102 protein-coding genes and 1 pseudogene (1 of these 103 running past the window's edge) are annotated in these 113,213 nt (G+C 73.0%); 38 read left to right on the top strand and 65 right to left on the bottom strand.

Translation table 11 applies throughout. The features are described 5' to 3' along the window. Together LBW97_RS09265 and LBW97_RS09260 are read left to right on the top strand one after the other, a co-directional pair. Positions 1-1,049: the 3' portion of an AI-2E family transporter gene (locus tag LBW97_RS09265; RefSeq protein ID WP_224499133.1), read on the top strand. 238 nt of this gene lie to the left of the window's left edge; 1,049 of the gene's 1,287 nt are visible here — the last part of the coding sequence; the start codon falls outside the window, past its left edge; the stop codon is at positions 1,047-1,049. An 88-nt stretch (positions 1,050-1,137) separates the two neighbouring features. Continuing rightward, entirely contained in the window at positions 1,138-2,085 is a 948-nt protein-coding gene (locus LBW97_RS09260) for a proteasome assembly chaperone family protein (protein ID WP_224499132.1), read from the top strand. A gap of 87 nt (positions 2,086-2,172) precedes the next feature. Here the strand turns inward: LBW97_RS09260 and LBW97_RS09255 are convergent, their stop codons facing one another. The 9 genes from LBW97_RS09255 to LBW97_RS09215 all read right to left on the bottom strand — a co-directional run bounded on the left by LBW97_RS09255 (position 2,173) and on the right by LBW97_RS09215 (position 12,061). Beyond that, a complete protein-coding gene (locus LBW97_RS09255; protein ID WP_224499131.1) occupies positions 2,173-3,471 on the bottom strand; it encodes an aromatic acid/H+ symport family MFS transporter in 1,299 nt (432 codons plus the stop codon). Between the two features lie 115 nt (positions 3,472-3,586). Continuing rightward, on the bottom strand, positions 3,587-5,248 hold the full coding sequence (locus LBW97_RS09250) for a catalase (RefSeq protein ID WP_224499130.1): 1,662 nt from the start codon (positions 5,246-5,248) through the stop codon (positions 3,587-3,589). After that, positions 5,245-5,754, bottom strand: coding sequence for a Fur family transcriptional regulator (locus LBW97_RS09245; protein WP_224499129.1), 510 nt, complete (start codon positions 5,752-5,754; stop codon positions 5,245-5,247). The genes LBW97_RS09250 and LBW97_RS09245 overlap by 4 nt, the downstream gene beginning before the upstream one ends. A gap of 143 nt (positions 5,755-5,897) precedes the next feature. Further along, entirely contained in the window at positions 5,898-6,773 is an 876-nt protein-coding gene (gene purU, locus LBW97_RS09240; RefSeq protein WP_224499128.1) for a formyltetrahydrofolate deformylase, read from the bottom strand. 113 nt (positions 6,774-6,886) lie between these two features. Continuing rightward, a complete protein-coding gene (locus LBW97_RS09235) occupies positions 6,887-8,401 on the bottom strand; it encodes an HNH endonuclease signature motif containing protein (protein WP_224499127.1) in 1,515 nt (504 codons plus the stop codon). Positions 8,402-8,445: 44 nt separating this feature from the next. Next, positions 8,446-9,375, bottom strand: a complete 930-nt coding sequence (gene ligD / locus LBW97_RS09230) for a non-homologous end-joining DNA ligase (RefSeq protein ID WP_224499126.1) — start codon at positions 9,373-9,375, stop codon at positions 8,446-8,448. Further along, a complete protein-coding gene (gene ligD, locus LBW97_RS09225) occupies positions 9,372-10,340 on the bottom strand; it encodes a non-homologous end-joining DNA ligase (protein ID WP_224499125.1) in 969 nt (322 codons plus the stop codon). The genes ligD (LBW97_RS09230) and ligD (LBW97_RS09225) overlap by 4 nt, the downstream gene beginning before the upstream one ends. Before the next feature lies 1 nt (position 10,341). Beyond that, positions 10,342-11,334: a Ku protein gene (locus tag LBW97_RS09220; protein WP_224499124.1), complete on the bottom strand. Its 993-nt coding sequence runs from the start codon at positions 11,332-11,334 to the stop codon at positions 10,342-10,344. Between the two features lie 151 nt (positions 11,335-11,485). After that, complete coding sequence (locus LBW97_RS09215; RefSeq protein WP_224499123.1) at positions 11,486-12,061, bottom strand: DUF1360 domain-containing protein; 576 nt, start codon at positions 12,059-12,061, stop codon at positions 11,486-11,488. Between the two features lie 188 nt (positions 12,062-12,249). Here LBW97_RS09215 and LBW97_RS09210 point away from each other — a divergent pair, with 188 nt between their 5' ends. Together LBW97_RS09210 and LBW97_RS09205 are read left to right on the top strand one after the other, a co-directional pair. Further along, positions 12,250-12,663, top strand: coding sequence for a hypothetical protein (locus tag LBW97_RS09210; RefSeq protein WP_224499122.1), 414 nt, complete (start codon positions 12,250-12,252; stop codon positions 12,661-12,663). Positions 12,664-12,925: 262 nt separating this feature from the next. Next, positions 12,926-13,324, top strand: coding sequence for an STAS domain-containing protein (locus LBW97_RS09205; RefSeq protein WP_224499121.1), 399 nt, complete (start codon positions 12,926-12,928; stop codon positions 13,322-13,324). 67 nt (positions 13,325-13,391) lie between these two features. Here the strand turns inward: LBW97_RS09205 and LBW97_RS09200 are convergent, their stop codons facing one another. Together LBW97_RS09200 and LBW97_RS09195 are read right to left on the bottom strand one after the other, a co-directional pair. Further along, the gene (locus LBW97_RS09200; RefSeq protein WP_224499120.1) at positions 13,392-14,402 is read right to left on the bottom strand and encodes a DNA topoisomerase IB; all 1,011 of its coding nucleotides are present in this window, start codon (positions 14,400-14,402) and stop codon (positions 13,392-13,394) included. Between the two features lie 58 nt (positions 14,403-14,460). Continuing rightward, positions 14,461-16,227, bottom strand: a complete 1,767-nt coding sequence (locus LBW97_RS09195) for a SpoIIE family protein phosphatase (RefSeq protein ID WP_224499119.1) — start codon at positions 16,225-16,227, stop codon at positions 14,461-14,463. A 285-nt stretch (positions 16,228-16,512) separates the two neighbouring features. Here LBW97_RS09195 and LBW97_RS09190 point away from each other — a divergent pair, with 285 nt between their 5' ends. Both LBW97_RS09190 and LBW97_RS09185 read left to right on the top strand, forming a co-directional pair. Beyond that, on the top strand, positions 16,513-17,004 hold the full coding sequence (locus LBW97_RS09190) for an ATP-binding protein (RefSeq protein WP_224499118.1): 492 nt from the start codon (positions 16,513-16,515) through the stop codon (positions 17,002-17,004). Beyond that, the gene (locus LBW97_RS09185) at positions 17,001-17,963 is read left to right on the top strand and encodes an RNA polymerase sigma factor SigF (protein ID WP_224499117.1); all 963 of its coding nucleotides are present in this window, start codon (positions 17,001-17,003) and stop codon (positions 17,961-17,963) included. The genes LBW97_RS09190 and LBW97_RS09185 overlap by 4 nt, the downstream gene beginning before the upstream one ends. A gap of 49 nt (positions 17,964-18,012) precedes the next feature. On the opposite strand, the gene LBW97_RS09180 is transcribed toward LBW97_RS09185, so the two are convergent. Both LBW97_RS09180 and LBW97_RS09175 read right to left on the bottom strand, forming a co-directional pair. Further along, positions 18,013-19,248: an SPFH domain-containing protein gene (locus tag LBW97_RS09180; RefSeq protein ID WP_224499116.1), complete on the bottom strand. Its 1,236-nt coding sequence runs from the start codon at positions 19,246-19,248 to the stop codon at positions 18,013-18,015. Positions 19,249-19,326: 78 nt separating this feature from the next. Continuing rightward, complete coding sequence (locus tag LBW97_RS09175) at positions 19,327-19,764, bottom strand: NfeD family protein (protein ID WP_224499115.1); 438 nt, start codon at positions 19,762-19,764, stop codon at positions 19,327-19,329. 108 nt (positions 19,765-19,872) lie between these two features. Here LBW97_RS09175 and LBW97_RS09170 point away from each other — a divergent pair, with 108 nt between their 5' ends. The 3 genes from LBW97_RS09170 to LBW97_RS09160 all read left to right on the top strand — a co-directional run bounded on the left by LBW97_RS09170 (position 19,873) and on the right by LBW97_RS09160 (position 22,893). Next, on the top strand, positions 19,873-20,610 hold the full coding sequence (locus LBW97_RS09170; RefSeq protein ID WP_224499114.1) for a hypothetical protein: 738 nt from the start codon (positions 19,873-19,875) through the stop codon (positions 20,608-20,610). 44 nt (positions 20,611-20,654) lie between these two features. After that, on the top strand, positions 20,655-22,106 hold the full coding sequence (gene argG, locus LBW97_RS09165; RefSeq protein ID WP_224499113.1) for an argininosuccinate synthase: 1,452 nt from the start codon (positions 20,655-20,657) through the stop codon (positions 22,104-22,106). A gap of 136 nt (positions 22,107-22,242) precedes the next feature. Next, entirely contained in the window at positions 22,243-22,893 is a 651-nt protein-coding gene (locus LBW97_RS09160) for a hemerythrin domain-containing protein (RefSeq protein ID WP_224499112.1), read from the top strand. A gap of 192 nt (positions 22,894-23,085) precedes the next feature. Here LBW97_RS09160 and LBW97_RS09155 read toward each other — a convergent pair whose 3' ends face one another. From LBW97_RS09155 to fabG, 3 genes are read right to left on the bottom strand one after another with little or no spacing between them, the layout of a single operon-like run. Continuing rightward, on the bottom strand, positions 23,086-24,231 hold the full coding sequence (locus LBW97_RS09155) for a ferrochelatase (protein WP_224499111.1): 1,146 nt from the start codon (positions 24,229-24,231) through the stop codon (positions 23,086-23,088). A 37-nt stretch (positions 24,232-24,268) separates the two neighbouring features. Next, positions 24,269-25,042, bottom strand: a complete 774-nt coding sequence (fabI, locus tag LBW97_RS09150) for an enoyl-ACP reductase FabI (RefSeq protein ID WP_224499110.1) — start codon at positions 25,040-25,042, stop codon at positions 24,269-24,271. Next, complete coding sequence (gene fabG, locus LBW97_RS09145; RefSeq protein WP_224499109.1) at positions 25,042-25,755, bottom strand: beta-ketoacyl-ACP reductase; 714 nt, start codon at positions 25,753-25,755, stop codon at positions 25,042-25,044. The genes fabI and fabG overlap by 1 nt, the downstream gene beginning before the upstream one ends. A 175-nt stretch (positions 25,756-25,930) precedes the next feature. On the opposite strand from fabG, the gene LBW97_RS09140 reads away from it, so the two are divergent. Together LBW97_RS09140 and LBW97_RS09135 are read left to right on the top strand one after the other, a co-directional pair. After that, positions 25,931-26,314, top strand: a complete 384-nt coding sequence (locus LBW97_RS09140) for a thiol-disulfide oxidoreductase DCC family protein (RefSeq protein WP_224499108.1) — start codon at positions 25,931-25,933, stop codon at positions 26,312-26,314. Positions 26,315-26,346: 32 nt separating this feature from the next. Further along, positions 26,347-27,138: a crotonase/enoyl-CoA hydratase family protein gene (locus LBW97_RS09135; protein ID WP_224499107.1), complete on the top strand. Its 792-nt coding sequence runs from the start codon at positions 26,347-26,349 to the stop codon at positions 27,136-27,138. Between the two features lie 12 nt (positions 27,139-27,150). Here LBW97_RS09135 and LBW97_RS09130 read toward each other — a convergent pair whose 3' ends face one another. From LBW97_RS09130 to LBW97_RS20400, 3 genes are all read right to left on the bottom strand, one after another. Next, positions 27,151-28,773, bottom strand: coding sequence for an FAD-dependent oxidoreductase (locus LBW97_RS09130; RefSeq protein ID WP_224499106.1), 1,623 nt, complete (start codon positions 28,771-28,773; stop codon positions 27,151-27,153). Positions 28,774-28,813: 40 nt separating this feature from the next. Next, the gene (locus LBW97_RS09125; RefSeq protein ID WP_224499105.1) at positions 28,814-29,719 is read right to left on the bottom strand and encodes a diiron oxygenase; all 906 of its coding nucleotides are present in this window, start codon (positions 29,717-29,719) and stop codon (positions 28,814-28,816) included. Between the two features lie 145 nt (positions 29,720-29,864). Further along, the gene (locus LBW97_RS20400) at positions 29,865-30,977 is read right to left on the bottom strand and encodes a transglycosylase family protein (RefSeq protein ID WP_308010447.1); all 1,113 of its coding nucleotides are present in this window, start codon (positions 30,975-30,977) and stop codon (positions 29,865-29,867) included. A gap of 193 nt (positions 30,978-31,170) precedes the next feature. Here LBW97_RS20400 and LBW97_RS09115 point away from each other — a divergent pair, with 193 nt between their 5' ends. Beyond that, entirely contained in the window at positions 31,171-32,385 is a 1,215-nt protein-coding gene (locus LBW97_RS09115) for an acyl-CoA dehydrogenase family protein (protein WP_224499104.1), read from the top strand. Here the strand turns inward: LBW97_RS09115 and LBW97_RS09110 are convergent. Further along, entirely contained in the window at positions 32,379-32,783 is a 405-nt protein-coding gene (locus LBW97_RS09110; RefSeq protein ID WP_224499103.1) for a hypothetical protein, read from the bottom strand. The two genes, LBW97_RS09115 and LBW97_RS09110, sit on opposite strands and share 7 nt — an antisense overlap. 22 nt (positions 32,784-32,805) lie before the next feature. After that, on the bottom strand, positions 32,806-34,032 hold the full coding sequence (locus LBW97_RS09105; protein ID WP_224499102.1) for a 3-deoxy-7-phosphoheptulonate synthase: 1,227 nt from the start codon (positions 34,030-34,032) through the stop codon (positions 32,806-32,808). A gap of 136 nt (positions 34,033-34,168) precedes the next feature. Between LBW97_RS09105 and LBW97_RS09100 the strand changes: the two genes are divergently transcribed. Continuing rightward, the gene (locus LBW97_RS09100) at positions 34,169-34,993 is read left to right on the top strand and encodes an MOSC domain-containing protein (RefSeq protein ID WP_224499101.1); all 825 of its coding nucleotides are present in this window, start codon (positions 34,169-34,171) and stop codon (positions 34,991-34,993) included. Here the strand turns inward: LBW97_RS09100 and LBW97_RS09095 are convergent. Then, on the bottom strand, positions 34,983-37,133 hold the full coding sequence (locus tag LBW97_RS09095) for a DEAD/DEAH box helicase (protein ID WP_224499100.1): 2,151 nt from the start codon (positions 37,131-37,133) through the stop codon (positions 34,983-34,985). The two genes, LBW97_RS09100 and LBW97_RS09095, sit on opposite strands and share 11 nt — an antisense overlap. Positions 37,134-37,446: 313 nt before the next feature. Between LBW97_RS09095 and LBW97_RS09090 the strand changes: the two genes are divergently transcribed. The 4 genes from LBW97_RS09090 to LBW97_RS20230 all read left to right on the top strand — a co-directional run bounded on the left by LBW97_RS09090 (position 37,447) and on the right by LBW97_RS20230 (position 39,553). Continuing rightward, on the top strand, positions 37,447-37,650 hold the full coding sequence (locus tag LBW97_RS09090) for a zinc-ribbon domain-containing protein (protein ID WP_224499099.1): 204 nt from the start codon (positions 37,447-37,449) through the stop codon (positions 37,648-37,650). 35 nt (positions 37,651-37,685) lie between these two features. Continuing rightward, complete coding sequence (locus LBW97_RS19960; protein ID WP_308010446.1) at positions 37,686-38,447, top strand: MFS transporter; 762 nt, start codon at positions 37,686-37,688, stop codon at positions 38,445-38,447. Next, positions 38,384-39,001, top strand: coding sequence for an MFS transporter (locus tag LBW97_RS19955; RefSeq protein ID WP_255600740.1), 618 nt, complete (start codon positions 38,384-38,386; stop codon positions 38,999-39,001). Before LBW97_RS19960 ends, LBW97_RS19955 begins: the two co-directional genes overlap by 64 nt. A gap of 351 nt (positions 39,002-39,352) precedes the next feature. After that, positions 39,353-39,553 carry a helix-turn-helix domain-containing protein gene (locus tag LBW97_RS20230; RefSeq protein ID WP_304505430.1) on the top strand — a complete coding sequence of 67 codons (201 nt, stop codon included), beginning with the start codon at positions 39,353-39,355 and terminating at the stop codon, positions 39,551-39,553. A gap of 68 nt (positions 39,554-39,621) precedes the next feature. Here LBW97_RS20230 and LBW97_RS09075 read toward each other — a convergent pair whose 3' ends face one another. From LBW97_RS09075 to LBW97_RS09035, 9 genes are all read right to left on the bottom strand, one after another. Further along, positions 39,622-40,446 carry an ABC transporter ATP-binding protein gene (locus LBW97_RS09075; RefSeq protein ID WP_224499097.1) on the bottom strand — a complete coding sequence of 275 codons (825 nt, stop codon included), beginning with the start codon at positions 40,444-40,446 and terminating at the stop codon, positions 39,622-39,624. Positions 40,447-40,473: 27 nt separating this feature from the next. Next, positions 40,474-41,250, bottom strand: coding sequence for an ABC transporter permease (locus LBW97_RS09070; RefSeq protein WP_224499096.1), 777 nt, complete (start codon positions 41,248-41,250; stop codon positions 40,474-40,476). Continuing rightward, positions 41,247-42,158 carry an ABC transporter permease gene (locus tag LBW97_RS09065; protein ID WP_224499095.1) on the bottom strand — a complete coding sequence of 304 codons (912 nt, stop codon included), beginning with the start codon at positions 42,156-42,158 and terminating at the stop codon, positions 41,247-41,249. Before LBW97_RS09065 ends, LBW97_RS09070 begins: the two co-directional genes overlap by 4 nt. 49 nt (positions 42,159-42,207) lie before the next feature. After that, entirely contained in the window at positions 42,208-43,185 is a 978-nt protein-coding gene (locus tag LBW97_RS09060; protein ID WP_224499094.1) for an ABC transporter substrate-binding protein, read from the bottom strand. 136 nt (positions 43,186-43,321) lie between these two features. Next, positions 43,322-44,209: an amidohydrolase family protein gene (locus LBW97_RS09055; protein WP_224499093.1), complete on the bottom strand. Its 888-nt coding sequence runs from the start codon at positions 44,207-44,209 to the stop codon at positions 43,322-43,324. Beyond that, entirely contained in the window at positions 44,206-45,741 is a 1,536-nt protein-coding gene (locus LBW97_RS09050) for a long-chain fatty acid--CoA ligase (protein ID WP_224499092.1), read from the bottom strand. The genes LBW97_RS09055 and LBW97_RS09050 overlap by 4 nt, the downstream gene beginning before the upstream one ends. 22 nt (positions 45,742-45,763) lie before the next feature. Next, positions 45,764-46,696 (bottom strand): 3-hydroxyacyl-CoA dehydrogenase NAD-binding domain-containing protein, encoded by a 933-nt coding sequence (locus LBW97_RS20395; RefSeq protein ID WP_224499091.1) that lies wholly within the window; start codon positions 46,694-46,696, stop codon positions 45,764-45,766. Then, the gene (locus LBW97_RS09040) at positions 46,693-48,672 is read right to left on the bottom strand and encodes an acetoacetate--CoA ligase (protein ID WP_224499090.1); all 1,980 of its coding nucleotides are present in this window, start codon (positions 48,670-48,672) and stop codon (positions 46,693-46,695) included. Before LBW97_RS09040 ends, LBW97_RS20395 begins: the two co-directional genes overlap by 4 nt. Beyond that, positions 48,669-49,466, bottom strand: coding sequence for a crotonase/enoyl-CoA hydratase family protein (locus LBW97_RS09035; RefSeq protein WP_224499089.1), 798 nt, complete (start codon positions 49,464-49,466; stop codon positions 48,669-48,671). Before LBW97_RS09035 ends, LBW97_RS09040 begins: the two co-directional genes overlap by 4 nt. A 121-nt stretch (positions 49,467-49,587) precedes the next feature. On the opposite strand from LBW97_RS09035, the gene LBW97_RS09030 reads away from it, so the two are divergent. Together LBW97_RS09030 and LBW97_RS09025 are read left to right on the top strand one after the other, a co-directional pair. Then, positions 49,588-50,055, top strand: coding sequence for a MarR family winged helix-turn-helix transcriptional regulator (locus LBW97_RS09030; RefSeq protein ID WP_224499088.1), 468 nt, complete (start codon positions 49,588-49,590; stop codon positions 50,053-50,055). 121 nt (positions 50,056-50,176) lie between these two features. Further along, positions 50,177-51,292, top strand: coding sequence for a DUF2235 domain-containing protein (locus LBW97_RS09025; RefSeq protein ID WP_224499087.1), 1,116 nt, complete (start codon positions 50,177-50,179; stop codon positions 51,290-51,292). A 7-nt stretch (positions 51,293-51,299) separates the two neighbouring features. Here the strand turns inward: LBW97_RS09025 and LBW97_RS20390 are convergent, their stop codons facing one another. The 4 genes from LBW97_RS20390 to LBW97_RS09005 all read right to left on the bottom strand — a co-directional run bounded on the left by LBW97_RS20390 (position 51,300) and on the right by LBW97_RS09005 (position 56,974). After that, a complete protein-coding gene (locus LBW97_RS20390; RefSeq protein ID WP_224499086.1) occupies positions 51,300-53,624 on the bottom strand; it encodes a YbhN family protein in 2,325 nt (774 codons plus the stop codon). A gap of 61 nt (positions 53,625-53,685) precedes the next feature. Beyond that, on the bottom strand, positions 53,686-55,023 hold the full coding sequence (locus tag LBW97_RS09015; protein WP_224499085.1) for an aminotransferase class V-fold PLP-dependent enzyme: 1,338 nt from the start codon (positions 55,021-55,023) through the stop codon (positions 53,686-53,688). Between the two features lie 177 nt (positions 55,024-55,200). After that, complete coding sequence (locus tag LBW97_RS20225) at positions 55,201-56,541, bottom strand: alpha/beta fold hydrolase (RefSeq protein WP_304505423.1); 1,341 nt, start codon at positions 56,539-56,541, stop codon at positions 55,201-55,203. A 22-nt stretch (positions 56,542-56,563) separates the two neighbouring features. Next, positions 56,564-56,974, bottom strand: coding sequence for a hypothetical protein (locus LBW97_RS09005; RefSeq protein WP_224499084.1), 411 nt, complete (start codon positions 56,972-56,974; stop codon positions 56,564-56,566). An 84-nt stretch (positions 56,975-57,058) separates the two neighbouring features. Here LBW97_RS09005 and LBW97_RS09000 point away from each other — a divergent pair, with 84 nt between their 5' ends. Then, entirely contained in the window at positions 57,059-58,027 is a 969-nt protein-coding gene (locus LBW97_RS09000) for a GlxA family transcriptional regulator (protein WP_224499083.1), read from the top strand. 112 nt (positions 58,028-58,139) lie between these two features. Here the strand turns inward: LBW97_RS09000 and LBW97_RS19930 are convergent, their stop codons facing one another. Continuing rightward, the gene (locus LBW97_RS19930) at positions 58,140-58,274 is read right to left on the bottom strand and encodes a hypothetical protein (RefSeq protein WP_255600735.1); all 135 of its coding nucleotides are present in this window, start codon (positions 58,272-58,274) and stop codon (positions 58,140-58,142) included. Positions 58,275-58,493: 219 nt separating this feature from the next. Here LBW97_RS19930 and LBW97_RS08995 point away from each other — a divergent pair, with 219 nt between their 5' ends. From LBW97_RS08995 to LBW97_RS20385, 3 genes are all read left to right on the top strand, one after another. Further along, a complete protein-coding gene (locus tag LBW97_RS08995) occupies positions 58,494-60,041 on the top strand; it encodes a hypothetical protein (RefSeq protein ID WP_224499082.1) in 1,548 nt (515 codons plus the stop codon). A 448-nt stretch (positions 60,042-60,489) separates the two neighbouring features. Next, the gene (locus tag LBW97_RS08990; protein ID WP_224499081.1) at positions 60,490-61,407 is read left to right on the top strand and encodes a hypothetical protein; all 918 of its coding nucleotides are present in this window, start codon (positions 60,490-60,492) and stop codon (positions 61,405-61,407) included. A 158-nt stretch (positions 61,408-61,565) separates the two neighbouring features. Continuing rightward, positions 61,566-63,302, top strand: a complete 1,737-nt coding sequence (locus LBW97_RS20385; protein ID WP_224499080.1) for a DUF429 domain-containing protein — start codon at positions 61,566-61,568, stop codon at positions 63,300-63,302. A gap of 407 nt (positions 63,303-63,709) precedes the next feature. Here the strand turns inward: LBW97_RS20385 and LBW97_RS08980 are convergent, their stop codons facing one another. Both LBW97_RS08980 and LBW97_RS08975 read right to left on the bottom strand, forming a co-directional pair. Next, positions 63,710-64,606, bottom strand: a complete 897-nt coding sequence (locus LBW97_RS08980; RefSeq protein WP_224499079.1) for a dioxygenase — start codon at positions 64,604-64,606, stop codon at positions 63,710-63,712. Positions 64,607-64,649: 43 nt separating this feature from the next. Next, positions 64,650-65,024 carry a DoxX family protein gene (locus tag LBW97_RS08975; RefSeq protein WP_224499078.1) on the bottom strand — a complete coding sequence of 125 codons (375 nt, stop codon included), beginning with the start codon at positions 65,022-65,024 and terminating at the stop codon, positions 64,650-64,652. 107 nt (positions 65,025-65,131) lie between these two features. Here LBW97_RS08975 and LBW97_RS08970 point away from each other — a divergent pair, with 107 nt between their 5' ends. Continuing rightward, entirely contained in the window at positions 65,132-65,635 is a 504-nt protein-coding gene (locus LBW97_RS08970; protein WP_224499077.1) for a MarR family winged helix-turn-helix transcriptional regulator, read from the top strand. Positions 65,636-65,731: 96 nt separating this feature from the next. Here the strand turns inward: LBW97_RS08970 and LBW97_RS08965 are convergent, their stop codons facing one another. Together LBW97_RS08965 and LBW97_RS08960 are read right to left on the bottom strand one after the other, a co-directional pair. Continuing rightward, positions 65,732-67,135 carry a threonine/serine exporter ThrE family protein gene (locus tag LBW97_RS08965; protein ID WP_224499076.1) on the bottom strand — a complete coding sequence of 468 codons (1,404 nt, stop codon included), beginning with the start codon at positions 67,133-67,135 and terminating at the stop codon, positions 65,732-65,734. A 158-nt stretch (positions 67,136-67,293) separates the two neighbouring features. Beyond that, on the bottom strand, positions 67,294-68,886 hold the full coding sequence (locus LBW97_RS08960; RefSeq protein WP_224499075.1) for an MFS transporter: 1,593 nt from the start codon (positions 68,884-68,886) through the stop codon (positions 67,294-67,296). 20 nt (positions 68,887-68,906) lie between these two features. Between LBW97_RS08960 and LBW97_RS08955 the strand changes: the two genes are divergently transcribed. Continuing rightward, on the top strand, positions 68,907-69,551 hold the full coding sequence (locus tag LBW97_RS08955; RefSeq protein WP_308010445.1) for a TetR/AcrR family transcriptional regulator: 645 nt from the start codon (positions 68,907-68,909) through the stop codon (positions 69,549-69,551). Between the two features lie 66 nt (positions 69,552-69,617). Here the strand turns inward: LBW97_RS08955 and LBW97_RS08950 are convergent, their stop codons facing one another. Continuing rightward, positions 69,618-70,055: a helix-turn-helix domain-containing protein gene (locus LBW97_RS08950; protein WP_224499073.1), complete on the bottom strand. Its 438-nt coding sequence runs from the start codon at positions 70,053-70,055 to the stop codon at positions 69,618-69,620. A gap of 115 nt (positions 70,056-70,170) precedes the next feature. Between LBW97_RS08950 and LBW97_RS08945 the strand changes: the two genes are divergently transcribed. The 3 genes from LBW97_RS08945 to LBW97_RS08935 all read left to right on the top strand — a co-directional run bounded on the left by LBW97_RS08945 (position 70,171) and on the right by LBW97_RS08935 (position 73,427). Next, the gene (locus LBW97_RS08945; protein WP_224499072.1) at positions 70,171-71,043 is read left to right on the top strand and encodes an aldo/keto reductase family oxidoreductase; all 873 of its coding nucleotides are present in this window, start codon (positions 70,171-70,173) and stop codon (positions 71,041-71,043) included. Between the two features lie 132 nt (positions 71,044-71,175). Beyond that, positions 71,176-71,991 (top strand): HEAT repeat domain-containing protein, encoded by an 816-nt coding sequence (locus LBW97_RS08940; RefSeq protein ID WP_224499071.1) that lies wholly within the window; start codon positions 71,176-71,178, stop codon positions 71,989-71,991. Positions 71,992-72,455: 464 nt separating this feature from the next. Beyond that, complete coding sequence (locus LBW97_RS08935; RefSeq protein WP_224499070.1) at positions 72,456-73,427, top strand: NADPH:quinone oxidoreductase family protein; 972 nt, start codon at positions 72,456-72,458, stop codon at positions 73,425-73,427. A gap of 39 nt (positions 73,428-73,466) precedes the next feature. Here the strand turns inward: LBW97_RS08935 and LBW97_RS08930 are convergent, their stop codons facing one another. The 8 genes and pseudogenes from LBW97_RS08930 to LBW97_RS08895 form a co-directional block, all read right to left on the bottom strand. Beyond that, positions 73,467-73,988, bottom strand: coding sequence for a hemerythrin domain-containing protein (locus LBW97_RS08930; RefSeq protein ID WP_224499069.1), 522 nt, complete (start codon positions 73,986-73,988; stop codon positions 73,467-73,469). A 53-nt stretch (positions 73,989-74,041) separates the two neighbouring features. Then, a complete protein-coding gene (locus LBW97_RS08925; RefSeq protein WP_224499068.1) occupies positions 74,042-74,998 on the bottom strand; it encodes a VWA domain-containing protein in 957 nt (318 codons plus the stop codon). Continuing rightward, positions 74,995-76,023: a DUF58 domain-containing protein gene (locus tag LBW97_RS08920; RefSeq protein ID WP_224499067.1), complete on the bottom strand. Its 1,029-nt coding sequence runs from the start codon at positions 76,021-76,023 to the stop codon at positions 74,995-74,997. The genes LBW97_RS08925 and LBW97_RS08920 overlap by 4 nt, the downstream gene beginning before the upstream one ends. A gap of 302 nt (positions 76,024-76,325) precedes the next feature. Continuing rightward, a pseudogene (locus tag LBW97_RS08915) lies at positions 76,326-77,303 on the bottom strand (AAA family ATPase); the annotation flags it as partial. Positions 77,304-77,676: 373 nt separating this feature from the next. Then, positions 77,677-79,035, bottom strand: coding sequence for an NlpC/P60 family protein (locus LBW97_RS08910; protein ID WP_224499065.1), 1,359 nt, complete (start codon positions 79,033-79,035; stop codon positions 77,677-77,679). A 405-nt stretch (positions 79,036-79,440) separates the two neighbouring features. Continuing rightward, on the bottom strand, positions 79,441-80,976 hold the full coding sequence (locus LBW97_RS08905) for an AMP-binding protein (protein WP_224499064.1): 1,536 nt from the start codon (positions 80,974-80,976) through the stop codon (positions 79,441-79,443). Between the two features lie 38 nt (positions 80,977-81,014). Further along, the gene (locus tag LBW97_RS08900) at positions 81,015-81,773 is read right to left on the bottom strand and encodes a Sir2 family NAD-dependent protein deacetylase (protein ID WP_224499063.1); all 759 of its coding nucleotides are present in this window, start codon (positions 81,771-81,773) and stop codon (positions 81,015-81,017) included. Continuing rightward, positions 81,770-82,777, bottom strand: coding sequence for a phosphatase PAP2 family protein (locus tag LBW97_RS08895; protein ID WP_224499062.1), 1,008 nt, complete (start codon positions 82,775-82,777; stop codon positions 81,770-81,772). Before LBW97_RS08895 ends, LBW97_RS08900 begins: the two co-directional genes overlap by 4 nt. Positions 82,778-83,075: 298 nt before the next feature. Here LBW97_RS08895 and LBW97_RS08890 point away from each other — a divergent pair, with 298 nt between their 5' ends. From LBW97_RS08890 to LBW97_RS08880, 3 genes are read left to right on the top strand one after another with little or no spacing between them, the layout of a single operon-like run. After that, positions 83,076-85,925: an aconitate hydratase gene (locus LBW97_RS08890; protein ID WP_224499061.1), complete on the top strand. Its 2,850-nt coding sequence runs from the start codon at positions 83,076-83,078 to the stop codon at positions 85,923-85,925. A 26-nt stretch (positions 85,926-85,951) separates the two neighbouring features. Next, a complete protein-coding gene (locus LBW97_RS08885; protein ID WP_224499060.1) occupies positions 85,952-86,713 on the top strand; it encodes an SDR family oxidoreductase in 762 nt (253 codons plus the stop codon). Then, complete coding sequence (locus LBW97_RS08880; protein WP_224499059.1) at positions 86,710-87,414, top strand: sirohydrochlorin chelatase; 705 nt, start codon at positions 86,710-86,712, stop codon at positions 87,412-87,414. The genes LBW97_RS08885 and LBW97_RS08880 overlap by 4 nt, the downstream gene beginning before the upstream one ends. Before the next feature lies 1 nt (position 87,415). Here the strand turns inward: LBW97_RS08880 and LBW97_RS08875 are convergent, their stop codons facing one another. Then, on the bottom strand, positions 87,416-87,697 hold the full coding sequence (locus LBW97_RS08875) for a hypothetical protein (protein ID WP_224499058.1): 282 nt from the start codon (positions 87,695-87,697) through the stop codon (positions 87,416-87,418). Positions 87,698-87,970: 273 nt separating this feature from the next. Here LBW97_RS08875 and LBW97_RS08870 point away from each other — a divergent pair, with 273 nt between their 5' ends. Beyond that, positions 87,971-88,573, top strand: coding sequence for a DUF881 domain-containing protein (locus tag LBW97_RS08870; RefSeq protein WP_224499057.1), 603 nt, complete (start codon positions 87,971-87,973; stop codon positions 88,571-88,573). Between the two features lie 27 nt (positions 88,574-88,600). Here the strand turns inward: LBW97_RS08870 and LBW97_RS08865 are convergent, their stop codons facing one another. The 5 genes from LBW97_RS08865 to LBW97_RS08845 all read right to left on the bottom strand — a co-directional run bounded on the left by LBW97_RS08865 (position 88,601) and on the right by LBW97_RS08845 (position 94,234). Next, positions 88,601-89,065 (bottom strand): SgcJ/EcaC family oxidoreductase, encoded by a 465-nt coding sequence (locus LBW97_RS08865; RefSeq protein WP_224499056.1) that lies wholly within the window; start codon positions 89,063-89,065, stop codon positions 88,601-88,603. Between the two features lie 244 nt (positions 89,066-89,309). Beyond that, a complete protein-coding gene (locus LBW97_RS08860) occupies positions 89,310-91,145 on the bottom strand; it encodes an ABC transporter ATP-binding protein (protein ID WP_224499055.1) in 1,836 nt (611 codons plus the stop codon). A 141-nt stretch (positions 91,146-91,286) separates the two neighbouring features. Next, positions 91,287-92,078, bottom strand: coding sequence for an enoyl-CoA hydratase/isomerase family protein (locus LBW97_RS08855; protein WP_224499054.1), 792 nt, complete (start codon positions 92,076-92,078; stop codon positions 91,287-91,289). Continuing rightward, positions 92,075-92,302 (bottom strand): helix-turn-helix domain-containing protein, encoded by a 228-nt coding sequence (locus tag LBW97_RS08850; protein WP_224499053.1) that lies wholly within the window; start codon positions 92,300-92,302, stop codon positions 92,075-92,077. Before LBW97_RS08850 ends, LBW97_RS08855 begins: the two co-directional genes overlap by 4 nt. 330 nt (positions 92,303-92,632) lie before the next feature. Continuing rightward, on the bottom strand, positions 92,633-94,234 hold the full coding sequence (locus LBW97_RS08845; RefSeq protein WP_224499052.1) for an ABC-F family ATP-binding cassette domain-containing protein: 1,602 nt from the start codon (positions 94,232-94,234) through the stop codon (positions 92,633-92,635). Between the two features lie 131 nt (positions 94,235-94,365). On the opposite strand from LBW97_RS08845, the gene LBW97_RS08840 reads away from it, so the two are divergent. Together LBW97_RS08840 and LBW97_RS08835 are read left to right on the top strand one after the other, a co-directional pair. Beyond that, positions 94,366-96,498 (top strand): SCO7613 C-terminal domain-containing membrane protein, encoded by a 2,133-nt coding sequence (locus LBW97_RS08840; RefSeq protein ID WP_224499051.1) that lies wholly within the window; start codon positions 94,366-94,368, stop codon positions 96,496-96,498. A 68-nt stretch (positions 96,499-96,566) separates the two neighbouring features. Then, positions 96,567-98,393: an SCO7613 C-terminal domain-containing membrane protein gene (locus tag LBW97_RS08835; protein ID WP_224499050.1), complete on the top strand. Its 1,827-nt coding sequence runs from the start codon at positions 96,567-96,569 to the stop codon at positions 98,391-98,393. Between the two features lie 44 nt (positions 98,394-98,437). Here LBW97_RS08835 and LBW97_RS08830 read toward each other — a convergent pair whose 3' ends face one another. From LBW97_RS08830 to LBW97_RS08795, 8 genes are read right to left on the bottom strand one after another with little or no spacing between them, the layout of a single operon-like run. Next, complete coding sequence (locus LBW97_RS08830; protein WP_224499049.1) at positions 98,438-98,824, bottom strand: metal-sulfur cluster assembly factor; 387 nt, start codon at positions 98,822-98,824, stop codon at positions 98,438-98,440. Beyond that, complete coding sequence (gene sufU, locus LBW97_RS08825; protein WP_224499048.1) at positions 98,821-99,282, bottom strand: Fe-S cluster assembly sulfur transfer protein SufU; 462 nt, start codon at positions 99,280-99,282, stop codon at positions 98,821-98,823. Before sufU ends, LBW97_RS08830 begins: the two co-directional genes overlap by 4 nt. 10 nt (positions 99,283-99,292) lie before the next feature. Beyond that, entirely contained in the window at positions 99,293-100,606 is a 1,314-nt protein-coding gene (locus tag LBW97_RS08820; protein ID WP_224499047.1) for a cysteine desulfurase, read from the bottom strand. Beyond that, on the bottom strand, positions 100,603-101,373 hold the full coding sequence (gene sufC, locus LBW97_RS08815; protein ID WP_224499046.1) for a Fe-S cluster assembly ATPase SufC: 771 nt from the start codon (positions 101,371-101,373) through the stop codon (positions 100,603-100,605). Before sufC ends, LBW97_RS08820 begins: the two co-directional genes overlap by 4 nt. A gap of 10 nt (positions 101,374-101,383) precedes the next feature. Then, the gene (locus LBW97_RS08810) at positions 101,384-101,737 is read right to left on the bottom strand and encodes a non-heme iron oxygenase ferredoxin subunit (RefSeq protein WP_224499045.1); all 354 of its coding nucleotides are present in this window, start codon (positions 101,735-101,737) and stop codon (positions 101,384-101,386) included. Position 101,738: 1 nt separating this feature from the next. Further along, positions 101,739-103,043 carry a Fe-S cluster assembly protein SufD gene (gene sufD, locus LBW97_RS08805; RefSeq protein ID WP_224499044.1) on the bottom strand — a complete coding sequence of 435 codons (1,305 nt, stop codon included), beginning with the start codon at positions 103,041-103,043 and terminating at the stop codon, positions 101,739-101,741. Further along, positions 103,043-104,485 carry a Fe-S cluster assembly protein SufB gene (gene sufB / locus LBW97_RS08800; RefSeq protein ID WP_224499043.1) on the bottom strand — a complete coding sequence of 481 codons (1,443 nt, stop codon included), beginning with the start codon at positions 104,483-104,485 and terminating at the stop codon, positions 103,043-103,045. Before sufB ends, sufD begins: the two co-directional genes overlap by 1 nt. Next, on the bottom strand, positions 104,482-105,291 hold the full coding sequence (locus tag LBW97_RS08795; protein ID WP_224499042.1) for a metalloregulator ArsR/SmtB family transcription factor: 810 nt from the start codon (positions 105,289-105,291) through the stop codon (positions 104,482-104,484). Before LBW97_RS08795 ends, sufB begins: the two co-directional genes overlap by 4 nt. Before the next feature lie 172 nt (positions 105,292-105,463). Here LBW97_RS08795 and LBW97_RS08790 point away from each other — a divergent pair, with 172 nt between their 5' ends. Next, on the top strand, positions 105,464-106,408 hold the full coding sequence (locus tag LBW97_RS08790; RefSeq protein WP_224499041.1) for a heme A synthase: 945 nt from the start codon (positions 105,464-105,466) through the stop codon (positions 106,406-106,408). A 178-nt stretch (positions 106,409-106,586) separates the two neighbouring features. On the opposite strand, the gene LBW97_RS08785 is transcribed toward LBW97_RS08790, so the two are convergent. Both LBW97_RS08785 and LBW97_RS08780 read right to left on the bottom strand, forming a co-directional pair. Beyond that, positions 106,587-106,868 carry a hypothetical protein gene (locus LBW97_RS08785; protein ID WP_224499040.1) on the bottom strand — a complete coding sequence of 94 codons (282 nt, stop codon included), beginning with the start codon at positions 106,866-106,868 and terminating at the stop codon, positions 106,587-106,589. After that, complete coding sequence (locus tag LBW97_RS08780; RefSeq protein WP_224499039.1) at positions 106,865-107,797, bottom strand: heme o synthase; 933 nt, start codon at positions 107,795-107,797, stop codon at positions 106,865-106,867. The genes LBW97_RS08785 and LBW97_RS08780 overlap by 4 nt, the downstream gene beginning before the upstream one ends. Before the next feature lie 310 nt (positions 107,798-108,107). Between LBW97_RS08780 and tkt the strand changes: the two genes are divergently transcribed. The 3 genes from tkt to LBW97_RS08765 are packed head-to-tail and all read left to right on the top strand — an operon-like array spanning position 108,108 to position 113,070. After that, on the top strand, positions 108,108-110,321 hold the full coding sequence (gene tkt, locus LBW97_RS08775) for a transketolase (protein ID WP_224499038.1): 2,214 nt from the start codon (positions 108,108-108,110) through the stop codon (positions 110,319-110,321). 44 nt (positions 110,322-110,365) lie between these two features. Next, the gene (gene tal / locus LBW97_RS08770; protein ID WP_224499037.1) at positions 110,366-111,472 is read left to right on the top strand and encodes a transaldolase; all 1,107 of its coding nucleotides are present in this window, start codon (positions 110,366-110,368) and stop codon (positions 111,470-111,472) included. Further along, positions 111,469-113,070: a glucose-6-phosphate isomerase gene (locus tag LBW97_RS08765; protein WP_224499036.1), complete on the top strand. Its 1,602-nt coding sequence runs from the start codon at positions 111,469-111,471 to the stop codon at positions 113,068-113,070. Before tal ends, LBW97_RS08765 begins: the two co-directional genes overlap by 4 nt. Positions 113,071-113,213 lie beyond the last annotated feature (143 nt).

Raw genomic sequence — 113,213 nt, 5'->3', positions numbered from 1 at the left:
GGGTGATCCTGCTGCCGATCGTGCTCGGGTTGCTCATCGCCACGGTCCTGTGGCCGCCCACGCGCTTCCTCCGGTCCCACGGCACGCCGCCCGCACTGGCCGCCGCCGCCGTCCTGCTGAGCTTCCTGGCCATCTTCGGCGGCATCATCGCCGCGATCGCCCCGCAGGTGGCCGACCAGGTCACCGAGCTCGCCGACCAGGCGACCGCCGGCCTGGAGGATGTCCAGGAGTGGGTGCAGGGCCCGCCGCTGAACCTCGGCGAGGACCAGGTGGGCAACGCCGTCGACTCGGTCATCGACTCGATCCAGGGCAACGCGCAGAACATCGCGGGCTACGCCGTGACCGGGGTGTCCGCCGTCGGCAACGGCCTGATCAACCTCGTGCTCGCCCTGCTCCTCTGCTTCTTCTTCCTCAAGGACGGGCCGCGCTGGGTGCCGTGGCTCTCCGCGCAGACCGGCCCGAAGGCCGCTCGCCACGTGGCGGCACTGTCGTACAAGACGTGGGCGACGCTCTCGGAGTTCATCCGCCAGCAGGCCCTCGTCGGCTTCGTCGACGCCCTGTTCATCGGTGTCGGGCTGTGGATCCTCGACGTGCCGCTGGTGCTGCCGCTGGCGATCCTGACGTTCTTCGGCGCGTTCATCCCGATCATCGGTGCGTTCGTCGCCGGCGCCTTCGCCGTCCTCATCGCCCTGGTCGACCAGGGCTTCACGACGGCGCTGATCGTGCTCGGCATCGTGCTCCTCGTGCAGCAGCTCGAGGGCAACGTGCTGCAGCCGATCATCCAGGGCCGCGGCTTCAACCTGCACGCCGCCGTCGTCATCCTGGCGGTCACCGCGGGCAGCAGCCTGGCCGGCATCATCGGCGCCTTCCTGGGCGTGCCGGTCGCCGCGCTGATCGCCGTCGTCTACCGCTACGTGCGCGACGAGCTCGACGGGAGGTCGCCGGAGGTGGCCGACGACGGCACCCGGGCACGGGTCGACGGCGACGACTCAGGGGTCGGCGTCACCCACGAGCAGGTGGCGCCAGCGGCGGAGTCCCCGAAGAGCTGACCCCTCGGGGGACCACGGGAATGCCGGGGCGACCCCTGAGCGCTGCACCCCTCGTACCGCCGTCTTCCCCACCCCAGGAGGTTCCACCGTGGCCCAGTTCCCGGAGGAGCTCGTCGAGCTGCTCCCCGCGGCAGACCGGTTCATCGACCGCGAGGCTGCGGTCACCGACCCGGCCGAGCGACGCGGGCTGGTCCTGGTGCACGACCTGGCCGGCGACTTCGACGCCGCCTCCGCGGGCAGCCGCGCCGGCGCCCACCTGCTGAGCGCGCTCTCCTCGGAGGTCGTCGCCCGCTTCGACGTGGACAGCCTCGTCGACTACCGGGCCCGCCGTCCGCGGATGACCTTCAACAGCGACCGGTACGAGAAGTTCGCCGCCCCGGAGCTCGCGCTCCACGCGGTCGAGGACGACGCCGGCGAGACGTTCCTGCTGCTGCACGGCGCTGAGCCCGACTACGCGTGGGAGCGGTTCGTGGCCGCCGTCGGGTCGCTGGTCGACCGGCTCGGCATCACCAGCGTCGTCGCGCTGCAGGCGATCCCGATGCCGGTGCCGCACACCCGGCCGGTCACCGTGACCGCGCACGCCACGCGCCGTCAGCTGATCGAGCCGTACCCGGTGTACTGGGGCGAGATGCAGATCCCCGGAAGCGTCTCCGCGCTGCTGGAGCTGCGGATGGGCGAGGTCGGCGTCGACGCGCTCGGCGTGGCCGCGCACGTGCCGCACTACCTGGCGCAGGCGTCCTACCCCGCGGCGTCGCTCACCCTGATCGAGCACCTCGAGCAGTTGACCGGCCTGCGGCTGCCCACCGACGCCCTGCGCGAGGCCGCCGAGGCCAACCGCACCGAGATCGACGAGCAGATCGGCCGGTCGGCGGAGAACACCGCGGTCGTGGCGGCGCTGGAGCAGCAGTACGACTCCTTCACCGCCGCCCGCGAGGGCACCGACCTGCTCGGCTCCGCCGGCGAGGTGCCCAGCGCGGACGAGATCGGCGCGGAGTTCGAGCGGTTCCTGGCCGACCAGGACCGCAAGCGCGACTGAGCACGACGCGCTCCTCCGGAGCGCACCGCGGCCGGCTGCCGTCCCCCCGCTGAGCTGAGCCGCTGCGTCGTGTTCCCCGCTCTCAGCTCAGCGGGACCGCGTGATGCTCAACGCCAGCGCGCCCAGCACGCCGACGACGGCGAACAGGTAGAAGCCCCACGGGAAGGCGATCCCGGCGGTGACCAGTGCGCCGGTGATCACCGGCCCGACGATGGCCCCCGTGCGCCCGGCGCCGGCCGACCAGCCCAGCGCCGTGGCGCGCACCTGCGGCGGGTAGTGGGCGCTGGTGAACGCGTACACGAGCACCTGGGCGCTGAAGACGAAGCAGCCGGTGGCGAAGCACATCGCGTAGAGACCCGCCGTGGGCAGCTCGACCGAGAGCAGCCCGAGGAAGACCGCACCCGCGGCGAACCAGGCCATGCCGGCGAGCCGAGCGCCCACCCGGTCGGCGACGGCGCCGGCGACCAGCAGGCCGACGACGGCGCCCACGTTGAGCACGAGCAGGAACGCCAGCGAGTCACCGAGGTCGTAGCCGGCCTCCCGCATGATCGTCGGCAGCCAGTTGTTCAGGCCGTAGACGAGCAGCAGGCCCATGAACGAGGTGACGCCGACGGCGATGGTGTTGCGCAGATAGGCCGACGCGAACAACGTCCGCAGCGTGGCCGCGGCCCCACCCGCGCTGGTCTCCCCCGCGCCCACCGCGACGGGCGCCTCGGGCTGCTCCAGCTCCAGGCCGTACCGGGCGGCCACCTCCTCGGCCTCGGCGCGACGGCCGTGCGCCACGAGGAAGGCCGCGGACTCAGGGAGCTTGGCGATCATCACCGGCACGAGCACCAGCGCCGGCAGCGCCCCGATCACGAACATCCACTGCCAGCCGAACTCCGGGATGACCACGATCGCCAGCGCCGCCGTGGCGACCGCGCCCACGTGGTAGCCCGTCATCATCGTGGTGGTCGCGCGGCCGCTGCGGCCCGCGCGGGAGAACTCGTTGACCATCGCGATCGCCGTCGGCAGGCAGCCACCCAGCCCCAGCCCGGCGAGGAAGCGCAGCACCCCGAACACCTCGGCGTTGGGCGCGAACGCGCAGAGCAGCGTGAAGACCGAGAACGAGATGACCGCGCCGATCAGCGCCTTGCGCCGGCCGATCAGGTCGGTGAGCGTGCCGATGGTCAGGGCGCCGATCATCATGCCGACGAGGCCGACGGTGATGACCGCCGTCGCGCCGCTGCCGCTGAGCCCCCACACCTCCGGCGTCCGCAGGGTCGGCACGACGGTGCCCACGACGACGAGGTCGAAGCCGTCGAGCAGGACGGCGATCCAGCAGAGGGGGCCCACCCAGCCCGCGGCGCGCGCGGTGGTCGGGGCGGATGTCGGCGAGGTGCTCACGCGGAAACGGTAGGTCCGTGTCGGCCGTCACGCCGCCCTGGCCCGGGAACGCGAACGGGCCGCGACCGGGGTTCCCGGTCGCGGCCCGCCGTGCGGTGCTGCTAGCTGCTGATCGTCAGGCGACGGTCACGTGCTCGTTCGGCACGCAGTGCGTCATGTCCTTGCCAGTGACGTCCCGCGGGCCGTTCTTGCCGAGGTTGGCCGCACGGGCCAGCTCGCTCTCGTCCAGCGTCTGGGACTGCAGCGGCTCCAGGCCCCGGACGTCGTCCGCGGAGATGCCCAGGGCGTCGCCGACCCGCTGGCCCCACTCGTCGTCGCACATGAAGAAGTGCCAGACCATCCGCTCCTGGATGTCGCGGCGGCACTGCTCGAGGGCGCCGACGAGGTTGGCGACCAGCTCGTCCTTCTCCCACTGCTCGGAGAGCTGGTAGCGCTCGCCGGCCTGCTGGTAGTCGTTCGTGCGCGGGATCCGCTTGCGCGTGACCCGGCCGGTGATGACCGGACCCTGCTCGTCGTGGCTCGGGTACTCCGCCTCGCGCAGGCCGCCGAGGATCGACGGCTCGTAGTTCACGTGCGGGTTGGTGCCCTCCGCGCGGTCCACGCCGTAGGCCATCGCGCCGTCGCGCTGGTTGGTGGCGACCTTGCCCTTCGGCGCGTTCACCGGCAGCTGCAGGTAGTTCGGGCCGACGCGATAGCGCTGGGTGTCGGAGTAGGAGAACGTCCGGCCGACGAGCATCTTGTCGTCGGAGAAGTCCAGGCCGTCGACCAGCACGCCGGTGCCGAACGCGATCTGCTCGCTCTCGGTGAAGTTGTCCACCGGCATCCGGTTGAGGGTCATCGTGCCGACCTTGCGGACCGGGAAGAGCTCCTGCGGCCAGGTCTTGGTGTCGTCGAGCGGGTCGAAGTCCAGCTCCGGGTGCTCGTCGTCGCTCATGATCTGGACGTAGAGGTCCCACTGCGGGAAGTCGCCCGCGGCGATCGAGTCGTGCAGGTCCTTGGTGTGGGTGCCCAGGCTCTTGGCCTGCGCGGCGGACGCGTCCGCGGCGCCCCAGGACTTCACGCCCTCCTTGGGGTACCAGTGGTACTTGACCAGCACGGTCTCACCGGCGGCGTTGACCCACTTGTAGGTGTTCACGCCGAAGCCCTGCATGTTCCGGTAGTTGGCCGGGGTGCCGCGGGGGCTGAAGACCAGCGAGATCATGTGCATGGCCTCGGGGGTCTGGCTGAAGAAGTCGAACGCGCGCTCGGCGACGTTGGCCTCGAAGGTCACCGGGTCCGGCTTCTGCGAGTGGATGAAGTCGGGGAACTTGATGGCGTCCCGGATGAAGAAGACACCCAGGTTGTTGCCGACGAGGTCCCAGTTGCCGTCCTCGGTGTAGAACTTCACCGCGAAGCCGCGGGGGTCACGAGCGGACTCGGAGGAGTCACGGCCGCCGGCCACAGTGGAGAAGCGCAGCGCGACATCGGTGCGCTTGCCCTTCTCCTGGAACAGCTTGGCGCGGGTGTACTTGCTGACCGGCTCGTCGCCGACGGTGCCGTCGGCCTCGAAGTAGCCGAACGCGGTGATGCCGCGAGCGTGCACGACGCGCTCGGGGATGCGCTCGCGGTCGAAGTGGCTGATCTTCTCGAGGAACTGGTAGTTCTCCAGGGTCGCCGGTCCTCGGGCGCCCACGGTCCTCTGGTTCTGGTTGTCGTAGACCGGGTGGCCCTGACGGTTGGTCAGGACGGGGCGGTCGGCCTCGCTCGGTGCCGGGCCCTGCGATGCGACGTCGGTCATGCGCGTGCTCCTTCTCGGATGTCGTGCTCTTCGATCATGTCGTGCTCTTCGTTCAGATGGCGCTCTTCGATCTGCACTGACTCTGCTGCTGCCTCCACCTGGCAGTCGCGACACATTCCCCAGAAGACGACCTCGGCCTCGTCGACGACGAAGCCGGCCGCGTCCGAGGGCTTCAGGCACGGGGACGCGCCCACCACGCAGTCGACGTCGGCGATCGCGCCGCACGAGCGGCAGACCAGGTGGTGGTGGTTGTCGCCCACCCGCAGCTCGAACAGCGCGGGGGCGCCGGCGGGCTCGATCCGGCGGGCGATGCCCGCGCCGACGAACGCCTTGAGGACGCCGTAGACCGCCTGCGGTGACAGCGACGGATGCTGCTCCCGGGCGGCGGTCACGATGGTGTCCGCGTCAGCGTGCGGGTGGTCGGCCAGGACACCGAGCACGGCCAACCGGGGCCGCGTCACGCGCAGCCCGGCCTCCCGCAACTCGTGTTCCCTGGTCGTCTCCATCGCTGATCATCATTCGCCCCTTTCTTGAACTGGTCAAGAAAAGGGCTCCGTGATGATCAGCTCACCTGATCGCTCCGCATCCTGGCTCACGACCGGCACTGAGCCAGGACGCCCGATGATCAGGTCTCCTGATCACCGAGCGGTCAGGCGAAGACGATGGTGCGCGGGCCCTCGACGATGACCCGGTCCTCCACGTGCCACGTCACGGCCTGGGCGAGCACCTGACGCTCGACGTAGCGGCCCACGCGACGCATGTCCTCCACATTCGCGCGGTGGTCCACGCGGGCCACCTCCTGCTCGATGATCGGGCCGGCATCGAGCTCCGCGGTCACGTAGTGCGCGGTGGCGCCGATGAGCTTCACGCCGCGGTCGTGCGCCGCCCGGTAGGGGTTGGCGCCCACGAACGCCGGCAGGAAGCTGTGGTGGATGTTGATCAGCCGCTCCGGGAACCGCGCGCAGAACTCCGGCGAGACGATCTGCATGTAGCGCGCCAGGACGACGAGGTCGACGTCGGCCACGATCTCCAGGGCCCGCGCCTCGGCCTCCGCCTTGGTCTCCGGCGTCACCGGAACGTGGTGGAAGGGGATGCCGGCCGCGGTCGCCACCGGTTCGAGGTCGGAATGGTTGGAGACGACGGCGACGATGTCGGCCTGCAGGTCACCGGCGCTCACCCGGTAGATCAGCTCCTGCAGCACGTGGTCGGTGAGGCTGACGAACACCGCGACCTTCGGGCGGTGCGTCGCCTCGACCAGCCGCCAGGTCAGCTGCCACTCCCCTGCCAGTTCGCCCAGCCGGGCCTCCAGCTCCGCGCGCCGGCCGGCCAGGCCCTCGAGGACGAACTCCAGCCGCAGCGTGAACGTGCCGCCACTGGGGTCCGAGGAGTGCTGCTGGGAGTCGGTGATGTTGGCGCCGACCTCGGCCATGAGTCCACTGATCGCCGCGACGATGCCCGGGCGGTCGGGGCAGCGGACGACGAGCCGCCCGGCGTCGGTGGACCGGAGGTTCTGCGCGGAGGCCATGAGCAAGATCGTCCCAGACCTCCGTGCCACGACTCTCGCCGCAGGCGGAAGAGACTCCGCGGCTCCGCGACGGCGGGCGTCAGAGCTGGACAGATCTCGGACCGGGGCGGATGTCAGAACGGTGGTGGTGTCTCGTCCACGAGGGGTGGCGGGGCCGGAGCCGGCAGTGCGCGCTGCCGTCGGCGCTCGCTCAGGCCCGGTGGTCGTGTGGTGCGGGTGATCCCCGACGGTGTGGTCACCGAGAGGGTGCCGTCCGGCGACAGGACGAAGCGCCAGCCGCGGGCGAAGGTCTTGAGACGGTGGTGGGTGCGGCAGAGACAGCACAAGTTGTCGCAGCTGGTCCGTCCACCGCAGTCGTACGGCACCACGTGGTCGAGGTCGGTGCGACCGGCAGCCCGCGAACACCCGGGGTGGCGACAGGTGCGGTCCCGCAACCGGAGGAATCGCTCCTGCGCCGCGGACCGGTCGTATCCCGCCTGATCGGCAGGCCTACCCAGCAGCGGGCACTCGCACGCCGCCTCCCGGCCGTGGACCCTGCAGCCGCGGGCGGCCAGGCGGGTCAGCTCGGTCGGCGTCGCGGTGGCCAGCAGCACTCCGTACTCGTCGGTGATCGCCACCGCGAGACTTCCGCCAGGGGGCGCCTGCACTCCGAGCGCACCGATCTCGGCCATCAGCTCGCGCAGGTGCGCCGCCGTGATCGGGATGCCATTCACCGTCGGCCCGCTCTCGGGTGCCGCCTCCGGCGCGGTGCGGCATGCCCCGGGGCCGCGAAGGAACGGCAGCGGGGCGAGAACCGTGACGTGGCCGGTGAAGGCCGGACCCGCACCACCAGCCGGGTCGAGCACCAGGGCCGCGTGCGCCTCGGCGCGCAGCACCCCGATCGGCCGGTCGTCCCCGGCGGTGCGAGCCAGTTGCGCAGCCTGGTCGATGACCGACCACATGGCAGCCGTCACCGCAGACGGCATCTCGCTGGCCAGCACCGACATGCCGTCCGCGGTCGGATACGCCCGCACCCCGGCGCGACGTTCGGCCTCCTGGCGTCGCTGCTCGGCGAACTCCTCGTCGACTGCGATGGCGGCGGCGATCAGACGCCGGCGCAACTGGCCCGCGGACAGCTTCGCCGCTCCCGGCAGGAGCTGCGGCACCACTGCGGCGACGACGTCATCGGAAGCGGACCCCAGGACGTCGGCGAAGATCCGCGCCCGGTGCCAGTCCAGGGCGCCATCGGCGCAGGCCTGCCAGACCGACGGCATCCTGTCGACCAGCTGGTGCGCATCGGCGAGCACGCCGGCGGCGAACGACCGGGAGCAGTTCAGCGGGGCCGCCAGCTCGTCGGGCAGGAACTCCGACGTTCCCGGCACCGGCGAGCCCCCTCCCCGTCGGCGGGCGCCCGGATGCCCCGGCGGCGGGTCGTCGGTGTCCGGCCGCTTCCCGGCCAGTGCCATGACGAGTTCTGCTTCGTAGGCGGCGTCCATCGCCCTGCGGGCCTGCAGCCGCTTCAGCTCGACCGCCACCTCGTCAGCGGTCAGGAGCGGCACCGGCACGCGCGCCGTGGACGGCGGCTGGTCCAGGATCCAGCCGAGCACCGCACCCTCCACGAGGGAGCGCTCCGCACCGGCCGTCGACATGACCCGAACATACGTTCGACGTACGACAGTTTCGGAGACCTCCGTCAGACCTCGGGCAGCGGGGCGCGCCGGGCACCCGCGACGTCGAACAGGTCGCCGTACTCCTCCACCCGCGCCAGCACCTGATCGGTCGTGAACCGCAGCGCGGCCGGATCCAGCGAGCCGTCGCGCACGGCGTCGACCTCGTCCCAGCCGATCGGCGTCGACACCGTGGCCCCCGCCCGCGCCCGCAGCGAGTACGGCGCGACCGTCGTCTTCGCGGTGTTGTTCTGGCTCCAGTCGACCAGCACCTTGCCCGGCCGCAGCACCTTCTCCATCCGCCAGACGACGTCGTCCGGCGTCTCCGCGGAGAGCTCCTGCGCCAACTGCTTCGCGTACCGGCTCGGGTGCTCGCGGTCGGCCACCTCGATCGGCGCGTACACCTGCATCCCCTTGGATCCCGAGGTCTTCACCACCGGGTCCAGGCCGTCGGCCTCCAGCCGCTCCCCCAGGCGCTCGGCCAGCACGCAGCACTCGAGGATGCCGGTGTCCGGGCCCGGGTCGAGGTCGAGCACCAGCAGGTCGGGCAGCTGCGGCTCGCCGTCGTCGTCGACCTGCCACTGCGGCACGTGCACCTCGAGCGCCGCGAGGTTCGCCGCCCAGGCCAGGTCCGGGACGTCCTCCAGCACGACCATGTCCAGCGTCTCCCGGCCGCGCGAGCTGCCCGGGCTCGGGATCGTCACCCGGCGCACCCACTCGGGCGCGTGCCGGGCGCTGTTCTTCTCGTAGAACGCCTGCCCCTCGACGCCGTCGGGCCAGCGGGTGAAGGTGACGGGGCGACCGGCGACGTGCGGGAGCAGCACCGGCGCGATCCGCACGTAGTAGTCGATGACCTGCGCCTTGGTGAAGCCGACCTCGGGGAAGAGCACCTTCTCCAGGTTGGAGACGCCGAGCTGCCGCCCGCCGATCTCCACCCGCTGCTTGGCGGGACTCACGATTCCTTCACCACGTCATCGGGCTCCAGGTCGTCCCGGACCCCGCGCCAGGACGGGTGCCGCAGCCGGTTGTCCGCGGTCCACACCGCGTATGCCACCTCGCCGACGAGGTCCGGCTCGACCCAGTGGGCGTCGCGCGTCACCTCCCGCGGCAGCGCGCCGTCGAACGGCGCCGAAGCCCGGGGCGTCAGCAGCCGCTGCAGATCGCGTAGGGCCTGGTCGGTGAAGCCGGTGCCCACGTGGCCGACGTAGACCAGCCGGCCCTCGTCGTCCGGGACGCCGACCAGCAGCGAGCCGATCGTGCCCTCGCGCCGCCCCTGGCCCGGCCGCCAGCCACCGACGACGACGGACTGGGTGAAGAAGTTCTTGATCTTGCGCCACTCGGGGCTGCGGGCGCCCTCGCGGTACGGGGAGTCCAGCCGCTTGGCGACGACGCCCTCCAGGCCGTTCTCCTCGCTGGCCGCCCGCACCTCCGCCCCGTGCCCCGGGAACCACGGCGTCAGGATCCAGCGACCTCCGGCGGGCGCGAGCTCGTCGAGCAGCGCGCGTCGCTCGGCGTACGGGCGGGCACGCAGGTCCTCGCCGTCCAGCGCGAGCAGGTCGAACACCAGGTAGGTCACCGGCGCGGCCGCCGCCATCCGCGGCACCTCCGGCCCGGTGCGGTGCATGCGGTTCTGCAGCGCGCCGAAGTCCGGGCGGCCCTGCGCGTCCATCATCACGACCTCGCCGTCCACGACGGCGTTCCGTCCGGCGAGCGCTGTCGGGAGCCGCGACACCTCCGGATAGCGGACGGTGATGTCGGTGCCCTTGCGGGAGGCGAGCGTCAGCCGCCCGTCCCGCACGCCCGCGAGCGCGCGGACGCCGTCCCACTTGAACTCGTAGCCCCACGCGCCGTCGTCACCGGGCAGCTCGCCGGGGACCGCCAGCATCGGCAGCGGGAGGTTCGCCGGCTCGGGAGCCGCCACCTCAGGCGCTGCGGCGGGCCCGCTTGGCCGGCGGCTTGTCGCCGGCGGCGCTCGCGGACGTCTTCTTGGCCGGAGCCGCCTTCTTCGCGGCGGCCTTCTTGGCCGGAGCCTTCTTCGCCGGGGCCTCGTCCTCGGAGTCGGCCTTCTTCGGCGCGGCCTTCCGGGTGGCGGTCTTCTTCGGCGCCTCGGCGTCGTCGTCACCCGAGTCGTCGGCAGCGCCGCCCCGGGCCCGCTCGACGCTGCGGCGCAGCGCGCTCATCAGGTCGACCACGGAGGCGCCGTCGTCCTCGGCCGTCTCGGGAGCCTGCGTGACCTCGCCGCCGCTCTGCTTGGCCTCCAGCAGCGCGGTCATGGCCTCGCGGTACTCGTCGGTGAACTCGCCCGGGTCGAACGACGCCGTCATGGAGCCGATGAGCGCCTCGGCCATCTTCAGCTCCTGCGGGCGGACCGAGATGTCCTCGTCGAGGAAGGCGAAGTCGGGACGACGGATCTCGTCCGGCCAGCGCATCGTGTGCATCACGAGGATCCCGTCACGCACCCGCAGCGCGGCCAGGGACTCCCGCTGACGCAGCGCGATCTTGGTGATCGCCACCTGACCGGCGTTCTCCAGGGCGTCGCGCAGCAGCACGTACGGACGGGCGGCCGCGCCGTCGGGCTCCAGGTAGTACGTCTTCTCGAACATGATCGGGTCGATCTCGGCCTGGTCGACGAACTCCAGGACCTCGATCTCCCGGCGGGTGGTGAGCGGCAGCTCGTCGAAGTCCGCGTCGGTGAGGATCACGACCTCGCCGCTGGGCAGCTCGTACCCCTTGGCGATGTCGGCGTACTCGACCTCTTCGCCGTCGACGGAGCAGACGCGCTTGTACTTCACCCGGCCGCCGTCGGCGGCGTGCACCTGGTGGAAGCGGATGTCCTTGTCCTCGGTGGCGGAGTACAGCTTCACGCCGATGCTGACCAGGCCGAACGACACGGCGCCACGCCAGATCGATCGCATGACGCTCCTCCCTCGCGCCCGGCGAGTCCGGACGCTCCAGACCCGAGGCCGGGTCAAGATCGCAGGATAGGTCCGGAGCGGTCCCGACGGCAGCCCGGACGGCCCGCGGGCTCCCCCCTCCGGGCGACAGGCCCGGAGATCAGGCCTGAGATCAGGCCTGGACGCCGGCCGGCTCCTCCGAGGGCGCCAGGGCCCCGTTCTGGATGGCGTCGTAGACGAACTGGAGGACGTCGGAGCCCGCGACCGTGGTCATGGTGAGCGCCGCCAGCCGGGTGGCCCGGGGCGCGGTCACGTAACCGAAGACGAAGGCGGTGCCCACCCACTGCGCGAGGCAGAACGGGCAGGTGAGGAGCTCCCCCACCGCGTGCTTGGCCCCGCCGTGCTCGCGGACCTCCTCGGCGACCTCCGCGTGCCCCGACGTCCCCTCGTACTTCACGAACGGCGCCCGGAGGGGTGCGGTCACCGGGTCCTTGGCGATCCGGCGGGCGAGCCGGAAGGTGGCGATGGTCAGCAACGCGGCGTCGCCGAACGGGATCCGCTCCGGCAGCCGCTTCCCGGAGGCCCGCACCGCGGCGGCACCGCCGGCCACCAGGCTCACGTAGACGCCCATGGCACCGAGGTCGGCGCCGAGAGGCCGCGCCTCCCCCTGGGTGTACTCGCGCTTCTGGGTCCGGGCCCACCGGCGGATGGGAGCCCCGACCCGCTGAACCTCGTCTGCGATCGCCATGGAGTGCCGCTACCCCGCTGGCGCCCCGCCATACCGCGAACCGCCGGGAGTGCGCCGTCGCACACCGGCGCATGCCCGTGCGGCACCCGGGTAGGGCGGGAACACGACGCCGGTCCCCCGACCGGCTCCCGCGTCCGCGAGGACGCCATGACGAACACCGCGCACAGGCGCAGAGACGGAGGCACCGCATGACGCAGCCCGAGGGTCAGACCGCGCGCGACGTCTTCCCCGAGGACGGCGGCATCCCCGAGACCGCCCAGGACGACTCGCCCACCATGGAGCGCGCGGAGGACCCGCAGTTCGAGGCGCTCCCCGGCGAGCAGCCGGGTGCCAGCGCCGACTTCGGCACCACCGCCTTCGAGCAGTCCGAGGGCGAGTCCCTGTCGGGTCGGCTGGACCGCGAGATCCCGGACGGCGCCCTGGACGTGCGCCCCGCCGAGGACCCGAACCGTGCCGACGCCCAGCTCGAGCAGGACACCTCCACGACCCCGTTCAGCGACTCGGGCACGAACCGCACCGCCGACGACATCGAGGCCACCGCCGATGTCCCGATCGGCGGCGAGGGCCCCGAGGAGAGCGCGGTGCACATCATCGACGGCTGAGTTCCGGCCGAACTTCTCTGCCGACCCGCTTCCCGGACCCATCCTCACGGGTGTGTCCCCGGGGGGCGGGTTGGCGCGCGCGCGGGAGGTTGTCTACGTTGGGTCAGCGGTTCAGCAGGTAGCCGCCGTGCTGGGCCCGAGGTCCGGCACGACACACGTTCGATCACCGGCGCACCGGGGGCTTCCCAGCCGCCGACGCGCACAGCGGTAGATTGTCCGGGCGGTCCCCCGTCCGGGTGCCGCCGAGAGGAGCCACTGTTCCGTGACCACTTCCGACTTGCCCGCCGAGGGGCAGCCCGACGTGTCGACCGAGGGCACCGAGGCCCCGTTCGACGACGTGATCACGCTCTCGACCTCCACCGGTGAGGACGGCGCGGTCACCGTCACGGTCGTCGGCGAGGTGGACACCTTCACCGCCCCCGTGCTCCGTTCGACGCTGGACACCCAGCTCGAGCAGTCGCCGCGCGAACTGGTCATCGACCTGTCGGGCGTCCAGTTCCTCGGATCGGCCGGCCTCGCCGTGCTGGTCGAGACGCAGAAGTCCGCCCGCAGCCGCGAGGTGGCGCTGAGCCTCATCGCCACGACGCGTGCCGTCACCCGGCCGCTCGAGGTCACCGGTCTGATCGACCTGTTCACGATCGCCGAGAGCCCCGCACGCTGAACGACGGCCCTCCGGGGCCGGACGACGAGGGCCCCTGCCGGACATCCGGCGGGGGCCTTCGTCGTGTCTAGGCCGACAGCAGCTGGCAGACCGCCTGCTCCAGCACCTTCTGGGTGTCCCGGTCCGCGTCGGCCTCCTCGGCGTCCCGCAGGACGTGCGCCACTGTCTCGCCGTGCTCGAACCGGTCGACCACGCGCGGGTCCACGTAGCTCGCCCGGCACACCGCCGGCGTGTTGCCCAGCTGCTCGCTCACCCGCTTGTACGCCGCGCTGACCACCTTCTTGCGGGCGGTCTTCGAGGCCGGGGGCGGCACCTCGGCCAGCGTGGCGGCCATCAGGACGGTCGCCGTCCAGGTCCGGAAGTCCTTGGCGGAGATCTCGGCGCCGCTGATCTCCTTCAGATAGGTGTTGATCTCGGTGCTGACGACGTCCCGCCAGGAGCCGTCCTCGGTCTGATAGGCCAGCAGGTCCTCCCCCGCGTCGGCGGGCCGCTCCAGGAGCTGCCGGACGACGGTGGCCACCGGCCGGTCGGTGATCTCCACCTCGCGCTCGATCCCACCCTTGGCGACGTAGGAGAAGAAGGTGCGCTCCCCACGCACGGAGACGTGTGCCCGTTTGAGCGTGGCCAGCCCGAAGGTCCCGTTCTCCTCCTCGTACTGCTCGCTGCCGATGCGGAAGGCCCCGAGGTCGAGCAGCCGGATGGCCGTGGCGAGCACCCGGTCCCGGTTCAGGCCGCGGGTCCGCAGCGCCGCCTTCACCGCGTCCCGCACGTCCGGCAGCTGCCGGGCGATCTCCAGGACCCGTTCGTGCTTCTCCGCGTCCCGCCGCGCGCGCCACTGGTCGTGGTAGCGGTACTGGCGGCGGCCGGCCGCGTCGACGCCGGTGGCCTGGATGTGTCCGTTGGGCCAGGGGCAGATCCAGACGTCCTTCCACGCCGGTGGGATCGCCAGCCCGCGGATCCGGTCGAGCCGCTCGTCGTCCTTGATGAGCGAGCCGTCGAGGTCGCGGTAGGCGAAGCCCCGCCCTGCGCGCCGGCGCGTGTAGCCGGGGCCGTGCACGTTGCTCCGCCGCAGTCTCACGGGCGGTGGATGAGCACCGGAGGCGTTCCGCAAACGCGGGGCGTCCCGGGGTCACCCCTCAGCGCAGGTCGACCAACCCGTCCAGCCCGCTGATCTCGAGCACGTGCCGGGTCACCCCGCCGGCGGGCGCGTGGACCACCAGGCGCCAGTTCTCGTCCCGGGCGATGCGCGCGATCGCCAGCACCACCCGCACCGCGGCGCTGCTGAACAGGCTCACCCCGCTGAGGTCCAGCTCCATGGGGATCGCGCCGCCGTGGCTCGCCTCCAGCAGGCGGATACGCAGCTGCTCGGCGCACAGCGAGTCGATCGCCCCGCGGGCCCGGACGACCGGCCGCTCCCCCTCGCGGTCCACGACGACCTCCACGCCCTCGCTGGCACGCGGCTGGTCAAGGTCGGCGTCCGGGGTCTGCCTCAACCTGAAGCTCAGGGTGACAGTCGTCCCGTGGTCCTCCACGAGGGTCACGCCGTCCACGAGCTGACGCATGATCAGCAGCCCGCGCCCGCGGTCACCGGGGTCGCGGTCCGGTGGCCGCCAGGTGCCCTCGTCGTGCACGGTGACGGTGAGGACGCCGTCGACGTCGACCTCCGCGGTCACCGACATCGGCCCCGGCTCGGCGCCCGCGTAGGCGTGCTCGGCGGCGTTGGCGCAGGCCTCGCCGACGGCGACGATGACCCCCACCCGGTCCTGCTCGCCCATGCCGAGCTCGGTCAGCCATGCGGTCAGCCGGCGGCGCACGCCCGGCAGGGCCTGCGGCACCGCCGTGAGGTCGAGCCGCAGGGAGTCCTGGGTGCTCGCCCGACGGTGCGCCACGAGGACGGCGACGTCGTCGAGCCAGCCGTGTGGACGACGAACGCCCTCGGCGACGGCGTCGGCCAGCCCCGCCGCGGTCTCGGCGTCCAGGTTCCCGGAGCGGCCCAGCACCTCGCGAGACACCTCGCCGAGCCGGTCCAGCGCCTCGTCGGGGCGTTCGTCGGTCCCCATGACGGCGCCGTTGGAGAACAGGACCAGCGTCGCACCGTGCGGCAGCACGTCCTCGTGCACCGGCGACGGGGCGCCGGGCAGGCTGCCCAGCGGCGGCCGCGGCGTCACCTCGAGCCACGCGATGGCGCCGTCGGACCCGACCACCAGCGGGGCGGGGTGGCCGGCGGCGCTGTAGACCAGGCGTCCGGTGGCGGCGTCCAGGACGCCATAGAAGATGGAGGTGCCCTCCACGTCCTCCATCTCGGCGGCGAAGGCGTCCAGGGTGGCGAGGACGGCCCCGGGCTCGCTCTCGCGCAGCAGGGTGGACCGCAGCGCCCCGCGGAGCCGGCTCATGGCTCCGGCAGCGGCGACCCCATGGCCGACGGCGTCCCCCACGACGAGGGCCAGCCGCCCCTTGCCCAGGGGCACGGCGTCGTACCAGTCGCCGCCGGCGACCGAGGCGTCGGTGGCGCGGTGGTAGCTGCCCGACAGCCGCAGGTCCGGCAGCATCGGCAGCGACGGCGGCAGGAGTGCGAGCTGCGCGCGGTGCAGGTCGTCCGCGGCGTCGCCGTGGATCTCCTCCAGCACGACGATCGCGGCGGCCTCCCCGTCGACCGTGAGCGGGCGTGCGACGGCCGACGTCTGCGGCCCACCCGAACCGAGCGGCCCGAGCACCGTCTCGGCGCGGCCGTTGCGCACGGCCGCCTCCACGGCGTCGCTGACCGGCCGGCCGGCGATCTGCGGCAGGCCGTCGCCACCCACGGACAGCGCCCGGGCCCGGGCATTGCGCCACAGCGGTTCCGACGCGCCTGCCCTGAGGAAGAAGATCGCCTGCGGAGCCGCCTCCAGGGCGGCGACCAGCACGGCGGACCCCTCGTCAAGGGGGCCGCCGGACGCGGGTGGCAGACTGCCGGAACTGACGCTCATCTCGGGCCAGGAAACAGCAGGGTGAGGGGTGCGGCAACCGCGCCCCAGGGGTTCCACCCGGTGGCGCTGAGCACGTTTCCGGGCCCTGCAGCCGGGGGTAACCAGCCCCCTTGTGCAGTGACCCGGACGACGGCCGGCCCCACCGGGGTCGCGCCCCGGGAACAGGATGGACCGCCGCGGCTCGAGGGTCGAGCGCGCCGGGAACGAAGGAGCGGACGACGGATGGTCGACTCGAGGGGCCCCCTCGCGCAGGATGCGCGGCGCCCGGAACGGCTGGAGCTGCGCGTGCCCACCACGGCGACCCAGCTGCCTGCGGTCCGCGCCATGGCCGGTGACCTGGCGATGCGCATGGACTACGACCTGGACGCCGTCGAGGACCTCCGCCTCGCCGTGGACGAGGCCTGCGCGACGCTCAGCACGATCGCCGACGGCGACGCGCCCCTGACCGTCGTCTTCGAGACGACGCGGACCGGCCTGCACATCGACGCCTGGGTTCCCACCGCCGACGGCACCGAGGTGCCGACCGACGGCTTCGGCTGGGCCGTCCTCGCGGCCCTGGTCGACGCGGTCGAGGGCCGGCGTTCGACGCAGGCCGACGTGCCCGCCGGCGACGGCAGCCAGGCATCCGTCGGCGTCATCTCGATGGACAAGTACCTGCCCGGTCAGCACCCCACCGGGGTGGGCAGCGACCAGACCGTATCGGTGGCCCGGTGACCCCGTCCGCTGCCACCGACTCCGTCGAGGAGCCGCTGGACGCCCGCCCGGGCGAGGACGCGGACCCGACGACGCCGGCCGCGACCACCTCTGACGACACCGCCGAGGCGGTGAGCGAGGAGCCGGCCGTCGACGTGCCGGTCGCCGACGCGCCCGTCGCCGAGCCCGACGTGGTGGCCGAGGTCGTCCCGATGTCGGAGAACCGCAAGCGGGCGGAGCGGACCGCACCGCTGTTCGCGGAGCTGGCCACGCTGGAGAAGGAGGACCCGCGCCGCGAACGGTTGCGCGAGATCCTGGTCGAGGAGCACCTGCCCCTCGTCCGGCACTTCGCTCGCCGGTTCAGCAACCGCGGTGAGCCCTTCGACGACCTGTTGCAGGTCGGCACCCTCGGCCTGATCGCGGCCATCGACCGGTTCGACCCGACCCGCGGCGTGGAGTTCCTGTCCTTCGCGGTGCCGACCATCACCGGCGAGATCAAGCGCCACTTCCGCGACCAGGGCTGGTCGGTGCGGGTGCCGCGCCGGCTGCAGGAGCTGCACCTGTCGCTGAACTCGGCGGTGGGCGAGCTCGCCCAGAAGAACGGCCGGGCGCCGACGCCGTCGGAGCTGGCCGAGCACCTGGGCATCCCCCGCGCGGAGGTGCTCGAGGGGCTGGCCGTGGCCAACGCCTACCGCAGCAGCTCCCTGGACGAGCGGCTCTCCGGGGAGGACGACTCCCCCACCCTGGCGGCGACGCTGGGCGAGGAGGACGCGGCGCTGGAGGGGGTGGAGTACCGCGAGTCGCTGCAGCCCCTGCTGGCCACCATCCCGGCCCGGGAGCGCCGCATCCTGATCCTGCGGTTCTTCGGCAACATGACCCAGTCGCAGATCGCCGCGGACATCGGCATCTCTCAGATGCACGTCTCCCGGCTGCTCAGCCAGACCCTGGCCAAGCTCCGCGAGGGCCTGCTCAAGGACTGACGCAACGGGCCGGCACCCCTCGGGGTGCCGGCCCGTCGTGCGTCCGGCGTCAGCGCTGCGGGGCCTCGCCCTGGTCCGGCACGTCGAACTGCTGCCGGACGGCGGGGTCGGCGGCCGGGCCGCTCTCCTGGACGTCGGCCTTCACCTGCGACAGCGGCGGCGGCGTCGGAATCGCCGGAGCGCTGTCGGTGATGCTGGACAGCTCGATCTTCGCCTCGGGCTGGTCGGCCGCGCGGGGCAGCTGCGACTCGAACCAGCTGCTGGTGTCCAGCCCCGGCTTGGCAGAGCCGTTGCCCCCATTGCCCTGCCCGCCGTCTCCGGGCGACGGGACGTCCATCCAGGACTTGCCCTCGCCGGCGCCGCCGAGGTTGGCCAGCCCGTCGAGCGCCTTGCTGAACTCGCTGGGCACGATCCACATCTTGTTGGCGTCCCCCTGCGCGATCTGCGGCAGCGTCTGCAGGTACTGGTAGGCCAGCAGCCCCTGGTCGGGTTTGCCGTCGTGGATGGCCTGGAAGACCGTCTCGATCGACTTCGCCTGACCCTGCGCCTGCAGGTACAGCGCGGCGCGCTCACCCTCGGCGCGCAGGATCCGGCTCTGCCGCTCCGCCTCCGCCTCGAGGATCGCGGCCTGCTTCATGCCCTCGGCCGACAGGATCGCCGCCGCCTTCTGCCCCTCGGCCGTGGTGATGGCCGACTGCCGCGCGCCCTCGGCGGTGAGGATGATCGCGCGCTTGTCGCGATCGGCGCGCATCTGCTTCTCCATCGAGTCCTGGATGGAGGCCGGCGGGTCGATGGCCTTGATCTCCACGCGGGCCACGCGCAGTCCCCACGGCCCCGTGGTTCCGTCCAGCACGTCACGCAGCTGCGAGTTGATGCCGTCGCGGCCGGTGAGCGCGCCCTCGAGGTTCAGGCCACCGACGACGTTGCGCAGCGTGGTGGTGGTCAGCTGCTCCATGCCGGTGATGTAGTTCGCGATGCCGTACACGGCCAGTCGCGGGTCGGTGACCTGGAAGTACAGGACGGTGTCGATGCCGACCTGGAGGTTGTCGGCCGTGATGACCGGCTGGGGCGGGAAGGAGATGACCTGCTCGCGCAGGTCGATGGTCGCGCGCACCCGGTCGACGAAGGGCACCAGGATCGACAGGCCGGGCGAGAGCGTGCGGCTGTAACGGCCCAGCCGCTCCACGACCTTGGCCTGCGCCTGCGGAACGATGGTCACGCTCTTGGCGATCACGAAGATCACCAGGGCGGCGAGAACGAGCAGTGCGATGAGGGCCGATTCCACGGCGGGGCTCCCTTCCTCGGGGGGTCCAGGCAGATCCTGCCCGGTCCGGTCCGCCGGGTCAGCCGCCCGGCGTCATGTTCACTCCAGCGCGTCACCGACGACCGCCGTCGCCCCGTCCACCTGGAGGATCCGGACGGTGGCGCCGACGGCGAAGGTCTCGCCGCCGTGCTGGCTGCGGGCGGTCCACTCGTCGGCGCCCAGCTGGATGCGCCCACCGGAGACGTCGACGTCCCGGGTGACCTTCGCGGTCTTCCCGATCAGCGTGTCGATGCCGTCGAGCTGCAGGGGCGTCCGGTTCTCCAGGTGGCGCTTGGCCAGCGGCCGGACGCCGCCGAGCAGCAGGCCGGAGACGGCGATGAACGCCACCACCTGGAGCACCGCGGGGCCGCCCGCCAGGGCGACGGTCAGCCCGCCGAGCGCACCGCCGGCGAGCATGAGCAGGACGAGATCGAGCGTCAGGACCTCGCCGAAGGCGAGCGCGACGGCACCGATCAGCCAGATCAGCCAGGCAGCCATGTCCGGAGTCTGGCAGACGGGTGGCCCTCGTCTCACCCATCGTGACCCACCTGGGACAACACCGGTGGTCTCCGCGACCGCCCCCGCGACGGCCGTAGCCTCGCTGCCGTGCACGATTTCCCCGCCGGCCGCTTCGCGGTGTGGACGACCGCCTGGCTCACCGGCCGCGCCTCCTTCGACGACGCCCTCGACGCCATCACCGGCGACTCCGCCCACCGGGTGAGCGGACTGCCCGGCACCGACGGCGCCGTTCCGCTGGGCGAGGCGCTCACCGCCGTGCGGGTGCTGGGCGAGCGGCGGGTTCGGCTGGTGCTGCCCGCCCCCGGCGACGTCCGCGGACTCCCCGCCGTCCCCGGGCTGGCGCCGGTCGCCCTGGAGGCCGGGCAGGCCGCCGTCGGCGACCGGGTGGTCCTGGTGCCGGAGCACCTCGGCAACGACGTCGTCGACTGGACGGCGTACGTCCTGGACGGCGTCGCACCCCCTCCCCCGCCCGTGGAGGGCACGCTCCGGGCGGCCTCCGGCGCGCTGGACCTGGCGGTGACCGAGTCCGCCCGCACGCTGGCCGAGCTCGACCTCGCCCGCTGGCACCCCGAGGTGCCCGCGCTGCTCGCAGGCATGGCCCGCCCGATGTCGGCGCCCGGGCTGCCCGATGACCACGACCCGCTGGCGCTGTCGATCCTCGGCCGGGCGCTGCGGCTGGCCGCCGTCCTCGACCTGGCGGCGACCGATGCGCCGGGTGCCGCGGTGAACCACGCGCAGGCCGCGAAGCGGGACGCGGCGCTCCGCCCGCTGTCCACCGCGGTGCGCGAGGCGGTGACCGCGGCGTACAACGCCGTCCCCCGCTGACCCCGCTTCTGCATGGTCATGCATGACCATGCATACTTGTGCTCGTGTCCAAGGTGCTCACGTCCCTCCCTGTCGGCGAACGCGTCGGCATCGCTTTCTCCGGTGGTCTCGACACGTCGGTCGCGGTCGCGTGGATGCGCGACAAGGGGGCGGTGCCCTGCACGTACACCGCTGACATCGGCCAGTACGACGAGCCCGACATCGGCTCGGTGCCCGGCCGCGCCACCGCCTACGGCGCCGAGCTCGCCCGCCTGGTCGACTGCCGCGCCGCCCTGGTCGAGGAGGGCCTGGCCGCGCTGACCTGCGGCGCCTTCCACATCCGCTCCGGCGGGCGCAGCTACTTCAACACCACGCCGCTGGGCCGCGCCGTCACCGGCACCCTGCTGGTGCGCGCCATGCTCGAGGACGACGTCCAGATCTGGGGCGACGGCTCCACCTACAAGGGCAACGACATCGAGCGGTTCTACCGCTACGGGCTGCTGGCCAACCCGGGCCTGCGGATCTACAAGCCCTGGCTGGACGCCGACTTCGTCACCGAGCTCGGCGGCCGCAAGGAGATGTCGGAGTGGCTGGTGGCCCATGGCCTGCCCTACCGCGACAGCGCCGAGAAGGCCTACTCGACCGACGCCAACATCTGGGGCGCCACGCACGAGGCCAAGACCCTCGAGCACCTCGACACCGGCATCGAGACCGTCGACCCGATCATGGGCGTGAAGTTCTGGGACGAGTCGGTGGAGATCGCCCCCGAGACCGTCACCATCGGCTTCGAGCAGGGCCGCCCGGTCACCATCGACGGCAAGGAGTTCGACACCGCCGTCGACCTGGTGAACGAGGCCAACGCGATCGGCGGCCGGCACGGGCTCGGCATGTCCGACCAGATCGAGAACCGCATCATCGAGGCCAAGAGCCGCGGGATCTACGAGGCCCCGGGCATGGCGCTGCTGCACATCGCCTACGAGCGGCTGGTCAACGCGATCCACAACGAGGACACCCTCGCCACCTACCACTCCGAGGGCCGCCGCCTGGGCCGGCTCATGTACGAGGGCCGCTGGCTGGACCCCCAGGCGCTCATGCTCAGGGAGTCGCTGCAGCGCTGGGTCGGCATGGCCGTGTCCGGCGAGGTGACGCTGCGGCTGCGCCGGGGCGAGGACTACTCGATCCTCGACACCGCCGGCCCCTCGTTCAGCTACCACCCGGACAAGCTGTCGATGGAGCGGACGTCGGACTCCGCGTTCGGCCCGGTCGACCGGATCGGCCAGCTGACGATGCGCAACCTCGACATCGCCGACTCCCGGGCGCGGCTGGAGCAGTACGCCCGCATCGGCATGGTCGGCGGAACCGCCTCGCACGCGGCGATCGGGGCCGCGCAGGCGGCGTCCACCGGTCTCATCGACGCCTCCGAGGCCGGCGGCGCGGAGGCGATCGCGTCGCGCGGCACGGTCTCCCAGCACGACGAGCTGCTCGACCGCGCGGCGATGGAGTCCGGCACCGACTAGTCGACGACGCTCTGCGCACGCAACTCGCGCTCTGGGGTCCTGCAGGACGTCAGTAGCGCGAGTTGCGTGCGCAGAGTGCGTTCGAGGCGCGGCCGGAAGGGTCCCCGCGGGCGCGCGGCGGGTCTAGCGTTCCTCCATGGCTGGGCCGATGACGATGAACCGGGTGATCCACGCCGCGGTACGGCGGGACCTGCAGCGTCTCTCGACGGCGCTGGACGACTGGCAGGACGGCGACCGCGGTCGCGGCACGGAGCTGGCGCGGGCCTTCGCCAACCTGCACGCCGAGCTGCACCACCACCACGTGTCCGAGGACACCCACATCTGGCCGATGCTCGCCTCGGTGGGCGTCGATGCCGAGCTGCTCGCCACGATGGAGTCCGAGCACGAGGCGATGGCCGAGACCCTCGCGCAGACCTCCACCGCGCTGGACTCGCTGGCTGCCACGGGCTCGACGGCCGATGCCCTCGGCGCGAAGGCCAGCGTCGGGCGGACGCAGGAGATCGTCGAGCAGCACCTGCGGCACGAGGAGGACGAGCTCGAGCCGCAGCTCGCACCCCACCACGACTCGGCGCAGTGGAAGGCGGTGGAGAAGAAGCTGCGCAGCCGGCCGCTGGGCGAGACCGGCCGTTTCTTCGCCTGGCTCACCGACGGCATGGGCGACCCCGAGCGTCAGTTCCTGCGGTCGACGATCCCGCCACCGGTGGTCACCGTGCTCACGCGGACGTTCGGCCGGCGCTACACCCGCGAGATCGCGCCCTGCTGGGAGCCGCAGACCTCACGCCACTGACCCCGCCCGCCACCCGCCGCTCCGAGCCGACGCCTCCGGCCACCGCCCTCGGCAGCTCTGTGCCGGAACTCGCGCTCTGGCCGTCCTGCAGGATGGCCAGAGCGCGAGTTCCGTGCGCAGAGCGGGTGCGTCGGCGTGCGGGTGCGGGTGCGTCGGCCTGCGGGTGCGGCGGCGTGCGGGTGCGGGCGGGCGTCAGGCGGTGGGGCGGGGCGGACGCGGCGGGGTGAAGCAGCAGGACGCCGGGCAGTTGGTGCCCAGCCGCGGCTCGCCCCCGGCCCGGCGCTCGGCGAGCAGGCCGACCAGCGATGTCACGAAGTCCGGGTGCGTGCCCGCCGTCGCGGCCCGGCCGAACGCCAGCCCGAGCTCGGCAGCGGTCTCGCGGGCCTCGTTGTCGAGGTCCCAGATGACCTCGAGGTGGTCGCTGACGAAGCCGACCGGGAAGAGGACGACGGCCTTCTCCCCCGCCGCGGCGAGCGCCTTCAGGTGGTCGTTGACGTCGGGCTCCAGCCAGGGCACCGACGGCGGGCCCGAGCGGCTCTGCCACACCAGGTCGAAGTCCCGGCCCGGCACGGCCATCTGCACCACGCGGCGGGCGGTCTCGGTCAGCTCGGCCTCGTAGGCGTGCCCCTGCGGCCCGGCGACGGCGGCCATCGAGTCCGGGATGCTGTGCGCCGTCGCGACCAGCCGGGCGCCGTCCCGCAGCTCAGCGGGGATGTGCGCGAGCGCCTCGACCAGCGCGTCGGCGTTGGCCCGGACGAAGCCCTCGGCGTCGAAGTAGTGCGGCAGCTTCTCCGCGGTCGGGCCGCCGGGAGCTGCGGCCGATCCGGTCAGCGAGGCGCGAGCCCGGGCGATGTCCTCGTGGTACTGCCGGCAGCCGGAGAACGAGGCGTAGGCCGACGTCGCCAGGACGTAGGCGTGCTGGATGCCGTCGTCGGCCATCTGCTGCCACACGTCCTCGACGTAGGGCGCCCAGTTCCGGTTGCCCCAGTAGACCGGCAGGTCGATGCCGGCGGACCGGAGCTCCGCCTCGAGCGCGGCGATCAGCGCCTTGTTCTGGTCGTTGATCGGGCTGACGCCGTCGAAGTGGTGGTAGTGCTCGGCCACCTCCTCGAGTCGCTCCCGCGGGATGCCGCGACCACGGGTGACGTTCTCCAGGAACGGCATGACGTCGTCGTGACCCTCGGGGCCGCCGAACGACAGCAGCAGCAGCGCCTCACGGCGCCCGGCCGGAGCCGGCGCGGTCGACGGCTCGACGCCGCCGTTGTTGCGGACGGCGAGCGACGGGTCCTGGTCGGGACGCTGATCGGCAGGGGTGATGTCGACGATGGCGCGGGGCACGTGGGTTCTTCCTGTTGCTGGGTGGCGCTGGATGCAGTCACACGCCGACGGCGTGGAACCCACCGTCGACGTGGACGATCTCGCCGGTGGTGGCCGGGAACCAGTCCGACAGCAAGGCTACGACGGCCTTGCCCGCGGGCTCGGTGTCGGTGACCGACCAGCCGAGCGGTGCACGGCCCTCCCATGCCTCCTCGAACTGCTTGCTGCCGGGGATCGACTTCATCGCCATGCTGCGCAGCGGACCGGCGGCGACGATGTTCGACCGCACGCCCTCGGGGCCCAGCTCGCGGGCCACGTAGCGGGAGGTGGACTCCAGCGCCGCCTTGGCCGCACCCATCCAGCCGTACACCGGCCAGGCGACGGTGGCGTCGAAGGTGAGGCCGACGACCGAGGAGGGGTTGGCCAGCAGCGGGCGGCAGGCCTGGGTGAGCGAGGCGTAGGACCAGGCCGAGACCTGGAACGCCGTCGCGGCGTGCTCCCAGGCGACCTCGGGGAAGCCCTCCCCCATCGCCTCCTGCGGCGCGAAGCCGATCGAGTGGACGACGCCGTCCAGCGAGTCGAACCCGGCCTCGCGGAGCCGGCCGGCCAGCGAGCCGAGGTGCTCGGTGCTGGTCACGTCGAGCTCGACGACGGCGGCCTCCTGCGGCAGCCGCTTGGCGATCCGCTGGCACAGCGAGAGCGCGCGCCCGAAGTTCGAGAGGACGACGGTGGCGCCCTGCTCCTGCGCCAGCCGCGCCGTGGCGAAGGCGATCGAGGCCTCGGTGAGGACGCCGGTCACCAGGACCTTCTTGCCCTCGAGGATGCCGCTCATCAGTGCCCCATTCCCAGTCCGCCGTCGACCGGGACGACCGCCCCGGTGATGTATCCCGCCGCGTCGCCGGCCAGGAAGCGCACGACTCCGGCCACCTCGTCGGCGTCCGCGTACCGCCCCAGCGGCACCTGCCCGAGGATCTCCTTCTGCCGCGCCTCGGGCAGCTCCGCCGTCATGTCCGTGGTCACGAACCCGGGGGCGACGACGTTGGCCGTGATGTTGCGGCTGCCGAGCTCGCGGGCGATCGAGCGCGCCAGGCCGACCAGCCCCGCCTTCGACGCCGCGTAGTTCGTCTGGCCGGCCGAGCCGAGCAGGCCGACGACGGAGGACACGAAGATCATCCGGCCGGCGCGGGCGCGCACCATCTTCGGCGTCGCCCGCTTGGCCACCCGGTAGGCGGCGGTCAGGTTGGCGTCGAGGACGTCGGTGAAGTCGTCCTCCTTCATCCGCATCAGCAGGCCGTCGCGGGTGATCCCGGCGTTGCTGACCAGCACCTCGACCGGGCCCTGGTGCGCCTCGACCTCGCTGAATGCGCGGTCGACGTCCTCGGTGCTCGTGACGTCGCACTGCACGCCGAACAGCCCGTCGGGGGCGCCGCTGCCACGGTGCGTGACCGCCACCGAGTCGCCCTGCTCGGCGAACGAGCGGGCGATGGCCAGCCCGATCCCGCGATTGCCGCCGGTCACCAGCACCGATCTGCCGCTCGAACTCACCGCGCGCACTCCCCTGCCGACGACCTTGTCGCTGCCGAACCTAACGCCTGCGGGCAGGTCGCACCGGCTACCGGCGAGTAAGTGATCACTCCCTCTCGCGACGCGCTCGATCGCGGGTCCCGGAAGCGCGGCGCGTTCTGCGAGACTGCCGCGTCCGATCGATCCGGAGGTGGCCGTGCAGCGTCCCGCTCTCGTGTTCGACGGCGACTGCGCCTTCTGCAGCCGCAGCGCCGAGCTCGCCCGGAGGATCCTCCCCGCCGACACCGGCGTCGTCCCGTGGCAGCAGGTGGACCTGGCGACCGCCGGCTTCACCGCCGAGCGGGCGCAGACCGAGGTGCTGTGGGTCGACCGGGAGGGCGCGGTGACCGGCGGCGCGCCCGCCGTCGCCCGGACGCTCCGGGCCGCCGGCGGGTTCTGGGCGCTGCTCGGGCTCCTGCTGTCGCTGCCACCGATCCGCTGGGTCGCGCCCGTCATCTACCGGCTGGTGGCGGCCAACCGGTACCGGCTGCCCGGCGGGACCGCCGCCTGCCGCGTCCCCCAGGCTCCGCCCGCTCGTTGACAGCGGGGACCCGCCGACCGTAGACAGCGGGCATGGACACCGAGGTCTCCTCCCGCGTCGCGCTCACGGTCACCGACGGGGTGGCCACCGTCCTGCTGGACCGGCCCGAGAAGATGAACGCCCTGGACCCGGCGATGTTCGAGGCGATCCTCGCGGCCGGCACCGAACTCATGGACCGGGACGACGTCGGCGCGGTGGTGCTGACCGGCGCCGGCCGCGCCTTCTGCGCCGGCCTGGACTTCGGCTCGTTCGCCGCGATGGCCGACGGGGGCGGCGACCGCGTCGTCGTGCCCCGGGAGCCGCTGGGTGCGGCCGGCGCACTGGCCCAGCAGGTCGTGCACGTGTGGTCGCTGGTGCCCGCCCCGGTGATCGCGGCGGTGCACGGCGTCGCCTTCGGCGGCGGCCTGCAGATCGCCCTCGGCGCCGACATCCGGCTGGTCGCCCCCGACGCGCAGCTGTCGCTGATGGAGATCCAGTGGGGCATCTGCCCGGACATGTGCGGAACCCAGCTGCTGCCCGAGCTGGTGGGCCGGGACGTCGCCAAGGAGCTGGCGCTGACCGGCCGGCGGATCTCGGGCACCGAGGCGGCCCGGATCGGGCTGGCCACGCGCGAGGTCGCCGATCCGCTGGCCGCCGCGCTCGAGCTGGCCGGCGAGATCGCCGGGCACAGCCGCACCGCGACCCGCGCGACCAAGCGGCTGCTCGACCTCGCCGGCCGGGTGCCGCTCGCCGAGGGCCTGGCCGCGGAGCAGACCGAGATCGGCGCGCTCATCGGCTCGCCCGAGCAGGCCGCCGTCGTCAGGCGCCGGCTGGGCAGCGCCTGACGACGACGGGCCTCAGCGCCTGAGCCCGGCCGCCACCAGCTCCTCGACGCTCGCCAGCTTGACCGCGGGACGTCCGTCGGCCCGGCCGCGCTCCTGCTCGGCGGCCAGGATGCGGGCGAGCTCCTTGGCGCCGAGCACGTCCGGCCGGGCGCGCTTCGCCGCTCGCACGAAGGAGCGCGGCGAGCCCGCGGACTTCGGCAACCGGCCGGCGAAGGCATCGTCCAGCAGCGTGCGGACGGTCTCGGCGGCATCCAGCCGGTTGTCGCCGATGCCGCCGGACGAGCCGCGCTTGAACCAGCCCACGGCGTAGGTGCCGGGCGAGCCGGAGATCCGGCCGGCCTCGTGCGGCGCGGTGCCGTTCGCGGCGTCGAACGGAAGCCCGGGAACCGCCCGCCCGCCGTAGCCGATGGCGCTGACGACCGGTGCTCCGAGCACCTCGGTGCCGTCGACGAGGCAGACGCCGCGCGCCGTGTCGTCGCCCAGGACGCCGGCCACGCTGCTGGCGAAGCGCAGCACGATCCGCCGTCCCGGCTCGGGCGCCGAAGCCGTGTCGACCGACGTGCGCCGCAGTCCGCGGAGCAGCGCCGCAGAGCTGCCGTCAGGTGCGTTGTCGATGGCCTCGCTGGTCCGCGGATCGGCGTCGTCGACCACCAGCTCCACCCCCGGCATCCGGCGCAGCGCCAGCAGCTCGGGTGCGGAGTAGGCGGCGTGCTCCGGGCCGCGGCGGCCGAGCAGGACGACCTCGCGCACCGGCGAGCTGCGCAGCGCCGCCAGCGCGTGGTCGGCGATGTCGGTGCGCGCCAGGTCCTCGGGATCGCTGCTCAGGATGCGGGCGATGTCCAGCGCCACGTTCCCGGTGCCGACCACCACCGCCCGCTCGCTCGCCAGCTCGACGTCGCCGGCGGGCACGTCGGGGTGGGCGTTGTACCAGCCGACGAACTCCGGTCCGGAGTGCACGCCGGGCAGGTCCTCGCCGGGCACCTCGAGCCGCCGGCCGGTGGCGGCGCCGACGGCGTAGATCACCGCGTCGAAGTTCCGGGTCAGCTCCTCCACCGGCACGTCGGTGCCGACGTCCACGCCGAGCACCAACCGCACCCGCGGATGGTCGTACAGCCGGCCGAGCGCGGACCCGATGCGCTTGGTGCTCGGGTGGTCGGGGGCGACGCCGTAGCGCACGAGCCCGCCGGCCACCGGCAGCCGGTCGATCAGGGTGACCGTCGACCGGGTGTGCAGCAGCAGGAGCTCGGCCGCATAGAGACCGGCCGGGCCGGTGCCCACCACGGCGACGTCGAGCCCCGCGAAGTCACTGGGCAGGATCCAGTCGTAGCGAGCGGCGTTCCAGTCGTGGAAGAGCGGACCGGCCGCCACGGCCTCCCGCTCCGAGCGGGCGTAGTAGCCGGTGGCGAGGTCGGCGTACACCTGCTCGGTCTCGCTGAGCACGTCTGCCGGGACGATCGCGTCCACCGGGCAGGCGTCGGCGCAGGCGCCGCAGTCGATGCAGACCTCGGGGTCGATGTAGAGCATCGGCTCGACGTCGTAGGCCCGCGTGCCCGGCAGCGGCGAGATGCAGTTGACCGGGCAGACGGAGACGCAGCTGGCGTCCTTGCAGCAGTTCTGCGTGATGACGTAGGTCATCGGGCCGACCCCCTGCCCGGCCGGCCCCGATCCGCCGCGCTCACAGCAGGTTGGCCCGCTTGTAGATGAGGACGGCGGGCGGCGTGAGCAGCCCCGCGGTGTGCAGGAACTCCATGAGCCCGCGGCAGCTGGAGCGGATCAGCGACTTGTGGTGCTCGTTGCCGGCGGCCTCCCGCTTGGCCCGCTCGACGTCCAGGCCGGCGACCTCGTAGACCTTGTCGTTGACCATGCTGGTGAGGATGAAGTAGGCGTTCGCGGCGACGATCAGCGCGGTGGCGTGCCGGCGCAGCGTGCTCGTCCCGGCCATCCGCTCGATCACCTCGTCGCGGGCGAACTTCATGTGCCGCGACTCCTCCACCACGTGGATGTTGTTGATCGTGCGGATGAACGGCGCGACGCGCTCGTCCCGCATCCAGTCGCGCTGCATCACGTCGAGGACCTCCTCCGCGACCAGGATCGCGGCGTAGGAGGCCTCCCCCGACATGAACGTCTTGCACAGCCGGCCGAGCTCCAGGACCAGGCGGGAGGGCAGGTAGTTGGGGGCGTTCAGCTTCGCCACGCCCCGCGCGAACATGATCGAGTGCCGGCACTCGTCGGCGATCTCGGTGAGGGCCCACTGGAACTCCGCCGAGGTGCGGTCCCTGGTGTACATGTCCCGCAGCATCAGCTGCTGCAGGATCATCTCGAACCAGATGCCGGTGGACGCCACCGAGGCGCACTCCTGGCGGGTCAGCTCGGCGCGCTGGGCCTCCGACATCTCCTCCCAGTACGCCGTGCCGTACAGCGTCGACCACTCCGGGCTGGCGCCGTGGTCGGCCGGGTCGAGCGGGGTCTCCCAGTCGACCTCGGAGATCGGGTCGTAGGAGAGCTGCTCGCTGGAGGCGAGGAGCCGCTCGGCGATCGAGCCCTCGCGTCGCGTCGTGGTCGGGTCGTCGATGGCGGTCATCCGGGGTCCCCCTACTCGGTGTCCGACGGCGGCGACACGGCCGGAGCCGAACAGTGTGTGTGACGGCAGGTCATACCTACCCAACCACACAACCGTGACACGCGTCGATGTCACATAGCTCAGGAACCGATGAGCCGAGCCGTCGTCAGAGAGCGCGGCCGCAGGTCGGCCACGCGCCGCGCCCCTGCACCGCCAGCACCTTCTCCGCGATCGCGATCTGCTGCTCCTTCGTGGCCAGATCGGCACGGGGTGCGTAGGCGCCGCCGCCGAAGGAGGTCCACGTGGTGGGGCTGAACTGGAGCCCGCCGTAGTAGCCGTTGCCCGTGTTGATGCTCCAGTTGCCGCCGGACTCGCACAGCGCCACCGCGTCCCAGTCGCGGCCGGCGACAGGAGCCGGGACCGGAGCGGGCGCCGGAGCCGGCACGGGAGCAGGCACCGGGGTGGTGCCGCGCGGTGCCGTCGGGACGGCGGGCGGCACGGCGACGGCCGGTGGGGCGGGAACCGGCGGTGCGGCCGCGCGCTGCGCCTGGAGCGCGACGAGGGCCGTCCGCGCCTGCTCCAGCTGCGCCTGCATCGCGCCCTGCTGCGCGCGCAACGTGGTCAGCTGCTCCGCGGCGCGCGTGCGCACCGCGTCCGCCGACGCCAGCGCCGCCTGAGCGGCCTGCCGGGACCGGTCGGCCTCGGCGACGGCTGACTGCACGACGTTCTCCGTCTCGGCCGCCCGATCCCGGGCCTCCGAGGCGACGGCGAGCACGTCGCTCCGGCCGGCGCCGACCAGATCGAGCAGCGCGGCCCGCTCCACCGCCTGCGCGGGGCTGCCGGAGGTGATCAGGCTGGTGAGGACCGGCGACGTCGTGCCCGACATGTAGCTGATCCGCGCGAAGGCGACGACGTCGTCCCGGGCGGAGGACAGCTCGATCCGGGCCCGCTGCGCCGCCTCGCCTGCCGCCCGCGCGGCGGCGTCGGCCTCCGCGTAGGCCTGCTGCTGGGCCTCGAACTCGGCCCGGGCGCGAGCGGTCTCCCCGCTCGCCCTCTCGGCCGCGGTCTGCGCGGCGCCGAGCTGCCCCAGCAGCTGCTGCACCTGCGCAGCGCCCGTCCGGGCCGCCTGCTCCGCGGCGGTGACCTGCGGATCCGCCGGCGCGGCCGAGGCCGCTCCCGGAACGAGGACCAGACCGAGAGCAGCGGCGACGAGGACGCCGCCGCACCGGCCGCCCCCTCGACTGCGCGCTACCGGAAGCGGACCGAGGAGAAACCGCACGCATGCACCCTTCGTCGTCGGGGGCGGGTATCGGATCGATGCCGCCGCGCCGTCCCGGTCAGGGTGCCCAGGACCGGGACGGCCGACACCGCCGACACGCATGTCCCCGGACCGCGTGCTCCCGGATCGTTACCGCCGCATCGGAGACCGGGTGGTGCACCCCGGACCGTGACAGCATCCCCACCGAGCTGCGGTGTCCGCCGCTTCCCCCTCCGGCCTGCGAGGCGACATGGACTTCACCCTTCCCGACACCGCCCTCGCTGTCCGCGACGGCGTCCGCAGCGTCGCGGCGAAGTACGACCACGCGTACTGGTCGCGCTGCGAGGAGGAGCACCGCTTCCCCACCGAGGCCTGGCACGACCTGGCCGACGGCGGCTGGATCGGGCTGTCGGTGCCGGAGGAGTACGGCGGCGGCGGACAGGGCCTGCTGGAGCTCGCGGTCGCCTGCGAGACGCTGGCCGCATCCGGCGGCACCGCCGGGACGTTCCTCTACATCCTCACGCCCGGGTTCGGCGCGATGACGCTGGCGCGGCACGGCACTCCTGAGCAGAAGGCGGCGATCCTGCCCGGCGTCGCCGACGGCAGCGTGCAGTTCGCCCTCGGGCTCACCGAGCCCGACGCCGGGAGCAACGCCCTGGCGATCAGCACCTCCGCCCGCCGCGACGGCGACGACTTCCTGATCGACGGCCAGAAGGTGTGGATCTCCGGTCTGGAGAACGCCGACTGGATGATCGCGGTGACCCGCACGATTCCCGCGGCCGAGGCGAAGCCCCGCACCGCTGGGTTCACCCTCTTCCTGATCGACGTCAAGGAGGCCGTGGCGAAGGGCCAGCTGTCGTACACGCCGATCCCGAAGATGGGCGGCAACGTCGTCACCAGCAGCCAGGTGTTCTTCGACGACCTGCGGGTGCCGGCCGACCGGGTGCTGGGCGCCGTCGACCAGGGCTTCCCGGTGCTGTGGGACGTGCTCAACCCCGAGCGGATCCTGGCCGCGGCCGGCGGGGTCGGCGGCGCGGAGGCCGCGCTGGACCTGGCCTGCGACTACGCGCGCGAGCGCATCGTGTTCGGTCGACCGATCGGCGCCAACCAGGCCGTCCAGTTCCCGCTGGCGCAGATCAAGGCGAAGACCGAGCTCGCCCGGCTGATGACCTACAAGGCCGCCTGGCTGTTCGACCAGGGACTGCCCTGCGGCAACGAGACCAACATCGCCAAGCTCACCGGGGCGCAGGTCGCCTGGGAGGCGGCGAACCAGGCGTTCCAGACCTACGGCGGCATGGCCTACTCCAAGGAGCACCCCGTCGAGCGGCTGTTCCGCGACGCCCGGATCGGCAAGAACATCCCGGTGGCCGAGGAGCTGATCCTCGCCCACCTGGGCACCCAGGTGCTGGGGCTCCCCCGCAGCTACTGAGCCGAGCGGTCCCGCCGCAGCCACCCGCCGCCGAACAGCGCCCAGAGGACGAGGAGCGGCTGGAAGAACAGCCGGACCAGGCGCTTGGTGTCGGTGTCCAGCCCGAAGGCGGAGGTGCCCTCGAGGTACTGCGCGACGTTGCCCGGGAAGATGACGACGAAGAACGCCGCCAGCAGCCCGCCCACCAGCCGCTTCTTCTGCGGCAGCACCACGAAGGCCGCGCCCAGCGCGATCTCCGCGACGCCCGAGCCCAGCACGGTGAGGTCCTCGTCCAGCGGGAACCAGCTGGGCACCTGCGCCTGGAACTCCGAGCGCTGGACGGTCAGGTGCAGCACCCCGGCGCCCACCATGGTCGCGCCCAGCACGAGGCGGGCGGCGGTGCGGACGGCGGCAGGCATGCGCGAACCGTAGCCGGGCAGGTCAGCCCCGCCGCGCCCGCGCCGCCGCAGCCAGCTCGTCGAGCATCGCCTCGGTGGTGGGGAGGTCGACGCAGGCATCGGTGACGCTCCGGCCGTACTCCAGCGAGCCGGGGTCGCCCTGGTCGAGGTCCTGCCGGCCCGCGACGAGGTTGCTCTCCACCATGACGCCACGAATGGCGCTCTGCCCACCGGCGATCTGCTCGGCGAGGTCGCGCACGACCTCGATCTGGCGCAGGTGGTTCTTCTGGCTGTTGCCGTGCGAGGCGTCGACGACGACGACCTGCGGCAGCCCCCGCTCGGCCAGCCGCTCCCGCAGGTCCGCGATGTGCGCCGCGGAGTAGTTGGGGCCGTCCTTGGCGCCGCGCAGGATCACGTGGCCGGTGTCGTTCCCCGTCGTCGACAGCTGGGCGGAGATGCCGTGCGCGTCCACGCCCAGGAACTCGTGCGGCGAACGCGCCGTCACCACGGCCTGGATCGCGGAGTCCACGCTGCCCTCCGGCGAGTTCTTGAACCCGACCACCGAGGAGAAGCCCGACACCCGCTCGCGCGCGGTCTGGTCGGTGACGTTGCGGGCGCCGACGCCGTTGTAGGTGATCAGCCCGTCGACGTACTGCGGGGTGAGGGCGTTCAGCGGCTCGGCCGCGACCGGGACGCCGAGGTCGGTGATCGCGCGCATGAGCATCCGGGTGGCGACCAGCCCGACGCTGATCCGGCTGGACCCGTCGAGGAACGGGTCGTAGGCGAAGCCCTTCCAGTCGACCTCGGTCCGCGGCTTCTCGGTGTAGGTGCGCATCAGGATCTCGAGGTCCGCGCCGTGCCGCTCCCGCATGCGGGCGATGAAGCCGGCGTACTCCAGCGCCGCCTCCGGATCGTGGATGGAGCACGGGCCGGCGATGACGGCGAGCCGACCGTCGGCGCCGGTCACGATGTCGGTGACGACTCGCCGGGCCGTCCGCGTCGTCGCCACCGAGGCCTCCGACAGCGGGACGACGGCGGCCACGGACGCCGGGGTGACGACGACGCTCATCCCGGTGATCCGGGCGTCCACCAGGCCGTCGAGGTCGGGAGCGTCGCCCGGTGCGACGCCGACCGCGCGCTGGACGTCGGGCAGCAGGCCGGCCAGGGCGGCGTCGATCTGCCCGTTCACCCGGGTCTGCATCTCGAGCAGCAGCTCGGCCACCCGCGTCGCCGCGTCCAGGATCCGCACGGTGTCCTCCTCCGTCGTCACCGGCCCGGTACAGCTCCGGGACCGGTGTCGGGGAACAGCGAAGCAGACGCCGTTCCCGCGCGGGAGGCCGCCCGCAGCGCAGGGCGGCTGGCCCTGCCTAGGCTCGGGCGGTCACCTCTCTCCCGGATGGAGCCCCATGCCCGTCGTCTCCCGCCTGTCGACGACCCTCGTCAAAGGCACCGCCCTGCACTCGCCGTCGACCGTCGAGCTGACCTCTCACGGCGTCGAGGACAACCGGCGGTTCCACCTGGTCGACGGCCGTGGCCGGCTGTTCAACGGCAAGCACCACGGGCCGCTGGTCCGGATCACCGCCGACCTCGACGGTTCGGAACTCACGCTGCGCATCCCCGGCCGGGATCCGGTGCGGGCGAGCACGACCGAGCTCGGGGAGCCGGTGGTCACGAACTTCTACGGGCGCGACGTCCCCGGCCACCTGCTGGCCGTTCCGTTCGCCGACGCCCTCACCGAGTTCGTCGGCGAGCCGGTGCGCCTCGTCGCGACCGACGTGCCCGGCGCGGGGGTCGACGTCCACCCCGTGACGCTGGTGTCCGCAGCCACCATCGAGCACCTGCGCAGCGTCACCCCGGACGGCGAGCGGCTGGACCACCGGCGCTTCCGGATGCTGGTCGAGCTGGACGGCACCGGCGTGCACGAGGAGGACGGCTGGATCGGCCGGCGGGTGCGGCTCGGCGGCGCGACGGTGCGGGTGGTCGGGCCGGTCCCCCGCTGCGTCGTCACCAACGAGAACCCCGACAGCGGGGAGGTGGACTTCCGCACGCTGAAGTCCATCGTCCGCTACCGCGGTGAGCTGGCGACGAGGCTGGAGACCCCGGTCGAGCACCTGCCGGACAACGGCGCGGTCATCTTCGGCATGTACGCCACGGTCGAGGAGCCGGGGCGGATCGGCCTCGGGGACCCCGTCGAGCTGCTCGACGAGGTCCCCGCAGGCGTCAGCGGGTAGCCGCTCCCGCCGGCGACAGCGCGTCGGTGAGCAGCGCGACCAGCGCCTCGAGCTGCACGTCCGTGGAGGACTGCACCTCCTCGTCGGAGCCGTCCAGCGCGCGGGCGGCGAGCCCCGCCTTGCTGTCGATCAGCTCGGCGATCCGGGAGTCGAGGGTCTGCGCGGCGATGATCCGCCAGGCCGTGACCGGCTCGGTCTGCCCGATGCGGTGGCTCCGGTCGATCGCCTGGGTCTGCTCGGCGTCGGTCCAGGAGAGCTCGGCCAGCACGATGTTGGAGGCGACCTGCAGGTTGAGGCCGACGCCCGCCGCGGTGAGCGAGCAGACGGCGACCGCCACCTCGGGGTCCTTCACGAACGCGTCGATGTGCTTCTGGCGGGCCGACGGCGTCTGGTCCCCGCGGATCGAGGAGTACCGGATGCCGAGCTTGTCGAGGGTCTCCTCGGCGGTGTCCATGACGTCGATGTGCTTGGCGAAGAAGACGACCTTCCCGGCGCTGCGGGCCAGCTGCGCGGCGTAGTCCGCGGCCAGCCCGGCCTTCGCCTGGCCGATGCGCCGCATCATGCTGAAGACGTTCTCGCCGGTGGCCTTGGTGGTCGTGTCCTTGAGCTCCCAGCCGGCCACCTTGCGCACGAGGTCGTGGTCGATCTCCTCCACGACGGTCGCCGACTCGCGCGCCGCGAGGGCGCTCTCGTACCGCTTGACCAGCCTCGCTGCGAGCTCGCGCTCGGCCGCCCGGATGGAGCGGCCGGCCTTGTCGTCCAGCTCGACGGGCAGGTCGGCGATCCGGCGGGCGGGGATGTCGGCGGCGACGTCGACCTTGCGGCGGCGGACGATGCCCAGGTCGATCACGCACGTGCGGGCCGCCGGGTAGAAGCCCGGATCGGCCGGCGTGAGTCCGACGTCCTCGAGGGCCTCCATCAGCTCGCCGAGCGGCTTCTCGTCGTCGATCCAGCCGAGGAACTGCCAGATGGCGCGGAAGTCCTCGATGTCGTTGATCAGCGGGGTGCCGGTGAGGGCCATGAGCAGCGGCCGCGGCACGCGGGAGCGGATCCGCTCGGAGAGCTCCAGCACGTGCTGCGAGCGCTGCGAGGTCTTGTTCTTGATGAAGTGCGCCTCGTCGACGACCATCCCGCGGAAGCCGAAGTCGCCGATCCAGCCCACGTGCCGGTCCAGCACCTCGTAGTTGACGACGACGATGTCGGCGAACGCGTCGATCGTCTCGCCGTTGCCCTGGATCACGGTCGCCGGGCGGTGCGGCGTCCAGCGGGCGGCCTCGCGGGCCCAGTTGGTCTTGACGACGTTCGGCACGACCACCAGCAGCGGAAAGGCCTGGGCCGCCTCGGCCGCGAGCAGCGACTGGGCGGTCTTGCCGAGGCCCGGCTCGTCGGCGAGCAGGAAGGTCCGGTGCCCCTGCGCGGCGGCGGCGACGACCTGTCCCTGGTGCGGCATGAGCTCGGAGCCCGACGGGGTGAACTGGGAGCTGGGGAACGGCAGCGCCATGCAGGCCGGGGCGCCGCCGCCGGCGCGCTCGAAGGAGTTGAGCAGCGGGGTGAGCAGCTCCCAGTTCAGCAGCCGGCGCGGTCGCGCCACCGTCGGGCGGGCGGCGGAAAAGTCAGGTGCCAGGAAAGGGTTGGCCAGCTGCCGGGAGATGACCGACTGCGGCACGACCTTGCGCTCGGGGGCCGCCGTCACGGCCTCGGTCTGCACCGGGGGCGGCGGCTCCTCCTCGGCGGTCTCGATGCCGGCGGCGGCGAGCATCTCGCGCTTGAGCGCCTTGGCGGCGTCGGAGGCGACGGCCTCGTCGGCGAGCAGGGCCAGGAGCCCGGCCTCGCGCACGGCGGTGGTCGCCAGGATCGTGGCGATCCCGTCCAGCCGCTTGAGCTGCTCGCCCCGGCGGGTGTCACCGATCGTGGAGTCGGTCTGCACGCGGGCCCGCTCCTCGCGCAGCACGAGTGCGATGGCCTGGAACTCCGCGCGCACCGTCGGGGTCACCCGACCGCGCTTGACCGCGTTCTCGACCTCGCGCACGGCGCGGGCGAGCACCGCGATGACGTCGCCGCCCTCGCGGACGCGCCGCTGACGCTGGTTCCGCGGGGCGTTGCGCCGCGCACCCGTCGACCGACGAGCTGGTCCTGCCACGTACCCCTCCTCCGAACGCCCGGCACGGGTGTCACGAGTCGCCGCCGCGAAGGTCGTGCAGCCTGCGGCCGACGGCCGCGGGCGGAGCCCTCCGTGGCTGCGGCGCCGCCCGGCCCACGGATCCGTGGGAGATCGACGCCTCCGGGCGGACGGTTCCGACGTGGGCGGACAGCCACCGGGATTCCCGGGGCACCCACGCGGGAGAAGAAGTCCCCGCCGGACGAACGGCCCGTGCCTGGGCCGATGCCGGACCAACAGTAGCGCGTACCTGTCCACATGGCCGAGGGATCACCCCGCTCCCTACGCTCACGGGATGTTCCTGCTCTTCGGCTTCGGCACCAAGCAGCGAGACCTCGGGCCTGGGGAGTCCCGGACCTGCCCGAACTGCGGCAACACCTCGCGATGGGCCCGGGTCAGGCAGTACAAGCAGTTCTCGGTGTTCTTCGTGCCGCTCGCCCGCTGGAGCCGCCGGCAGCTCGAGGTCTGCGGCATCTGCGGTACCGCGATCGAGGTCTGACCCGCCTGCCCGGTCGCCCGGCTCATCGCCCCGCCGTGCCCGTGAGCCCGCTCCGCCGCTGGTCCGCACTCGCAGTCCTCGCGCTGCCGGTGCTGCTGATCAGCGTCGATATGACCGTCCTCGGCTTCGCCGTGCCGGCGCTCTCGGCCGATCTCGGCCCGACGTCGACCGAGCTGCTGTGGATCGTCGACATCTACTCGTTCCTGCTGGCCGGGCTGCTGGTGCTGATGGGCAACCTGGGCGACCGCATCGGCCGGCGCCGGCTGCTGATCGCCGGCGCGATCGCCTTCGGCCTCGCCTCGGCTCTCGCCGCGTTCGCGACCAGCCCGGAGATGCTCATCGCCGCCCGGGCACTGCTCGGCCTCGGCGGGGCCACCTTGATGCCCTCGACCCTCGCCCTGCTGCGCTCGGTGTTCCCCGACGACCGCGAACGCCGGCTGGCCATCGCGATCTGGGCGGCCGCCTTCTCCGGCGGCGCGGCCGTGGGACCGATCATCGGCGGGGTCCTGCTCGAGCGCTTCTGGTGGGGCTCGGTGTTCCTGGTGAACGCCCCGGTCATGGTGCTGCTCGTCATCGGGGCGCTCGTCCTGCTGCCCGAGTCGCGGAACCCGCTGCCCGGCCCCTTCGGCGTGCCGTCCGGCCTGCTCTCGATCGCCGGCGTCCTGCCGGTCGTGTACGCCCTCAAGACCGTCGCGAAGGACGGGCCGAGCGCGACCGCGGCGCTGGCCTGGCGATGGGGATCGCGCTGCTGTGGACCTTCGTGCGCCGGCGGCGCCCCCTCACCGAGCCACTGCTGACCCTGCAGCTGTTCCGCAACCGCGTCTTCACCGTCGCGGTCAGCACCAACCTGCTGACCGTCTTCGCGCTGCTGGGCGTGATGTTCTACCTGCCGCAGTACCTGATCCTCGTGCTCGGCACGAGCCCACTGGTCGCCGGCCTCTGGATGCTGCCCCTCGCCGGCGCCACGGTCATCGGAACGCTGGCGGCGCCCTCGCTGGCCCGGGTGCTGCACCTGCGCTGGATCATCGGCGGCGGGATGACCCTGGCCGCCGCGGGCCTCGCCGTCGCCACGATGCTCGGGATCGACGGCGACCGGGCCGTGCTCATCACGGCCGGCCTGTTGATCGGCGCTGGCGTCGGTGCGGCCGAGGCGCTGACCAACGACGCCATCCTCACGGCTGCACACCCGGGACGACGGGCTCTTCCGCCGGTGCGCGGAAGACGCCGCGCAGGCCCTTGCCGCGCGCCTCGTCCCGTCCGGCGGCTAGATCCGGCGGGTCACGCCGCACCACGAATCGTCTGTCACCTCGTCCTTCGCATCGGTCGCGAGAGGCGCACGGGCAACATGTGACGAAGGGGAACGGTCCGTCTCGTTCCTCTCGGACTCGCACGCAGCGCACTCCACTGCTTACTGTCTGTACCAGCGAGGGCGCAGTTCGTAGCCGGCAGACAGCGGTTGGAGCGCCCCCCACCGCCACCGAGAGGAACTGACATGACGCTCCCCCAGCGCACCGCCACCCCCACCCTCCCCCGCCAGGTCGCCTACGGCCAGCGCCCGGCCCCGCGTCCGGGCATGCCCGCCGGCTACCCGATGGCCCGCCAGATGCCGGCCGGTGCCCGCCCCCAGCCCGGCATGGCGCCCATGGCCCAGCGCCCCATGCCCCAGCACGCCATGCCCCAGCACGCCATGCCCCAGCACCAGATGGCCGAGCGGCCCGCCCCGCGCGCGGTCAGCTTCCTGACCGTGGCCGAGGTCGCGGCGATCATGCGGGTCTCGAAGATGACCGTGTACCGCCTGGTCCACGGTGGCGAGATGGCCGCCGTCCGCGTCGGCCGCTCCTTCCGCGTGCCGGAGACCGCCGTCCGCGAGTACCTCTCCGAGGCGCGCACCGACGTCGCCTGATCGTCCGGCGACCGGCCGCACCCTCGGTGCGGCGCGTCGGCGCACTAGCCCGGGTGGCCGGACGTGACCTACGCCGGGCCCCCGCTCGGGCCTGCGGCCAGCGGGCGCGAGGCGCCGGCCGTAGCCGACTCCTCCTTGGGCCGGTGGATCTGGGAGTAGACCTGCGCCCGCAGCTCGGCGAAGCGCGGTGAGGACCGGGTGGTGAGCTGGTCCCGCGCGTCGGGCAGGTCGATCGCGAGGTCCTGGCGGACGACGGTCGGCGAGCTGGACAGGATCAGCACCCGCTGGCCGAGGTAGACGGCCTCGTCGATGTCGTGGGTGACGAAGAGCGTCGTCACCCGGAACTTGTGCCAGAGGTCGCGGATCAGGTCCTCGAGGTCCGCGCGGGTCTGGGCGTCGACCGCCGCGAACGGCTCGTCCATGAGCAGGACCTGCGGCTCGTAGGCGACGGCGCGGGCGATCGCCACCCGCTGCTGCATCCCGCCGGAGAGCTGCCAGGGGTAGGCGGTGTGCGCCTCCGCCAGCCCGACCGCGGCCAGCGAGTCGTCGATGAGCTGACGACGCCGGTCGGCGGGCAGCTTCTTCTGCTTGAGCGGCAGCTCGACGTTCTCCCGCACGGTCATCCAGGGGAAGAGGCTGCGCCCGTACTCCTGGAAGACGACGGCCATCCCCGGCGGCGGACCGTCGACCTTCTTCCCCTCGATGAGCACCTCGCCCTCGGTCGGCGAGAGCAGCCCCGACATGATCTTGAGCAGCGTCGTCTTGCCCGAGCCCGAGGGTCCGACGATGCACACCAGCTCGCCCTGGTCGACCGAGAAGGTCAGGTCGCGCACGGCCTCGACCGTGCGCCCCTTCCCCTCGTACACCTTCTTGATGCCGCGGACGTCGAGCATGAGGAGCCTTCCGGAGGACGACGGAGGTCAGGACGAGCGCTGCGCGCGGCGCAGGCCGTGGTACCAGGCGAGCTGGCGGTTCTCGACGACCCGGAACAGCAGCGCCAGCAGGAAACCCAGCAGGCCGAGCATGAGCACGCCCGCCCACGTCTCGGCGATGGCGAAGCTGCGCTGGGCCTGCACGACGGCGAAGCCGAGGCCGTTCTCCGCGGCGAACAGCTCGCTGATGACCATGAGGATGATCGCCACGGACAGCCCCTGGCGGAGGCCGGCGAAGATCTGCGGGCTGGCCGAGGGCAGCACCAGCCGCCGCAGCCGCGCGGCCCCGGTGATCCCGTAGGTCCGCGCGGTGTCGCTGAGCACGCTGTCGACGGCGCGGACGCCCTCGACGGTGTTGAGCAGGATCGGCCACATGCAGCCGAAGGCGATGACGATGATCTTCATCCCGTCACCGATGCCGAAGATCAGCATGAAGATCGGCACCAGCACCGGCGGCGGGATCGCCCGGAAGAACTCCAGCACCGGCTCGAGGAGGCCGCGCACCGTGCGGGACGTGCCGATCAGCACTCCGAGCGCGACCGAGCCGACCGCGGCCACCAGGTAACCGGCGGTCAGCCGCAGGAGACTGGGGAGGACGTCGGCCGCCAGGCGCGGCCCGAACCACTCCTCGACCAGGCTGTCGAGGATTCTCGACAGCGGCGGGAAGAAGAAGTCGGTGCTGCCGGCGCTGGCGAACCACCAGGCCGCGAAGAGCACGATCGGCAGGCCGAGGGTCATGCCCACCCGGCGCAGGACGTCGGTCATACCGGGATGTCCCCTCGCTGCGAGGCGTGCCAGGACAGCGCCCGCCGCTCCACGGCGCGGAACCCGACGTTGACCAGCACACCGAGGATCCCGGTCACCACCACGATCGCGTAGGTGGCGGCGATGGCGCCGCTGCTCTGCGCGGTGGCCAGCAACGTGCCCAGACCGGGGTTGCCGATGACCAGCTCCGAGGTCACGGCCAGGATCAGCGCGACCGCGGCGGCCAGCCGCAGCCCCGTCATCACGTAGGGCAGTGCGGTCGGCCAGGTCAGGTACCGCACCCGCGCCCAGCGCCCCAACCCGTAGGCGCGGGCGGTGTCGTGAGCCACCGGGTCGACGTCCTGCACGCCGTAGAGCACCTGGATCAGCACCTGCCAGAACGATGCGTAGACGACAAGCAGCAGCTTGCTCTCGATGTCGGTGCCGAAGAGCAGGACGGCGATGGGGATCAGCGCCACCGAGGGGATCGGGCGGAGGAACTCGATCGTGGAGGCGGTCAGCTCCAGGGTGAGGCGGGAGCTGCCGATGAGGATGCCCAGCACGACGCCGGCCACCGCCGCGATCGCCAGCCCGAGCGCCCAGCCCTGCAGCGTGTCCCCCACCGCCTGCCAGAACTCGGCCCGGCCCACCTGGTCCAGGAGGGCCGAGCCGATCTCCGACGACGGCGGGAAGTAGCGCCGGGGCAGCACCCCGATCCGCGGCAGGATCTCGATCAGGAGCACCAGACCGACCAGCCCGAGAAGGCCGAGCACCGACTGCGGGATCCGGCGCCCGCCGGACCTCGCCGACGGAGCGGGTCCGTCCGGCGCAGCGCCTGCGTCCACGGTTCCGCCGGGGCCGCCGGGGATCCGGTCCAGCGCGCTCGTGGAGCGTGCCGGCTTCCCCTCCATGGTGACTCCCCTGCTCATGACGGAACGGATGCGGATGTCGGCGCTGCGCCGGGGCCTGACCGGGAGGTCACTCCTCCGGCAGCAGCCCGTCGACGTCGGCGTCCTCGTCGAGCAGGCCGCGCTCCTTCATCAGCTCGCCGATCTCCTCGATCTGCTCGCGACGGAGGTCGGTGCCGAACTCCTCGAGCTTCACGTTGGCGATCGCCTGCTCCGGGATCTGCGGAAGGACCGTCTTGATCTGGGCCTTGACCGCGTCGGGGTTGGCGTCGGCGAACTCGAGGGTCTCCTCCAGCGCGGCCGTCATGTCCTCGACGAGCTCGGGGTCGGACTCCATCAGCTGGGCGGAGGTGAAGAACAGCTGCGTCGGGTGGCCCTGGACCGAGTCCTTGCTCGAGTAGCTGACCACCGTGTTGCCGGCGGCCTGCAGGCCGCCCAGGAAGGGCTCGGGCACCCAGACCGCGTCGACGTTGCCCTGCCCGAGTGCCGCGGGCATGTCCGGGAACGGCAGCTCGACGAACTGGACCGCCTCCGGGTCGCCGCCGTCCTTCTCGATCGCGGCGCGGATGGTGAGGTCGCCCATGCCGTTGAGGGTGTTGATCGCGACCCGCTTGCCGGCGAGGTCGGCGGCCGACTCGATGCCGGAGCCGGCCTTGGCGACGACGCCGTTGATGTCGGTGTCGCCCTCGGACAGCGCCGAGGTCCAGTGCGAGATGACGCGGACGTCCAGGCCCTCCTCGCGGGCCTGGAGCAGCGAGACCGGGTTGCTCGTGGCGAAGTCGATCTGACCGGCCATGACGGCCGGGAGCAGCGCTGCGCCACCCTGGCCCGTCTCGACCGTGATCTCGATGTTGCGGTCGGCGAAGAAGCCTTCCTCGATGCCGGCGTAGAGGGCCGCGGTGGGCAGGATCGGGAGCGCGCCGACCGTCACCTCGCGGACGCCGCCGTCACCGGAGCCACCGGTGGAGCCGCCCTCGTCGTCGCCTCCCCCGCAGGCTGCGAGGGCCAGCATCGAGACGGCGAGGACCGGGACCAGTCTGCGCACCATGGAGGGCTCCGTTCGGTGGATCGGACGAGGGGCACGGCGCACGCCGCGAGGAATCCTGATCGTCAGGATTCCTGACGATTGTGGTGACGCGCACCACAGGCTGTCAAGACCCTGGTCGCATGTCGCCGGAGGCGGTTCAGCCCAGGCCGAGAACGCCGATCGCGTTGCCCCTGAGGATGCCCGGGAGGACCTCGTCGGAGAGGCCGAGACCGCTGAAGTCCTCGATCCAGCGCTCCGGCGAGATCAGCGGGTAGTCGCTGCCGAAGAGCACCTTCCGGCGCAGCATCCCGCCGGCGGCCCTGACCAGCTCCGGCGGGAAGTACTTCGGCGACCAGCCGGACAGATCGATGAAGACGTTGGCCTTGTGCGTCGCCATCGAGATCGCCTCGGCCTGCCACGGCACCGACGGGTGCGCCAGGATCACCGTGAGGCCCGGGAAGTCCGCGGCGACGTCGTCGATCAGCAGCGGGTTCGAGTACTTGAGCTTGATCCCCCGACCGCCCGGCAACCCGGCGCCGATGCCGTTCTGGCCGGTGTGGAACAGCGCCGGGACGCCGAGCTCCTCCAGCGCCGCCCACAGCGGGCGGAACGTCTCGTCGTCGGGCGAGAAGGCCTGCAGGCTGGGGTGGAACTTGAACCCGCGGACGCCGAACTCCCGCACCAGCCGCTGGGCCTGCTCGACCGCGGCGGCGCCCCGGTGGGGGTCGACGGAGCCGAACGGGATGAGCACGTCCGCGTGCTCGGCGGCCTCGGCGGCGATGTCCTCGCTGGACAGCGCCGGATGCCCGGTCGCGGTGGCGGCGTCGACGGTGAAGACCACCGCCGCCATCCCGGCCGCCCGGTACCGCTCCGCGAGGTCGCCGACCGTCGGCGTCCGGTTGTCCGAGGACCGGAAGTAGGCCGCCGAGGCGTCCATCAGCTCGGAGTCGAGGGACAGGCAGCCGGAGTGGTCCTTCTCCACGTGCACGTGCATGTCGATGGCGCGCACCGCGGCGGTGTCGATGCGGGGGACGTAGCGGGTCATGACTCGGACTCCTGCCGGGGAAGGGAACCGTGCAACTCGCGGACGCGTGCCTTGACCAACTTGCCCGAGGCGTTGTGCGGCAACTGGTCGGTCACGACGACGCTGCGCGGGTGCTTGTAGCGGGCCAGCCGACCGTCCAGGTGGGCCAGCAGCTCGTCGGCGCTCAAGGAGTGCCCGGGGCGGATCACGACCACCGCGCGGCCGACCTCGCCCCACTTCTCGTCGGGGACGCCGATGACGGCGCACTCCGCGACGGCCGGGTGCGTGTAGATCGCCGCCTCGACCTCGACCGGGTAGACGTTCTCCCCGCCGGAGATGTACATGTCCTTGAGCCGGCCGACGATCGAGAGGTAGCCCTCGTCGTCGGCGACGGCGAGGTCGCCCGTGCGCAGCCATCCGCCGTCGAGGATCGCCTCCTCGGTCGCCTGCGGGTTGCGCCAGTAGCCCGAGGTGACGTTGGGCCCCTGCACCAGCACCTCCCCCGGCTCGCCGGGTCGCGCCGGATCCAGCGCCGGCGTCACCACGCGCACGTCGCTGAAGAAGCACGAGGTACCGGCCGAGCCGAGCTTCCGCAGCCCGTCCTCCGCCCGGAGCATCGTGGCGCCGGGCGAGGACTCGGTCAGGCCGTACCCCTGGATGATCATCAGCCCGCGGTCGACCCAGGTGCGGAGCAGGCTCTCCGGCAGCGGCGCGCCGCCGCTCAGCGCGCTGCGCAGCGAGGTCAGGTCCGCGGTCGCCCACCGCGGGCTCTGGGAGAGCGCCAGGTACATCGAGGTGACGCCGAAGAGCAGGGTCACCCGGTGCTCCTCGACCAGGTCCAGCGCCCGGTCGGGGTCGAAGCGCGACTCGATCAGCGCGGTGCCGCCCTTGAGCAGGGTCGGGAACAGCACCTGGTTCAGCGCCGCGGTGTGGAACAGCGGCGCCGTCACCAGGGCGATCTCGTCGTTGCGGAGGTCCACGTCGACCAGCAGGTTCACGACGTTCCAGACGATGTTGCCGTGGCTGAGCTGCACGCCCTTCGGCCGGCCGCTGGTGCCCGAGGTGTACTGGATCATGAAGAGCTCGTCGTGACCGATCGGCTCGTCCAGCGGGGTCGCGTCGCCGGCCAGCACGCCGTCCAGGCCACGCCCGGCGTCGGAGGTGATCGGCAGCTCCGCCAGCCCCAGCTCGCGCACGTCCGGCGCCCCGACGACGTCGTCGAAGCCGGTGTCCCACACCAGCAGCGCCGGTTCGCTGTCGCCGAGGATCCAGGCCGTCTCCGCCGGTGCCAGGCGGGTGTTCAGCGGCAGGAAGACCGCGCCGAGCTTCGCCGTGGCGAACATGGTGACGACGAGCTCGACGGAGTTCAGCCCGAGGAACGCCACCCGGTCCCCCCGCCCGATCCCGCGCTCGCGCAGCGCGTGCGCGAAGCGGGTCGCCCGCTCGTCCAGCTGGGCGTAGGTGGTGTCGACGCCGTCCTGCACGTAGGCGGCCTTGTGCGGGGTCATCCGCGCACGCCGGGCCGGCCACGAGCCCAGTCCCTGGTCCTGCATGCCGTCTCCTCCGGATCCGCGGTCAGTCGAGCCCGAGGGCTGCCTTGAGCGCCGCGAGCTCGCGCAGCGCCCGGTCCCGGCGGGCCATGACGTCAGCCTCCGAGCGCCCCTCGAACTCGGCGCGGACGCCCTCGACGAGGGTCTCCGCCAGCTCGGGGGTCAGCTCCGGGGAACCCAGGTCCCGCCACCACTCGACCATCGGGGGGCCGAGGTGCTCGAGCACGTGGGCCATGCCGCCCGGCCCGCCGGAGAGGTGCTGGGTGGCGAACGGGCCGAGCAGCGCCCAGCGCAGCCCCGGGCCGTTGGAGATGGCGACGTCGATGTCCTCGACGGAGACGACCCCCTGCTCCACCAGGTAGTAGGCCTCGCGCCACAGCGCCGCCTGCAGCCGGTTGACGACGTGCCCGGGCAGTTCGCGGCGCAGGTGGATCGGCCGCTTGCCCCAGTGCGCCATCGTCGTGACGGTCGCCTGCACCGCGTCGTCGGAGGTCAGTTCCCCGCCCACGACCTCGACCAGCGGAACCAGGTGCGGCGGATTGAACGGGTGCGCGACGAGGACCCGCTCGGGATGCCGCGCGCACGCGCTCTGGAAGGAGCTCGGGAGCAGCCCGGACGAGCTGCTCGCCAGGACGACGTCCGGGCGGGCCGCGGCGTCCAGCGCGGCGAAGATCGACTGCTTGACGTCGAGCCGCTCGGGCCCGCCCTCCAGCACGAGGTCCGCCTGCGCGGCCGCCTCCGCGAGGTCGCCGGTGAAGGTCAGCAGCGACTGGTCGACCGCCTGGTCCATCTCGGTCAGCCGCGCCGCGACGGTGCTCCGGAGCGCCTCCTCCGCACCCGGTGCGGGGTCGGTGGCAACGACCCGCAGGCCGCGGCCCAGTGCGAGCGCCGTCCAGCTGGCGCCGATGGAACCGGCTCCCACGACGCCGACGGTGCGGACGTCCTCGCCGGCGATCACCGCTGCGCTCCGCGGGCACGGCCGAGCTCGACCAGGGCATCCAGCGACGTCGGGACGGCGAGCGCGTCGCGGCTGGCGACGGTCTCCAGCGGCGCGCCCTGCAGGATCCGCTTGGCCGGGAGCTCGAGCTTCTTGCCGGTCAGGTTCCGCGGGATCACGGGCAGCTCCACCACGTCGTCGGGGATGTGCCGGGGCGAGAGCGCGGTCCGCAGCGCGGTCGCGATCGCCCGCCGCAGATCGTCGTCCAGCTCGGTGCCGGGGTCGAGGGAGATGAGGAGGATGAGTTCCCCGTTGCCGCCCTCGGGGTCCTCGAGGTGGACGACGAGGCTGTCGGCCACCCCGTCCAGCTCCTCGACGACCCGGTAGAACTCAGCGGTCCCGAGCCGCACGCCGCCACGGTTGAGCGTGGCGTCGGACCGGCCGGTCACGTGGCAGCTGCCGTTCTCGGCGAACACGATCCAGTCGCCGTGCCGCCAGACGCCCGGATAGCGGTCGAAGTAGGTGCCGCGCATGCGGCTGCCGTCGGGGTCGCCCCAGAAGCCGACCGGCATCGAGGGCATCGGTGAGGTGATGACCAGCTCGCCGAGCTCCCCCACGACCTCGTTGCCGGACTCGTCGAAGGCGTGCGCGTCGACCGCGAGGCACCGGCCGGAGATCTCGCCCGCCCACACCGGGAGCAGCGGGTTGTTCTGGACGATGCCGGAGCAGATGTCCGTGCCGCCGCTGCCGACGTTGAGCTGCACGCCGGGGCCGAGCTGCTCGGCGATCCAGGCGTACCCCTCCGGCGGCAGCGGCGCGCCGGCCGAGCCGACGACGCGGACGGCGAGGTCGTGGTCGCGGCGCAGGTCGACGCCGGCCTTGCGGCAGGCCATGACGAAGCCGGGGCTGGCGCCCATGATCGTCGCGCGCGTCTCCGCCGCCAGCCGCCACTGCCAGGCGAGGTCGGGATGCATCGGGTTGCCGTCGATCATCACGATCGAGGAGCCGACCAGCAGCGAGCTGACCAGGGCGTTCCACATCATCCAGGCGGTCGTGGAGAACCAGAGCATCCGGTCGGCGGGGCCCATGTCCCAGGACAGCGCATGGTTCTTGAGGTGCTCGAGCAGGATGCCGCCGTGCCCGTGCACGATCGCCTTGGGCTGGCCGGTGGTGCCGGAGGAGAAGAGCACGAACAGCGGGGAATCGAACGCCACCTGCTCGAAGACGAGACCGTCGGCGTCGGCTGCCGCCAGCAGGTCCGGCCACGCCAGCGCGTCGTCGACGACCCAGGAGCCGTACCGGATGTCGACGACGTGCCGGACCGACGGGAGGCCGGCGCGGATCTCGGCCACCTGTGGGGCCCGGTCGACGTCCTTGTCGCCGTAGCGGTAGCCGCCGGCGACCAGCAGCACTCCCGGCTCGAGCTGGGCGAATCGATCGACGACGCTGCGCGCGCCGAACTCGGTCGCGCAGCTCGCCCAGACCGCGCCGAGGCTCGCGGTGGCGAGGAAGGCGACCAGCGCCTCCGGGGTGTTCGGGAGGTACCCCACGACCCGGTCGCCGCGGGAGACGCCGAGGTCGAGCAGCACGTTCCGGGCGCGGGCCACCTGCTCCCGCAGGTCCCCGAAGGTCAGGTCGACGTCGGGGCGGGTCTGGGACCGGCCGAGCACCGCGAGCCGGTCGGCGTCGTCCACCCCGCCCAGCGCGTGCTCCGCGTAGTTGAGCCGCGCGCCGGGGAACCAGCGCGCGCCCGGCATCACCCGCTGCTCGAGCACCGCGGTGTGCGGCGCGGAGCTCCGGACGCCGAAGAACTCCCAGATGGCGGACCAGAAGCCTTCGAGATCGGTGACCGACCAGCGCCACAGCTCGTCGTGCGTGGTCAGGTGCAGGTCGCGGTGCTCTCCCAGCCAGCTGAGGAAGGCGCCGACCCGGCTGGTCTCCAGCACGTCGGCCGGCGGCTCCCAGACGACGTCGCCGTGGCGGACGCCGGCCGTCACCGGTTGACCTTGGGAGCCCGGCCGTCGAGGAAGTCGCGCATCCTGCCCTTGGCGTCGTCGGTGCCCTGGGCGATGGCGGCCATCAGCGACTCCATGAGGAAGCCGTCGCGCGGGTTCGCCTCGGCGATCCGCGGCAGCGCCTGCAGCACGGCGAAGGTGGTCTGCGGCGCGACGGCGGCGACCTTGCCGGCCAGTTCGAGGGCGGTCTCCAGCCCTGCGCCCTCGGGCACGACGTACTGCGACAGCCCCACCGCCGCGCCCTCCTCGGCGCCGTAGCGCCTTCCGGTCAGCATCATGTCGGTCATCCGCGAGACGCCGATCAGCCGCGGCACGCGCACCGAGGCGCCGCCGCCGACGAAGATCCCCCGCTGACCCTCCGGCAGGGCGTAGAACGTCGATGTCTCGGCGACCCGGATGTGCGCGGCGCTGGCGAGCTCCAGCCCGCCGCCGACCACGGCGCCCTTGAGGACGGCGATCACGGGGACCCTGCCACTCTCGATGCCGTCGAAGACCCGGTGCCACATCTGCGAGTGGGCCACGCCGGAGAGGGTGTCGCGCTCGGTCATCTCGCCGAGGTCGAGGCCCGCGCAGAAGTGGTCGCCGTCGGCGTCGATCACGACCGCCCGGACGGCCGGGTCGAGGGTCCGGAAGAACTGCTCGATGCCCAGGACGGTGGTGTCGTTGAGCGCGTTCCGCTTCGCAGCTCTGGCCAGGGTCAGGACGGCGACCGGTCCCGTCGTCCGGACCCGCAGCGTGTCGGGGAGCCCCCCGTTGATGCCTGCTCCATCGACCACGACGCGACTCCTCGACACCCGCTGCACCATCAGGAATCCTGATGGTCACACGTTCGGGTGCCCGGCGCAAGGATGCCCTCCGCATCGGCCCTCGCGACCGGTCGCCTGCTTGGATGCGGAGGTGACACAGCCACCGGCGGGGTCCCCCGCTCCCCCGCTGCTGCTCTACGTCGTCAAGCAGCTGGAGCTGGCCACCCGCGCACAGCTGGACGCCTTGCTGCGCCCGTCGGGGATCACGGCGCTGCAGTACACCGCCCTCTCCGTGCTCGTGCGCCGGCCGGCGATGTCCTCGGCCGATCTGGCCCGCGCGTCGTTCGTGAGCGCACAGTCGACCGCCGACCTCGTGGGCGCCCTCGAGCGCCGCGGCATGATCGAGCGGCAGGTCGACCCGGACAACCGGCGCCGCATGATGATCCGGCTGACCGAGGCGGGCCGCACCTTCCTGGACGAGTACGAGCCGCTCGTCGCCCAGGTCGAGGAGCGGATGCTCCAGCAGCTGGACCGCGGCCAGCGCGACGCGCTCCGGGGCTACCTGAACTCCTGCCGCCGTTCCCTGGCGTCGGTGGAGCCGGTCGAGCGCACCTCCTGAGTCCGTTTCCCGCGCCGGAAGACCCTTGTGCTCCCCGGCGGCCGCGAGGACTCTCGCGGTGCCGGGGGGCGGGTGGGAATCCCCTCGTCCGCCGCCCGCCACGGCTCGGCCGGGAGGCGTCATGCCCAAGCGTCTGGTGATCTGCTGCGACGGAACCTGGAACACCCCGGACCAGGCCGCCGAAGGGCGGCCCTGCCCGACGAACGTCACCAAGGTGGCCCTGGAGGTCGCGCCGAAGGGTGACGACGGCCGGGACCAGTGCGTCTACTACCTGCGCGGCGTCGGCACCGACCGCGGTGAGCGCTTCCGCGGCGGCGGGTTCGGGATGGGGCTGTCCAGGAACGTCCAGGACGCCTACCGGACGATCGTGCAGCACTACGAGCCGGGCGACGAGATCTTCCTCTTCGGCTTCAGCAGGGGCGCCTTCACCGCCCGCAGCACCGCGGGCCTGGTGCGCAATTGCGGAGTGCTCAGGCGCGAGGAGGCCGGCCGGGTCGAGGAGGCCTACGCGCTGTACCGGGCACGCGGCGCCCACCCCCGGGGCACGGAGTCCGAGCTGTTCCGGCGCTCCTACTCCTACGAACCGGACATCACGTTCATCGGCGTCTGGGACACCGTCGGCGCCCTCGGCATCCCGGTGCGCGGCATGGGCTGGCTGAACAGGAAGTGGGCGTTCCACGACACCAAGCTCAGCTCCTCGGTGCGGAACGCCTTCCAGGCCCTGGCCATCGACGAGAAGCGCGGCCCGTTCCGCCCGACCCTCTGGGAACCGCACGACGGCGACGCCCATCCGGCCGGGCAGCGACTCGAGCAGGTCTGGTTCTCCGGCGTGCACTGCGGGGTGGGCGGCGGCTACGCGGACACGTCGCTGTCGGACATCGCGCTGCTCTGGATGGTCGAGCGCGCGAAGGAGTGCGGGCTGGCGTTCGAACCGGACGCCTTCTCCCGGCTCCCCGCCGGGACGCGGGCGACGGACAACCGGCCGCACCCGGCCCCGCGCATCGCCGAAGTGGAGCCGCAGGAGTCGCGCAAGGCCCTCTACCGGCTCTTCCCGAAGCACCACCGGCCTCTCGGCGCGGGGCATCCGCGCACCGAGCGCGTGGCCTCCACCGCCGTCCTCCGGCACAGCCAGGACCCCTCGTACCGCCCGCCGCGGCTCGGCGACTACCTGGAGCGGCAGGGCCCGCAGGCCGACCTCGAGCCGGACTTCAAGGCGATAGGTCACCCCTACCCCTGAACCCGGGTCAGACGTGCTTGCGCCGCTGCAGGCCGACGAAGGCGAGCCACCCGACCGGCGCCGGCAGCCAGAACGTGACGGTGCGGAAGGCCAGGACGGCGGTGAGCGCCTCGGTCAGCGGAACCCCGGTCGCGGTCAGCCCACCGACCAGCGCCGCCTCCACCGCGCCGAGCCCGCCCGGGGTGGGCGCGATCGACCCGACCGTGGAGGCGATCAGGTAGACGCCGATGACCGTGGGCAGGGCGACCGAGGCGCCGAAGGCGCGCAGCGAGGCGTCCAGCGCGAGCACGTAGCCGGCGTTCTGCAACAGGATGCCGCCGAGCGCGGTGACCAGCCGTCTCGGCTCGGTGGCGGTGGCGAGCAGCTGCGGGAGGGACTGCCGGACCAGCGGTTCGAGGCGCTCTCGCAGCACTCTGCGCACCTTCGGCAGCGCGGCCAGCAGGGCGAGGACGGCGACGGCACCGAGGACCACGAGGATCACGTCGCCGCTGGGCAGCAGCGACAACCGGGACGCCGACACCCCGCTCGCCCAGGCGACGACCACGAGGATCAGCACGGTGACGGCGACCGTCGCCACCTGGCTCACCGCGACGGTGGCCGCGGCCGCGCCGACGCCCAGGCCGGCGCGCTGCAGGTAACGGATGTTGAGGCCGACGTGGCCGACCGTCGGCGGCGTCACCAGCGTCAGCCACGCCGTCGACACCTGGACCAGCGTGGTGCGCAGCAGGGGCAGCGCCATCGGCACGAAGGCGAGCAGCGCGAGGGCCGCGCCGACGTAGGTCACCGCCGAGCCGCCCAGCGCGACGAGCAGCCACAGCGGGTCCGCCCGCCGGAACTCGTCGACGATGCTGACCTGCGAGAGCTGCGAGGCCAGCAGCAGGGCCGCGACCACCGACGCCACCACGGTGAGGACGACGCGCGGCGAGAACCGCTCGAGCCGCGGCGCGGCGGCCTCCACGCCGTCCGGGCCGGCGAGCGCGCTGTGCAGGTCGGCGAGCAGGTCGGTTCCGCGCACGGCCTTGCGGGCCGCGGCCGGCAGGGCGACCGGCTGGAGCAGCGCCGGCAACCGGCGCGGCGCGGCCCCCGCGAGGTAGGCGCTGCGCAGCGCGGCCACGGCGGCGACCGGTCCGACCACGCCGGCGCCGCCGACGAGCAGGGCGACGGCGTCGAGGTCGCGCTGGAGCTCGCCCGCCGCGGGCTGTGCCGAGCGCAGGTCGCGGAAGCCGGCGTCCCCGTCCGGTCCCAGGACGACGCACTCGGGGCTGAGCGCGCCGTGCACCAGCCCGAGGTCGTGCAGCCGGCGCAGCGCGGCGAAGGCCGCGGCCAGCCCCTTCTCGGCGTCGTCGGCCTCCGGCAGCGGGGTGCCGGGCAGCGGGCGCTCGGCCAGGACGAGGGCCGGACCGACGGCGAGCATCGCCAGCATCCGCGGCACCGCCACCCCGGCAGCGCCGGCCAGGGTGGCGCTCGCGGCCTGCCGCTCCAGCTCGGCCCGCTGGGTGAGCGCCGGGCGGCCGACCACCGCCGCGCGGAAGCGGAGCAGCCGGCCGGCACGGCGAGCGAGCGGCACGCCCCGGCCGTCGGGGTCGACGACGGTGACCGACACCGGGCCGACGTCGTCGGCTCCGTCGAGCCGGACGAAGCCCGCGGCCTGCTCGACCACCTGCAGGTCGCCGACGGCCACTCCGGAGCGGGCGAGCGCCGCCCGGATCACCGCGTCGTCCGGCCGGGCGGGGGCGACGCCACCGGCCACCCGCACGGCGAGCCCGACGACCGCTCCGAGCAGCACGGCGGCGACGGCGCCGAAGACGGTGAAGTTGCCGATCGCGACGGCGGAACCGAGCGAGGCGAGCACCGCCCACTCCGCCGGGCCGCGCCATCTCCGGCGCCGCTGGAGATCCGCGCCGGCCAGGAAGGCGAGCGAGGCGACGACCGGCACCAGGGCCGCGTCGTCGCGCGGAGCGGTGAGGACGTCGGGAATCGCGCCGCCCGCCGCGTCGCCGAACCGCTCCCCCGCGGCGGCCAGGGGCAGCCCGATCGCGAGGGCGACGAGCGCGTGCACCAGCGCCGTGCGGCGGTGCCGGGCGGCGTCCACCGCGACGATCACGAGCACGACCAGCACGGCGAGCGAGGCGACGACCGAGACCACCGAGAGAGCGGTGCGGAGCGGGTCGCGCTGGACGGTCGGGACCGCCTCGACCAGCGCGCTGGCGGCGTCCGGGGTGAGCAGCGTGGCGAGCAGGACGAGGGCGAGACCGGCCGCCGCGGCGACGAGCCGGACGACGTCGTTCGGACGGCGTACCCGCGGCGCCACTCCCCCGCCCGCCTCCGTCACCGGGCCATCATCCCGGACCGGCGGCGAGGTCAGGCCCGGGTGCGGCCGAACGGCACCCGATTCAGCGTCCGTTGACAGCCGTCACCGCGACCCGGGTCCCGAGCCGGTCCCCGGAGGAGGCGGTGAGGGCCCGCAGCGCTTCTCCAAGCGTGGCGACGTCTGCCCGGGGAGTGGCCGAGCTGCAGCTCACGCGCACCGCTCCCGGCACCCGGTCGGACCGGTTCGCCCGGGCGTCCTCGTGGAACCGCTCCACCTCGCTCCGGCTGAGCCCGAGCAGCCGACTCAGGTAGGGGTGGGCGCAGAAGCAGCCACTGCGCACCCCGATGGCGTACTCCTGGGCCAGCCGGTCGGCGATCTCCGCGTGGTGCATCCCGTCGATGACGAAGGCGGCCACGGGCAGACGGTCGCCGGTCGTGGGTCCCAGGCGGCGCAGTCCCGGCACGGTGGCGAGCTCGGCGTCCAGGGCGCGGACGAGCATCTCCTCGTGGAGCCGGTTCCGCCCTTCCTCGGCGATCAGTTCCTCCGCCGCGGCGGCGAGGGCCACGACGCCGACGACGTTGGGCGTGCCCGCGTCGTCCCGGTCGGGGGTGTCGGCCCAGATGACGTCGGTGTGGGAGACCGCCTTCACCGCGCCTCCCCCGACGAGGAACGGCTCACCACGGGCGAGCAGGCGGCGGTCGACGACCAGGCCGCCCGCGCCGAAGGGCGCGAACATCTTGTGCCCTGACCACACGAGCACGTCGATCCCGAGCGCGGCCATGTCCACCCGGCGGTGCGGCACCAACTGCGCGCCGTCGACCACCACCAGCACCCCGCGCTCACGGGCCGCCGCAGCGATCCCGGCGAGGTCGGGCATCCATCCGGTCACGTTGGACGCCCCGGACACCGCGAGCACGCGCGGCGTCGGCCGCTCGTCGAGGGCGGCGATCACGGCGTCGACGTCGTAGGTCCCGGACCGGTCGACGTCGACGATCCGCACCTGCGCATGACGCTGCCACGGCAGCAGGTTGGCGTGGTGCTCGACCGCCGTGGTGACGACGACGTCGTCCCGGGTCAGCCCGAGCCGGAACGCGATCTGGTTGAGCCCCTCGGTGGTGTTCCGGGGGAAGAGCGCCACGTGCGTCGACGGATCGGCTCCCACGAACCGGACCAGGCTCTCGCGGGCCTCCTCGTAGCGGGCGCTGGTGACCTGGGATTTCGCGCCGGCTCCCCGGTGGACGCTCGAGTACCACGGCAGGAACTCCTGCACGGCACGGACGACGCCCTCCGAGGCCGACGTCGTGGCCGCGGCGTCGAGGTCGACGTACCGGCGCTGCTCGCTCCCGACGGAGACGCGCAGGTCGGCACCGACGAGGGCATCCCGCTGGGAGAGGTCCCGCGTTCCGAACAAGGACGTCATTGCATCGAGCTCCCGTCGTGACCGGTCACCGTTCCAGCGACCGCTCGTCAGGCTGCCACCGGGAACCCGCACGCGGGGAGCACGAGAGGCAGCGGCGACCTGTGTGTCGGACGGGAGCCGTGCGGCAGGAACCGGGTGCATCGACGTACCGCGCGGGCGTCGGGAGACCGCCCGACGTCACAGCAGCGGCGTGCCGGTGCGCACGGCCGCGACGACGTCCTCGATCGCCTGCACCGAGCCGACGGCGCCCCGCTCCTCGCCCAGCAGGCCGCCGTGCCCCGCATCCGCGTGCCGGTGGGAGCTGTCGGTCGACAGCGCGGCCATGCGCTCCTGCCCGGTGAGCCAGGCCGGATCGCCCCCGTGCCCGGCGGCGGTCAGCACGACCAGCGGCGTGGCGCCGAGAGTGGTGAGCGCACGAGCCTGACGGAGAAGCGCGGGCATCGTGGCCATCTCGTCACGGACGTTGCGCCAGCCGCGAGGGCTCGAGTTGAACATCCGTGCCTGGCCGGCGGCCGGCTCGGGCAGGCTCGACCAGTACGAGTCGGGGAGCAGCCGCCCGATCCCGAGACGGGCGATGCTGGGCAGGACCGCCATCGCACTGGGGGGACCGCCGCCGACGCGGTAGGGGTCGGTGGGGTCCAGCAGGACCATGCCGGCGACCTGCTCGGGGTAGCGGGCGGCGTAGGTCATCGCGTGGTCGCCACCGATCGAGTGACCGACGAGCACGTAGGGCCCTTCTTCACCCCCGCGCTCGAGCAGCGTGTGCAGATCGGCTGCGGCCTGGTGGCCGTCCTGCGGCTGCGGTGCGTCCTCGCTCCATCCCTGCCCGGCCCGGTCGTAGGCGCAGACCCGGCCGTTACGCGCGACCTCCGGGGTGATGCGCGCCCAGTCGGCCGACGTCAGCCCCAACCCGCTGAACAGCAGCACGGTCGGGCCGCCGGAGCCGGTGCAGTTCAGGTGCAACCGATGGCCGCCGACGTCGTAGGCCGTGCCTGGCATCGCGGAGCCGGCGTCATCGGAGGCCAGCCCGACCGTCTGCACGCCGCCACCCACCGCCGCCGCGGCGATGACCACCACGACGGGGTAGAGCAACCAGCGGCCGCTGCCGGCGGCCAGGGCGCGGCGGATCCGGACGCCCATCCACACGGCCAGCGCCAGCAGCAGAGGGGGCCACACCCATCCGGCGGCAGTCAGCCCGGGGTCGCCCGGCGCGAGGACCAGGAGCCCGAGCCCCGTCGCGGCGAGGACGACGGCGGGCACCAGCGCCCACCGCTGCGGCTGGCTGGTCATCCGCGCCGACAGCGCGGCCAGCAGCGCCCAGCCGGCCGCGAACCCGAGCAGAGCCGATCCGGTGATCACGTGCTCGGGCGCACCGGAGAACACGACCAGGGAGAACGCGACCGCGAGCGATGCCCCGATCAGCAGTGATCCGGCGATGATCCGGCGGATGGGGCCGGCGTGGGTCGCGGGTTCGGCGGCGGGCTCGGTCGCTGCGGCGGTCGAGCTGGGGGCGGGCATCAGCGGGATCTCCTCGATCAGGTCAGGCCGGGAGCAGCTTCGCGGTCAGCGCGACCGCGACCAGGGCGGCGGCGACCCAGTCCACGGTCGCGCAGAACGGCGGCCACCAGCGGGTGCCGGTCACGAAGCCGGTGCGGTGCTGCCACACGTCCTTGAGGCCGTGTCCGGCGAGCCCGGCGACGATCAGCCAGGTAGAGCCGAGTTCCGCGGAGGCGGCAGCGACCACGAAGACCGACGCGACGACGGTCTCGGCGACCAGCACGTGGCGGCGCCCGTCGGCCACGGCGAAGCCGACGTAGATCGCGGCGATGAGGGTGAGGCCGAAGGCGTAGACGGTCGCCGGCTCCAGCCAGAAGAACGCCAGCGGGGAGGTCGCCTGCAGGACTCCGAAGACGACGCCCCAGATCAGCGGTGCAGGGCTGCATCGGGGCACGAGACGACGATGCCGCCCGGAGCCCCGACGGCGCCAGGACGCGGGTTTGACGATCTCGGACATGGCGAGTCGTACAGTGCGCGCGTGCCTGCCCTCGACGTCGCCATCGTGACGTTTCCGTCGGCGCAGATCCTGGACGTGACCGGCCCGCTCGAGGTCTTCTCCAGCGCCACCCACCTGGTGCCGTCGGCGGAGTACCGACCACAGGTGGTGAGCACGTCGGGCGGTCCGGTGCTGGCCAGCTCCGGGCTGTCGTTCGACACCGCAGCGCTGCGGAACGTCGTGGATCCGGTCGACACGCTCGTCGTCGCCGGCGGGCGGGACATGGACGAGGCCTGCGCAGACGAGGAGCTCCTGGAGCACGTCCGGCGGCTGGCCGGAAGCGCCCGCCGGGTCACCTCGGTCTGCTCCGGGGCCTTCGTCCTCGCGGCCGCCGGGTTGCTGGACGGGCGACGGGCCACCACGCACTGGTCGGAGTGCCAGCTGCTCGCGACCGCCCACCCCCGGGTGTCGGTCGACGGCGATGCGATCTACGTGCGCGACGGCGACGTCTGGACCTCCGCCGGAGTGACGGCCGGCATCGACCTGGCGCTGGCTCTCGTCGCGGACGACCACGGCGCGCGGGCAGCAGCGACTGTCGCCCGGCACCTGGTGGTCTACCTGCGGCGGTCCGGCGGGCAGGCGCAGTTCTCCACGTTGCTCGCCGCACAGGCAGCGGAGAGCGAACCGGTACGGGAGCTCTTGGCGTGGCTGCCCGACCACCTCGATGCAGACCTGTCCGTGCCCGCCCTGGCCCGCCGCGTGCACCTGTCGGACCGGCAGTTCAGCCGGGTGTTCAAGGCCGAGGTCGAGGTGACGCCGAGCGAGCACGTGGAGCGGCTGCGGCTCGAGGCGGCCTGCCGACTCCTCGAGACCACCGGCCATTCGATCGACCACATCGCTCGCGTGTGCGGGTTCGGGGCGCCGGAGACGATGAACCGCGCCTTCCGACGTCGGTTGAGCATCACCCCTGGAGACCATCGCCGGCACTTCGGCCAGTTCGCCGCGCGGTAGCCGCCGACCGCACCGCCGAACAGGACGGGGCCGAGGTAGCTCGTCGGGATCCGGGCCCGGCCGCTGATGAGCGGGTCGCACCGGAAGCCGGTCGGAGGTGGCAACGGCGGCGTCAGCGCAGGCGGCGACCGGCGCGGTTCGCGAACTCGTCGAGGGCTGCGAGCACCTCGGTGGCCGGCCACATGCGGTTGCGCTTGAAGCCGGTGAACTCGTCGAGCACACCGGAACTCGTGAGAGCGGCTATCACCCGCGGAACGTCGCGAGGTACGCCTACGCCTCGTCGCGGAGGCAAGCATCGCTGCGGGCACCGGCTCGTTCCCGACGTCACCTGCTCCACCTGCGGGGAGACCGTCGATCCGAGCGACGTCGGCAGGGCGGCCCACCGCGCAGCCCTGAGGGGCGAGCGCGGCGGCTCCCCCTCGGCTGATGGGTTCGGCGGCGCGAGCCACCGGGTACCGCGGCGACGGTGCCCAGCTCCACACGCGCCAAGGTCGCCTGGCTTCTGTCCGCAGCCGCCCTCGGGCCGGCGCTCGTCTGGCTGAGGACACGGAGCAACGGCGTCAACATCAGCCCCGACTCGGCCGCTTACCTGGCGGCTGCCGAGGGCATCGCGTCGGGCCGGGGCGTCGTGGGGGTCGATGACCGAGCCATGTCGCTCTACGCCCCGGGCCTGCCGTCCGTGCTGGCACTGCCCGCACGCTGGGGGGTGGCCGAGGACGCCGGGCGCTGGTTGAACCTGGTGCTCCTGGCCCTCCTCGTCGGCCTCCTCGGGTGGTGGCTGAGCCGCATCGTGCGGCTGCCGCTCGCCATCGGCGCTGCCGGGCTGGCGGCGGTGTCGGCTCCGCTCCTGGAGGTCCACAGCTGGCTGTGGTCGGAGCCGGTGTACGTGCTCCTCGTCGCTGTGTGGCTCGCCCTTCTCGTCCGGATCGTCCGCGCGCCGGACCGGGCCCTCCGGCTCGTCGTACTGGCCGCAGGGGTGGCAGCGCTCGCCACGCTCGTGCGCTATTCCGGGGTCGCCCTGGCGCCGACGGCCGCGATCGTGTTGCTCGCCCGGCCCGGCCCGCTGCGTCGCCGCGTGGCCGACTGCCTGCTGTACGGCGCGGCCTTCGCGGCGCCGGTGGCGACGTGGTTGGCGCGCAACGCGGTGGTCACCGGCGAGGTCACCGGGGAGCGCGTGCCCAACGCGGCCGGACCGTGGGCCATCGCCCGCACGGGCCTGCAGACCGTCGGCGACTGGTTCGCGCCGGCCGAACTGACCGGCAGGCTCCATCTCCTGGCCACCGCGCTGCTCGTGGCCGCCGTGGTGGGGCTCGGCGGGGCGGTCGTCCGCCGTTGGCCACCAAGGTCCGACGAGCGCCGGGCGGTCCTGACGGTCGGCGGCATCTTCGTGATCTGCACCTTCGCGTCGATGGTCGTCCTGGCCAGCCGGACCAACGTCGACCCGCTGAGCGACCGGTTGCTCTCGCCGCTCGTCGTCCCTCTGCTGGTCGTGCTGGTCGTTGCCCTCGACGTCGTGCTCGACGGCCTGCCGCGCCGGCGCGCCGTGGCCCTGGGCACCGTGGCACTCGTGTGCCTCGGCGCGGCCTCCGCCACCAGCGCCGTCGCCGGGGCCGAGCTCGGCGGCCGCGGTGAGCCGACGTACAGCTCACCCACCTATCGGGACGACGACGTGCAGGCGCTGCTCGCGGCGCTGCCCGAGGAGCGGACGACGATGAGCAACCAGTCGCGCGGCCTGCGCTACCTGACCGGGTCGGCGGTGCACGACAGCCCGCGGAGGGTGCACCACGCATCGACCGTGCCCGTGCAGGAGGACATCCCGCGCCTCCGCCGGCTGCTGGGCAAGGGGCCGGTCTACCTGGTGTGGCTCGGCAACGAGAAGCACTCCAGGTACCACCAGACGCCGGGAAGGCTCGCCCGGAACTTCGAGCTCGACGAGGTGACCCACACATCGGCCGGTGTGGTCTACCGCGTGCGCTGCGCGCCCGGCGGGAGCTGCCCTGCCGGCGGGAGCTGACTCCTCCGGCGCGGTGGCGGGGCAGGCGCCCTGGGACCGCCTCGCGACCCTGAAGTCCTCGGCGGCGCAGACATCCACGACCTGCCATCGTCCGACGGACCGGACAGCTGGCTGCCGATAGGCGGGTCGCCTCAGAGGCGGATCGCGGTCGTGACGAGTCCGGCCACGGCGAGCGACCGGCTGTGCGGCGGCCACGCGATGACCGTCGTGACAAGCGAGCTGCAGAACCTGGGTGTGGTCGCGGACCTCGGGCCTGGGGCCGGGCGCGTAGACGCCGATCCGCCTGGCGACGCTGCCGGACGGCGGGCCGGCCGGCGGCTTCTTCGAGGACGCCGGCGTCGTCCCCCGGTGACCGCCACGTGCCCGGTTCGGCCACGCCCATGCAGACCATGTGAGCCGTGGGGCGTGGCGCCATCTCTCGCGCAGGGACCGTGCGCACGATGGGCGCATGCCTCCCCGACCACCCGCCGTCGCCGTGCTGCCGGCGGAACCCGGGGTGTACCGCTTCCGGGACGACGGTGGCCGGGTGCTGTACGTCGGGCGGGCCGCACAGCTGCGCAGCCGCGTGGGCTCCTACTGGGGCGACCTGCGGGACCGCCGCCATCTGCGGCGGATGATGCCCCAGGTATCCCGGATCGAGGCGCTGGTCTGCGACTCGGCGCACGAGGCGGCCTGGGCTGAACGCAACCTGCTCGAGCAGTCGCTGCCCCGGTGGAACCGGGTCGTCGGCGGCCTGGAGGTGCCGGTCAGCATCCGCCTGGACCCCTCGCCGGAGGCCCCGCGGATCGGCCTCGCCGCACCGCACCGGCCGGAACCGGGGATCCGCTCCTTCGGGCCCTACCTCGGCGCCCGCAAGGTGCAGCTGGCCATGTCCGGACTCGAGCGGCTGTACCCGCTCGGCCACGCCGGTCCGGCCCGCACCGCCGGCGAGCGGGAGCTGGCGCGGGCGCGCGGGGGGCAGGACACCCCCGTCGCGCAGCTGGTGAGCGCGGTGACGTCCGTGCTGGACCGCGAGCCGACGGCGGTCACCGCCGCGCTGGCCGCGCTGACCGCCCGTCGCGACACCGCGGCCGAGGCGCAGGCGTACGAGGCCGCAGCCCGGCTCCAGCAGGAGATCGAGGCGATCCAGTGGGTGGTCGCGCCGCAGCGGATCACCGCGCAGAGCGCGGCCGAAGACGTGGAGGTCACCGCCTGGGCCGACGACGTCCTCGTCCGTCTCCGGATCCGGCGCGGTCGGCTCCGCGCGTGGGAGCAGGAGACCTGCCCCGAGCCCGTACCCGACACCCGCGCGCCGACCGGTTGGGTGCCCTTCCTGCGTCGCAACGCGGAACTCGCCGCCCGGCTCGCTGCCCTGCCCGTCAGCTGAGCGGCTCGGGGGTGGGCGAGGACCGTGGCGCATCCGCCGTCGGCGGGCGCGGGCCCCTTCCGCTTCCCGAGACATGATCCGGGCCGCGGGGGCATCGAGCTGCCGTCGGTCCCGAGGGACGGGCCCCGACGAGGTGCGGGGCAGGGCAAGCTGACCCCGTGCAGCACATCGGGATCGACCTCGCCTGGGGGCTCAAGCAACCCACCGGCCTCGCCGTGCTGGACGACGCCGGCCGGCTGGTGCACGTCAGCGCGGTGCGCACCGACGAGCAGATCGAGGCCGCGCTGGCCCCGTTCACCGCCGGCCCGTGCATCGTGGCGATCGACGCCCCGCTGGTGGTCACCAACGCCACCGGCAACCGGGCCGCCGAGCGGGCGCTCAACGCCGACTTCGCGAGGTTCCAGGCCGGGGCGCACCCGACGAACACCGGCAAACCCGAGTTCACCGATGGTGACACCCGTGGCGGGCGGATCGGCCGGCGTCTGGGGCTGGACCTCGACCCCCGCTCGGGCCGCGACCGCCGGGCGATCGAGGTCTACCCGCACGCGGCGACGGTGGCGCTGTTCCGGCTGGGCCGCACGCTGAAGTACAAGAACAAGCCGGGCCGGGCGCTCGACCAGATGCGCGCGGAGCTGCTCCGGCTCATCGACCTGCTGGACGCGGTGGTCGAGCTCGAGCTCGGTGCACCGTTCGCCGCACTGCGCCAGCAGGTGCAGGCCGCCACCCGCAAGAGCGAGCTGCGGGTGGCGGAGGACCAGGTCGACGCCGTGGTGTGCGCCTACGTCGGATGGATCGCCGTACGGCGCCCGGACGAGGTGACCACCTACGGCGACGCGGCCGGCGGCGCCATCGTGACCCCGACCCTTCCGCCGGACCTGCAGCCCGGCCCCAGGGTCGCCGCACCCCCGCCCGACCCGGTGCAGCAGGCCATCCAGGCCTACGCCGACGGCCGGCCCGAGACCCTGGTCGCCGGAACGCAGGCGCTCGCGCTCGTCACCGGGCTGCTCGACGACGCCGGGATCAACTACCTGTCGGTGACCGGGCGGACCAAGACCATCGCCTCGTTCGCGGAGAAGGCGGCGCGCGCGGTCGACGGCGTCCCCGCCTATCCAGATCCGGCGCGGGACATCACCGACCAGATCGGCGTGCGGGTGATCACCTACGTGCAGAGCGACGTGGAGGCGGTCGCCGAGCTGCTGGCCGCGCAGGTACGGGTGATCGACGACCGCGACATGGGGCGGCGGACCGCGCAGCAGGGCCGGTTCGGCTACTCCAGCAGGCACCTGCTGATCGGCGTGGACCCGGGTCGGGCGGCCGAGCTGCCGGAGCTGGTCGGGCGGGTGGTGCAGGTGCAGGTGCGCACGGTGCTGCAGCACGCGTGGGCCGAGTTCGAGCACGACATCCGCTACAAGGGCACGGTGCCGGACGAGCACGCCTCCGAGTTCGACCGCCGGTTCACCCTGGCCGCCGGGCTGCTGGAGCTGGCCGATCAACAGTTCACCGCGATCCGCGAGCGCCTCCGGGCACCGGTTCCCGGCGACGAGGCCGACGACATCGACCCCGACGACCCTCGGATCGCGCCCCGGGAACTGGCGGCGTTCCTGGCCGGGCAGTACGCCGACGCCGGCTGGTCGCGCCCGGACCACTACACCTGGATCTCCGGCCTGCTGCTCGAACTGGGCGTGACCAGCCTGGTGGAGCTGGGCGAGGTGCTCCGCGGCGCCGATGACAGCGGCATCACCGCCCGGATGGACTACCGCTATCCCCCGGGCGCCGTACGCCGGCTGGACGACACGCTGCTGGCCGGCTTCGGGCAGCGGTACGTGGACCTGCACGGCAACGCCGACCGGCGGACCGCGCTGGCCACCCGGCTGCAGCGGCTCGCCGGCGGCTGACCGGCGGCCCGGCAGCCGCCCGCGAGCGACGGCCAGGAGCGTGCCGAAGTCTCGAGTCCCCCTCGAACTCCGAGTCGAACCCCCACGGCTTCTGAGCCGGTGGGGTCTGCTCCTTCTGAGCCGACACTTCCGCTAGACGCCTCACGGACCACATCGGCCGGGCTCGGTTCTCGGGCCCCCCGGACCCGTCCCGGGCCTGGTGGCGACACTGGATGCGCCGGTTCTCGTGGAGCGACCCAGTCGCTGTCACGAAGGCGTCGGCAGGCCCTGCCGCAGCTCCCCATGGCCTGGGCGAGGCTCGCGTGCGACCCCAGCCCACTGCCGGCGACGACGGGCGCGCCGACGGGTTCCCTCGTCCCCGACGAGAGGCTGAGGAGCGGCTCGGGCCGGATGGACCGGTCGGACGGTCAGGCAGCCTGGAAGGAGCGCCGGGAGAGCCCGAAGCTGTAGCCGTCCAACGCCGTGACCACCGGCGCGGTGGGGTCGGTGGCCGCACCCAGGGCGACGAACAGCGGGGTGAAGTGCTCCACCGTGGGATGGGCGTAGGGCAGCCCCGGCGCGACGGACCGGTAGCGGGACAGCTCGGCGACGTCGCCGCGGGCCAGCGCATCGGCCGCCCAACCGTCGAAGTCCGAGGACCAGCCGGGAATCTCGGTGCCCTGCATCATCCCGCGGGTGAGGAACGGTAGGCCGTGGGTCATGTGACCCGAGCCGATGACCAGCACGCCCTGCTCGCGCAGCGGGCGAAGCCGCTCACCGATGGCCAGCAGCCGGTCCGGGTCCTCGGTGGGCAGCGAGAGCTGCAACACCGGGACGTCGGCCTCGGGGTACATGATCTTCAGCGGCACCCAGGAGCCGTGGTCCAGGCCGCGGGAGGCGTGCTGGTGCACGTGCTCGGTGTCGGGCATCAGCCCGATGACGTCCCGGGCCAGCGCAGACGCGTCGGGGGTGTCGTAGCGGAAGGTGTGGTACAGCGGGTCGAAGCCGCCGAAGTCGTAGACCAGCTCGGTGGGCCGGGTCGCGCTCACCGACAGCGGCGCGGACTCCCAGTGCGCGGAGACCACCAGAATCGCCTTCGGCCTGGGCAGCGAGCGCGCCCAGCCGTGCAGCGGGTCGATCCAGTCCTGACGCCCGAACGGCATCGGACCGCCGCCGTGGGACAGGTAGAGGCTGGGCAGCGGCCCGTCCTCCGGCGCCCACTCCCGGTGCGGCTCCAGAGCCGCGACCCGGCGCAGGTGCCGGGCGAAGAGGTGATCGGCCGGGATGCGTGCATCCGCGACCGCCGTCGTGCTGGGACTGGTCATCGCGCGTCCTCGAGAAGTGGGTGGGATCAGGAAGTGGCTGGGATCAGAAGGAGTAGTCGCCGAACCGGCCCCAGGCCACGAAGACGGCCAGGGCGAGCAGCACCACGTTCACGGCGACCATCGGCGTCTCCTTGCGGCGGGCGTGCACGACGATGGCGCCGACCATCGTCAGCGCGAGGCCGACGGCCGCGAGCGGCACCAGCACGGTGGCGACGTCGAAGACCGCGGGCAGGATGAGCCCCAGGGCGCCGAGCACCTCCAGGGCGCCGATGGCCTTGACGGCGCCGGGGCTGAAGTCACCCGCCCAGCCCATCCCGGACTCCACCAGCTTCTCCCGCGGCTGGGCGAGCTTCATCAGCCCTGCTCCCAGGAAGGCCACGGCCAGCACTCCGGCGACGATCCACAAAGCGATGTTCACGGTTCTGCTCCTCAGGTGGTTTACTTGATTGCGCAAGTGAACGTACGAGATGAATACTTGCGCTGTCAAGCATTTGTTTCGACTGTCGGAAGCTGAGGAGAACCGCCGTGGACGCCGAGCAGGAGCCGCGCTGGCTGGATGCTGTGGAGCAGCAGACCTGGTTCGAGCTGATCGCGGTGATGAGCTGGCTGCCCGACGCGCTCGACGCCCAGCTCTCCCGCGATGCGGACATCAGCCACTTCGAGTACCAGGTGATGGCGATGCTCTCCATGTCGGCGCAGCGCACCCGGCGGATGAGCGACCTCGCCGCCCTGGCCAACGGCTCGCTCCCCCGGTTGTCCCGGACGATCGACCGGCTGGACAGGCGCGGCTGGGTGACCCGCCGCCCGGACCCCGACGACGGCCGCGCCACCCTCGCCGTCCTCACCGACGCCGGATGGGAGAAGGTCGTCGCCACCGCCCCCGGTCACGTCGCCGAGGTTCGCCGGCTGGTCATCGACCCGTTGACCAAGGCCCAGGTCCGCCAGTTGCACGAGATCGCGAACCGGATCCGGCACGCCGTCCAGCCCGACGCCTGCCTCCCGACCCTCCCCGCCCCGGACGGCCCCTGACCTTCGCCACGCCCGGAACACTCGCCGAGCCCGCGCTCGTGGCCGGGCACGGTCGTCACCGAGGTGACGCCATCAGGGGTGTCAGGCGCCGCAGCCTCAGGATCTGCTGGTCCACCGACGGCGCACCCGTCGGTCGAACCGGTCCTGGCGCCCGCCCAGCGGACGGCCCAGGAACCTGCCCAGCACGACTCCCGCAGCCAGGCCCAAGCCGATCGCCGCAGCCCCCACCAGCCGGCCCAGCCCGCCCGCGACGTCGTCCTCCACCACGATCTCGAACAGGCCCCGGTAGATCGCGAGCCCCGGCAGCAACGGGACGATGCCGCAGATCGCGACGAGCAGGGGCGGGACGCGCCACCGCTCGGTCAGCACCTCACCGCTGAACCCGACGACCACGGCCCCGACCGCGCTCGCCACGGCGGGACCGGCGTTGAACTGGTCAGCCGCGGACGACGCCGTCCACGCCAGCGCACCGGCCGCCGTCGCCACGCCGACCGCGAGCGGGCGGGCGTGCGACGCCACGGCCCAGAAGCCGGCCATCCCAGCAGCGGCGGCCAGCGCCGCGACGGGGGCCGCGCTGGACGTCGCCGGATCGAGCACGCGCAGCGGGACGTCCGCCCGCCGCGCCACGTCCAGGACGGCGGCGATGCCGACGACGATGCCCGTGGTCAGCGTCAGCACCTCGAAGGCGCGTGCCGCCGCGGTGACGGGGAAGCCGCTGATCGCGTCCTCGGCAGCGCCGACGAAGGACAGCCCGGCGAGGAGCACCACGATCCCCGCGGCGACGACCAGCGAGGTGCGGACCTCGACCTCCGCCACCATGAGGAGAACGGCCGCCCCCGTGGCAACGGCGGCACCGACCACCTGCTGGAAGAACATGGGCAGCCCGCGCCGGCCCAGCGCGCGGATCGTCTGCTCGATCACGGCGGTGGTGACCGCCGCGACCACGACCACCAACCAGCCACCTCCGAGGAGGACGGCGACGCAGCCCGCCACCCCCGACCAGCCGAGTGCGTGGATCGGCCGGCGGTAGGGGTGCGGCGCGGACAGGACCCCGTCCAGCCGGCGCTGGGCGTCCTCCGGATCCAGGTCGTCGGCCTTGATCGCCGCCGCCAGCGCGGTGATCCCCTGGAGCCGCGTGTAGTCCAGCCCCCGGGGGCGCACGATGCGCATCAGCACGAGCGGGGTCACGTCGTCCGGGGCGTAGCTGACCGTCAACGACGTGAAGGTGACGTCGACCTGGCAGTCGTCCAATCCGTAGGACGCCGCCACCCGCAGCACCATCGCGGTCACGTCGGCCGCCGACGCCCCGACCGCCATCATCGACTCCCCCATCCGGAGAGCCAGCCCGAGCGCCGAGCGCGCGGTGGCCGCATCGACCTGACTGGGCCGGGCCCGCAGGGAGAAGGGCTCTGTCGGCGGTCCGGAGCCGGCGATGGCCTTCCGCGCCTGCTCCGGCAGGCGGGCGATCCGCGACGTACGGCCCCGGCTCGTAGAAGGCACGACGTCAGGCTACGGAGTGGAGGGGCGATCCACGGGCCGATACCGGGCCGCAGCCCCGGCAGGTCGTCGGCAGCATCCATGACCGGCGGGCCCGGAGTGGCCACGCCGAGCCCCGCGGCGCCGCTGCGGCCGCCCGTCGCAGTGGCCCGTCCGGGCGGTCACCGGCTACTCGTCGTCCCGACGTCCAGCCGGGCACCGGGCTGCGCCGGTCCCGGCTGTCGCACCGAGGGCACGATCTTCATGGCCAGCAGGCCGGCGACGACGAGCAGCACCGCCGCGACCACGGAGGTCGTCTGCATCGCGTCGGTGAAGGCCTCGCGGGCGGCGTCGAGGATCCCGGCGCCAGCGGGGTCGGTGCCGATCGCGTAGGTGCCGACGGCCAGCGATTCCTCGACCGCCTCGCGGGCGCCGTCCGGAACGGCGGAGAGATCCGGCAGCGACGCCCGGTAGAGCACCGCGTGCAGGCTGCCGAGGAGGGCGATGCCGAGGGCGACGCCGAGCTCGTAGGACATCTCGGAGATCGCCGAGGCGGAACCAGCCCGCTCGCGGGGAACGGTGCTCAGGATCGCGTCCGTGGACGTGGTGAACGTGATCCCCAGGCCCAGGCCGATGATCGCCAGCGCCACCCCGAGCCAGAAGTAGCCCTCGGCTCCTTCGGCGACGGCCAGCAGGGCCAGGCCCCCGGCCGCCACGAGCATGGAGATACCCAGCGCCCGGCCGATCCCGAGGCGGGAGATCACCCAGACGGCGATCACCGTCACGGCCATCGCCGCGATGGTGATCGGCAGCTCCCGGAGCCCGGCCTCGAGCGGTGAGAAGCCGCGCACCAGCTGCAGGTACTGGGAGAAGAAGAACAGCAGGCCGCTGAAGGCGAAGATGGCGATCAGGCTCACCGCCACGGTCCCGCTGAAGGCCGGCTTGGTGAACAGCTCGACGTCGACCAGGGGGTCGGGCAGCCGGCGCTGCCGCCGGACGAAGACCACCCCGACCACGATCCCGAGCAGCCCCGCGACCAGTCCGGCGACGTCGGCGCCCTCACCTGCGGTGTGCTTGACCGCCCACACCAGCGGCACGATCGCCCCGACCGACAGCACGGCGCTGAGCAGGTCGAACCGCCCCGGCGCCGGGTCGCGCGACTCGGGCACCAGCAGAGCCACCGCGACCAGGACGACCGCCATGACCGGCAGGTTGATGATGAACACCGAGCCCCACCAGAAGTGCTCGAGCAGCGCGCCGCCGACCAGCGGGCCGAGCGCGGCGCCGCCGGCGGTGCCGGCCGACCAGATGGCGATGGCGCGGGTGCGCTGCCTCGCCTCGGGGAAGACCGAGCGCACGATCGACAGGGTGGAGGGCATCAGGGTGGCCCCGGCCACGCCCAGCAGGGCGCGGGCGGCGATCAGCCAGCCCGCCGTCGGCGCGAACGCCGCGAGGACCGAGGCCGCACCGAAAGCCGCGACGCCGATCAGGAGCAGCCGTTTGCGGCCGATACGGTCGGCCAAGGTGCCCATCGTGATGAGCAGGCCCGCCAGGGCGAAGGAGTAGACGTCCCCGATCCACAGCACCTGGGTGCTGGTCGCACCCAGGTCGGCGGTCAGCGCGGGGACGGCGAGGGCCAGCACGGTGCCGTCGACCGCCAGCAGCGTGACCGCCAGCGTCACGGCCACGAGTGCACCCCAGGCGCGGGCGCCGGCAGGTGCGGCATCCTCCGCAGCGGGGACGGCGGGGCTCCCCGATGGAGTCTGGGTGATCATGCGAGTAGGGTACCAACCAGATGGTCGGTAGTACCAACCGGATGGTCGGTGACCGCTGTCACCTGTGGCCGACCGACGAGGAGGACCAGATGCGAGGCCAGAGCCGGGATCCGGCCCGTACGCGACGGGCGGTGCTGGACGCTGCGGCGGCGGCGGTGAGGGACCACGGAGCGGGCGTGAGCCTCGACGTCGTCGCCCGCCAGGCCGGGGTGTCGAAGGCCGGCCTGCTGCACCACTTCCCGTCGCGGGACCAGCTGCTCCTCGCGGTCGCGGAGGATCTCGTGGAGCAGTTCCACGCCGCCGTGCAGGCCGCAGTGGATCCCCGCGACCATTCCGAGGGCCGGCTGATCCGCGGTTACGTGAACGCCACGTTCGATGCGCTCGTCGACCAGTCCGGCACTCCGGACTTCGTCGTGCTGACCGCGGCGCTATTGGCGGTGCCGGGCGTGACCGACCTCCTGGCCCGGGACAGACAGCGCTGGGACCAGGCGTTCGTCGACGACGGCCTGCATCCCGAGCGGGTGCTCCTCATCACCCGCGCGGCGGACGGCGCGTCGATCGCGCACGTATCCGAGGGCGACGTCGACAGGGCACGGTCGAGGCAGACCCGGGAGCTCCTCCTGGCGCTCAGCCGCGAGACGGGGCCTCTGGCCGCCGGGTCGTAGTCCGCCCGGGCCGGCTCGACCGGCGTGGACTCGCGGCCACCCCCTCGCCCACGCCCTTCGGCCGCCTCAGGAAGAGCCGGCGACCTCGACCGTCGCACGGTGGGCGAGCACGTCGTCCATGTGCGCCTCCGCCCAGGCCTTCACACCTCGCACCATCTGGTGCAGGGACAGCCCGAGTTCGGTCAGCTCGTAGGTGACCGTGACCGGGACCGTCGGGGTCACCGTGCGGGTGAGCAGACCGTCGCGTTCCAGGGAACGCAACGTCTGGGTCAGCATCTTCTGGCTGACCCCGGCCAGCGCACGGGACAACTGCGAGTAGCGCATCGCGCGGGGACCGTCCGAGTCGCCCGCACCCGGTCCGCCGCTGCCCAGGGCGCAGAGGATCAGCGCGACCCACTTGTCGGAGATCCGGTCGAGCAGCTGCCGGCTCGGGCAGGCGGCGAGGAAGGCGTCGTACTCGGTCTTCGCCCGTGCACGGCGTTGTGCCGCGGTGGTCGTCGCCATGAACCGTCCTCGCGTGGAGTGTTACGCACCTTCAGGTACCTACTTCCCGCTGGGAAGTAGCGAGGTCAGAGTAGCGGCGTCCGCACGCACTCCGCACACGACGACTGGCAGGAACATGACAGCGACCTCCACCCCCCTCCCCGGCGGCACCGCGACGCTGGGCGACCTGACCGTTCCCCGGTTCGGCTACGGCGCGATGCAGCTCGCCGGCCCCTGGGTCATGGGGCCCCCGGCCGACCACGACGGCGCCCTCACCGTCCTCCGCGAGGCCGTCGAACTCGGCATCACGCACATCGACACCAGCGCCGCCTACGGGCCCCGGATCACCAACGAACTCATCCGCGAGGCCCTGCACCCCTACTCCGACTCGCTGCTCGTAGCGACCAAGGTCGGCGCGAACCGCGACGCCCAGGGTGGCTGGCCCGCGGCACGGCAACCCGAGGACATCCGCACCCAGGTGCACGAGAACCTCGAGACCCTCCGCCTGGACGTGCTGGACCTGGTCAACCTGCGGTTGGGCGATGCCCAGGGTCCGCTGGCGGGCTCCCTCGCCGAGCCGTTCGAGACGCTCGTCGAGCTCCAGCAGCAGGGGCTGATCCGGCATGTCGGCGTCAGCAACGCGACGGCGGAGCAGGTCGCCGAGGCGCGGTCGATCGCGCCGAACGTCTGCGTGCAGAACATGTACAACCTCGCCTTCCGCGGGGACGACGAGCTGATCGACGCACTCGCCGTGGACGGGATCGCCTACGTGCCCTTCTTCCCCCACGGCGGCTTCACCCCCCTGCAGTCGTCCGCGCTCTCGGCCGTGGCCGCCCGGCTGGACGCCTCACCCATGTCGGTCGCCCTGGCTTGGTTGCTGCAGCGGTCCCCGAACGTCCTGCTGATCCCCGGCACGTCGTCCGTGCGGCACCTGCGCGAGAACATCGCCGGAGCGGGTCTCGCCCTCTCCCCCGCTGACATCGTCGAGTTGGACCAGATCGGTCGGTGAGCGGCCGATCGCCGCGGGGTCCTCGTCAGCGGCTCTCAGGGGTGCGGGCGCACGAGTGGACGACGTCGGCACCCACCACCGGGAGTCGGTCCTCCGAGGTGAGGCGCAGACAGCCACAGTCCGCGCCCGCCGGTGACTTCTCCCGGCTGGGGCGGAGACTGGGGGGATCCGAGCCTTCGACGAAGGGATCATCATGCTGGTGCGCTTCTGATGGGCTCCCGCGGCGACAAGGACGTCGACACCTTCATGGCGGAGTTGGCGGCAGACCCTGAGTACCAGCAGCGGCGCCAGGCGATCGATGCCGAACACACTCGCCTCGTCGGCATCAACCGGGCCGCGTCCGCACCCCTCGCTGCTGAACTGCGCGCACTCGGCTACGCGGTCGAGTTTCCCGAGGATCTGTACAGCTACGACTACCGGACGGCTGTGCCGGTGCTCATCGACTGGCTCCCGCGCATCGACAACCCCGACGTCAAGGCGTCGATCGCCCGGGCGCTGGCCGTCGGGTGGGCCAGGCCGATCGCGGCCCAGCCGCTGGTGCGGGAGTATGCAGCGGTCCTCGGCAAGGGCGGAGTCCAGAACGAGATGCTGCGGTTTGACTTCGCCAATGCCCTGGACGTCGTCGCGGATTCCACTGTTGCCGACGACCTGATGAGGTTCGTCGCCGATGACCGCACCGAGGACGACGCGCGCTCCGCGCTCCTGAGCGCTCTCGGGCATGCAGGCTCGGCGACGGTCGCCCGATTCGTGGCGGACCAGCTCTCCGACGACGCCAGTCCGCTGGTCCTCGTGGGTGGGCTGGTCGCTCTCCGTCGACTCGGCGACCCGACCACCCGCCCGACCGTCGACAGGTACGTCTCCCATCCCCACCGCGACGTCCGTCGAGAAGCCGTACGAACCGCCAAGTCCTTGGACCGCGCCGGCCACCGGAAGCGCACGGCTGAGTAGGAGGAATGTCCTACGACCTGGCCGTGCGGGTGGGCCGCGCTGCGGCCGACGGACGCGCCGCTGCGAAGGTGTACAGGGAGCTCCTCGACCACCTCGAGCAGAGTGACGATCCGCCCGTCCCTGAACTCGAGAGCTTCCTCGTCGACCTGCTCTGCGCACTCCCCGACGATCCGGACCAGGCCGGCGGCTCGCCGGGGGCGGGCCCACCGTTCGGCGATCCTGTCGCTGGCACCGCGCTCCTGTCGATCGTGGCGGACCACCTGGACACCGCGCGCGTGGTCTGCGTGCAACGCGCAGCCGCCCGTGTCCCGCCGGCTCAGCATCGTGCTGACGGCACCGGCGTCCGCCCAGCGGCGACTGGAGCGCGCACCCCAGGGCATCTCGCGCCACATCGGTCGGCGTGCTTTCCGCTCGGGCACGACCGCGATGCTTCCCTTGGTCGACCGGGCCCTAGCCTCACGTTCATGCGTGCTGTGCAGATCACCCGCTTCGGCGGTCCCGAGGTCCTCGACGTCGTCGACATCCCCGAGCCGGAGGCGGGTCCGGGGCAGAAGCTCTACGACGTCTCCACCGCCGGCATCAACTTCGCCGACACCCACCAGATCGAGAACTCCTACCTCGCCGAGCAGAAGCTGCCGCTCGTCCCGGGCGCCGAGTTCGTCGGCACCCCGGTCGGTGGCGGTCAGCGCGTCGTCGGCCTGCTCGACGGTGGCGGCTACGCGGAGAAGGTCGTCGCGAACGACGCCCTCACCTGGCCAGTACCGGACGGCGTCAGCGACGAGCAGGCGCTCGCCGTCGTCCTCCAGGGCTCGACCGCCTGGCACCTGCTGCGCACCAGCTCGCACCTGGCCGAGGGCGAGACCGTCGTCGTCATCGCCGGTGCCGGCGGCGTCGGTTCGCTCGCCGTCCAGCTGGCCCGCCGCTGGGGCGCCGGTCGGGTCATCGCCACCGCCTCCTCCCCCGAGAAGCGCGCACTGGCCGAGGAGCTGGGCGCGCACGCCACCGTCGACCCGGCGCTTGCCGACGAGGACCCCAAAGCCTTCAACGGCGCGCTGCGCGAGGCCAACGGCGGCAAGCCGGTCGACATCGTGCTGGAGATGACCGGCGGCAACGTCTTCGCCGGCGCGCTCAACGCGCTCGCGCCGTTCGGCCGGCTGGTCGCCTACGGCATGGCCGCGCGCCAGGAGACCCGGGCCGTGCCCCCGGGCATGCTCATGCAGAAGAGCCGCGCCGTCATCGGCTTCTGGCTGGCCCACTGCATGGCGCGTCCGCAGATGATGGACGCCGCCATGACCGACCTGCTCGCGATGGTCGACGCCGGTGAGCTGAAGCCCGTCGTCGGCGGCCGATACCCGCTCAGCAAGGTCGCCGACGCGCACAACGACCTGCTCGCCCGCCGCACCACCGGCAAGCTCGTCCTCGACCCCAGCAAGTAGTCGTCGGGGCCGGCCCCGTCGCACAGGCGGGGCCGGCCCTCACACCGTCGGGTCGCCCTCCGGCACCTCGGTCGCGACCACCTCGGCGACCTCCGCATCCTCGCCGGAGAGCCCCTCGGCCTGCTCGTGCTCGTCGTGGAACGCCAGCCAGCGCATTCCGAGCGCCTCGCGCTGCTCGTCGTCGACGGCCTCCTTGAACGACGGGAAGAAGTCGGTCTCCTCCTCGGCCATGTGGTCGGCGTTGACCTGGCGCACGTTCCGCACCGCTTCCCACCAGCCGTCGCTGCCGACCTCGTGCTCCTCGACGGCGGCCGCGGCGTGCCGGATCTCGTTGTGGTCGTGCACGCCCTCCGCTGTCTCCTCCTCGCCGTCCGGGGCCTCCTGGGCCAGCAGCGGGTAGAAGAGCTGCTCCTCGCCGACGGCGTGCACCTCCAGCTTGGCGTGCAGCGCCTCCCACGCGGCGGCGAGCTCCTGGCCGGACAGGTCCTCGAGCGAGGCGAACTCCCGCCGGAAGACCTCGTGCTCGGCCAGGACGAGGGCGGTGATCTCGAAGTCGGACATGCCGACCGGCTACCCCTGGCTGCCGGAGCGGACACCAGGGGCGACGAATGGCCCTAGACGAGCCGGTTGGTCCAGAACAGGCTGAGGACGGCGCCGATCAGCACCACGAGCACGCCGGCCCGCACGAACCAGTAGCTGACGTCCTTGGCCTCGGTCGTGTAGCCGATCTGGCTGCCCAGGTCCGTGTAGACCTGCTCGAGCTCGGAGGCGCTGGCCGCCTCGCTGAAGCTGCCGCCGGTGTCATCGGCGATCTGCTCCAGGGACGCCCGGTCCACCGGCACCGGCACGTTCTCCCCGTCGATGTCGAGGGTGCCGTAGTCGGTGCCGAACGCGATCGTGGAGACCGGGACACCGGCCTCGCGGGCGGCGTCGATGGCCTGCTCGTTGTCGCGGCCCACGGTGTTCGAGCCGTCCGACAGCAGCACGATCCGGGCCGGGGGCGGCTCCTCGCCCGAGCTCTCCAGCGACGCCTGGAAGTTCTCGATCGCCGACAGGGAGGTGAAGATCGCCTCGCCGATCGCCGTCGCCTCGGCCAGGTCGAGGTTGTCGATGGCGAGGGCCACCTGACCGCGATCGGTCGTCGGCGGCACCACCGTGGTGGCCGTGCCCGCGAAGGACACCAGCCCGAGGTTGATCCGCTCGGGCAGCACGTCGACGAAGTCCGTCGCGGCGCGCTGCATGACCTGGAAGCGGGTCGGCTCGACGTCCTCGGCCTGCATGGACAGCGAGACGTCCACGGCCATGATCACCGTGGCCTTCTCCCGCGGAACCCGCACCTCGGTGCTCGGCACGGCCAGCGACACGACCAGGGTCGCCAGACCGGCCGCGACGATGCCGAAGGCGAGGTGCCGCTTCCAGCCGGGACGCTTCGGCACGAGAGTGCCGAGCAGCGCGACGTTGGTGAAGCGCGCCGCGTACGCCTTCCGGCGCAGCTGCAGCAGCACGTACACCCCGACGAGGGCGGCGACCACCAGCAGCGCCAGCAGCCACCACGGGGACTGGAAGGTCATCGGGAGGCCCCTCCGTTGCCGGCACGCCGGCGCTCGGCGACGAATCGGACGACGTCCATGAGCCAGTCGCGGTCGGTCCGCAGCTGCAGGTGCCCGGCGCCTGCCCGCCGCAGCGCCGCGGCGACCCGCTCGCGCTGGGCGGCGGCCCCCTCGGCGTAGCGGGCGCGGAACTCGGCGTTGCCCGTGGGCACCTCGAGGGTCTGCCCGGTCTCCGGGTCGACGACGGTCAGCAGTCCGACGTCGGGCAGCTCGAGCTCGCGCGGATCGACGACCTCGACGGCGAGCAGGTCGTGCCGGGCACCGAGACCCCGCAGCGGCCGCTCCCAGTCGCTGTCGCCCAGGAAGTCGGAGATGACCACGACCAGCCCGCGGCGGCGCGGCGGACGACGCAACTGCTCCAGCGCCTGGGCGAGGTCCCCCCGGCGGCCGCTGGCCGCCCGCGGGGTCGCCACGACCGAGCGCAGCAGCCGCTCGGCGTTCAGCCGGCCGGGCCGGGCCGGATAGCGGTCGACCCGCTCCCCCGTGGTGACGACGGCGCCCATCCGGTTCCCGCCGTGCACGGTCAGGTGCCCGACGGCGGCCAGCCCGGCGATCGCGAGGTCGCGCTTCTGGCAGTTGGCCGTGCCGAAGTCCAGGCTCGCCGACAGGTCGACGACCGCCCAGGTCTCCAGCTCGCGGTCGGCGATCGTCTCGCGGACGTGCGGCACCTGGGTGCGCGCCGTGACCGGCCAGTCCATCCGCCGGACGTCGTCACCGGGGTGGTACGTCCGGGAGTCGCCGGCCTCGCTGCCCGACCCGGGCACCAGGCCGAGGTGGTCGCCCTGGAGCAGCCCGTCGAGCCGACGCCGGACGGTGAGCTCCAGCCGCCGCAGCAGGACATCGGACGGGCCGTCGGTGAAGCGGGGCGGGGCGCCGTCGCTGCCGCCGGTCGCGGCGGCGGACCCGGGCGTCGCGGGGTGCAGGAGCAGCCCCGGGTGCTCGGGTGCGGCCGGGAGCGCCTCCTCCCGGCGACGGCGGCCGATCACGCCTGCTGCGACCCGGGTGCGGCGCCGTTGCCTCGGTCGAAGCTGTTCGTGTCGAAGCCGTTGCCCTGGGACCCGGCGGCGGTGGCTCCGTTGCCCTGCGGGCCGTAGCCACCCGGCTGCTGCGGCGCCGGCTGCTGCTGGCCGCCGAGCCACGGCGCACCGTTGGGCTGGGGCGCACCGTTGGGCTGGGGAGCACCATGGGGCTGCGGCGGGCCGTAGAACGGCTGCGGCACGGACGGGCCACCCGGCGCGCCGGGACCGCCGCCGGTGGCCTGCTGGCGCGGCGCGACCTGCGGCAGCGGCACGGTCTGCACGATCCGCTTGACGATGTGGTCGGCCGGCACGCCGTCGGCCAGCGCGTCGTAGGAGAGCACCAGGCGGTGGCGCAGCACGTCGGCGGTGACGTCGAGGACGTCCTGCGGGAGCACGTAGTCACGGCCACGCACCAGCGCGAGCGCGCGGGCGGCGGCGATCAGGCCCAGCGAGGCACGCGGGCTGGCGCCGTAGGACACCCAGTTCGCGACGTCCTCCATCCCGTGCTCGCGCGGCGAGCGGGTGGCGACGACGAGGCGCACGACGTAGTCGACCAGCGCGTGGTGCACGAAGACCTGCGACGCCGTCTTCTGCAACCGGCGCAGCTCGTCGGGGTCCAGCACGGTCTCGGCCACCGGCTTCTCCGAGCCCATCCGGTAGATGATCTCGCGCTCCTCCTCCGCGCTCGGGTAGTCCACGAGCACCTTCATGAGGAAGCGGTCGCGCTGCGCCTCCGGGAGCGGGTAGACGCCCTCGGACTCGATCGGGTTCTGCGTGGCCAGCACCAGGAACGGGTCGGGCAGCTTGTGGGTGACCCCGCCGATGGAGACCTGCCGCTCGGCCATGACCTCCAGCAGCGCCGACTGCACCTTGGCGGGCGCGCGGTTGATCTCGTCGGTCAGCACGAAGTTGGCGAACACCGGGCCGAGCTCGGTGTCGAAGGCGTCCTGGCCGGACTTGTAGATGCGCGTGCCGATGATGTCGGCCGGCACCAGGTCGGGGGTGAACTGCAGGCGGGCGAACTTGCCGCCGACGACGGTCGCCAGGGTCTCCACCGCGAGGGTCTTGGCCACACCCGGCACGCCCTCGAGGAGCACGTGGCCCTTCGCCAGCAGGGCGACGAGCATCCGCTCGACGAGCCGGTCCTGCCCGACGATGACGCGCTTGATCTCGAAGAGGACCCGCTCCAGCCGGGCCGCGTCGGCCGACGGCGGGACGGGCGCGGGGGCGCTGCTGACGGCGGTCACGCGAGGATCCCGGGGAGGACGGAGGGCATCGGCGTTCCCGCCGGTGCGGTGCTGATCGGCTCGCGTGCGGACTCGCTCACGGGGCTCCCTGGTCGTCCCGGGCCGCGGTCTCCCCGACACGGGAAGACCGTCGACAGGGCGGTGACGTCCCGACCCCTCGTCCAGTGTCCTACACCGGGCGGGTCCGGCCACTCGCCGCGCACGACGAGTCTCGGCGGTGGCCGACGGTCAGATCTGAGCCGTCAGATTTTCGGTCCCCAGGGAGGGATCTCGCCCTGCCTGCAGACCGCCGGGACTGCTAGCCTGGCTGGTGCGTCGGGCAGCTCCCCCCGTGGCTGCCCGACGCCTCAATCCGGCGCTGCTCGGTACCTGTTCAGGCCGACGGCCGCACGGCGCCGAAGTAGGTCGAGCTCGAGGTCCGCGCGCGGGCGACCGTCACGTTCTGGCCGCTGCTCGGGGCCTCGATCATCTGACCGCCGCCGATGTAGATGGCCACGTGGGTGATCGACATGTAGTCGTACCGGTCACCGCCCCAGAAGAGCAGGTCGCCGGGCTGCAGGTCGCCGGTGGCCACCTGCTTGTTCCGGTTGAGCCACCACTGGTCGCGGCTGGTGCCGCCGATGGCGATGCCGGCGCGGGCGTAGGCGTACTGGGTGAGCCCGGAGCAGTCGAAGCCGACGAGGTTGCTGTCGGAGCCGATCCCGCGGCTCGGGCCGTTGCTGCCGCCACCGCCCCACGAGTAGGGCACGCCCAGCTGGGAGCGCGCGGCCGCGATGGCGGTCTGCGCAGCCGACGCAGACGGAGCGCCCGCGGAGCCGCCACCCGGAGAAGGCTTCGGACGCGGGGCCGGGGCAGGTGCCGGGGCGGGAGCGGGTGCCGGGGCAGGGGCGGGGGCGGGCGCCGCGACGGGCGCACGGCCGGCCGGGGCCTTCCGGGCGGCAGCCTGGCGGGCGGCCTCCTGCTGCGCCGCGACGCGGGCGCCCTCCAGACCGTTCAGGGTCTGCTGCGCCTCCTGGAGCTCGGCCTGGAGCGCGTCCTCCTGAGCGTCGACCGCGTCGGCCTGCGCCCGCGCCGACGCCTCCTGCGCCTGGGCGTCGGCGAGCAGCACCGCGGCCTGGGCCTGGAGCTCCGCGGCCTTGCCTGCGGTCTCGGCGGCGGCCCGCTCGGCGTTTCCGGCCTCGACCTCCAGCGCGGTCAGCTCGACCAGGACGTCGGTCCGGTGCGCACCGGCGGCGTCCAGCAGCGCCGCGCGCTCGATGAGCTCCGCGGGACCGCCCGCCGTCAGCAGTGCGCTCATCCCCGGGGTGGTGCTGCCCCGCATGTAGCTGTCCCGTGCGAAGGCCGAGACCTCGTCGCGCCCCTTCTCCACGTCGAGCTCCGCCTGGGCAGCCTCGGCAGCCGCGGCGTCGGCGGCGGCCTTCGCCGTCTCGGCCGCCTCGTGCTTGTCCTCGTAGTCCTGCTGCACGATCAGCGCCGCCTGATGGGCGGCGTCGGCGCCGGCCTGCGCCTCGGCGAGCTGGGCGGTGATGGCCCCCACCCGCTCGGCCGCTGCGGTCCGCTCCTGCTCCGCCGCAGAGATCTGGGCGTCCGTCGGATTGCGCGGGGCGGCAGAGGCGACCCCGGGCGCGAGCCCCAGGCCGAGCAGGGTGATGGCGCCGAGACCGACCGCGCGGCTCCCCCAGCGGACGCCGAGGGAACTCGTACCGAACCGTGCCTCGCACTGCGCACTCACGAACCCGACTCCTCCGTTGCCCGGCGCTCCCTGGAGGGGCGCCGGTCTCGACTGGTGTCGCGCACCCGTCGGGGTGCACCCGTCCCAGATCGACCACAACGGGTGAGGAGCACAGGGGTCGGCCGTGCCGTCTCCCCCTTCGGGGGGAGGCGACACGCGAGGGTGACGGCTGGGCTCTGCCGAGAGAGCCGATGCCGGCTACCGCGAGGCGCTGGCCCAGCCGAACAACGACGAGGCCGCCCGGGAGAGCTGGATCGCACAGCGGCGGCACAGCGGCGGCACAGCCCCCGCCGTGTGCGCGGTTGTGCCGATCCGATGCGCAGAACGACACATCCGCGCACTCCGTGGGCGGCCGGCTACGCGCCAGGCGGCGCTGAGCCAGAGACCTCGGGGACGGGCGGCCCTTCAGTTCACCTGGCGCTCGGAGCCGGACCAGAAGTCCTGCCGCAGCTTGAACTTCTGGATCTTGCCCGTGGCCGTGCGGGCCAGCTCGTCGCGGAACTCGACCCTCTTCGGCGCCTTGTAGCCGGCCAGCCGGGCCTTGCAGTGGGCGATGATGTCGGCCTCGGTGGCCTGCTCCCCCTCGGCGAGCACGACCACCGCCGTCACCAGCTCGCCCCACTTGTCGTCGGGGATGCCGATGACCGCGACCTCCGCGACGGCCGGGTGGCTGAACACGACGTCCTCGACCTCGATCGAGGAGACGTTCTCGCCGCCGGTGATGATCACGTCCTTCTTGCGGTCGGAGATCGTCAGGTAGCCGGCGTCGTCGATCGTGCCGCCGTCCCCGGTGTGGAACCAGCCGTCCTCGAGCGCCTCGGCGCTGGCGTCGGGGTTCTCCCAGTAGCCCTCCAGCACGGTGTTGCTGCGGGCCAGCACCTCGCCCGTCTCGCTGGTCGACAGCCGGGTGCCCAGCGACGGGACGCCTGCCCGTGCCAGCCGCTTGGCGCGCTCCTCGGGCTCCAGGCCGTCGTACTCCTCGCGGCCGCGGTTGATGGTGAGCAGCGGCGCGGTCTCGGTGAGGCCGTAGATCTGGTTGAACTCCCAGCCCAGCTCGGCCTCGATCCGGGCGATGGTCCGCGAGGGCGGCGGGGCGCCGGCGACCACCAGCCGCACCTTGTCCCGGCCGGGGATCTCGCCGTCCCACTCGGCGGCGGCGTCCAGGACGGCGTTCCAGACGGCGGGCGCGCCGGCCATCATCGTGACGCCGTGCTGCTCCACCCGGCGCAGGATCTCCGCGCCGTCGATCTTGCGGATGATCACCTGGCGGGCGCCGATCCCGGCCATCGCGTAGGGCAGGCCCCAGCCGTTGCAGTGGAACTGCGGCAGCGTGTGCAGGTAGACGTCGCGGTCGCTGATCTGCATGTGCATGCCGAAGGTGACGGCGTTGACCCAGAGGTTGCGGTGGGTCATCTGCACGCCCTTGGGCCGCGCCGTCGTCCCGCTCGTGTAGTTGATCGTCGCGGTGGCATCCTCGTCCGGCTCGGCCCACGGCCGCGGCTCGGCGTCGTACCGGAGCAGCTGCTCGTACTCCTCCCCCGTGCCGAACCGGTGCTCGGCGCGCACGCCCTTGAGCGTCGTCTCCAGCTCCGGGTCGACCAGCAGCACCCGGGCGCCGGAGTGCCCGACGATGTACTCGACCTCCTCGGGCTGCAGCCGGAAGTTGATCGGCACGGCGACCCGGCCCGACGAGGGCACCGAGAGCAGCAGTTCCAGCAGCCGGGCGGAGTTGTGGCTGACGATCGCCACCCGCTCCCCCTCGGCGATCCCGAGCTCGTCGAGGGCCGCCTGCAGCGCACGGCCGCGGCGGGCGACGTCGCGGTAGGACACCTCGCCGAGCGACGGGGCCGGCTGCGCCGGCTCGTCGACGACGCCGATGCGGTCGCCGTAGACCAGCTCGGCGCGGTCCAGGAAGTCGCGGGTGGTCAGAGGCACGCGCATGCCGGCTCCCGAGGGGTGAGGACGTGGTCCCCGTCACGCTATCCGCGTGCGACCAGCTTCGGCAGGGCGGTGCCGATCTGCTCGTGCACGACGAGGTCGGCGACGTCGTCGTAGGGCGTGGGCTCGGCGTTGACGACGACGACGCGTGCCCCCGCGCCCAGCGCGAGGTCGACCAGCCCGGCCGCCGGGTGGACGGTCAGCGAGGTGCCGACGGCGAGGAAGACGTCGCAGTCGGTGGCCGCGGCGACCGCCGCGTCGACGACCCGCTCCTCCAGCACCTGGCCGAAGTAGATGGTCGCCGACTTGAGGATCCCGCCGCAGACGAGGCAGGCCGGGTCGGGCTCCCCCGCCTCGACCCGGTCCAGCGCGGCGCGCATCGGCGTCCGGTCCCCGCACTTGGTGCAGAGCACCTCGTTCACGGTGCCGTGGATCTCCAGCACCTGGTCCGGGTCGGAGCCGGCCGCCTGGTGGAGGCCGTCGATGTTCTGCGTGATCAGCCCGCGCAGCCGGCCCTGGCGCTCGAGGTCGACCAGCGCGGCGTGCCCGGCGTTCGGCTGCGGATCGACGTCCTGCAGATCGCGGCGCATCAGCCACGACCGCCGCCGGATCTCGGGGTCGGTCAGGTAGTAGGAGATCGTCACGAGCTTCTCGGCGTCCGGATCGCGGGTCCAGACGCCCTTCGGCCCCCGGTAGTCGGGGATGCCGCTGTCGGTGGAGATGCCCGCCCCGGTGAGGACCGTGATGCGGGAGGCCGCGGTCAGCCACTCGGGCAGGGGTTGGGGGACGACGCCGGTCACGCCCGCCACGGTAGAGCGGGACGGACCGCCGACGCCCGAGCGAACGCGCGCCGGCCGGCCCGCTCGAGCGACGGCATGACCAGGACGATGCCCACCGCGTAGGCGGCACCGAGGAGCGTGTCGACGACGTAGTGCTCGCCGCCCCACACCAGGACCACGGGCATGAGGACGGCGTACGCCACGAGCGCGACGCGCTGCCACGACCGGCGGGCCATCGGCAGGAGCACCGCGCACATGAGCACGGCGAAGGCGGTGTGCAGCGACGGCATCGCCGCAACGAGGTTGACCTGACCCTGCCCGGAGTCCAGCAGGACGCCGGCCTTCGGCAGCCCGAGGACCGCCCACCCCGAGCTGCTGATCCGCTCGACGGGCTCGATGACGCCGTCGCGGGCGGCCAGCCACGGCGGCGCGGCCGGATAGAGGACGTAGGTGACCAGACCGGCCAGCGAGAGGCCGACGACGAGCCGGGCGCACCGGGCCCAGCGCTCGCGATTGCGCACCCAGAGCACGCCGAGCACCAGCGGGGTGACGACGAAGTGGCTGCTGTAGACCAGCGTCGCCAGCGCCTTCCACCAGTCGGCCTGCACGTGCTCCTGCAGCCAGCCGGTGGGCAGCACTCCTCCGAACAGCCACCGGTCGGCGTCGGCCAGCTCCTGGACGGCGACCGGCATGCCGACCCCGTCGGCGAACCCGCGGCTGGCGTCGTAGGCCATCAGGACCGCGACCAGCGGGAGCCAGTCCAGCAGCAGCCGGCCCAGTCGGCGCGGACCCTGGGTGGTGGCGTGCACGGCGAGCCCGGCGAGCACCCAGCCGAGCAGCACCACCCGGTCAGTCGGCAGCCCGCGCACCGCGCAGGTCCCCGCAAAGGCGGCCGCCAGCCCGAACCACAGCACGGCGGTGAGCAGCAGGGGCCGACCGTCCCTGGGGCGCGCCGGACTGCCCGCCCACTGGAGGGCGGGGGCCGCCGGGGCGCCGACGGGTGCCGGGATCTCGACCGCGGTCATGCCGCCGGACGCTATCGGCGTCCGCAACTGCTGTGCGATCTGCGTCCGCGGCACGCCGCCACGTCCTCCACGCGAGTGACAGGAGAGCCGTCGTGGACGGGTGGGACGACGCTCCCGGACGATTTCACCGCACGCCCCCGGGTTTCGTCCGACGTGATGCAGGTCACCGGGTGAAGGAAGGGTCGCCTGACCCGCCATCCTCCTGGCTGAACTGGGATGATCGGGGGTGGAAACGAGCGCGTGAACCAGCCGCGAGGCACCAGCACGCGACGAACCAGCGAGGGGTAGGCGCAGAAGAGTGGCAGCCAGCAAGGACAGCTTCGGAGCACGGGCGACGCTCACCGTCGACGGCACCGACTACGACATCTACCGGCTCGACGCGGTGGAGGGCTCCGAGAAGCTGCCCTTCAGCCTGAAGGTCCTCCTCGAGAACCTGCTCCGCACCGAGGACGGCGCGGACATCACCGAGGACCACATCCGGGCGATCGCCAACTGGGACCCGTCGGCCGAGCCCGACCAGGAGATCCAGTTCACCCCGGCCCGCGTGGTCATGCAGGACTTCACCGGCGTCCCCTGCATCGTCGACCTCGCCACCATGCGCGAGGCCATGGCGGAGCTCGGCGGCGACCCGCAGAAGATCAACCCGCTCGCCCCGGCCGAGCTGGTCATCGACCACTCCGTCATCGCCGACATCTTCGGCACCGAGGACTCGTTCCAGCGCAACGTCGAGATCGAGTACGAGCGCAACGGCGAGCGCTACCAGTTCCTCCGCTGGGGCCAGGGCGCCTTCAGCGACTTCAAGGTCGTCCCCCCGGGCACCGGCATCGTCCACCAGGTCAACATCGAGCACCTGGCGCGCGTGATCTTCCCGCGCCAGGAGGGTGACCGCGTCGTCGCCTACCCCGACACCTGCGTGGGCACCGACTCGCACACCACCATGGTCAACGGCCTGGGTGTCCTCGGCTGGGGCGTCGGCGGCATCGAGGCCGAGGCCGCGATGCTCGGCCAGCCGGTCTCGATGCTCATCCCGCGCGTCGTGGGCTTCAAGCTCTTCGGCCAGCTGCCGGACGGCGCCACCGCGACCGACCTCGTGCTCACGATCACCGAGATGCTGCGCCAGCACGGCGTGGTCGGGAAGTTCGTCGAGTTCTACGGCGAGGGCGTCACCGCCGTGCCGCTGGCCAACCGCGCCACGATCGGCAACATGAGCCCGGAGTTCGGCTCGACCGCGGCGATGTTCCCCATCGACGAGGAGACCATCACCTACCTCAAGCTGACCGGTCGCGACGAGCAGCAGGTGGCGCTGGTCGAGGCCTACGCCAAGGAGCAGGGCCTCTGGCACGACCCGTCGCGCGAGCCGGCGTTCTCCGAGTACCTGGAGCTCGACCTCGGCAGCGTCGTCCCCTCGATCGCCGGCCCGAAGCGCCCGCAGGACCGCGTGGCCATCACCGACGCGAAGTCCTCCTTCCGCGCGGCGCTCGCCGACTACGTGCAGGCCGACGAGACCGGCGGCGAGGACCGCAAGCCCGGCGTCCCGGCGCAGGAGAAGCCGTTCGGCGTGAAGTCGTCGGTCGACGAGGCCGTGGCCGAGACCTTCCCGGCATCGGACCCCATCGCCGAGACGCACGGCAACGGCGAGGCCGGCAAGCCCGACGCCTACCACGGCAACGAGGACGCCGACCGGCCCCGCAAGCCCACCCGGGTGGTGATGGAGGACGGCACCGAGACCGAGGTCGACCACGGCGCCGTCGTCATCGCCGCCATCACCTCGTGCACCAACACCTCGAACCCGCAGGTGATGATCGGCGCGGGCCTGCTGGCGAAGAACGCCGTCGAGCGCGGGCTGACCAGCAAGCCGTGGGTCAAGACGACGATGGCCCCCGGGTCCAAGGTCGTCATGGACTACTACGAGAAGGCCGAGCTCACCCCGTACCTGGAGAAGCTCGGCTTCTACCTCGTCGGCTACGGCTGCACGACCTGCATCGGCAACTCCGGCCCGCTCCCGGAGCCGGTGTCCGCCGCGGTCAACGAGGCCGACCTCGCCGTCGTCTCGGTGCTCTCGGGCAACCGCAACTTCGAGGGCCGGATCAACCCCGACGTCAAGATGAACTACCTGGCGTCGCCGCCGCTGGTCATCGCCTACGCGCTGGCCGGGTCCATGGACGTCGACCTGAACAACGACCCGCTGGGTCAGGACGCCGACGGCAACGACGTCTTCCTGGCCGACATCTGGCCGTCGCCGCAGGAGGTCCAGCGGGTCATCGACCACGCCGTCTCCGCGGAGCAGTTCGGTCGCAGCTACCAGGACGTCTTCGCCGGCACCGAGCAGTGGCAGAACCTGCCCACCCCGACCGGTGACACCTTCGAGTGGGCCGAGGACAGCACCTACGTGCGGCGTCCTCCGTACTTCGAGGGCATGCCGGCCGAGCCGTCCGAGGTCCAGGACATCACCGGCGCCCGCACCCTCGCGGTGCTCGGCGACTCGGTCACGACCGACCACATCTCGCCGGCCGGCTCGATCAAGGCCGACAGCCCCGCGGGCAAGTACCTCCGCGAGCACGGCGTGGACCGTCGCGACTTCAACTCCTACGGCTCGCGCCGCGGGAACCACGAGGTCATGATCCGCGGCACCTTCGCCAACATCCGGCTGCGCAACCAGCTGGTCCCCGGCACCGAGGGCGGCGTCACCAAGAACCACCTGACCGGTGAGACGACGACGATCTACGACGCCTCGCGCGAGTACATCGACGCCGGCATCCCGCTGGTCGTGCTGGCCGGCAAGGAGTACGGCTCCGGTTCGTCGCGCGACTGGGCCGCCAAGGGCACCGCGCTGCTGGGCGTCAAGGCCGTCATCGCCGAGAGCTACGAGCGCATCCACCGCTCGAACCTCATCGGCATGGGCGTCCTGCCGCTGCAGTTCCCCGAGGGCGAGAACCGCGAGTCGCTCGGCCTGACCGGCGACGAGGAGTTCACGATCACCGGTATCACCGCGCTGAACGACGGCTCCGTGCCGCGGACGGTCAAGGTGAAGGCCGGCGACGTGGAGTTCGACGCGCGCGTGCGCATCGACACCCCCGGTGAGGCGAACTACTACCGCAACGGCGGCATCATGCAGTACGTGCTGCGCTCGCTGCGCAACGCGGGCTGACGGTCCCCTGACCGACTGACCCGCTGATGGACCTGGGCCTGGGTGGTCGCGGATACCTGCTCACCGGCGCAAGCCGGGGGCTGGGATTCGCGACCGCCCGGGCCCTCGTCGATGACGGGGCCCGGGTGCTGGTCAGCGCCCGGTCCTCCGACGGCGTCGCGAGCGCCGTCCAGGAGCTCGGCGGCGCTCCGTCGGCCTTCGGGTTGGCCGCCGACCTCGCCGACACCGGTGCCGCCGAGCGGCTCGTCGAGGAGGCCCGGCGGCAGCTGGGCCGCCTCGACGGCGCACTGGTCTCCGTCGGTGGCCCGGCGCCCGGCACGGTTCTCGGCACCGCCGAGGACGACTGGCGGGCCGGTGTCGAGAGCGTCCTGCTCGGCCCGTTGCGGCTGATCAGGGCGCTCGTACCGCACCTGGGCGAGGGCGCGGCGATCGGGCTCGTCCTCTCCACCTCGGTCCGTCAGCCGATCGACGGACTGGCGATCTCCAATGGCCTGCGTCCGGGCCTGGCGATGACCGCGAAGGGCCTGGCCGACGAGCTCGGCCCGCGTGGGATCCGCGTGGTCGGCCTGCTGCCCGGCACCATCGCCACCGACCGCATCACCGAGATCGAGGCCGCCTCGGGCGATCCGGTGGCCGCCCGCACAGCCACCGAGGCGTCGATCCCGCTCGGACGGATCGGCGATCCCGCGGAGTTCGGCCGGGTGGCCGCGTTCCTGCTCTCCCCCGCCGCCTCCTACGTCAGCGGCACCATGGTCGCCGTCGACGGCGGCAAGCTGCGCGTCCCGTGACGGCACCCGATCCGGCCCCGGTGCTGGTCGCCTGCGCGCACGGCACCCGCAACCCCACCGGACGGCGGCTGATCGCCGAGCTGGCCCTGGCCGCTCGCCGGCTCCGCCCGGGGCTGGTGACCACAGCGGCGTTCGTCGACGTCCAGCCGCCCACCGTGGTCGACGTCGTCGCCGGGCTCTCCACGACCGGGCAGCCGGCGATCGTCGTCCCCCTGCTGCTCTCCGGCGGCTACCACGTGCACGTCGACATCGCCCAGGCCGTGGCGGCCGCCCCCGGCGCCGTCGCCGCCCGGCCGCTGGGCCCCGACCCGCGACTGGCCGCCGTGCTGCGCGACCGGCTGCTCGAGGCCGGCGCCGACGCTGCCGACCCGCGAACCGCCGTGGTGCTCGCGGCCGCCGGGTCCAGCGACCCGCGATCCGTCGCCGACGTCGAGGACACCGCCGCGCTCCTCCAGCGTGAGTGGGCCGGGCCGGTGACCACCGGGTACGGCTCGGCCGCGAAGCCGCCGGTTCCTGACGCCGTCGCCGCCGCCCGCGCGGCCGGCGCGGAGCGGGTGGTCGTCGCCAGCTACCTGCTGGCGCCGGGGCACTTCCACGACAAGCTCGCCGGCGCGGGCGCCGACGTCGTCACGGCTCCCCTGCTGCCCGACGAGCGGATCGCCGCCGTCCTGCTCGACCGGTACGACGCCGCGGTCGGTTGAGCTAGGCCTGCCAGCCGAGCAGCCGGTCACCGACGACGAGGACGAGCACCAGCAGCGCCGCCGCGGCGACGGGGATCGCCGGGGTCCACCAGGAGCCGCTGAGCGCCCAGCGCGCCAGCACTGCGGCCAGAACCAGCCAGACCAGCCACAGCACGATCAGCGCCGGTCCCGGAACAGCGAGTCCGCTGACCAGGTAGAAGTAGCCGACCAGCAGGTGGACGCTGCCGGCCAGGAGACCGACGACCAGGGGCCCCGCGGACCGGGTGGCGGGCGGCTGCGTCATGGCGGCGAGTATGGCGGCGATCGGCGTTCCATGGCGTCGACCACGCCGCCGCATCAACGCCGGCCCGAGGACCTACTGTGGACAGCGATGGACGGCGAACCGGAGACCGACGGAACAGAGGTGTCGGCTGCCGCCGACGGCGCGTCGGCTCCAGCGGACGCCACTGAACAGGCAACCCCGCCGACAACGACGTCGACCTCAGGTTCACGTCCACGCTCTCCGCGCACCTGGAACCGGCCGACCTCGATCGCCGCGAGCTCGCTGCTGGCGGTCGTGCTGGGCTTCGCGCTCACCGTGCAGATCCGCAACACCGACGAGCCCGACGTCCAGGTCGGCGCCACCCGCGAAGCGGACCTCGTGCTCATCCTCGACGAGCTCAACACCCGTGAAGAGGTCCTGCGCCGTCAGATCAACGAGACGCGGCAGACCATCGAGGACCTCAGCACCGGACAGCAGCAGTCGGACACCGCGGTCGAGGAGGCGCAGGCCCGCGCCCGGGCGATCGGGATCCTCAACGGCACGCTCCCGGCCCGAGGCCCGGGCGTGCGCGTCACGGTCCGCGACCCCGAGCGCGCCGTGCCCTCCTCCGCACTGCTCGATGCCATCCAGGAGCTGCGCGGAGCCGGCGCCGAGGCGATCCAGGTCGACGGCGTGCGGGTCATCGTGTCCAGCGCCGTCACCGGCAACCCGGGCTCGCTGCGCATCGACGGGAAGCCGCTGACCGCCCCGTACGACATCCGCGCCGTCGGGCCGACCGCCGCCATGGAGGTCGCCCTCAACGTGGCCGGCGGCTTCGTCGCCGACGTCGGCCGCGAAGGTGGAACGGCCCGGGTCACCCAGGCCGCCGAGGTCGTCGTCGAGGCGCTCGTCGACTGAGCGCCCCGACCCTGACCTGCCCGCGCCTCACTGCGGGATGAGCAGTCCCCGCAGTTCGTCGGTCAGCGCCTGACGGGCCTCGGGGTCCTGGCGCCAGGAGGCCGGCGTGGTCTGGAACAGCGAGATCCGCCAGCGGCCGCGACCCTCGTCGACGGCCACCATGGTGTGCACGGCGTGGAACCGCGGGTCCAGGTCGTTGCCGCCCGGCGGGATCATCCCGGCGTGGGCGATGAGCATCGCGACGCCCTCGGCCACCGGGCGCACCGAGCGGACCACCGCGACGTAGGCCGGCGTCTCCCGGGTGGCGAACACCTGTCGCAGGTCCGCGGCGATGGACAGCCGGCCGCGGTGGTGGCTGCCGTCGAAACCGATGATGTCGCCGTCGTCGGCGAACCCGGCGGCGACCGCCGCGCCGCTGCGCCGGTTCCATCCGTCGACGAAGTCCGCGTAGAGAGCGCGGATCTGGGTGTCCTGCGGGTGGGCTGCGGTCACGTCTCCTCCTCGCCGGCGTTCGTCGGTCTTCCCCGACGGTGCTGTGTTCCTTCGTGACCGCGCCAGCTCGGTCACGTGCCCCGGCTGCGGCCGCCTGGGACAGGAGTGACGCTAGTGCTCGGTGGGCAGCGACCGTTCGACGCTCGCCGGTGCGCCACGCGGCCCGATCTGCGGTTTTCCGGTGCTCCCGAGCGCCTGCGACGGTGCGTGCGCGGTCGTGCGCACAGCGACACGGGATCGCTGCTCAGCCGACGGGAGCGCGGGTGCGGTCCCCTTCGGCGAATTGGGTGCGGTAGAGGTCGGCGTAGCGGCCGTCGCGGGCCAGCAGCTCCTCGTGCGTGCCGGATTCCACGATGCGACCGTCGTCGACCACCAGGATCTGGTCCGCGCTGCGGATGGTGGAGAGCCGGTGCGCGATCACCAGCGACGTGCGACCGGCCAGCGCAGTGTCGAGCGCGTGCTGCACCGCCGCCTCCGACTCGCTGTCGAGGTGCGCGGTGGCCTCGTCGAGGATCACGATTCCCGGCGCCTTGAGCAGCACCCGCGCGATCGCCAGCCGCTGCTTCTCGCCGCCGGAGAGCCGGTATCCACGGTCACCCACGACGGTGTCCAGCCCCTCGGGCAGCGCCCGCACCAGCTCGGCGATGTGCGCGCCCTCCAGCGCCCGCCACACCTGCTCGTCGGTGGCCTCGGGCCGCGCGTAGAGGAGGTTGGCGCGCATCGTGTCGTGGAAGAGGTGCGCGTCCTGGCTGACCACGCCGATGGCGTCCCGGAGCGAGGCGAGCGTCGCCGTGCGCACGTCCACTCCCCCGACCCGCACCGCGCCACCGGTGGCGTCGTACAGCCGCGGCACCAGGTGCGCGATCGTCGACTTGCCGGCGCCGGAGTGCCCCACCAGCGCGACCATCTGCCCGGGCTGGACCCGGAAGCTCACGTCGTGCAGCACGTCGACGGGGCCGCCGTGCTCGGGCATCGACACTTCTTCCAGTGACGGCAACGAGACGTCCGCGCCCGCCGGATAGCTGAACGAGACGGAGTCGAACTCGATGGATCGCTCGTCGGCCGGCACCGCGACGGCGTCCGGCGCCTCCCGGATCATCGGCGGCAGGTCCAGCACCTCGAAGACCCGGTCGAAGCTGACCATCGCGCTCATCACGTCGACCCGGACGTTGGCCAGCGCCGTCAGCGGGCCGTAGAGCCGCGACAGCAGCAGGGCCAGCGCCACGACGTCGCCGGGGCTCAGCGAGCCGTCGAACGCCAGGTATCCGCCCATGCCGTAGACCAGCGCGGTGGCCAGCGCCGCGACCAGCGTGAGCGCGGTGAAGAAGGTGCGGCCGTACATGGCCGAGAGGACGCCGATGTCGCGCACGCGGGCCGCCCGGCCGCGGAAGGACTCCGCCTCGACCCCGGGCCGCCCGAACAGCTTCACCAGCAGGGCGCCGGCCACGTTGAACCGCTCGGTCATGGTGGCGTTCATCGAGGCGTTGAGCTCGTAGGACTCCCGCGTGATCTCCTGCAGCCGGCGGCCGATGCGGCGGGCGGGCAGGACGAACAGCGGGACCAGCACCAGCGAGAGCAGCGTGATCTGCCAGGACAGCGTGAGCATCACGGCGGCGGTGAGCACCAGGCCGATGACGTTGGAGACGACGCCGGAGAGCGTGGAGGTGAACGCCTGCTGGGCGCCGACGACGTCGTTGTTCAGCCGGCTGACCAGCGCTCCGGTCTGGGTGCGGGTGAAGAAGGCGACCGGCATCCGCTGGACGTGCGCGAACACCTTGCTGCGCAGGTCGTAGATGACGCCTTCACCGATGCGGGCGGAGAACCAGCGCGTGCCCAGCGAGATCGCCGCGTCGACCACGGCCAGCCCGCCGATCACCAGCGCGATGCGGACGATGTCGCCCGCAGTCCCCTCGAGCCCCGCGATCCGGTTGATGATGTCGCCGGCCAGCAGCGGGGTGATGACACCGATGACCGACGAACCGATCACCAGCACGAGGAAGAAGGTCAGCTCGCGGCGGTAGGGCCGGGCGATCCCCAGGATCCGGCGCACGGTCCCCGGGGGCAGCTGCCGGGCCGTCACGGATGGATCCCGTCTGAACGACCGCATCGCGGCCATGGAGGTCATGGAATTGCCGTCCATCGCACCTCCCTGGTTCCCGCCGGGCGCACCCCCGGCCGCTGCTGCAACCGGGGGGCGTCCGAGCTTGTTCCGGGAAGCCTCTCAGCGACCGCTGACGAGATCGTGCAGTCGCCCGACCTGGGCGGCCCGCTCGGCGGCGTCCTGGGTCGCGAAGTCGTTGCGGACGGCGGAGCGCACCAGCGCCGCCGTGGCCCGGCTGGCGCCCACGGGCGGAGCCAGCAGCGCCTGGACCAGGTCGCCGACGGCGCCGTCGAGCTCGGCACCGGGGACGACGAGCGTCGCCAGCCCGATCGCCTGCGCCTCGGCCGCGCCCACGGCCCGTCCGGTCAGGCACAGCTCCAGCGCGCGGGAGTACCCGACCAGCTCGACCAGCGTGCTGGTGCCGGTCAGGTCGGGCACCAGCCCGAGCGTCACCTCGGGCAGCCGTAGCTGCGCGTCGTCGGCGAAGACCCGCAGGTCGCAGGCGAGCGCGAGCTGTGCGCCGGCGCCGATGGCGTGGCCCTGGACCGCGGCGACCGAGACGATCCCCGGCGACCGCAGCCAGCGGAACCCGTCCTGGTACGCGCGAATCCGCTCCTGCGCCTCCTCGACCGGCAGCCCGACCAGTTCGCCGAACCCGCCACCGCCGGTCGCCGCCGGGTCGAACATGCTGCGGTCGAGGCCCGCCGAGAAGGAGCGCCCCTCCCCCTTCAGCACGACGACGCGGACGTCGTCGTCGAGGGAGGCGCCGATCCCGGCCAAGGCCGCCCAGGTGGCCGGCGTCTGGGCGTTCAGCTGGTCGGGACGGTCCAGGGTGACGGTGAGGACGGCGCCCTCGCGGCTGGTCCGCACCCAGCCGGACTCGGACAGAGAATTCGTGGAGTCGGGGGTCACGCCTTCTTACTATTCCGGTTGGCCCCACCGCGGCTGCGCAGTGATGCCCCGGACTCCGACAGGAGACGGTGGACGAATCCGTAGGATCGCTTGGTCGACTCCGCCAGCGATCGGATGCTCTCGCCCTCGTCGTAGCGCTTGCGCAGGTCGTCGGCGAGCGTCGAACGGTCCCCACCGGTGATGCGCTTGCCCTTGCCGAGGTCCGCAGTTGTCGAGTCGGCCATGGCTCCCCTCCGTGTCAGCCATCGGCCCGGCGCCGGGACGAGCCCGCGCCGCGCGCCGATCATGGCTGTCGCCCTGGTGCCGCCGTCCGGGTGACCACGGCTCCCGCCAACCCATGATCACCCAGACCGCAGGTGTCGGCCATGTGAAGACGGAGAAACGGAAACGGACGGTGCGGTGCCGCTCCGGGGGCGACGACGGTGCGGGTCGACCCGCACCAGCGACTCCTGAACCGTGCCGCGGCGCGGGTCAGGAGACGACCGGGCGGCTCGACCCGGACGGCAGAGGTCGTACAGCGGTCGACAGGACTCGACCGGGCGCGGACGCCGGGGTCAGGCGAGCTCGACGAGGTCGGCGAGCTCCTCGCTCCAGGCGTCCTCGGTGCCGTCGGGCAGGATGATGACCTTGTCCGGGTCCAGGGCCCGCACCGCGCCCTCGTCGTGCGTGACGAGCACGATGGCGCCGGCGTAGGTGCGCAGCGCGTCGAGGACCTGCTCGCGGCTGGCCGGGTCCAGGTTGTTCGTCGGCTCGTCCAGCAGCAGCACGTTCGCGCCCGAGATGACCAGCGTGGCCATGGCCAGCCGGGTCCGCTCACCGCCGGAGAGCGTGCCGGTGCGCTGGTCGACGGTCTCGCCGGAGAAGAGGAAGGCGCCCAGGATCCGCCGCAGCTCGGTGTCGGTGCTGTCGGGTGCCGCCGACCGCATGTTCTCCAGCAGCGTGCGGTCCATGTCCAGCGTCTCGTGCTCCTGGGCGTAGTAGCCCACGCGCAGGCCGTGGCCCGCCTTCACCTCGCCGGTGTCGGGGCTCTCGGTGCCGGCCAGCATCCGCAGCAGCGTCGTCTTCCCGGCGCCGTTGAAGCCGAGGACGACGACGCGCGCGCCCCGGTCCACCGCCAGGTTCACGTCGGTGAAGATCTCCAGCGCGCCGTAGCTCTTGCTCAGTCCCTCGGCGGTGAGCGGCGTCTTGCCGCAGGCGACCGGGGTCGGGAAGCGCAGCTTGGCGACCTTGTCCTGCACCCGCACGTCGGCGAGGCCGGCGGCCAGCCGCTCGGCGCGCTTGTCCATGCTCTTGGCGGCCTTGGCCTTGGTGGCCTTCGCGCGCATCTTGTCGGCCTGCGCGTTGAGCGTGTCGATCTTGCGCTCGGTGTTGGCCCGCTCCTGCTTGCGGCGACGCTCGTCGGTCGCCCGCTGCGCGAGGTAGGGCTTCCAGCCGAGGTTGTAGACGTCGACGACGGCACGGTTGGCGTCGAGGTGCCAGACCTTGTTGACCACCTGCTCGAGCAGTTCGACGTCGTGGCTGATGACGATGAGGCCGCCGCGGTGGGAGCTCAGGAAGCCCTTGAGCCAGGTGATCGAGTCACCGTCCAGGTGGTTGGTCGGCTCGTCGAGCAGCAGCGTCTCGGCGTCGGAGAAGAGGATGCGGGCGAGCTCCACGCGACGGCGCTGACCACCGGAGAGCGTGCGCAGCGGCTGGGCGAGCACGCGGTCCGGCAGCCCCAGGTTGGTGCAGATGCGCGCGGCATCGCTCTCCGCGGCGTACCCGCCGAGCGCGGCGAACTGGTCCTCGAGCCGGCCGTAGCGGCGGACCGCCTTGTCCTGCTCGGCGTCGTCGGCCGGCTCCGCCATCGCGACCTGGGCCTTGACCATCTGGTTGCGGAGCACGTCGAGGCCGCGACCGGACAGCACGCGGTCGCTGGCGGTGATGTCCAGGTCTCCGCTGCGCGGGTCCTGCGGCAGGTAGCCGAGCTCACCGCTGACCTCGACCTTGCCGGCGTGCGGCACGCGCTCACCGGCGAGCGTGGTGAGGGTCGTCGTCTTGCCGGCGCCGTTGCGGCCCACCAGCCCGATCCGGTCGCCGGGCTGGACGCGGAGGGTGGCCTCGCTGATGAGAATGCGGGCCCCGGCGCGCAGCTCCAGACCGGTCGTCGTGATCACTGATCCCAGGGTAGGCGCTCCCTCCCGGATACCACGAACGTTTCCGGGGTGACATCGACGGCATCACACGGCCGGGCGTGTTGTGGGCCCGACCGGTACCGCGCGGGGGAACGGCGCGCCAGGATGCGGCCATGAGCCCGCCCGGAGGCCCGTGGGTGCCCGCCTGTCCCGTCTGCGGCCGTCCGGTCGCAGACGTCGGACCGGGCCCCTGCCCGTCGTGCGGACTGCCCGCCGCGGCGCAAGCGGCCCTGGTCCTGGCCCGCATCGGGGCGACGATCGGCGAGCTGAACCGTGACCGCGACGAGCTGCTCGCCACCCTCCGTGCCGCCGCTCCGGGAGTCCCTGCCCCTCCCCCGGCACCGACACCTGTGCCGCCGGCCCCGGCCCCGGCCGCGCAGCCGTGGACGCCACCCGGCCCTCCCCCGTGGGCGCCACCGATGCCCGGCGGCGCCGCGAGCCCGCCGCCCCCGGCTGCTGCCCGCCGGCGCGCGCTCACCCCCCAGCAGGTGCTCCTCGGACTCGGCGCGCTGCTCGTGGTCACCGCCGCGCTCACCTTCGTGGCCGTCGCCTGGGCCCGGTTCGGGCTGGCCTTCCAGGCCGGCGTGATGCTCACGGCGACGGCCGCCGCGTGCGGGACCTCCGCCTGGACCGCCCGGCGCGGGCTGCGGGCCACCGAGGAGGCGCTCGCCGCCGCCGGGAGCGCCCTCCTGGTCATCGACCTCGCCGCCGCCCGGTGGCTCGGCCTCTTCCGCATCGAGGAGATCCCGCTGCGCTGGTGGTGGGTCGTCTCCTGCGCCGTCGTCCTCGTGGCAGCGCTGACCCTGGGCCGGTTGACCCGCAGCACCGCCGTCTGGCCGCTGGCGGCGCTGCTCGCCGCCCAGCCGCTGCCGCTCCTGCTGCTCCCCTCGCTCCTCTCCCCCCTGGGAGCGGCCGTCCTGCTGGCCCTCGCGGCGGCGGACCTCGTCGCGGCCCGAGCGCTGCGCCGCTCCCTGGCTCCGGTCGCGCTCGTGCTCGCAGGCCTGGCGACGGCGGCGGGCAGTCTGGTCGGACTGGCCCTGGCGATCGACGCGGCGACTCCGGCGGAGTCCTGGGCGGCCACGGCGGTCCTGGTCGTCGCCGGTGCCGCAGCGATCGTCCTGGCCTCCCGGCCGGCCGGCCCACTGCCTGCCCCCGTTCCGGTGGCGGCCTCCGCGGCGGCCGTCGGTGGGCTGGCTCTCACCGGCTCGCTGGCCATGGGCGGCGGGGCCGGCGCGATCGCGGCCACGGCCACGGGCCTGGTCCTGCTCACCCTGGCCGTGCCGGCGGCCCGCCTGCCCGTTCCCGTGGCGGCCCTCACCGCCGGCGGCGCGGCGATGACCTTCCTGGGGGCGACCTTCGTGTCCGACCTCCCGGACCCACGGGCCCTCCCGCTGCTCACCCTGGGCGCGGTCGTCCCGGCGGCGCTGGCCGCGGTGCGGCTCCCTGCGCTGCGGGTTCCGGCCACGGTCACGGCCCTCGCGGCACCGGCCCTGGCGATCGCCAACGCCCGCGCCGACGGGATCCTCGCCGTCGCGGTCGCCGGCCTGCTGTTCGCTCTCCTGGGCGCCACCGCCTTCGGCCTGGCGGCCCTGCGCGCCGGGCACCGCGAAGAACTGGTGCTCGCGGTCGGGGGCGGCCTCGCCGGGGTCGCGGCCGGGCTGACCTCGGCCGGAGCAGGTGCCTGGGGTCAGGTCGGCATCCAGCTCGGCATCGTCGGCGTGGCCGCGGGTGGCTACGCGCTGGTCTCCGGTCGCCGCGGTGTCGGGGCCCTCGCCGTGGCCGACCTGGTCCTCGCCTGCTGGATCGCCGTCGGCGGCGCCGGCGTCGACACCCCCGAGGCCTACACGCTCCCCGCCGCGCTCGGGCTCCTCGTCGTGGCGCTGCCGCAGCTGCGGGCGGGCGCTCCCTCGTGGGCTGCCGAGAGCCCGGCCGTCGGCGTCGCCCTGGTGCCCTCGGCGCTGGTGGTCGTCGCCGACCCGACCGCGCTGCGGCTCGCCCTCGTCGTCGCCGCGGCCGTGCTCTGCACCGTCGGGGGCGTCCTCCGGCACCGGCAGGGGCCGTTCCTGATCGGGGCCGGCGTCCTGCTCCTCGTCACCGTGGGCCGCCTCGGCCCGTACGCGCCACTGCTCCCGCGCTGGCTCAGCCTCGGCGCCGCCGGCCTGGTCCTGCTGGTCGTGGGCGCCACCTACGAGCGCCGTCGGCAGCAGGCGCGCGAAGCGGTCGCCTGGGTCGCCCAGATGCGCTGACCCGGGCTGCTGCCCGGGCCGCCCCGCCCTACGGTGGGACGTCGCGACGCAACGAAAAGGGGGTCGTCATGGGTCAGCCGGCAACGGTTCCACCGCTCCCCTATCGGACGAAGCCCCCGCAGGTGCTCCTGGCCGTCGGCGCCGTCCTGCTGGTCAGCGCCGGCGCGACCCTCGCCTCGGCCCACGGCGGGCCGGTCGTGCGGGGGCTGGTGCTCGCGCTGGCCGCCGTCGCCGCCGGCGTCTCGGTGCGCGCCCACCGGGCAGGGCTGCGCAGCTCCGCCGAGACCTTCGCGGCCAGCGCCGCCGGGCTGGGCCTGGGCGGCAGCGACCTCGTGGGCTCGCCGGCAACCGGGGACGCACTGGTCCCCCTCTGCCTCGCGGGCGTCTACCTGGGCCTCCACGTGTTCTCCCGCAGCACGGCGATCCGGTCGAAGGCGACCTGGTGGCCGGCAGCCTGGCCGCTGGCCGCCTGGGCAGCCGGTCAGGTCGCCGTGCTGCGGTCGCTGGACCTCGTGCCGGGGTTCCTGCGCACCGAGCTCTTCCTCGGCGTCGCCGTGGTGGGCCTCGGCACCGCCCTGTGGGGACGGCCGCTCGTCGGCCGGCTGACGATGGCGACGACCGCGCCGTGGTTCGCCGCCGGGGTGCTGGGCGGGTCCGTCGAGGCGTGGACCGGATCCGGCGCCGGACGATGGCTCGCGACGGCGCTGGTCGCCGCGGCCGCCGGCGGGTTGCTGCTCGCACGGTTGCGCCGACCGCTGGACGTGCTGCTGGGACCACCCCGCCTGGTGCCGGTCGTGGCCGGGGCGGGAACCGCGGCCGCCGTCACCGGCGCCTGCTCCGCCGGCGGCCCCGTCGCCGTCGCGGTGGCCGGCTTCGCCGGCGTCCTGGTGGCGGCGGCCGCTGCCGCCGAGCTCTCCGGCTGGCGGCGCGGACTGCTCCTGCCCGTCGCCCTCACGGGGGGCGTGCTGCTCGCGGTCCTCTCCATCGCCCGGCTGGTCGACGGCCGGCACTGGTCGGAGATCGCGCTGCTGCTCCTGCTCACCGCCGTGCCGACCGTCTGGGTGGCCGTCCTCCGCAGGGACGACCGGCCGGTGGCCGCGCCGACCGCGCTCGGCTGCCTCGCCGGCGCCGCGCTGCTGGGTCTTCCCGACGGGTGGGCCTCCCCCAGCGCCGTCGCCGTGCTGCTGACCGGGCTCTACGTGCTGGCGCTGGCGACGACCGCCCGGCTGGACCGGGACTCCCGCCGGGCCACCGCGGTCGCCGGAGCTGCGGTCGCCGCCATCGCGGTGGGCGTGCTCGTGACCCAGGGCGCTGCCGGACCGATCGCCGTCCACCTCGCCGTCCAGGGCGCGGTCACGCTGGCCTGGGCCTGGTGGACCGGAGGCCCCGGCACCGCCGCGGACGCAGCCGAGGACGCGACGACCGCCTGGCGGGTGGGCGCGGTCCAGCTCGTGCTGGCCGGCTGGATCGCCGCCGCCGACGCAGGCCTGGGCGCGGTGGAGGCGTACAGCCTGCCCGCAGCCGCGGGGCTCCTGCTGGCCTCGGGGCGAGGTCTGCTCCGGAAGGCGTCCTGGCCCACGTGGGGCCCGGCTCTGGTGGTGGCGGCAGCGCCGTCCACCGTGCTCGCCATCGCTTCCGCCGAACTCCTCCGCGTGGTGCTGGTGCTCGGAGCCGCCGCCGTGGCGATGGTGGCGGGCGGCCGGGCGGGGCTGCGCGCGCCGCTGCTCGTCGGCGCCGTCACCGCGCTGGCGCTCGCGCTCGGTCTGGCCGCGCGGTCGCTGCCCTGGCCAGGGGCGGCCGTGCTGATCGCCGGCAGCATCCTGCTGGTCATCGGCATGCTCCGCGAGCACCGGCCGGTCGCCGGCTTCGCCGCGCGCCTGGCCGACCTAAGGTGACGTGCTGGAGCGGCCTCGCTGCTGGGGGGCAGCGAGGTCCTTCATCAGACGCGGAAGCCGAGCGCGCGGAGCTGCTCGCGACCGTCGTCGGTGATCTTGTCCGGGCCCCACGGCGGCATCCAGACCCAGTTGATCCGGATGTCGTCCACCAGGCCGGGGCCGGGGCCGCCGGTCAGGGCCTGACGGGCCTGGTCCTCGATGACGTCGGTCAGCGGGCAGGCCGCCGAGGTCAGCGTCATGTCGATGATCGCGACGTTCGACTCGTCGACGTCGAGGCCGTAGACGAGGCCCAGGTCGACGACGTTGACGCCCAGCTCCGGGTCGACGACGTCGCGCATGGCCTCCTCGAGGTCCTCGAGCAGCGCCGACTTGTAGGCCGGCAGCTCCCCCGAGGTCTCGGCAGTGGTCGGGTTCTCGGTGGTCTCGCTCATGACTGGCCTCCAGCCGTCGACACTGCGCGGGCGGACGCGTCCTTCAACGCCATCCAGCTGAGCAGGGCGCACTTGACGCGCGCGGGGTACTTGGACACGCCGGCGAACGCGACGGCGTCCTCCAGCTCGTCCTCGAGCTTCTCGGCGACCGCGGGGTCGCCCTTCGCCTGCATCAGGGTCATGAAGTGCTCGCCGGTGCCCAGCGCCTCGGACACCGACTTGCCGACCACCAGGTCGTACATGGCCGAGATCGAGGCCTGGCTGATGGAGCAGCCCATGCCCTCGTAGGAGACGTCGGCGATCGTGTCGCCGTCGATCTTCACCCGCAGGGTGATCTCGTCACCGCAGGTCGGGTTGACGTGGTGCACCTCGGCGTCGAACGGGTCGCGGAGACCGCGCCCGTGCGGGTTCTTGTAGTGGTCCAGGATGATCTCCTGGTACATCGATTCCAGCTGCATCAGACGCGCCTCACACAGTTCCGAAGAACTTCTGGGCCGCGCGAATTCCGTCCGCCAGCGCGTCGATGTCGTCGTAGCCGGTGTGCACGTAGAACGTGGCCCGGGTGGTGGCCGGAACGCCGTAGCGGCGCACCACCGGCCAGGCGCAGTGGTGCCCCACGCGCACGGCGATGCCGAGGTCGTCGAGCACCTGGCCCACGTCGTGCGGGTGGATGTCCTCGACGGTGAAGGAGATCGCTCCCCCGCGGGCCACGGTGTCGGGCGGGCCGATCACCGTGACGCCGGGGATCTCGGCCAGCTTCTCCAACGCGTAGGCCGTGAGCGCCTTCTCGTGCTCCTCGACCGTGTCCATGCCCAGGGCCTGGAGGTAGTCGACGGCCGCACCGAGCCCGACCACCTGCGCGGTCATCGGGACACCGGCCTCGAAGCGCTGCGGCGGCGGCATGAAGGTGGAGCCCTCCATGCGCACGACCTCGATCATCGAGCCACCGGTGAGGAACGGCGGCAGCTTGTCGAGCACCTCGTAGCGGCCCCACAGCACGCCGACGCCGGTGGGCCCGAGCATCTTGTGCCCGGAGAACACCAGGAAGTCCGCGCCGAGCTCGGCCACGTCGATCGGCTGGTGCGGCACCGATTGGGCGCCGTCGACCATGACCAGGGCGCCGACCTCGCGGGCCCGCGCCACGATCGGAGCGATCGGGTTGATCGTGCCGAGGATGTTCGACTGCTGGGTGACCGAGACGAGCTTGGTCCGCTCGTTGACCACCGTGTCGAGGTCCGAGAGGTCCAGCCGGCCGTCATCGGTGAGCCCGAGCCAGCGCAGGGTCGCACCCGTCCGCTCGCACAGCTGCTGCCAGGGCAGCAGGTTGGCGTGGTGCTCCATCTCGGTGACCACGATCTCGTCACCCTGGCCGACGGCGTAGGTCCGGAAGTCCGGCTCCTTCGCGGTCGCGGCGTTGGAGAGCGCGTAGGCCACGAGGTTGATCGCCTCGGTGGTGTTCCGGGTGAAGACGATCTCGGTCTCGGGAGCCCCGATGAACGAGCCGATCTTCGCCCGGGCCTCCTCGTAGGCGCCGGTGGCCTCCTCGGCGAGCTGGTGGGCTCCCCGGTGCGGCGCGGCGTTCACGTTCTCGTAGAACCAGCGCTCGGCGTCGAGCACCTGACGCGGCTTCTGGGAGGTCGCCCCCGAGTCGAGGTAGACCAGGCGCTTCCCGTCCCGGACCGTGCGGGTCAGGATCGGGAAGTCGGCCCGGATCACCTCGACGTCCAGAGGCAGGGGCGCTCGCTGCGCCCCGGCATCGGGACGCGAGGCGGTCTGGGTCATGCCTGTGCGACCTCCGCGGGCTTGACGTAGGCGGCGTAGCCCTCGTCCTCGAGCTTGGCGGCGAGCTCCGGACCACCCTCGTCGACGATCTTGCCGGCGACGAAGACGTGCACGAAGTCGGGCTTGATGTACTTCAGGATCCGCGTGTAGTGCGTGATCAGCAGGACGCCGACGTCGCTGTCCTCACGGCTGCGGTTCACGCCTTCGGAGACCACGCGGAGGGCGTCGACGTCGAGGCCGGAGTCGGTCTCGTCGAGGATCGCGATGCCCGGCTTGAGCAGGCGCATCTGCAGGATCTCGTGGCGCTTCTTCTCACCGCCGGAGAAGCCCTCGTTGACGTTCCGCTCGGCGAACGCGGAGTCCATCTCCAGGCCGGCCATCTCGGTCTTGACGTCCTTGACCCAGGTGCGGAGCTTGGGGGCCTCGCCCTTGATCGCGGTGGCGGCGGTGCGCAGGAAGTTCGACACCGAGACGCCGGGGACCTCGACCGGGTACTGCATGGCCAGGAACAGGCCGGCGCGGGCGCGCTCGTCGACGCTCATCGCGAGGACGTCCTCGCCGTCGAGCGTGACGGTCCCGCCGGTGATCGTGTACTTCGGGTGGCCCGCGATCGAGTAGGCCAGGGTCGACTTGCCCGACCCGTTCGGGCCCATGATCGCGTGCGTCTCGCCCGAGCGGACGGTCAGGTCGACGCCACGGAGGATCTCCTTGGTGTCGTCACCCTCGCCGACCGTGACGTGCAGGTCGCGGATCTCCAGAACGGACACTTCTTCTCCTTCAGCTGCCGGCCGCGAGCGGGAGGCGGCCGTCGGACTCGGTGTCGACGAGCACGTCCTCCCCTTCCACGCGGACGGGGTAGACGTCGACCGGCTCGGTGGCCGGCAGGTTGGTGGGCTCGCCGGTGCGCAGGTCGAAGCACGACCCGTGCAGCCAGCACTCGATGGTGGGGGCGCCGTCGAAGGTCTCGACGTCACCCTCGGAGAGAGGGACCTCGGCGTGCGAGCAGAGGTCCTGGATCGCATAGACCGAGCCCTCGTAGCGGACGACGGCGACGTCGACGTCCGCCAGCTCCACCCGCAGGGCCCCGTTCTCGGGGACCTGGGAGAGCGCGCAGATCCGCTCGAACGCCATGTCAGGCGACCTCGACCGGCTGCTCGTCCAGACCCGGGAGGGCGCCGAGACGCGCGTCGATGGTGGCCATCAGGCGGTCCTGCAGCTCGTCCACGCCGATGTGCTGGACGACGTCGGCGAAGAAGCCGCGGACCACCAGGCGGCGGGCGGTCTCGGCGTCGATGCCGCGCGAGCAGAGGTAGAACAGCTGCTCGTCGTCGAACCGGCCGGTGGCGCTGGCGTGGCCGGCGGAGACGATCTCGCCGGTCTCGATCTCCAGGTTCGGCACCGAGTCGGCGCGGGCGCCGTCGGTGAGCACCAGGTTCCGGTTGAGCTCGTAGGTCTCGGTGCCGGTGGCCGCCGGGCGGATGCGGACGTCGCCGATCCAGACCGAGCGCGCGCCCTCGCCCTGCAGCGCGCCCTTGTAGAGCACGTTGCTGGTGCAGTTCGGAACGGCGTGGTCGACCCAGAGGCGGTGCTCCTGGTGCTGCGTCTCGTCGGAGAAGTAGACGCCGAAGAGGTCCGCGCGACCGCCGGGGCCGGTGTACTGCACGTTGCTGACCAGGCGGACGACGTCGCCGCCGAGGGTGACCACGACCTGCTTGAAGGTCGCGTCGCGGCCGACGACGGCGTCGTACTGACCGCCGTGCACGGCACCCGGCGCCCAGTCCTGCACCGACACGAGGGTGACCTGCGCGCCGTCGCCGACGAGGACCGAGACGCCACCGGAGTAGCGGGCCAGGCCGGTGTGGTCCAGGACGACGGTCGCCTTGGCGAACGCGCCGACCTCGACCACAAGCTGACCCCAGACGACGTCATCGGAGCCGGTGCCGGCGAGACCGAGCGTGACCGGACGGTCGAGCTGGGCCTCCTTGGCCACGCGGACCACGTCGGCGCCGTCGGCGTTCTGGCGGGTCAGCGCGGCGAGCCGGTCGACCGGGTCGGGCAGGCCCTTGATCAGCGGGTCACCGGCGTCCACGCGGACGAGCTCGACGCCCTCGGGCAGATCCGTCGTCCAGCCGAGCAACGCGCTCGAGGCCGCACCGTCGAGCAGCGGCTTGATCCGCTTCATCGGCGTGAAGCGCCACGTCTCCTCGCGACCGGTCGGCACGCCGAAGGCGTCCGGGTCGGTCGAGGTGAACCGTTCGGCCGGTGAACCGGTCGGAGCCGGGCCACCGTGCGAGTGCGCACCCGGGGCGACGTCGGTCGAGTCGGCCGGGGTGGTCGGCGGGCCCGCCTGGGCACCCACGCCCGGAGCGAAGAGCTCCGAGGCGAGGGTGGCCGGCTGGGTGGTGAGGTCGGTCGTGCTGGTGTTCTGGTCGGTCATCAGCCGACGGCACCTTCCATCTGCAGCTCGATGAGCCGGTTGAGCTCGAGGGCGTACTCCATGGGGAGCTCACGGGCGATCGGCTCGACGAAGCCGCGCACGACCATGGCCATGGCCTCGTCCTCGGTCAGACCGCGGCTCATCAGGTAGAAGAGCTGGTCGTCGCTGACGCGGGAGACGGTGGCCTCGTGACCCATCGAGACGTCGTCCTCGCGGACGTCGACGTAGGGGTAGGTGTCCGAGCGGCTGATCGTGTCGACCAGGAGCGCGTCGCACTTCACCGTCGACTTGGAGCCGTAGGCGCCCTCGTCGACCTGGACCAGGCCGCGGTAGGAGGTGCGGCCACCGCCACGGGCCACCGACTTCGACACGATGGTCGAGGAGGTGTGGGGGGCGGCGTGCACCATCTTGGCGCCGGCGTCCTGGTGCTGGCCCTCGCCCGCGAAGGCGATCGAGAGGACCTCGCCCTTGGCGTGCTCGCCGGTCATCCAGACGGCCGGGTACTTCATCGTCACCTTGGAGCCGAGGTTGCCGTCGACCCACTCCATGGTCGCGCCCTCGTGGGCCACGGCCCGCTTGGTGACCAGGTTGTAGACGTTGTTCGACCAGTTCTGGATGGTCGTGTACCGGCAGCGCGCGTTCTTCTTGACGATGATCTCGACGACCGCGGAGTGCAGCGAGTCCGACTTGTAGATCGGCGCGGTGCAGCCCTCGACGTAGTGCACGTAGGCGCCCTCGTCGACGATGATCAGCGTCCGCTCGAACTGGCCCATGTTCTCGGTGTTGATCCGGAAGTAGGCCTGCAGCGGGATCTCGACGTGCACGCCCGGCGGCACGTAGATGAAGGAGCCACCGGACCAGGTCGCGGTGTTCAGCGCGGCGAACTTGTTGTCACCGGAGGGGATCACCGAGCCGAAGTACTCCCGGAAGATCTCCGGGTGCTCCTTCAGTGCGGAGTCGGTGTCCAGGAAGAGCACGCCCTGGTCCTCGAGCTCCTTCTGGATCTGGTGGTACACGACCTCGGACTCGTACTGGGCGGCGACGCCCGAGACGAGGCGCTGCTTCTCCGCCTCCGGGATGCCGAGCCGGTCGTAGGTGTTCTTGATGTCGTCGGGCAGGTCCTCCCACGAGGTCGCCTGGGCCTCGGTGGAGCGCACGAAGTACTTGATGTTCTGGAAGTCGATCCCGGAGAGGTCGGAACCCCAGTCGGGCATCGGCTTGCGCTCGAAGAGCTTCAGGGCCTTGAGACGGCGCTCGAGCATCCACTCGGGCTCGCTCTTGCGGCGCGAGATGTCGCGGACGACGTCCTCGTCGACGCCGCGGCGCGCGGAGGCGCCGGCGACGTCGGCGTCCGCCCAGCCGTACTCGTAGCGGCCGAGCTGCTCGATCTGCTCGTCCTGCGTCAGCTGCGTGGCCGCTGCGGGCTGCTGCGTGCTGGTCATGCGGGCGTCCTCTCCCGGTCGTTCGTGGGGGTGGTGCTGGTGGACGACGCGGCGCGCGCGGAGTGCTGCGCTGCTCGCTCACCACGTACAGGGCGTGCAGGGGTCGTTCTGTTCCCCGGGCGCACCGCGCCGGGAATGTGTGTGGTGCAGATCCCGTCGCCGTGGGCGATCGTCGCCAGCCGCTGCACGTGGGTGCCCACGAGCCGGCCGATCACCGCCGTCTCGGCTTCGCACAGCTGGGGGAACTCGGCTGCCACGTGCGCCACCGGGCAGTGGTGCTGGCAGAGCTGCCCTCCGCCGGACAGCGCCGAGGCCGTGGCAGCGTAGCCCTCGGCCGTCAGCGCGGCGGCGAGTGCCTGGGCACGGTCGACCGTCTCGCCGGGCCGCGCACTGACCGCCTGCTCCACGGCGCTGGAGGCGCGGGCCTCCAGGCCGGCGAGCTGCTGCTCGGCGACGGCGCGGACGGCGTCCGGCCCACCCACGCCGGCGACGTACCGCAGCGCGGTCAGCGCCAGGTCGTCGTAGGCGTGCGGAAAGGCCGAGCGGCCGGAGTCGGTGAGGTGGAACCGGCGGGCGGGGCGACCCCGGCCGCGGTGGGCGTCACGCACCTGCCGCTCCTCGACCCGGCCGGTGGCGACCAGGGCGTCGAGGTGCCGGCGGACGGCGGCCGGCGAGATCCCGAGGCGGGCGGCCAGCTCGGTCGCGGTCTGCGGACCGTGCTCCAGGAGCAGGCCGCTCACGCGGTCGCGGGTGCGCCCGTCGTCGGCTGTCGCCGACGGCCGGGACTGAGCCGCGAGGGATTCCACAACACGAGTGTGTCCTATTTCAGAGGTCGTGCAACCAAGGTCGACCTAAGAAGGGAGGTCCTGGCACGTCTTCGTGATCAGGCTCACCGCAGCTGCGTGACCGCCCTCTCCCCCGCGCGGTTCCCACTGCCTCCGGACCGGTCGAGCCTGCTCCGGCGAATACCATCGGCGCGTGCCGCTCCTGCCCGCTGCGTTCTCCGCGACCACCATCTCCCGCCTGGCCCTGGCCAACGCCGTCGCCAACGGGCTGATCGTCGTCACCGGCGGCGCGGTCCGGCTGACCGGCTCCGGACTCGGATGCCCGACATGGCCGCGCTGCACCACCGAGAGCTTCGTCGCGACGCCGGAGCTGGCCGGGCACGGCGTGATCGAGTTCGGGAACCGGCTGCTCACCTTCGTGCTCGCCGCGATCGCGATCGCGACCGTCGTCGCTGTGTGGCGCTCGACCCGCCGCGACCTCCGGCCGCTCGCCGTGGTGACCTTCCTCGGCATCCCGGCCCAGGCGCTGCTCGGCGGGGTCACGGTGCTCACCGGCCTGAACCCCTGGACGGTGGCCGCGCACTTCCTCGTCTCCGCCGTGCTGGTCGCGCTGTCCACGACGCTCTGGCTCCGCTCCCGCGAGCCCGGCGTCGGCTCGCCGCTGCTGCGCCGCCCCTTCGTGCTGCTGACCTGGGGCATCGCCGCCGCGACCGCCGGGGTCCTCGTGCTCGGCACGATCGTCACCGGCAGCGGACCGCACAGCGGCGACGTCGACGACGCCGACGTCCCGACCGGCGACCGCATCGGCTTCGATCCCGAGCTGATGAGCCAGCTGCACGCCGACGTCGTCTTCCTGCTCGTCGGGCTGACCATCGCGATGCTGGTCGCGCTCTACGCGACGGACGCTCCCGACCGCGTGCGCCGGGCCGCCCGGGACCTGCTGATCGTCGAGCTGGCGCAGGGCGTGGTCGGCTACGTGCAGTACTTCACCGACCTGCCGATCGCGCTGGTGCTGCTGCACATGCTGGGCGCCGTGCTCACCACGGCCTTCGCCGCCCGCCTCGTGTGGTCGGTGCGCGGCCCCGCATCGGACCTGCCGCTCGAGGCACGCGAGGAGCAGGCGGCCGCGACCCGCTGACGTCCCCCGTGGGCGATGTGCGCTCAGGGTTGGTTCGGGCGCAGGAAGCAGCCACCCGCGCACACTGCTCCCGGCGGGTGATCCGACGAGCGCGAACCGCCCGCTCACGCCTCCGCGCGCGAATCCCCGACCGGATGGCAACCCGCACGCGCAAGAGGACGGCTGCCCCGGCGCAGTGTCAGTCGTGCAGGACGAGGACCACGAGCGGTGAACCGTCGGCGGCCTCCCAGCGACCGGCGCTGAACCGCTCCCTGCGCGCATCCGCCCAGGCCGGCCGGGCGTCGGCCTCGTCGTGCCAGAGGAGGCGGCCGCCCGGCAGGTACGTGACGACGGGGCAGCCGCCTTCGATCAGCGCCTCGATCTCGGCCCGCTCGAGCGCGACCCCGGTCATCGAGTAGGTGCGCCGGTCGGCGCCGACCAGCTGCCCCATCCGGGCGTTGGCGAGGTCGCTCCTGCTCACACGATGGCGTCGACGATGATCGCGACGGAGAGCAGCGACAGGTACGAGATCGAGACGTGGAACAGCGTCATGGGCTTGAAGTCCCCGCCGCGCTTGATCCGCGAGAGCAGCCGGTGCGACTCCACGACGAACCAGCCGCCGAGCAGGGCCGCCGGGATCGCGTAGCCGAGCCCGATGCCGTACTCCGCGCCGACCGGCCAGAGCAGCAGCGAGACGGCGAACGTCGCCCAGGCCCAGGCGACCGACTGCCGGCCGACCGAGAGCGCGGTGGTGACCACCGGCAGCATCGGGACGTCGGCCCGCGCGTAGTCGTCCTTGAACCGCAGCGCCAGCGCCCAGAAGTGCGGCATCTGCCAGCAGAAGACGACACCGAAGATGACGACCGCCGGCCAGTCCAGGGATCCGGTGACGGCGGCCCAGCCGATGAGCACCGGCGCCGCACCGGGCACGCCGCCCCACTCGGTGCTGCGGCGGGTGTGCCGCTTGAACACCATCGTGTAGAGGACGGCGTAGTAGAAGATCGCCGCCGCCGCGAGCGCCGCGGCCAGCGGCGTCGTCGTCACCAGGAGCAGGACGATCGAGCTGATCGTGAGGACGAACCCGAAGATCAGCGCCGCGCGCGGGGTCACCTCACCGGTGACCAGGGGGCGCTTCTGCGTGCGCTCCATCAACCGGTCGATGTCGCGGTCGAAGTAGCAGTTGAAGACGTTGGCCGCGCCGGCCGCGAAGGTGCCGCCGAGCAGCGTCCAGAACAGCAGTGACAGCGACGGCCAGCCCTGGTCGGCCACCATCATCGCCGGCACCGTGGTGATCAGCAGCAGCTCGATGATCCGCGGCTTGGTGAGGCCGACGTAGGCGCCGATCCGCGCCCGGAGGCGGGTGGCGAGGCGGGGAGCAGGGTCGGCGGGACGCTCGGACAGCGCCGTCACCGGGTGCCCTCGTGCGCGGTCGCGCGCGGGCAGCAGGGCACCACGGGATCCCTTCGAACCGGGGGGAGGAACGTGGCCCATGGTAGCCCGGCCCCCGATCGAGCCAGGCGCGCGCCGTGACCTCGGATGACTAGGGTTGATCGCGTTGATGCTGCGGGCGCAGCGGGTAGGGGCTCGGCCGACGACTTCGGTGGTGCCCCCCGCCTGCTCAGGGTGCGGGGCGACGCCGCTCGGCGTTCCCCGTCCACCGGCGGCCGACCACCCGTCCCGGGTGCATCGCCAGGCCAACCTCGAGGGAGACAGCGACCAGATGGACACGCGCAGCACAGAGGCGGAAGCCCCGGCCGAGGCCGCGACCGACGCGCCCACCGGAAACCCGTCGCAGCCGCGGCCCACCCTGCCCGCCGACTTCGGCGACCTCGACCGCCGTGCGATCGACACCGCCCGGATCCTGGCGATGGACGCGGTCCAGAAGGTCGGCAACGGCCACCCCGGCACTGCGATGAGCATGGCGCCCACCGCCTACCTGCTGTTCCACAAGTGGCTGAAGCACGACCCGAGCGACCCGCAGTGGACCGCCCGCGACCGGTTCATCCTGTCGATGGGCCACTCCAGCCTCACCCTCTACGTCCAGCTCTTCCTGTCCGGCTACGGCCTGGAGCTCGACGACCTCAAGGCCCTGCGCACCTGGGGCTCGAAGACCCCGGGCCACCCCGAGGTCAACCACACCCCCGGCGTCGAGACCACGACCGGCCCGCTGGGCCAGGGCGTCGGCAACGCCGTCGGCATGGCCATGGCCGCCCGCCGCGAGCGCGGCATGCTCGACCCCGACGCCCCCGAGGGCGAGAGCCTGTTCGACCACACCATCTGGGCCTTCTGCTCCGACGGCGACCTGGAGGAGGGCGTCTCGGCCGAGGCGTCGTCCCTGGCCGGCACGCAGCGGTTGGGCAACCTCGTCCTCGTCTACGACGACAACAAGATCTCCATCGAGGACGACACCACGGTCGCCTTCACCGAGGACGTCGGCAAGCGGTACGAGGCCTACGGCTGGCACGTCCAGCGCGTGGACGACGGCGAGGACCTGGCCGCCGTCGACGCCGCCTTCGCCGCCGCCAAGGCGGAGACCGGGCGGCCCTCGATCATCGTGCTGCGCACGATCATCGCCTGGCCGGCCCCGACCAAGCAGAACACCGGCGCCTCGCACGGCTCGGCCCTCGGCGAGGACGAGGTGCGCGCCACCAAGGAGATCCTGGGCTTCGACCCGGAGCAGACGTTCCAGGTCGACGACGACGTCCTGACCCACGCCCGCTCGGTGGTCGACCGCGGTCGCGAGCTGCGCGCGCAGTGGGACGAGCAGTTCGCCGCGTGGCAGAAGGCCAACCCCGAGGGCGCCGCGCTGCTCGAGCGCATGAGCACCCGGACCCTCGCCGCGGGCTGGCAGGAGAAGCTGCCGAGCTGGGACGCCGACCCCAAGGGCGTCGCCACCCGCAAGGCCTCCGGCGAGGTGCTCGCCGCGGTGTACCCGGCCCTGCCCGAGCTCTGGGGCGGTTCGGCCGACCTCGCGGAGAGCAACAACACCGCCGTCAAGGGCGAGCCGTCGTTCCTGCCGGCCGACCGCCAGACCAAGGCGTGGACCGGTGGCCCCTACGGCCGCACGCTGCACTTCGGCGTCCGCGAGCACGCCATGGGCGCGATCATGAACGGGATCGCCCTGCACGGCGGCACCCGCGTCTACGGCGGCACGTTCCTCACCTTCTCCGACTACATGCGCGGAGCCGTGCGGCTGGCCGCGCTCATGCAGCTGCCGGTCACCTACGTGTGGACGCACGACTCGATCGGTCTCGGCGAGGACGGCCCGACGCACCAGCCGATCGAGCACTTCGCGGCGCTGCGCGCCATGCCGGGTCTCGACGTCGTCCGGCCGGCCGACGCCAACGAGGTTGCCGTCGCCTGGCGCACGATCCTGGAGAACAACGACCGCCCCGCGGGCCTGCTGCTCTCGCGGCAGAACCTGCCGGTGTTCGACCGCTCCTCCGGCGGCTCGGCCGAGGGCACCGCGCGCGGCGCCTACGTGCTGGCCGACGCCTCGAACGGCAGCCCCGAGGTCATCCTGCTGGGCACCGGCTCCGAGGTGCAGATCGCCGTCGCCGCCCGCGAGCGGCTCGAGGCCGACGGCGTCCCGACCCGCGTGGTCTCGGTTCCCTGCGTGGAGTGGTTCGCCGAGCAGGAGCAGGGCTACAAGGACGAGGTGCTCCCGCCGTCGGTCCGCGCCCGCGTCAGCGTCGAGGCCGGCGTGCCCATGGGCTGGCGGGAGTTCGTCGGGGACGCCGGACGGATCGTCGGCCTGACCCACTACGGGGCCAGCGCCGCCTACGGCGTCCTGTACGAGGAGTTCGGGCTCACCGACGACGCCGTCGTCGCCGCGGCCCGCGAGAGCATCGAGGCCGCTGCTGCTGGTCCCGGCGTCCCGGCCGGCCCGGTGGCCGCCACGGGCGGCCTCTACTCCCCCACCGGCGACCGCTGAACGCGCCGGCGCCACTGATCCACCCGAGCCCGAAAGGGGCCGACATGGCACAGAACGAGAACCTGGCCGAGCTGTCCCGGGCGGGGGTCGCCGTCTGGCTCGACGACCTGTCCCGCGACCGGATCCACAGCGGGAACCTGCAGTCGCTGGTCGACGAGCACTCGGTCGTCGGGGTCACCACCAACCCCACGATCTTCGCCGCGGCGATCAGCGGATCGGACTCCTACGACGACCAGGTGCACGCCCTCGCGGTGCGCAACGTGAGCGTCGAGGAGGCGCTGCGGACGATCACCGCGGCCGACGTCCGGGACGCCTGCGACCTGCTCGCCCCGGTCGCCGCCCGTCAGCCGGGCGACGGGCGGGTGTCCCTGGAGGTGGCCCCCGGCCTCGCCCACGACACCGACGCCACCGCCGCGGAGGCCGCGCACCTGTGGTGGCTGGTCGACCGGCCGAACCTGTACATCAAGATCCCGGCCACCGAGGCCGGGCTCGGGGCGATCACCACCTCGATCGCCCGCGGGATCAGCGTCAACGTCACCTTGATCTTCAGCCTCGAGCGGTACCGCGCCGTCATGGACGCCTACCTCTCCGGCCTGGAGCAGCGGCTGGCCGACGACCCGGAGGCCGACCTCTCCACGCTCGACTCGGTGGCGTCGTTCTTCGTGTCGCGGGTGGACTCCGAGATCGACAAGCGCCTCGACAAGGCCGGGGCGGACGCCTCGCTCAAGGGCAAGGCCGGCGTCGCCAACGCCCGGCTGGCCTACCAGGCCTACGAGGAGGTGTTCACCTCCGAGCGCTGGCAGGCCCTGGAGGCGAAGGGCGCCCGCCGGCAGCGGCCGCTGTGGGCCTCGACCGGGGTCAAGAACCCCGAGTACTCGGACACGCTCTACCTCAGCGAGCTCATCGCGCCGGGCACGGTCAACACGATGCCCGAGAAGACGATGATGGCCTACGCCGACCACGGCTCGGCCGGCACGCCGGTGCAGAAGTCCTACGACGACGCCGCCGCCGTGATGAAGGCCGTCAGCGACGCCGGCGTCGACCTGGACGACGTCTTCCGGCAGCTCGAGGAAGAAGCGGTCCAGAAGTTCGTCGACTCCTGGGACGAGCTCACCGAGTCGGTGCGCACGGAGCTGGAGGACAAGGCGTGACGCTGGAGGTCACCTCCGCCGGCCTCGAGGTGCCCGAGCCGGTCCGGGCGCAGCTCCTCGAGGACGACGTCGCGGCGCGGCTGGTCCGCAAGGACGCCACGCTGTGGGGTCCTGACGCCGAGAGCGAGGCCGCGGTCCGGCTGGGCTGGCTGGACCTGCCGGCGACCTCGCGCGGGCTGGTCGCCCAGCTGGCCGAGCTGCGCGCCGAGTTGGCCGCCGAGGGCATCGACCGCGTCGTCCTCTGCGGGATGGGCGGCTCGTCGCTCGCGCCCGAGGTGATCTGCCGGACCGCCGGGGTTCCCCTGGTCGTGCTCGACACCACCGACCCCGGCCAGGTGGCCGCCGCGATGACCGACCTCGAGCGGACTGTCGTCGTGGTCAGCTCCAAGTCCGGCGGAACCGTCGAGACGGAGAGCCAGCGCCGGACGTTCGTCGCCGCCTTCGCCGCGGCGGGGCTGGACGAGAAGCAGATCGGCGCGCGATTCGTCGTCGTCACCGATCCCGGCTCGCCGCTGTCGGAGACCGCCGCCGCCATGGGAGCCCGCGCCGTCTTCCTCGCCGACCCCACGGTCGGGGGCCGCTACAGCGCGCTGTCGGCGTTCGGGCTGGTGCCCTCGGCGCTGGCCGGGGCCGACGTCGGCGCGCTGGTCGACGAGGCGGAGGAGCTGGCGGAGGGGCTCGCGCGGCCGGAGAACGCCGCGCTCCAGCTCGGCATCGCGCTCGGCGCGGCCTTCCGCAACGGCCGCGACAAGCTCGCGCTGGCCGACGCGGACGGCTCGCCCATCCAGGGCTTCGGCGACTGGGCCGAGCAGCTGATCGCCGAGTCCACCGGAAAGCTGGGCCGCGGCATCCTGCCCGTCGTCCTGGAGTCCCCCGGTGCGCCGGGGGCCGGCGCGCCCGACGTGCTGCTCGGGCTCGTCGGCGACACGGCTCCGGAGCCCGGCCCCTCGGTCGGGGTCACCGGCCCCCTCGGTGCCCAGTTCCTGGCCTGGGAGTACGCGACCGCGGTGGCGGGGCGGGTGCTGGGGATCAACCCCTTCGACCAGCCCAACGTGACCGAGAGCAAGGAGAACACCCAGGCGATCCTCGCCGGCGGCCTCCCCGACGAACGGCCGCTCGCCACGATCGGCGCGGTGCAGATCCACGGCAGCGGCTCGCTGCTCGAAGGCGTGGACCTGTCGGCGTCGGACGGGCTGCGCCTGGCGCTGGACGCCCTCCTGGGCGCCGTCCCCCCGCGCGGCTACCTGGCGGTCATGGCCTACCTGGACCGGCTGCAGGACGCCTCCGCCGCCGACCTGCGGGCCGCGCTGGCCCGCCGCACCGAGCACGCGGTGACCTTCGGCTGGGGCCCGCGATTCCTGCACTCGACCGGCCAATACCACAAGGGGGGCCCGCAGGTCGGGGCCTTCCTGCAGCTCACCGGCGCGGTGTCCGAGGACCTGCCGGTGCCGGACCAGCCCTACACCTTCGGCACCCTGCAGGCGGCGCAGGCCGCCGGCGACCGCAAGGCACTGGCCGACCGGGAGCGTCCGCTGCTCCACCTGCACCTCATCGACCGGGCAGCGGGAATCGGCCAGCTGCTCACCGCGCTGGGCTGATCGTCGGCGTGGTGCAGCCGGGAGCTCCCGACCGTGCCGCGCAGGAACCAGACCGTCGTCCGGCCCTCCGGGGCCGGACCGCGGGACACGACGCGCACGAGGACGGGTGAATTTAACCCACCCGCCGCGCGAAACCCGGGAGC

Origin of the sequence: Blastococcus sp. LR1 (assembly GCF_020166105.1) — a bacterium.
Lineage (GTDB): Bacteria > Actinomycetota > Actinomycetes > Mycobacteriales > Geodermatophilaceae > Blastococcus.
The sequence above is the reverse complement of the archived record's forward strand: the minus strand, read 5'-3'. Positions and strand labels throughout refer to the sequence as shown.

What these genes read in the sequence shown, in the direction of transcription:
- LBW97_RS09250 (WP_224499130.1), bottom strand. Translation starts at nt 5,248, where the DNA reads ATGACCGACGTCGCATCGCAGGGCCCGGCACCGAGCGAGGCCGACCGC.
- LBW97_RS09245 (WP_224499129.1), bottom strand. Translation starts at nt 5,754, where the DNA reads ATGGAGACGACCAGGGAACACGAGTTGCGGGAGGCCGGGCTGCGCGTG.
- purU (WP_224499128.1), bottom strand. Translation starts at nt 6,773, where the DNA reads ATGGCCTCCGCGCAGAACCTCCGGTCCACCGACGCCGGGCGGCTCGTC.
- LBW97_RS09235 (WP_224499127.1), bottom strand. Translation starts at nt 8,401, where the DNA reads ATGTCGACGGCCGGTGCGGAGCGCTCCCTCGTGGAGGGTGCGGTGCTC.
- LBW97_RS09220 (WP_224499124.1), bottom strand. Translation starts at nt 11,334, where the DNA reads ATGCGATCGATCTGGCGTGGCGCCGTGTCGTTCGGCCTGGTCAGCATC.
- LBW97_RS09215 (WP_224499123.1), bottom strand. Translation starts at nt 12,061, where the DNA reads ATGGCGATCGCAGACGAGGTTCAGCGGGTCGGGGCTCCCATCCGCCGG.
- LBW97_RS09210 (WP_224499122.1), top strand. Translation starts at nt 12,250, where the DNA reads ATGACGCAGCCCGAGGGTCAGACCGCGCGCGACGTCTTCCCCGAGGAC.
- LBW97_RS09190 (WP_224499118.1), top strand. Translation starts at nt 16,513, where the DNA reads ATGGTCGACTCGAGGGGCCCCCTCGCGCAGGATGCGCGGCGCCCGGAA.
- LBW97_RS09175 (WP_224499115.1), bottom strand. Translation starts at nt 19,764, where the DNA reads ATGGCTGCCTGGCTGATCTGGCTGATCGGTGCCGTCGCGCTCGCCTTC.
- LBW97_RS09160 (WP_224499112.1), top strand. Translation starts at nt 22,243, where the DNA reads ATGGCTGGGCCGATGACGATGAACCGGGTGATCCACGCCGCGGTACGG.
- fabI (WP_224499110.1), bottom strand. Translation starts at nt 25,042, where the DNA reads ATGAGCGGCATCCTCGAGGGCAAGAAGGTCCTGGTGACCGGCGTCCTC.
- LBW97_RS09135 (WP_224499107.1), top strand. Translation starts at nt 26,347, where the DNA reads ATGGACACCGAGGTCTCCTCCCGCGTCGCGCTCACGGTCACCGACGGG.
- LBW97_RS09130 (WP_224499106.1), bottom strand. Translation starts at nt 28,773, where the DNA reads ATGACCTACGTCATCACGCAGAACTGCTGCAAGGACGCCAGCTGCGTC.
- LBW97_RS09125 (WP_224499105.1), bottom strand. Translation starts at nt 29,719, where the DNA reads ATGACCGCCATCGACGACCCGACCACGACGCGACGCGAGGGCTCGATC.
- LBW97_RS09110 (WP_224499103.1), bottom strand. Translation starts at nt 32,783, where the DNA reads ATGCCTGCCGCCGTCCGCACCGCCGCCCGCCTCGTGCTGGGCGCGACC.
- LBW97_RS09100 (WP_224499101.1), top strand. Translation starts at nt 34,169, where the DNA reads ATGCCCGTCGTCTCCCGCCTGTCGACGACCCTCGTCAAAGGCACCGCC.
- LBW97_RS09090 (WP_224499099.1), top strand. Translation starts at nt 37,447, where the DNA reads ATGTTCCTGCTCTTCGGCTTCGGCACCAAGCAGCGAGACCTCGGGCCT.
- LBW97_RS19955 (WP_255600740.1), top strand. Translation starts at nt 38,384, where the DNA reads ATGGGGATCGCGCTGCTGTGGACCTTCGTGCGCCGGCGGCGCCCCCTC.
- LBW97_RS20230 (WP_304505430.1), top strand. Translation starts at nt 39,353, where the DNA reads ATGGCCGAGCGGCCCGCCCCGCGCGCGGTCAGCTTCCTGACCGTGGCC.
- LBW97_RS09075 (WP_224499097.1), bottom strand. Translation starts at nt 40,446, where the DNA reads ATGCTCGACGTCCGCGGCATCAAGAAGGTGTACGAGGGGAAGGGGCGC.
- LBW97_RS09070 (WP_224499096.1), bottom strand. Translation starts at nt 41,250, where the DNA reads ATGACCGACGTCCTGCGCCGGGTGGGCATGACCCTCGGCCTGCCGATC.
- LBW97_RS09065 (WP_224499095.1), bottom strand. Translation starts at nt 42,158, where the DNA reads ATGAGCAGGGGAGTCACCATGGAGGGGAAGCCGGCACGCTCCACGAGC.
- LBW97_RS09060 (WP_224499094.1), bottom strand. Translation starts at nt 43,185, where the DNA reads ATGGTGCGCAGACTGGTCCCGGTCCTCGCCGTCTCGATGCTGGCCCTC.
- LBW97_RS09055 (WP_224499093.1), bottom strand. Translation starts at nt 44,209, where the DNA reads ATGACCCGCTACGTCCCCCGCATCGACACCGCCGCGGTGCGCGCCATC.
- LBW97_RS09050 (WP_224499092.1), bottom strand. Translation starts at nt 45,741, where the DNA reads ATGCAGGACCAGGGACTGGGCTCGTGGCCGGCCCGGCGTGCGCGGATG.
- LBW97_RS09025 (WP_224499087.1), top strand. Translation starts at nt 50,177, where the DNA reads ATGCCCAAGCGTCTGGTGATCTGCTGCGACGGAACCTGGAACACCCCG.
- LBW97_RS09015 (WP_224499085.1), bottom strand. Translation starts at nt 55,023, where the DNA reads ATGACGTCCTTGTTCGGAACGCGGGACCTCTCCCAGCGGGATGCCCTC.
- LBW97_RS20225 (WP_304505423.1), bottom strand. Translation starts at nt 56,541, where the DNA reads ATGCCCGCCCCCAGCTCGACCGCCGCAGCGACCGAGCCCGCCGCCGAA.
- LBW97_RS08990 (WP_224499081.1), top strand. Translation starts at nt 60,490, where the DNA reads ATGCCTCCCCGACCACCCGCCGTCGCCGTGCTGCCGGCGGAACCCGGG.
- LBW97_RS08980 (WP_224499079.1), bottom strand. Translation starts at nt 64,606, where the DNA reads ATGACCAGTCCCAGCACGACGGCGGTCGCGGATGCACGCATCCCGGCC.
- LBW97_RS08960 (WP_224499075.1), bottom strand. Translation starts at nt 68,886, where the DNA reads ATGATCACCCAGACTCCATCGGGGAGCCCCGCCGTCCCCGCTGCGGAG.
- LBW97_RS08955 (WP_308010445.1), top strand. Translation starts at nt 68,907, where the DNA reads ATGGTCGGTAGTACCAACCGGATGGTCGGTGACCGCTGTCACCTGTGG.
- LBW97_RS08950 (WP_224499073.1), bottom strand. Translation starts at nt 70,055, where the DNA reads ATGGCGACGACCACCGCGGCACAACGCCGTGCACGGGCGAAGACCGAG.
- LBW97_RS08945 (WP_224499072.1), top strand. Translation starts at nt 70,171, where the DNA reads ATGACAGCGACCTCCACCCCCCTCCCCGGCGGCACCGCGACGCTGGGC.
- LBW97_RS08935 (WP_224499070.1), top strand. Translation starts at nt 72,456, where the DNA reads ATGCGTGCTGTGCAGATCACCCGCTTCGGCGGTCCCGAGGTCCTCGAC.
- LBW97_RS08930 (WP_224499069.1), bottom strand. Translation starts at nt 73,988, where the DNA reads ATGTCCGACTTCGAGATCACCGCCCTCGTCCTGGCCGAGCACGAGGTC.
- LBW97_RS08925 (WP_224499068.1), bottom strand. Translation starts at nt 74,998, where the DNA reads ATGACCTTCCAGTCCCCGTGGTGGCTGCTGGCGCTGCTGGTGGTCGCC.
- LBW97_RS08905 (WP_224499064.1), bottom strand. Translation starts at nt 80,976, where the DNA reads ATGCGCGTGCCTCTGACCACCCGCGACTTCCTGGACCGCGCCGAGCTG.
- LBW97_RS08895 (WP_224499062.1), bottom strand. Translation starts at nt 82,777, where the DNA reads ATGACCGCGGTCGAGATCCCGGCACCCGTCGGCGCCCCGGCGGCCCCC.
- LBW97_RS08885 (WP_224499060.1), top strand. Translation starts at nt 85,952, where the DNA reads ATGGACCTGGGCCTGGGTGGTCGCGGATACCTGCTCACCGGCGCAAGC.
- LBW97_RS08875 (WP_224499058.1), bottom strand. Translation starts at nt 87,697, where the DNA reads ATGACGCAGCCGCCCGCCACCCGGTCCGCGGGGCCCCTGGTCGTCGGT.
- LBW97_RS08850 (WP_224499053.1), bottom strand. Translation starts at nt 92,302, where the DNA reads ATGGCCGACTCGACAACTGCGGACCTCGGCAAGGGCAAGCGCATCACC.
- LBW97_RS08840 (WP_224499051.1), top strand. Translation starts at nt 94,366, where the DNA reads ATGAGCCCGCCCGGAGGCCCGTGGGTGCCCGCCTGTCCCGTCTGCGGC.
- LBW97_RS08835 (WP_224499050.1), top strand. Translation starts at nt 96,567, where the DNA reads ATGGGTCAGCCGGCAACGGTTCCACCGCTCCCCTATCGGACGAAGCCC.
- LBW97_RS08830 (WP_224499049.1), bottom strand. Translation starts at nt 98,824, where the DNA reads ATGAGCGAGACCACCGAGAACCCGACCACTGCCGAGACCTCGGGGGAG.
- sufU (WP_224499048.1), bottom strand. Translation starts at nt 99,282, where the DNA reads ATGCAGCTGGAATCGATGTACCAGGAGATCATCCTGGACCACTACAAG.
- LBW97_RS08820 (WP_224499047.1), bottom strand. Translation starts at nt 100,606, where the DNA reads ATGACCCAGACCGCCTCGCGTCCCGATGCCGGGGCGCAGCGAGCGCCC.
- LBW97_RS08810 (WP_224499045.1), bottom strand. Translation starts at nt 101,737, where the DNA reads ATGGCGTTCGAGCGGATCTGCGCGCTCTCCCAGGTCCCCGAGAACGGG.
- sufD (WP_224499044.1), bottom strand. Translation starts at nt 103,043, where the DNA reads ATGACCGACCAGAACACCAGCACGACCGACCTCACCACCCAGCCGGCC.
- sufB (WP_224499043.1), bottom strand. Translation starts at nt 104,485, where the DNA reads ATGACCAGCACGCAGCAGCCCGCAGCGGCCACGCAGCTGACGCAGGAC.
- tkt (WP_224499038.1), top strand. Translation starts at nt 108,108, where the DNA reads ATGGACACGCGCAGCACAGAGGCGGAAGCCCCGGCCGAGGCCGCGACC.
- tal (WP_224499037.1), top strand. Translation starts at nt 110,366, where the DNA reads ATGGCACAGAACGAGAACCTGGCCGAGCTGTCCCGGGCGGGGGTCGCC.